A 111,402-nucleotide genomic window follows, 5' to 3' on the forward strand; every position below is an offset into this window, starting at 1 on the left:
CACCGTGTATCCGGTCTCCTCGCGGAGTTCGCGGCGCACGGCGTCTTCGGGCGACTCCCCGGCTTCGAGGCCCCCACCGGGCATCGTCCACGCGACGCGGCGACCCTCGATCCAGCGCGCGAGAAGCAGGCGATCGTCGTCGTCCGTGACGACCGCGTATGCCGCCACACGCAGGTCCATGCCCCCACACTAACCGGCCCTCACCGGGGGATCTCCGCGTATGACGGATGCCGCGGCCGATCGATCACGAATAGAGAAGCCACCGGGACCGCCACGTCTTTACGCTGAGTTCATCAGTAATCCCGAGAGGAGCCGTCATGGGCGAGGACACGAAGAACTTCACCGCTGAAGAGCGCGAGGCCATGCAGGCGGCCGCGAAAGAGGCCAAGGCGAAGCGCTCTCGCGCCAAGAAGACGCCCGAGGAGCAGCGGGCGGCGGGCGAGGCCGACCTCAAGGAGGCGATCGACAAGCTGCCCGACGAGAACGACAAGAAGCTCGCCACCGCCCTGCACGAACTCGTCATGGAGGTCGCCCCCGACCTCATGCCCCGCACGTACTACGGCATGCCCGGGTGGGGGAAGGACGGCAAGGTGCTGTGCTTCTTCCAGCCGGCGAGCAAGTTCAAGGTGCGCTACGGCACGTTCGGCTTCGAACCGATCTCGAACCTCGACGAGGGCACGATGTGGCCGACCGCCTACGCCCTGCTCGAGCTCACCGCGGCGAACAGGAAACTGCTCACCGAACGCATCCGTCTCGCCGTGAGCTGAGGCGCGTGGCGGAGTAGCGTGGGTCGGGTGAGCACTCTGCCTTTCGACTCCTCCGTGTACGCCGCTCGACTGGAACGCGCATCCGCGCTGGCCGCCGAGGCCGGACTCGACGCTGTCGTCGTCGGCCCCGGCCCCGACCTGAAGTATCTGGTGGGCGTCGAGGGCGACACGATCGAGCGCCTGACGGCCCTGGTGCTCGGCCCCGGCCTCGAGGCCACGGTCGTCGTGCCGCGCATGGAGCTCGCGAAGGTGCGCAGCACAGCGGTCGGCTCGCTCGGGCTCGCGGTATCGGACTGGGTCGACGGAGAGAACCCCTACGACCTCGTCGCGGCGGCAGTCGGGAAGACGACCCGGGTCGGGGTGTCGGATGCTCTGCCCGCCCTGCACGTGATCCCCCTCGGCGAGCGGTTGAGCACCGGTCTGGAACTCGCGACTCCGGTGCTGCGCGAGGGGCGCATGATCAAGGATTCCGCCGAGGCCGCCGAACTGCGTCGCGCGGGCGACGCGATCGACGCCGTGCACCGCCGCGTGCCCGAGTGGCTGCGCGCCGGTCGCACCGAGCGCGAGGTCGCCGCCGACATCGCCGAGGCCATCGTCGCCGAGGGGCACGAGACCGTCGAGTTCGTCATCGTGGGGTCGGGGCCGAACGGCGCCGACCCGCATCACGAGGTGTCGGACCGCGTGATCGAAGACGGCGACATCGTGGTCGTCGACATCGGGGGAGCGGTACCCAGCGGTTACAACTCCGACAGCACACGCACCTATGCGGTCGGCACGCCCGATCCGGAGGCGGCCGAGCGCATCGCCGTGCTCGTGCGCGCGCAGCAGGCGGCAGTGGATGCCGCACGGCCCGGCGTCACGGCATCCGAGGTCGACGCCGCCGCCCGGCAGGTGCTCGCGGATGCCGGCCTGGGGGAGGCCTTCCTGCACCGTACCGGTCACGGCATCGGCGTCTCGGTGCACGAGGAGCCCTACATCGCTCCCGGCAACGATCTGGTGCTGCGCGAGGGCATGGCCTTCAGCATCGAGCCGGGCATCTACTTCGCAGGGGAGTGGGGCGCGCGCATCGAGGACATCGTCGTGCTCACCGCCGACGGCTGCGAGCGACTCAACACCTCCGAGCACGCCCTGCGCTCGGTCTGAGGTCGCGCTGCGCGCGCTACCACCCCGCTGAGGGGCTGGGTCCCTGAGCCTGTCGAAGGGCCCCGCCACGGGACCTCAACCGACGAGCGGGTGCCAATGGCGTTCGGTCAGCGTCGAAAGATCGACCCAGGTGCCGTCGACGATCGGGGCAACCGATGACGCCCAGACGCCGAAGTGGGCGAGCGGGGTCGGCCAGGGGTAGTCGTCCACCGGACGCTCGACGACGTTGCGCACGGCACCGAGGAACCGGGTCTCGGCAGGGGCACCGACGACCTCTGCGTCGAGCGCAGCGATCGTTCGCACGCCGTCGAGGTCGCCGGCATCCGTCCGTCGGGTGGGGAGATCGAGCTTTCCCGTCTCCGAGCGGGGGACGCAGAACACCTCGTCTCCGCGGCGCAAGAGCAACCGCACCATCGACATCGGGCTCGGGGGAATCTCTCGTCGCACGACCTCGGCTCGGCCGCCCGGAGGAAGCCACGGGGCCTCCGGCGTCACCACGACGACGGTCTCGTGCACGGCATCCATCCCGCGAGCGTATCTCGGCCGCGGTGAGGGGTCAGGACACGCCGCAATCGGATGCTGCGGAGCGGCGTGTCTTGACCCCTCACGCCAGGAAAGGCGAAGCCGCCCTCCCCCGGGGACGGGGAGGGCGGCTTCTGTGGGGAGCGGAGCGGGGGTTACGACTCCACGCGGCGCCGGCGAAGCACCAGCACGCCACCGGCGGCGAGCAGCAGCAGGAGCACGGCGATCGCGGCGATCGGGACGGTTCCGCCGGTTCCGGCGAGCCCGTCACCACCACCACCGCCACCGACCGGTGCCGCGGTGACCGTGAGGGCCCCTTCCGCCGTGAGGCCGGAGTCGGCACCGACGGCGACCAGCGTGTGCGCGCCGACCTCGGCATCCACCGGGATCGTCACCGCGAGACGGAACGCTCCGGACTCGTCGGCGACGGCATCCGCGAGGTGGATCGGCTCGGAGAACAGCGTCAGCGAGACGGTCTCACCCGACGCGAACCCACGACCGGTCACCTGCACCGTGCCGCCCTGCTGCACGGTCGACGCTCCGATCACGAGCTCGGCCTCGAGCACCGGGGTGTCTCGCACGTCGATCGTGAGCGGCTGCGACTCCGAGGCGCGGAACGCCGTGTCGTCGGACGGCACGAACCGGGCGACGTAGGTGTGCGCACCCGAGGTCGCGATGGTGACGTCGGCCGTGGCCGTGCCACCGGTGACCTCGGCCGATCCGACGATCTCATCGCCCTCGAAGAAGTCGACCTTGCCGGCGGCCCCCGCGGGCTTCACCGTCGCGATCAGCGGGACCGACTCACCCGCGACCGGATCGTCCGAGCCCGCCGTGAGCGACACCGAGGTGTTGCGCGGGGCGGTCGGGTCGACAGCCACCTGCACCACTCCGCGAGCCTCGACCTTCGAGACGTCGCCGAGCGCCACCACCGGGTGGGCGCCGTCGACGGCATCCACCGGAACCGTGATCTCGGCGCTGATCGCACCGTTGACATCGGACTTCACGACCACCGGGGTCTCCGAGTCGATCCGCACCGACACGTTCTCCTCGGCGGCGAACCCCGAACCCGTGACGGTCACCCGGTCGCCCGGTGCCACCGTGCCATCGGGCACCTGGATCTCGGGGGCGTACTCGGGCTGCGGGTCGACGACCCCGATCTCGAGCTGTGCATCCGCCGACCGCACACCGTCGTCGGCCGTGACCGTCACCGTGTAGGTGCCGGCGGTGGCGTAGGTGTGCGTGCCCGTGACCGTGCCGTCGGTGATCGTCGCCTCGGTGACGGGGGATCCGTCGCCCCAGTTGACGAGCGCCGACGTCTCACCCTGACCGCCGGTTAGCGTCGCGAGCGTCGCGTCGAACTCCTCGCCCGTGATCTGACCGTCGACCGCACCGGCCGTGACGCTCAGGGGAGCGGCGGCCGCGCGGTCGCCGTCCGAGGCGAGAGCGAAGATGTGCACGCGTCCGTCGTTGAGCGAACCCGCCTCCTTCGGCATCGTGAGCGACTCGACCACCTTCGGCGCGCCGTCTCCGTCGACCGCCAGCGGGATGCCGGCGGTGGCGTAGATGGCCGTGTTCTTGACGCTCGACTCCGGCGAGGTGCCCGAGAGGCGCCCCTCCGAGATCGTCAGCACCGTGTTGCCCTTGTAGGGGTTGCCGGATGCCCCGACCCAGTCGCCGAGGCTGATCGTCACCTGCTGCGTCGTGCCGTCGGTGAAGTGCAGCGTGGCGACCGAGTCGCGGTTGCTCTCGGTTGCGGTTCCGATGAACGCGATCTGCGTGGCGCCGGTGCCGAGCGACACCTTGACGGTCTGACCCTCGCCCGTGATGTTGTCGGGCTGTCCGGCCGGGATCGCTGGCAGGTCGTAGGTCAGCGTCGTGTTCGGGATCGTCAGGGTCTGACCCTGCACGAAGCCGTCGGCGTTGATCTTGTCGCGGAAGTACCCGTGACCCTGCGAGTCGCAGTTCGCGGCCGTGACGTTGAGATCACCGATGCAGACGTTGTTGAATGCGCCCACCAGCGTCTCGTCGCGGAACGCGGTCACGGTCGCGGTGGTCTGCGCCACCGCTCCGGCCGAGTCCCGCACCGTGACGGCTGCCGAGTAGGTGCCCGGTGCGGTGAAGGTGTGCGGAGCGCTCACCTTCCAGCCGCCCAGATCGTCGCGCGTCAGCGTCGCGTCGGTCACCGCGGTGCCGTCGCCGTAGTCGACCGTGACGGTGTACCCGGAGGCATCCGTCTCGGTCCCGACGATCGTCGCGAGGGTTCCGGAGAACTCGGTGTCGACGGCGACCCGCTGCGGTGCACCCGCCGAGATGGCGAGTCCGTCGGCGGCGGATGCCGAGGCGAACAGCTCGATCTCCGAGAGCGCGAGGGTCGTGGCATCCGTCTTCAGCGTCAGCTTCACGCTCGTGAAGCCGTCCTGGTTCGCGGTCGTGAACGGTCGCGTCTGCGTGTCCCAGGTGAAGGACTGCGCCGTGCGGCTGTCGATCTCGGTCCAGGTGGTGCCGTCGACCGAGCCCTCGAGCGTCCAGCTCGACGGCGCGTTCGCCTTCTTCGCACTCGTGAGCGTGTACTGGCCGATCGAGACCGGACCGGACTGCGAGGTCCAGACCAGTTCGGCGGTGTCACCCGTGAACGCCACGTTGGAGCTCATGTTGTCGTCGACGAGCGACCCGACGGGGGTTCCGTCGGTGGCCTTCAGCACGCCTCGGCCGGCCTTCGTCGCGTCGACCAGGGTCGTGGGCACGTCGAGCTCTTCACCGAGGTCCTTCGCACCCCACGCCGAGGGAGTGTCGCTCATCGTGAAGTCGAGCGTTCCGCCCGCGCGGACGAGGTCTCCGTCGAAGGTGGTCTCGGTGATCGGGGTGCCGTTGATGCTGGCGCCCGCCACGTAGTCCTTCCCTGCGGATGCGCCCGGGGCGTTGATGACGAGCTTCTTGCCGCCGATGTTCAGCGTCGCGCTGTCGAACAGCGGCGTCCCGATCGTGTAATCGCCGGAGCCGACCTCGAGCGGGTAGAAGCCGAGCGCTGAGAAGACGTACCAGGCCGAGAACTCGCCGTTGTCCTCATCGCCCGGGTAGCCCTGACCGATGTCATCGCCGATGAAGAGGCGGTCCTGGATGTCGCGGATCAGCTCCTGCGCGCCCGAGGGGTCGCCGGCCTCTGCGAGCACGTAGGGGATGTGGTGAGCGATCTGGTTCGACATGCCGAGCATGCCCAGTCGCACATCACGCGCCTCGCGCGCCTCGTGGATGCCGGAGTAGTCGGCCTTCTCGCGCTCGGTGAGGAAGTCGTGCATCACGTCGACCAGACCCTGGCGCCCGCCGTACAGCGCGGCCAGGCCGTCGACGTCGTGCGGTGCGTGGAACCCGAAGGTCCAGGCGCTCGCCTCGGTGAAGGCACCGCCCCATGCCTTCTTGTCGAAGTCGGCGCCCGAGGTCCAGGAACCGTCGGCGTTGCGCGACGTGAACGTGCCCGCCTCCGGGTTGAACATCTCGCCGTAGTGCTCGGCGCGCGCCTCGAAGTACGTCGCCTCCTCCTTCAGCTGCGCGGCGCGGGCGGCCGGGGTGTTCGGGTCCTCCGAGAGCGCCTTCGCCATCTCGGCGATGCCGAAGTCGTTGATGTAGCCCTCGAGGCCCCACGATGCACTCTCGTGGGTGGTGGCCTCGGTGTAGCCCAGGAAGATCGACTGTCCGAGTCCCTTACGGCCGACGGCGTTGGATGCCGGCAGCACGGTCGCGTTCTTCACCGCGGCGTCGTATGCCTCGAGTGCCGTGTCGGTCGAGAGGGCGCCCGCGAGGTACGCCTCGGCGAAAGCGACGTCGGAGCTGGTGCCGGTCATCAGATCGGCGTAGCCGGGGGACGACCAGCGCGCGATCCAGCCGCTGTCGCGGTACTGCTGCACGAAGCCGTCGACGAGCTCCTCGGTCACGTCGGGGTAGAGCATCGAGTACAGCGGCCAGGCGGTGCGGTACGTGTCCCAGAAGCCGTTGTTGACGTAGATCTTGCCGTCGACGATCTTGGCGTTGGTCTGGGTGTCGCTCGCCGAGCCGGTCGTACCGGCCACGGGGCTCGCGTACTTGTAGACCGGGTCGGCCTCGGTGCCGGTGTTCTCGAACTGCGAGTTCGGGTAGAGGTTGAGCCGGTACAGGCTCGAGTAGAGCGTGATGAGCTGGGTGTCGGTCGCGCCCTGCACCTCGTCGATGACGGCGAGACGCTCGTTCCAGGCATCCTTCACCGCGGTGTGGGCCTGGTCGAACGAGACGTCCTTCAGTTCGAAGTCGTGGTTCTTCTTCGCCTGGTCCTGCGAGATGAACGACGACGAGATGCGCAGCTCAACCGAGCGGTCACCGGTCGTGTCGAACGAGGCGAAGCGGGCGGTGCCGTTGCGGTCTCCGACGGTCGTCGGACCGGCCGTCGCGGGTGCGCGATCGAAGGTGCCGTAGACGAACATGCGGGTGCGTCCGGGCCAGCCGGAGCCGCCGTCGACCCAGCCGCTGACGGTGTCGCCCGAGATCGAGAGCTTCGAGGAGTTCACGAGTTGATCGATGAGGATCGAGCTGGCGTCGCCGGCGAACTCGAAGCGGTAGATCGCACCGTGGTCGGTGGCGGTCACCTCGGTGCGGATGCCGTTGTCGAAGGTGACGTCGTAGATGTCGGGCCGGGCGATCTCGTTCTCGTGCGTGAACGTGAGCTTGCGGTCGTTCAGGTTCGAGGTCGGGTTCGCGTTCGCGGCGGGGAGCACGGCGAGCTGGTTGCGGTCGCCCATCCAGATGCTCGGCTGGTGCGAGAAGCCGATGCCGTTGAGCCCGGGCTTGTTCTGCGCGTTGTTCGCGCGCTGGTACTGGTAGATCGTTCCGGTGTTGTCGGCGTTCGTCATCGGGGTGATGAAGTTGAAGCCGTTGGGCCACGCGGTCGCGGGCAGGTTGTTGCCGCGCGAGAAACCACCGGTCGAGTTCGTGCCGCGGCGGGTGTCGACGTACGACACGAGCCCGTCGGAGTCATCGAGCGGGGTCGCCGCGTCGATCGCGACGTCGTCGAGCCAGCCGGTGAACGCGGTGGCCGCGGTCGGCGCCTCGATGTTCTTCACATCCGCGCCCGGGTGGGAGTAGGTGAAGCGGATGTCTTCGACGGTGCGACCCTCGAAGGCTCCGAGGTCGACGGTGACCTTGTTCCACTGGTTGGGCCAGAGCCTGTTCGAGCGACCCTGCTCGGCGGCGGTGGCGGGGTAGCCGTACGAGTCGGTCACGCCGGGCGTCGTGGCGAGGGTGGTGCCGTCGTCGAAGGCGAGGTCGACGGCCACGAAGGTCGCCGCGTACGTCTGCTCGCCGTCGAGCACGGGGAAGACGAGGTACGACAGCTGGCTGTCGCCGTCGACGGTCACGTCGACGTTCTCGTAGAGCGTCGTGGTCGACGCTGCGGCTCCGGCGTCGAGATGACGCCCGGAGTACTGCAGCGCCTTCGTGCCGGTGAAACCGACGCCGGTCTTGGCGGTGTCGGATGCCGTCGGACCGTTGCCGACGACGACACGCAGGTCGCTCGCGGTCGGGGCGCCATCGCTCACGGCGATGGGCTCGAAGTCGGCGAGCTGGATGAGGTTCGTGGTGGGCGTGCGGTTCTCGGTGATGTCGAGGCGGTAGTAGAGGAACGGCGCGCTCGGCTCGGCCAGTTCGAACGTGCGGGTCTGACCGCGGGCCGTGAACATCTCGCCGGTCCGCTCGTCGACCGGGGTCCACTCGGTGCCGTCGTTCGAGCCGAGCACGCGGAAGTTCTTGGGGTCGCGCTCCTGCGCGTCGCCGCCGGAGGTGAGCGTGTACTTCTGCAGCGGCTGCGCGGCGGTGAGCTGGTACTGCAGCCACCCCTTGTTGACGAAGGCGAGCCACTTGGTCGAGGCGTTGGCGTCGGCGGCGAACACGGCGGCTTCGTTCGGCGCGTTCTGTGCCGAGGCCGTGACACCGTTCGGAGCGATCGCGGGCAGCATGCTGCCGGGGGCGAAGCGGTCTCCCGTGATGTTGACGGCTTCACCGGTGCCCGCGAGTGCGGGCACGGCATCCGTCGATTCGAAGGACGACGAGAACGTCCCTCCTGCTGCGGCCGCCGCGGGGAGCGGCGTCAGCATGGCCAGGGTCACCGTCACGGCGGCGCCGGCGGCCGCCCAGATGCGACCTGCGGGTCGTTCGTTCCTCTTACGGGGAACAGTCATGGTTGCTCCTCAAACTCCACTGCGGTGTGTCGTTCGCCTGTCGCAGATACCGGGGGGCGGGCTGCGCGACGCTTATGACATCGCTGTCATAGATCGAGACACTAACACAGCGGATGCCGTGGGCGGAAGATGCATCCCCCATCGGATGACCCGTCATAATGAGCAGATCGCTCGAAGCGGTAGAGGAACAGATGACACCACACGAAGACGGGGCCGCGCCCCGCCCCACGCTCGCGCAGGTCGCCGCACGCGCCGGCGTGAGCCTGAAGACGGCATCGCGCGCGCTCGGAGGCGAGTCGTACGTCAGCGAGAAGACGCTCACGAGCGTGCTCGCCGCGGCCGCCGAGCTCGACTATCAGCGCAACGCCGCCGCGAGCCTCCTCGCCAGCGGTCGCCTCGCGGATTCACTCGGACTCATCACCGGAGACTTCACCAACCCGTTCTACTCGGCCCTCGCCCAGGCCGTCGAAGACGAGATCCGCCCGCGCGGGATGCACCTGTCGGTGGCGAACTCGCGCGAGTCCGCCGAGCAGGAGAAGCGGGTCGCGCACGACCTCGCCGACCGGCAGACCAAGGCGGTCATCACGGTCTCCGCGATGACCGACCATGCCGACTACGCGACGCTGCAGGCCCGCGGCATCCCGGTCGTGTTCGTCGACCGCCCGGCCGAGAACCTCGCCGCCGACTCCGTCGTGTTCGACAACCGTGAGGGCGGGCGTCTCGTCGCCCAGCACCTGATCGATCGGGGGCATCGCCGCATCGCGTTCATCGGCGACTACGCCTGGCTGCCCACGTACCGCGCCCGTCTCGCCGGCATGGGTGACGTGCTCGACGGGTCGCCGGTCGCCTGGCGCGAACTGCTGCGCACCGATGCGCACGACGTCGCATCGTCGCGCGAGTGCGTGCGCGAACTGCTCGCCCTCGACGAACCGCCGACGGCCATCGTGGCCGGCAACAACCGAGTTCTGCTCGGCGTCATGGAGGAGATCGCGACGGCAGACGCCCCGCCCGCCGTCATCGGCTTCGACGACCCGGAGTGGGCACGGGTGCTCGGCATCAGCGTCGTGACCGGCGACGTCGAAGAACTCGGGCGATCGGCTGCGCGCCTGGCGCTCGCACGCCTCGGCGACCGCACCCGCCCGACGGAGGACGTGGTAGTCCCGATGCGCTTGATCGAACGGAGCTCGACCGCCTCCTGAGCCGCCGCCCCTGCATCGATCGGTGCGAAATGACGGTTATGGCGGCGCATAAGCGACCTTCTCCACCGATCAGTGCACGAGAGGCTCCACCGATCAGTGCACGAGAGGCGAGGCGTCAGTGCACGAGAGGCGAGGCGTCAGTGCACGAGAGGCGAGCGTCAGTGCACGAGAGGCGAGCGTCAGACCAGCGCCGACGCCTGGCGGACCTCCTGCTCGCGCAGGGCGTTCTCGACCGCCTCCACGTCGCGCACCGCACCGCGGTCGGCCGAGGTCGCCATCGCCGCGTACGCGCGCAGCGCCAGGGAGACGGGGCGCTGACGGTCGACGGGGCGGTACCCACCGGCATCCAGCAGGCGCGCGCGCCGCTCGGCGAGCTCGGCCTCGCTCACCTCGAGGGTCATGCCCCGGGTGGGGATGTCGATCGAGATGATGTCGCCGTCCTCGACCAGCGCGATGACGCCGCCGGATGCCGCTTCGGGCGAGACGTGCCCGATCGACAGACCCGAGGTGCCGCCCGAGAAACGGCCGTCCGTGACCAGGGCGCACACCTTGCCGAGTCCTCGCCCCTTGAGGAACGACGTCGGGTGCAGCATCTCCTGCATGCCCGGGCCGCCCTTGGGGCCCTCGTAGCGGATGACGACCACGTCGCCCGGCTGGATCTTCTTGCCGAGGATCTTGGCGACCGCCTCCTCCTGCGACTCGCACACCACCGCCGGGCCCGAGAAGACCAGGATCGACGGGTCGACGCCGGCGGTCTTCACGACGGCACCGTCGACCGCGAGGTTGCCCCGCAGCACGGCCAGGCCACCGTCGACCGAGTAGGCGTGGTCGACATCGCGGATGCATCCGTTCTCGCCGTCCTCGTCGAGAGCCGCCCAGCGCTCCGACTGCGAGAACGCGCTCGACGAGCGCACGCCACCGGGAGCCGCGAACCACAGGTCCTTCGCGACGTCGGTGGCCTTGCCGCCACGGATGTCCCAGTCGTCGAGCCAGGCCGCGAACGACTCCGAGTGGATGGTGCTCACGTTCTCCTTCAGCAGACCGCCGCGGCGCAGCTCGCCGAGCACGGCCGGGATGCCGCCGGCGCGGTGCACGTCCTCCATGTAGTACATGCGGCCGTAGGCCGGGTTCGGGGCGATCTTGGCGAGGCAGGGCACGCGACGCGAGATCGCATCGATCTCGTCGAGGCCGAAGTCGATCCCGGCCTCGTGGGCCGCGGCGAGCAGGTGCAGGATCGTGTTGGTCGATCCGCCCATCGCGATGTCGAGCGCCATCGCGTTCTCGAACGCGGCGAAGCTCGCGACCTCGCGCGGCAGCACCGAACGGTCGTCCTCGTCGTAGAAGCGACGGGTGATCTGCACGGCGACCTCGCCGGCCTTCTCGTAGAGAGCGCGTCGGGCGGTGTGGGTGGCGAGCACCGAGCCGTTGCCCGGCAGGGCGAGTCCCAACGCCTCGACGAGGCAGTTCATCGAGTTGGCGGTGAACATGCCCGAGCACGATCCGCAGGTCGGGCAGGCGTTCTCCTCGATGCGCTGGATGTCGGCATCCGACACCGTGTCGTTCGCGGCCTCTGAGATCGCGTCGACCAGGTCGAGGGTGCGCACGGAGCCATCGACGAGCGTCGCGCGACCGGCCTCCATCGGACCGCCCGACACGAACACCGTCGGGATGTTCAGGCGCAGCGCGGCCATGAGCATGCCCGGGGTGATCTTGTCGCAGTTCGAGATGCACACGAGCGCGTCGGCCTGGTGCGCGTTGACCATGTACTCGACCGAGTCGGCGATCAGGTCGCGCGAGGGCAGCGAGTAGAGCATGCCGCCGTGCCCCATGGCGATGCCGTCGTCGACGGCGATCGTGTTGAACTCGCGGGGGATGCCGCCTGCCGCCGAGATCGCGTCGGAGACGATGCGTCCGACCGGCTGCAGGTGCGTGTGGCCGGGCACGAACTCGGTGAAGCTGTTCGCCACGGCGATCATCGGCTTGCCGAAGTCGGCGGCGTTGACGCCGGCGGCGCGGAAGAGAGCGCGGGCTCCGGCGGCATTGCGGCCATGCGTGACGGTACGGGAACGAAGAGGGGTGGGCATGGTTCCACTTTCCCGGTGGCGATCGGATGCCGGAAGACGGCGCTGACACTAGTAGTGAGAGCACTAGGTTTGTTCTGTGGCCGTGGACGAGGAGCAGCGCAAAGAACTGGGCGCGTTCCTCCGTGCGCGGCGCGAGCAGCTCGATCGCGGAGCCTACGGCCTGCCGCCCGCCGGACGCGGCCGCACGATCGGTCTGCGCCGCGAGGAGATCTCGTACCTCTCCGGCGTCAGCGTCACCTGGTACACCTGGCTCGAGCAGGGGCGCGACATCAATCCCTCACGCCAGGTGCTCGATGCCGTCGCCACCGCGCTGCACCTGACCGTAGCCGAGCACGACTATGCGCTGCGGCTCGCCGGGTTCGCACCCGCACGGCCCGGCACGGGTGAGGCGGTCGAGACCGCACCGGCCCACGTGCAGCGCTTCCTCGATGCGCTGGAGGAGCACCCGGCCTACGCCCTCGCGCCCGACTGGGGCGTCGCCGGGTGGAACGCCGCCTACGAGGCCCTCTATCCGAACGTCGCCACCACTCCGCCCGAGCAGCGCAACCTGCTCTGGTTGATCTTCACCGACCCCGCCGTGCGCGACCTGCTCGACGACTGGGACGACACCAGCCGCCGATTCCTCGCCGAGTTCCGCGCCGAGGCGGGACCGCGCCTCGGCGACCCGCGCTATCGCGACCTCGTCGGGCGGCTGATGGAGGCGAGCCCCGACTTCCGCGAGCGATGGGAGAGCCACGACGTGCGCGGGTTCGAGTCGCGCGAGCGCGTGTTCCGGCATCCGTCACTCGGCAGGCTTGTGTTCGAGCATCACCAGCTGCGCCCGTCGGACCAGACCGACATCCAGCTCGTCGTCTACACACCGGCGGATGCCGCGGCCCGCGCGAGGTTCTTCCGCCGCCGCGACTGAGGATTTCGCGTGGGGGACGCTTCGACAGGCTCAGCGACCCAGTGCACGCCGCAACTGATCCCTGAGCCAACGGGTCCCTGAGCCAACGGGTCCCCGAGCCAACGGGGTCCCTGAGCCAACGGGGTCCTGAGCCAACTGGGTCCCTGAGCTTGTCGAAGGGCCCCGCCCCGAGATTCCCCTCAGCCGTCGCCCGGCTCGATCCGCTTGCCCAGGAGCCCGTGCGTCGATTCGATCTCGACCTGCTCGTAGAGACCAGCGTAGTTCTCGCGATGATCGGGGTCGTCGGTGAGGTTCTGGCTGAGGCGCATCTCCCACACCACGTTCTCGAAGTCCGTCTCGAGCATCTCCTGCACGCGGCGATGCAGTTCATCGAAGACGGCGGGCGGAGCGAGGAACCCGATCGAGAGTTCGGCCAGGTCGAAGGTGCTCGCGTCGGTGAGGTCGTCGTTCTCGGTCATGGCCGCCACGTTAGCGGGGTTGTCTGGGCGTCCTCTCCTCGGTGAAAGGTCACAACACGCCCCCGCAGCACGGCAGAGGGCGGCGTGTCTCGACCTCTCACGTCCATCGCCTCGTCAACCCCCTTCTCGGACGCCGGGCTCACGCGCAGAGTGTCAGCATGGCCACCTCCACCGCGCACCGCACCGAACCCGAGCGCACGCCCGACGGTCACCACTTCGTGATCGATGGGCGACGGTGGCGAGCGACGGATCCGTCGATCCCCGACTCCTTCCGTCAAGAACTCGTCGACGAGCTCATGGACGCCCGGCGCGCGGTGAAGGCGAACGAGACCGATGCTCGGACCCGGGTGCAGGATGCGAAGGTCGCTCTCGGCGAGCGCGGTCATGCGTGGTGGGAGGAGAGCGCAGGGGCAGGCTTCGACAGCCGCATCGCCTCCACCATCCGTGCGCTCACCCGCAAGCGTGCGGGCTCATCGATCTGCCCGAGCGACGTCGCCCGCACCATCGGCGGCGAATCGTGGCGCGACCGCATGGACGACGTGCGCCGCGTCGCTCATGCCCTCGCGGCTCACGGCGAGATCGTCGTGACGCAGAAGGGCGAGCCTGTGCGCATCGATCGGGCTCGCGGACCCGTGCGCATCGTCGCCGGCCCCGCCCTCTGACTCAGCGCCACGAGCCTACAGCGACACCTCAGGCGCTCAGGCGATGCGCTGCAGCGAGACGGCGTAGAGGGTCGGGGCGCCCTCGAGCTCGAGCCGGATGCTCATGCCCGTCTGCGTCGTCGTCACTTCGAACGCGATCGTCCCGTTCGTGCACGGGACGGGATCGGATGCTGCCTCGGCATCGAGTTCGCCGGCCGAGAGCGTGAGCGTTCCCGCGCCCCGGCAGGCGATCTGTCCCTGAAAGGTACCGGCTTCGAGCGAGGTGAAGTTCGTGAGGTGGTTCGGCGACGTGTGCTGGCTGAGCCACCCGGAGAACGATCCCGCGCCCGACACGTTCTCCGACGGCGGGACTGCCGTGTCTGCCCACGCACGGATCTCATCGACCGGGATCGGCAGCTGCGCCTCATCGGATGAGGCATCCTCGGTGGGCGTCGGTGACGGAGTGCTCGTCGTGGTCGCCGACGGACGGGGCGTCTCGGCATCCGATGATCCCGCCGTACATCCGACGAGCCCAGCCCCGACGATCAGCACCGCCCCGATGATCACTCCGCGTCCGATATCCATTCCCCCACGCTAGGAGCTGCGTGCCCGCACGGGACGGGAATCAGCCCGATGTCCAGGGGATACGGAGGCTGGAGTTGTTAACAGGGTTGTTAACACCTGTGCACAACATCAGGCCAGGAAGGCGGCGACCGTCTCGGCGAACCACTCCGGGCGTTGCAGCGGGATGCCGTGCCCGCAGCCATCGACGACGACCGTGATGCTCGCGGGCAGGGCCTCGTGCAGATCATCCGCTGAGTCGTGCATGACCCGCCGTTCCTCCGATCCGACCATCACCATCGCGGCGCCGGGAAACCGCGACCACCCCTCCGGAATGCGGAACGAGAGGTTCGCCCCGAGCGACGCGACGAGCGTCGATCGCGTGATCCCCGCGCTGGTCGCGAGGTAGTTGCTCATCATCGTCGGCGGAATGAAGAGCTCGCGCGCCTGCAGTCGTGCGAACCAGGGTCGACGCGCGAGGGGGGCCGCGGCGCTGGCGAGCGCCAGCATGGTGCCCGTGAACGGCAGAGGCACGGTCTGTGCGCTCACGACGACCGCGCGATCGACGAGGTTCGGATGCTCGGCGGCGAGCAGAACCGCGAGCTGCGCTCCGAGCGAGAACCCGACGACGACGGCCGGGCGGACGGGGGATTCCTCGGCGAGGACGCGTGCCAGCCCGCCGACGGTCTCGGCGTGCGACGCGTACGGCTCGTCGACGGAGCGCCCGTGGCCGGGAAGATCGACGATCACCACGCGGTACTCCGTGGCGAGGCGATCGCGCACGGGGTCCCACATCCACCCCGCGACGCCGCCGCCGTGCAGCAGGAGAATGACGGGGGCATCGGCGGGACCGAACGAAGCGGAGAACATCCGTCCCAGCATCTCAGAGACGACCGCTGCCGCGCGCCCCGGGAAACGAGAAGGCCCCGCACTAGGCGGGGCCTTCTCGAACTGTCTCAACACAGTGTGGAGCCTAGGAGATTCGAACTCCTGACATCCTGCTTGCAAAGCAGGCGCTCTACCAACTGAGCTAAGGCCCCGAGGGGGATTTCTTGAGTTGATGTGTGGGCCCACCAGGACTTGAACCTGGGACCTCTTCATTATCAGTGAAGCGCTCTAACCACCTGAGCTATGGGCCCGTCAACCTCCGAAACTTTACCGGAGATTCGCCGAAACTCCCAATCGAGCGCGGGGACCCGGGCGAGTCCCCGCGCTCGTTGGCGATCAGCGGCCCGGACGGATGGTCACGCCACCGGCCGAGAGCGACACCTCGATGCTGCGTCGGGCACTCGGCGACTGCTCGACCCGGGCATCGAGCGATCCGGCATCCACCTTCTCGGTGATGTCGTACGCGACGTTCGGCACGGTGAGGTCGACCGACCCGGCGCTGACGCCGACGGTCGTGCGCGTCGGGGCGGTTCCGGTCAACTCGACGTTGAGATCTCCGGCCGCGACGCTCAGCGATGCGTCGTCGACGTCGGCGAGCACGATGTCAGCACGGCCCGCGCTCATGTCGACCGCCAGCGCGGTGGCCGAACCCTCGACGTCGAGCGCCCCCGCGCTCACGTCGATGTCGAGAGCACCGAAGTCCCCGACGACGTCGAGGCTTCCGGCGTCGAGTGTCAGGTCGGCGTCGATCGCATCGGATCGGAGGGTCTCGGGCAGGGTCAGCACGGCGACCTCACCCTCACCGTCCCAGTCACCGAACCACCAGTCCCAGCGATTATCGGGACTTCGCACGACCAGTTCGTCGCCGTCGCGCTCGATGGTCCAGTCCGGGCCACGGCGGTTCGAGATCGCGAGCTCCGCCTGATCGACGTCACCGAACTCCACACGCATGCTGCTGGCATCGGCGTCGACGGTGAGGGAGTCGATCCCGTCGACGTCGATGCCCTGCACGGTGTCTCCGCCCGCGTTGCTCGCGACGCCGATGCTGCTCGTCGCCGCGATCGCCGCCGTTCCCGCCGTACCGACGAGAGCGATTCCGCCGACCACCGCGGTGACGATCGCGATCGCGGTGACCCCGCCCGACCGGGCACCGTTACCGGTCGGCCCGCTCGGGGCAGGAGGGGCAGTCGTGGGCGGAACGGATGCCGTCGGCTGGGGCGGCACGGATGCCGGCGGGGGAGTGAGCGGCGTGTGTCCGCCCTGGTGGTCGTTCTGGTCGGTGCTCATCGCGCCGCTCCGTTCTGCGTGGTCGGCGGGATGGGACCGCCGGTGTTCTCGATGTGGGCGAGGGCGGCGAGCACACGGCGGTTTCCCGACTCGTCCTGCTCGAACCCGAGTTTCTGGAAGATGGAGGTGATGTGCTTCTCGACGCTCGCCTCCGAGACGAAGAGGAGCCCGGCGATCGCCTGGTTCGACTTGCCCTCCGCGATCAGCGCCAGCACGGTGCGTTCGCGCTCGGTGAGCCGCAGCATCCGATCGTCGCGATTGCGGCGCGTGAGCAGCTGCGCCACGACCTCCGGGTCGAGCACGGTCGCACCCTCGGCGATCCGCTGCACCGACTGCAGGAACTCCGCGACGTCGGCGACCCGGTCCTTGAGCAGGTAGCCCAGCGGTCCGCCCTGCGCGGCGATCAGATCGGAGGCGTAACGCTCCTCGACGTACTGCGAGAGCACGAGGAGAGCGAGCGACGGATGCGTCGACCGCAGGCCCAGCGCCGCACGGATGCCCTCGTCGGTGAACGTCGGCGGCAGCCGCACATCGAGGATGCAGAGTTCCGGATCCGTCGTGGCGACCGCCTCGGTGAGCCCCGAGGTGTCGGGGAGCGCCGCGACCACCTCGTGGCCGGCGTCTTCGAGCAGTCGCACGAGACCTTCGCGCAGCAGGACCGAGTCCTCGCAGATCAGGATGCGCATGGCACGTTCACCTCCAGGCTGGTGGGACCGCCCTGCGGGCTCTCGAGGCGGAAGGTCCCTCCCGCAGCGAGCACGCGGTTCGCGATTCCGTCGAGGCCACCGCCGGGCTGCACCTGCGCGCCGCCCATGCCGTTGTCCTCGACGCGGGCCCAGAGGGTGTTGCCCTCGCGGATCCGCACCGTGACGCGGGCTTCACTCGCCCGCGAGTGCTTCGCGGCATTGGTGAGCGACTCGGCGATCGAGAAGTACACGGCCGCCTCGGCCTCACGACTGCAGCGCCCATCCATGCGCACATCGAGTGCCACGGGAATGTGCGAGCGGCCGGCGAGCGCCGACAGCGCCGCGTCGAGTCCCCGGTCGTCGAGCACCGAGGCGTGGATGCCGCGGGCGAGCTGGCGGAGTTCGGTGATGGCGGCCTTCGTGGAGGTGTGCGCCTCGGCGATCAGTTCTTTCGCCGCATCGGGATCGGTCTCGATCTTCTGCTGGGCGAGGCCGAGCGTCATGCCGACCGAGACGAGTCGGGGTTGAACGCCGTCGTGCAGGTCGCGTTCGATGCGGGTGCGTTCGACGTCGGCGGCGCGCACGGCGCCTTCGCGCTGCGCAGTAGTCGTGCGCACCTGCTCGGTGAGCTCGGCCTCACGGCTGCGCACCACGATCGCGAGCGACAGCGTGCGGTGGAGGAGGGCGAGGCCGATCATGCCGGCGACCGAGGCCGCGATCCCGAGGATCCCGACGAGCGGGGCCCAGGAGACGAGCAGTGCGCCACCGCCGAACGGACCGACCACCGCTTCCGCGGAGGTGAGGGGAGCGAACGAGGTCACGACCGACCACGCGAACGCGGCGGCGAGACGCAGCACGATGAACCCGAGGATCACCGCGATGGCGAAGTTCGCCAGCGCCCGCCACATGCGTCCGTCGATCGTCTGGCGGCCGAGAGCACGGAGCCACCCGCCGAAGCCGGGCCGTTCCCGCGGACGCAGACGGAGGGGCGAGATCGGCACCCGGTAGAGAGCACCGACACGGGCGACCTCGAACCAACCGACGCCGAAGAGCGCGTAGACCAGGCCGACGAGGAAGACGAGGCCGATCCCGAACGCGAAGAGCAGGCCGAGGCCGGTTCCGAGGAGGCCGATGAGGGTCGCGTTGATGATGCCGCCGATGACGCCCACTCCCGCGAGATGCAGGATGGTGAGCGGGATCCTCAGCGGCGGCTTCACGGCCGTCGCCTGCGGCGGGGTCGCAGTCTGTGTCGTCATGATTCCAAGGTACGGGCGCGCAGATCGCGCCGACACCGAGGAACCCGGACACCTGGGTTCGGGTTTTCCCTACCCCGGGAACGACGAAGGGCGGATGCCGCAGCATCCGCCCTTCGTGAAGATCAGTCAGTTCGACATGAAGCCGACGAGCAGGCCGCCGGTGACCTTCACCGCGAGGTTGTAGATACCCGCGATCACGGCGCCGAGCACCGTGAAGACGATGAGGTTGAGGATCGCGACGACGGCCGCGAAGGCCATGACCTGCGGAAGACCCACGACCTCGGTGAGGATGAACGCGTTGTCGGTGAGGCTCGCGATGAAGTCCTCGGCGGTGGCCATGACATTCGTCGCCTGCAGCACGAGATAGACCAAGAAGAACGACACCATCGTGACGACCGCGAGGGCCACCGCTCCCAGGAAAGAGAGCTTCACGGCCGACCAGAAGTCGACATAGACCAGGCGCAGGCGAACCTGCTTGCCACCGGTCTTACGGGTGGATTTCTTCGCGAGCTTGTCGGCTACCGTGCTCATGCGTCCGTGCTCTCCTCGGGGGTCTCTGTCGTCTCGGTGACGTCTGCTGCGGCATCCGCCTCATCCGTTTCGTCTTCGTCGGAGAGGCCACGTTCGCCGTTACGGGCGATCGCGAGGATCCGGTCGGCTTCCGTCGTCCGGGCGAACACCACTCCCATGGTGTCTCGGCCCTTGGCGGGCACCTCGGCCACGGCAGAGCGTACCACCTTGCCGCTGGACAGAACCACAAGGACCTCGTCGTCTGCGGAGACGATCAGACCGCCCGCGAGAGTGCCCCGATCGTCGTGCAGTTTGGCGACCTTGATGCCGAATCCACCACGTCCCTGGACGCGGTATTCCTCGACGGCGGTGCGCTTGGCGTACCCGCCGTCGGTGACCACGAAGACGAACTTGCCGGGGGCGGCGAGGGATGCCGAGAGCAGGCTGTCGCCCTCGCGGAACTTCATGCCCTTCACGCCGGCGGTCGCGCGACCCATCGGACGCAGCGCCTCGTCGCTCGCCTGGAAGCGCACCGACATGCCCTTGCGGCTGATGAGGAGGATGTCGTCCTCGGCATCGGAGAGCAGGGCACCGACCAGCGCGTCGTCGTCGTTCAGACGGATGGCGATGACGCCGCCCTGACGGTTGGTGTCATATGCCTCGAGGCGGGTCTTCTTGACGAGGCCGTTGTGCGTGGCGAGAACCAGGTACTCGGCGACCGCGTAGTCGCGGATGTCGAGGATCTGGGCGATGCTCTCGTCGGGCTGCATCGCCAGCAGGTTCGCGACGTGCGTGCCCTTCGCGTCGCGCCCGGCCTCCGGCACCTCGTAGGTCTTGGCGCGGTAGACGCGACCCTTGTCGGTGAAGAACAGCAGCCAGTGGTGCGTCGTCGTGACGAAGAAGTGCTCGACGATGTCATCCGCTCGCAGCTGGGCGCCCTTGATTCCCTTGCCGCCGCGGTGCTGGGAGCGGTAGTTGTCGCTGCGCGTGCGCTTGATGTAGCCGTCGCGCGTGACGGTGACGACCATCTCCTCCTCGGCGATGAGGTCTTCCATCGAGACGTCGCCGTCGTAGCCGTGCAGGATGTGCGTGCGGCGCTCGTCACCGAACTTGTCGACGATGCCGGTGAGCTCTTCGCGGATGATCGTGCGCTGGCGGCCCTCGTCCGCGAGGATCGCCTTGTAGTCCGTGATGAGCGCTTCGAGTTCGTTCGCCTGATCGATGATCTTCTGACGCTCGAGCGCGGCGAGGCGGCGGAGCTGCATCTGCAGGATCGCCTCGGCCTGGATCTCGTCGATGTCGAGGAGCTTCTGGAGTCCCTCGTTCGCCTCCTGCGTCGTCTGCGACCGACGGATGAGCGCGATGACCTCGTCGAGGGCGTCGAGTGCCTTGAGGTATCCGCGCAGGATGTGCATCCGCTTCTCGGCCTCGTTGAGGCGGAACTGCGTGCGGCGCACGATCACTTCGATCTGGTGCGCGATCCAGTGGCTGATGAACCCGTCGATCGCTAGCGTGCGGGGCACGCCGTCGACGATCGCGAGCATGTTCGCGCCGAAGTTCTCCTGCAGCTGCGTGTGCTTGTACAGGTTGTTGAGCACGACCTTGGCGACGGCATCGCGCTTGAGCACGACGACCAGTCGCTGACCCGTACGGTCGGAGGACTCGTCACGGATGTCGGCGATGCCCGTGATCTTGCCGTCGCGGGCGAGGTCGCCGATCTTGACCGCGACGTTGTCGGGGTTCACCTGGTACGGCAGCTCGGTGATGACCAGGCAGGTGCGGCCCTGGATCTCCTCGACGTTGACGACGGCGCGCATCGTGATCGATCCGCGGCCGGTGCGGTACGCCTCGTGGATGCCCTTGGTGCCGAGGATCTGCGCGCCGGTCGGGAAGTCCGGGCCGGGAACGCGCTGGATCAGGCCGTCGAGCAGCTCTTCGCGGGTGATGCCGGGGTTGTCGAGTGCCCAGAGTGCGGCCTCCGACACCTCGCGCAGGTTGTGCGGCGGGATGTTGGTCGCCATACCGACCGCGATACCGACGGAGCCGTTGACGAGCAGGTTCGGGAACCGGGCCGGGAGGACCGTCGGCTCCTGGGTCTGACCGTCGTAGTTGTCGGTGAAGTCGACCGTGTCTTCCTCGATGTCGCGCACCATCTCGAGGGCGAGCGGGGCCATCTTGGTCTCGGTGTATCGCGGGGCGGCGGCGCCCATGTTGCCGGGCGATCCGAAGTTGCCCTGGCCGAGAGCCAGCGGATACCGCAGCGACCACGGCTGCACGAGACGGACGAGGGCGTCGTAGATCGCCGAGTCGCCGTGCGGGTGGTACTGACCCATGACCTCGCCGACCACACGGGCGCACTTCGAGAACGACTTGTCGGGGCGGAACCCACCGTCGTACATGCCGTAGATCACGCGGCGGTGCACGGGCTTGAGTCCGTCGCGCACATCCGGCAGGGCGCGGCCGACGATCACGGCCATCGCGTAGTCGAGGTAGCTGCGCTGCATCTCCGACTGCAGGTCGACCTGGTCGATCCGGCCGTGGTCGTGCTCGGGGACGGGGCGTTCTTCGTCAGTCATGTGGTTTTCGATTCCGGTCGTTCAGTCTTGTCGAAGCATCCGGGACCCTTCGACAAGCTCAGGGACCCAGGGTGGCGCTAGATGTCGAGGAAGCGGACGTCCTTGGCGTTGCGCTGGATGAAGGTACGGCGCGACTCGACGTCCTCGCCCATCAGCACGCTGAAGATCTCGTCGGCGGCCGCGGCATCCTCGATCGTCACCTGACGGAGGGTGCGGGTGGAGTGATCCATCGTGGTCTCCCACAGCTCCTTGGCGTTCATCTCGCCGAGACCCTTGTAGCGCTGGATGCCCGCATCCTTCGGGATGCGCTTGCCGTTGTCGAGGCCGTACTTGAGCAGCGCGTCGCGCTCCTCGTCGCTGAACACGTACTCGTGCGGCGAGTTCGACCACTTCAGGCGGTACAGCGGCGGCATTGCCAGGTAGACGAAGCCCGCCTCGATGAGGCCGCGCATGTAGCGGAACAGCAACGTCAGCAGCAGCGTCGTGATGTGCTGGCCGTCGACGTCGGCATCCGCCATCAGGACGATCTTGTGATAGCGGGCCTTCTCGATGTCGAAATCCTCGCCGATGCCCGTGCCGAAGGCCTGGATCATCGCCTGGACCTCTTTGTTGCCCAGGGCCTTGTCGAGGCGCGCGCGCTCGACGTTGAGGATCTTGCCGCGCAGCGCCAGGATCGCCTGCGTGTGCGGGTCGCGACCCTGCACCGCGGAACCGCCTGCCGAGTCGCCCTCGACGAGGAAGATCTCGCTGATCGACGGGTCCTTGCTCGTGCAGTCCTTGAGCTTGTCGGGCATCGCGGCCGACTCGAAGACGCTCTTGCGACGTGCGGTCTCGCGCGCCTTGCGCGCGGCCATACGGGCGGTCGCTGCATCGATCGCCTTGCGGATGACGTTCTTCGCCTGGCTCGGGTTGCGGTCGAACCAGTCGCCGAGCTGATCGCCGACGACCTTCTGCACGAACGCCTTCGCCTCGGTGTTGCCGAGCTTCGTCTTGGTCTGACCCTCGAACTGCGGCTCGCCGAGCTTGATCGAGATGACCGCGGTGAGACCCTCGCGCACGTCGTCGCCCGAGAGGTTGTCGTCCTTCTCCTTGAGGAGGTTGTTCGCGCGCGCGTACTTGTTGACCAGGGTCGTCAGTGCGGCACGGAAGCCCTCTTCGTGCGTTCCGCCCTCGTGCGTGTTGATGGTGTTCGCGTAGGTGAAGACGTTCTCGGTGTACGAGGTGGTCCACTGCATCGCGACCTCGAGAGAGATCTTGCGCTGGGTGTCTTCCGACTCGAACGCGATGATCTCGTCGGTGACGACCTCGGCGTGACGCACCTTGTTGAGGTACTCGACGTAATCGACGAGTCCGCGCTCGTAGAAGAAGACGTCGCCGGGCTGCTTCTCGATCGTCTGCCCGTTCTCCTCGATCTCGTAGGTCGAGGACGGACGCTCGTCGCTCAGCTCGATGCGGAGGCCCTTGTTGAGGAACGCCATCTGCTGGAAGCGCGTGCGCAGGGTGTCGTAGTCGTACTCGGTCGTCTCGGTGAAGATCGAGCCGTCGGCCCAGAAGGTGATCGCGGTTCCGGTCTCGTCGGTCGCCTCGCCCTTCTCGAGCTGCTGCTGCGGGGCGCCGCCGTCGGCGAAACTGTGCCGCCAGACGAAGCCCTTCTGCTTGACCTCGACCTCGAAGCGCGTCGACAGCGCGTTCACGACCGAGGAGCCGACGCCGTGCAGACCGCCCGAGACGGCGTAGGCGCCACCGCCGAACTTGCCACCCGCATGCAGGATCGTGAGCACGACCTCGACGGTCGACTTGGTCGGGTCGGAGGAGTGCGGATCGACGGGGATGCCGCGGCCGTTGTCGACCACGCGCACGCCGCCGTCGGCGAGGAGGGTCACGAGGATCGTGTCGGCGTAGCCGGCCAGCGCCTCGTCGACCGAGTTGTCGACGATCTCGTAGACCAGGTGGTGCAGACCGCGCGGACCGGTGGATCCGATGTACATACCGGGGCGCTTGCGCACGGCCTCGAGGCCCTCGAGGATCTGGATCGAGTCGGCGCCGTACTCGGGGAGTTCGCTCGCGGGTGCGTTCGATGTTCCTCCGGTCGTACCCGTCGAAGGGTCGGGGGTTCCCCCGGTGGTCGATTCGGACTCGTCGGCGGGGGATTCAGGCGTCATCAGAAGACATTCTCCACATCGATATTGCGAACTCCCAGTCTAGCCGGGTTTTCTCTCGAAATATCGCTCAACGGCCGCGTGTGGCCCTCTGAGAGGTTCTACCCCCTTGCATGGTGCCCTACCCGTAGGTATCGCGCGGGCCCCGCCCTGGAACGACTCTGGGACCCCATTTCCAGGAGGGGACGTCCGGTCCGATGAAGCGGAGGTTCTCGACACCGGCATCCGGATAGCGTCGTCCGATCTCGGTGAGGATGGTCGCCCGCATGTACTGCAGGTTCTTGGCCCACGCGGTGGAGTCGCACTTCACCGTCAGCAGCCCGCGCTCCAGCGAGACCGGTTCCGAGTGCTTCGCTGTGTCGGAACCGGCGAGGTCCGCCCACTGCCGCACCAGGTCTTCACGAGCGAGGGTGATCTGCCACCCGGAGTCGCGGCTGAGCTTGTCGAGCACGGCGCCGAGGGCACCGGGGTCGCGACCGGGAGCGAACGGGGCGTTCTCGTCGTCGATCGAGACGCGCTTCTTCTTGCGCCAGTTCTTGGCACTGGGCTTGAGTCCCCGCAGGCGCAGGTAGGTCGCCACCGTCTCGGGCGCTTCGGGAGCGGGGGCCTCGGATGCCGGAGGGGATGCCGGGTTCACGATGTCGTTCATTCGTCGCCCCCCGACCGCTCGTCGCTGATGGTTCCCGCGGTGATCCGCACGACGTGCGCATGGAGAACCTCAGGGATATCCTCCTCCACGGCCGCGGTCACCACCACCTGCTCGTAGCCCGCGGTGAGTGCGGCGAGCCGCTGACGACGGTCGGAATCGAGCTCGGCGAAGACGTCGTCGAGGATCAGCACCGGGTCGCCGGCGGGGGACTCGCTGCGCAGCAGCTCGGCCGACGCCAGCCGGAGTGCGAGTGCGACGGACCAGGATTCGCCGTGCGAGGCGTAGCCCTTCACCGGGAGGGAGCGCACACGCAGCACCAGATCGTCTCGATGCGGACCCGTCAACGTCAGACCCCGGTCGAGCTCGTTCGAGCGCTTCGACGCGAGTGACGCACGGAACTGCTCGGCGACGGCCGCAGGCGTCACCGCATCCTCGGACGCCGTGTCGGCATCGTCTTCGTCTTCTTCGGGATCTCCACCGCGGATCGACAGCGCCCACTCGAGCTGCGGTCGATGGTCGGCACCCGCGATGGCGGCGTACGCATCGGCGACCGGCTGCTGCAGATCGTTCGCCAGGCGCTGACGCGCGACGATGATCTCGGAGCCGAGCGCGACCAGCTTGTCGTCCCACACATCGAGAGTGCTCAGGCCCTCACCCCGGATGCCGCGCGCCCTGGCCGACTTCAGCAGCGCGTTGCGCTGCTTGAGCACACGGTCGTAGTCCGCGAGCACGGCGGCGAGACGTGGCGTGCGCTGGATGAGCAACTGGTCGACGAAACGTCGTCGCGACGACGGGTCGCCCCGCACGATCTGAAGGTCTTCCGGGGCGAACAGCACGACGTGCGCGTAGCGCGGCAGCTCGTTCGTCTTCGACGGGGACCCGTTGATGCGCGCCTTGTTCGAGCCCTGCCGATTCACCTGGACCTCGGCGAGCACCTTGCGCTCTCCGTGCGAAAGCCGCGCGCGGATGATCGCGAACTCCTGTCCGTCGCGCACCATGGGGGCGTCGGACGAGACCCGGTGCGATCCCAGGGTGGCGAGGAAGACCACGGCCTCGGCGAGATTCGTCTTCCCCTGCCCGTTGCGGCCGACCAGGACGTTCGGTCCGCGATGCAGAGCGAGTTCGGCGGTCGCGTAATTGCGGAAATCCACCAGACTCAGATGCTCCACGATCACGGATTCAGCCTACCTTCGGGGTCCGACATCTTCCCCGGCGGAGCCGGACCGGCGACTGCCCGATCTGATCGAGCAGTCGCCGGTCGTGGATCACGGCAGCGGGCCGTAGAGCGACGGCGCCGTCCGGGCATCCGTCGCCTGTTCGAACGCGTAGGCCAGACCGAGGAGGGTTCCCTCGTCGAAATCGCGTCCGAGGAACTCGAGGTTCACGCCGCTGCCTGGCAGCGTCTCACCCGCGATCGTCTGCCCCATCGGCACGGTGACCGACGGCATCCCGGTGTTCGGGCTCAATCGCATGTTGGTCCCCTGGGTTCCGTACGCGTTCGTGCTCGGATAGATGATCGCGTCGAGATCGAGATCCTCCATCAGCTGCGTCACGAGTGTCTTGCCGGCCGCGAGCTGCACCGTGTGCGTTCCGGTCTCGCCGGCCCAGCCCTGGTAGGTCGCGTCCGTGACCGCGTTGCGCGCCACGTAGATCGACCGGCGCGACGTGACGAAACTGTTCGTCGCGAGGATGTCGGTCAGGGTGCGCGCCTCGACATCGGGGCCGAGATGCGTGGCGATGTACTCATCGAGATCGTGGAGGAACTCGTTCGTCGATCCGGAGCCCTCGTTCAGCACGGCGGAGAAACCGGACGGAGGAGTGACCGGCACCACGGTCGCGCCCTGCGCGGTCAGCGCCGCGGTCGCCTCGGAGAAGAGCCGCACGGTACCGGGGTTGGTCCCGACCATCGACGAGATGTAACCGATCCGCGCACCCTGGAGAGCATCCGCGTCGAGGAACGAGGTGTACGACTCGGGCACGAGGCCCTCCTGTCGCGCGGTGACGGGATCGGCGTCATCGACTCCCACCACCGCATCGAGAGCGACTGCGGCATCGATGACCGACCGGGCCATCGGCCCACCGGTGTCCTGCGAGAGAGCCAGCGGAATGATGCCGTCGCGGCTGGCCAGTCCCACCGTGGGGCGGACGCCCACGAGCTGGTTGTACGACGACGGCACACGGATCGAACCCCCGGTGTCTGTGCCGAAGCCGATGCCGGCGAGATTCGCGGAGATCGCCGCTCCCGTTCCACCGCTGGATCCGCCGGCGGTCCGCGTCGTGTCGTAGGGGCTCGCCACGAGTGACGTCGCTCCCGGCTCCTGGAACGACGAGAATTCGGAGACGAATCCGTAGGCGAACTCGTCGAGGCTGGCCTTCGCCAGGATCACGGCGCCGTCGCTGCGGAGGCCGCTGACCATCGATGCGTCGGTCGCGGTCTGGTTCTCGTTCCAGCAGGCGCATCCACCGGTGGTGACCATATCGACCGTGTCGTAGTTGTCCTTCAGCGCGATGGGCACGCCCAGCAGCATGCTCGTCATGCCATCGGATGCACGGAGCGCGTCGGCCGCAGCCGCGTCGGCGAGCGCCTTCTAGTTCACCGTGATGATCGAGTTGAGCGGACGGCTTCCGCCAGGCACGACCGTGCGGTCGTACGCGGCGATCCGGTCGAGATACTCCTGGGTGATGCTCTGCGAGGTCGCGACTCCCGCATTCATCGCCGCCTGCATGTCGATCACCGACGCTTCGACGAGCTCGAACGGGCCGTCGTCGTAGATGATCCGCTGCGAGAGATCGGCGAGGTCGAGGATCGTGAGTTCGCCGTCGGCGTCGGTGTCGAGCAGGGCCACCCGTGACCAGTCCGGCGATGCGTCCGTGAGACCGAGGGATTCCGCGGCGACCGACAGATCCGCTGCCGTCACCATCTCATCACCGGTCACGTCGAGCTCGCTGTAGTACGGCGGCAGGCTCACGGTGGCCGGTGCCGCTGCCGTCGCTGCTCCGCTCGTCATCCCTGCCGCGACGATCGTGGAACCCACGACCGAGACGGCGGCGACGATGCGCAGGGTGGTCTTCTTCACAGTGGTGTCTCTCCTGGTTCTCGGCTTCTCTGCTCGGGTGTCGTGCGCGGTCATCGGGTCCTCCGTCGAACGGCGATGACGGTGCCCGCCGCGATGGCGGCGATGGCTCCCGCACCGAGGATCAGCCACGGTGCGGCATCCGAGCCCGTGACGGCGAGCGAGCCGTCCGTCGTCGTGCCCGATCCGGAACCGGAGCCCGCACCCGAGCCCGAGTCGGGATCCCCACCGTCGGAGCCGCCGTCTGAGCCACCATCACCGGGCCCCGGCTCGGTGTCCTCGCCCGCGGTGATCTCCACCGTCGTCGACGTGCCCGGCGCCTCGGCATCGACCGTCGACGACGCGGCGTTCGAGTCGACGATGCGTCCGTTCACGATGTCGAGCGCGGCGTCGCCCGCCTCGAGTGCGGTGAAGGTGAGCGTGACCAGGGTCTGCGTGCCGGTCAGACCGGGGGAGGTGCCGAGCCGGGTCGCGGCGACCGCGATCTCGCTGCCCGAGTCGGTCGCCGATCCGAATCCGCCGGCGGGGAGGACTTCGCTGCCGGCCACGAACGCGAGCAGTTCGGGGTCGTAGGCGATGTCGAGCTCGTACGCGTAGGCGTCGACCAGGCCGGTGAACACCGCGCTGACGGTAATCCTGTCTCCGACGGACACCGATGTCGGAGTGGCGGTCAGTGTCGCGGTGTCATACGGGTCGGGCACCACCACGGCCGAGGCGGGTGATGCCGTGCCGAGGATGAGCAATGTCGCGGCGGTGAATGCGACGCCGGATGCGAACGCTCGCAACCGGCGGAATCGGGCAGGGGGGATTTCGGGCATGCGGAGCGTCTTTCGTCTGGAGAGACGAGCTCGGCTGCACGGCTACGCGGAGCAGCCGTGCTCTGGGGGTACGGCTGACTCTCGCAGTCGGGTGTTTCGCATTCTGAGCGCTCCCGTTTCCGGCGCGTAACGGCGGGAAACCAGGCTCAGCGGAGGAGGCTCAGCGCAGCAGGAGGTTCGGCTGCAGCAGGTACTTGAACGAGTCGAGACCCGCCTGGTCGACCGAGGTCTGGCTCGTGATCAGTACCGGGCTGAGCTTGTTGGCGTTGTCGCTCGAGGTGAACGTGACGCGCACGAACTCGCTCTTCACGGCACCGAGCGCCTCGATCAGGTACTGGGGGTTGAGACCGAGCACGACCTCTTCGCCGCCGGACAGGATCGCGTCGACCGACTCGGAAGCGCGGGCGTGCTCGCTGCCCGAGGCATCCATCGTCACACTGTCGCTCGAGAAGGTGAACCGCAGCGGGGCGGCGCGGTCGAGTACGAGGGCGACACGACGCACGGCCTCGATGAGGTCGGCGGTGTTGACGACCGCGTAGTGGTCGGTCTGCTCGGGGAACAGACGGCGCACGGGCGGGAAGTTGCCCTTGATCAGCAGCGAGGTCACGGTCTTGTTGCCCGCGGTGAACGCGATGATCTCGCGATCGCCCGCACCCGAGAACGCGATCTGGATGGTTCCGGCGTGGCCGAAGGTCTTCCCGACCTCGACCAGCGTGCGAGCGGGAACGAGCGCGGTCTGATCCGCGGCGGCTTCGCCGTCCCACGGCACGTCGCGGAGCGAGACGCGGTAACGGTCGGTCGCGACGAGACTGAGGTTCTGACCCGAGACCTCCAGCTGCACACCCGTGAGCACCGGAGTGACGTCGTCGCGTGACGCGGCGAAGCCGACCTGCGCGATCGCGGTGCCGAAGTCGTCGGCCGGGACAACACCGGAGGAGCCGGCGACCTCGGGGATCGACGGATACTCCTCGACGGGCATCGCCGCGAGGGTGAAGCGGGCGGATCCGCAGGTGACGGTGATCCCGCCGTCTTCTTCGACCGCGATCTCGATGGGAGCGTTCGGAAGACGGCTAGCGATGTCGGACAGGAGACGACCGTGAACGAGGATCGTGCCCGGAGTGTCGACCGTCGCCTCGATCGTCGTGCGTGCGGATGCCTCGTAGTCGAAGGCCGAGAGGGTGAGGCCCGAACCGTCCGCCTCGATCAGCACTCCGGCGAGGATCGGCTGCGGGTTGCGCTGGGGCAGCAGCTTGACGACGAACGACACTGCCTCGCTGAAGACATCGCGGTTGACCTGAAACCTCACGGGTGCTCCCTTGTCGTCGATCTAGGACGGTGTCGTCGGTACTGCTGCGAGGTGGGCCCACCGCAGGGCTTCCCATGCTAGCCCCACAGTCCTTCGGATCCCTACGCCGACGGGAATCTGTCGTTCGGGGCGGTTCTCCCCACCGTCTGGTGATCGGATCGCGCCTTAACCGGGTTAACTCCTTAACGGTGTTAACAGCTGTGGATTCTGTGGATAACTCGGTGGATAGTAGTCGCGAGTAGGGAACTACACGCTTGTCAGTTGTGGAATCCCTGAGGAAACCGCGGGTTCGAGGCATCCGACCGTCCGGTCCGCCCCCCGGAGTTATCCACAGGTTCGGTCCGTCGACCCACATTCATCCCAATTCGATTCACATCCATCCACAAGTTATCCACATGTGCATAGAGGCATTTATCGGATGCCCCGGATCGTCGTCACGTCCGAAAAAAGGGGACACGACCCGCGAACGGATGCCGTGTCCCCCTGTCGAGGCTCTGACTGCAGCGCGAGGAGTCAGCGTCGACCGAGCTGCGTGGTGATCTCGGTCACCTGGTTGTAGATGGAGCGGCGCTCCTTCATCAGGTCGCTGATCTTCTTGTACGCGTACATCACGGTGGTGTGGTCGCGGTTGCCGAACAGCTGACCGATCTTCGGCAGGGAGAGGCTCGTGCGCTCCCTGCAGAGGTACATGGCGATCTGACGGGCGGTCGCGATCTGCTGCGAGCGGCTGGATCCGTACAGGTCGTCGACGGTGAGCTTGAAGTACTGAGCGGTCGCCGTGATGATGTCGGTCGGCGAGATGATGTTGTCCTCCGCCGTGTCGACGATGTCTCGCAGCACCGTCTGGGCGAGGGAGATGTCGAGCGCCGAGCGGTTGAGGCTCGCGAAGGCCGAGACGCGGATGAGGGCGCCCTCGAGCTCTCGGATGTTCGACGACACCACCGTGGCGATGTACTCGAGCACCTCGTCGGGGATGTGGAGAGCCTCGCTCTGCGCTTTCTTGCGCAGGATCGCGATGCGGGTCTCGAGGTCGGGCGCCTGCACATCGGTGATCAGACCCCACTCGAAGCGGCTGCGCATGCGGTCCTCGAAGCCGGTGAGGTGTTTCGGAGCGACATCGCTCGTGATCACGACCTGCTTGTTGTGGTCGTGGAGGGTGTTGAAGGTGTGGAAGAACGCTTCCTGGGTCTCGGCGCGACCCTGCAGGAACTGGATGTCGTCGATGAGGAGGATGTCGACCTCGCGGTAGCGCGCCTGGAACGCGGCGCCGCGGTTGTTCGCGATCGAGTTGATGAAGTCGTTGGTGAACTCCTCGCTCGAGACGTAGCGAACTTTGACCCCCGCATAGAGGGACTGCGCGTAGTCGCCGATCGCGTGGAGGAGGTGGGTCTTGCCGAGCCCCGAGTCGCCGTAGATGAAGAGGGGGTTGTACGCCTTCGCCGGCGCCTCCGCCACGGCGACGGCCGCCGCGTGTGCGAAACGGTTGGACTGACCGATGACGAAGTTGTCGAACGTGTACTTGGGATTCAGGCGTGACTCGTGGCGCAGCGGTGTCGGCTGCTCCATCGGCGACTCGACGCGCACGCTCTCCTGTCGACCGAAGTCGGCGACGGCGATGGGGGCGGTCGGCTGTTCGGCGAGCTCGGGGTTCACCACGACGCGGAACGAGGTGACCTCTTCGCCGATGTGGGTGAGGGCCTCCATGATCGGCAGCCGCAGACGCTTGTTGATCTGCGCGGCGGTGAGGTCGTTGGGCACCTCGAGGTAGAGGGTGGCCGACATGACCCCTGCGGGCACGGCGAGACTCAGGAAGCCCTGCAGTTGGGGCGTGACACGATCGTCGTCGACCAGCAACTCCTGCACCGTGGTCCAGATCGGGACGTCGGGCTGGGCAGGTGAGGACATGACGCTCCGGGCGGGGATCGGTGAGGGGCTGCGAGACGCGGGTCGCCCCTGTGGATAACTACGGATGCCAACGGTAGTCATCGCAGCCGGGAACGGCAACCTGCCCCGAAAAATCAACGCGCGTGTTGTGCGGCGCCCCTCGCTCGAGGTTGTGGATAATGGCTGTGCGGTACTCACCGATCCACCGCGGCGAAGCGCGCAGATTTGCTCTGTGCGCCGTCGCGACGTACCCTTAGTCGGTTGACTTATGCCTTTTCGGCAGTTCCCAAAATTGTCTCCGGTCGAAGTGAATCCGGCGGCAGCATTCCCGGAGTGATCTCATGAGCAAGCGCACCTTCCAGCCCAACAACCGTCGCCGCGCCAAGAAGCACGGCTTCCGCGCCCGTATGCGTACCCGCGCGGGTCGTGGCATCCTCGCCGCGCGTCGTGCGAAGGGCCGCACCGAGCTCTCCGCGTAATCCGCTGTGCTCGCCCGCGCCTATCGGCTGACCCGCGGGAGCGACTACCGGTTGGTCGTTCGTCGCGGTTCACGCTGTGGCGGGGCGCGCGTCATCACCTCGATGATGACGACGGATGAGAGCAGGGCCGCGCGTTTCGGCTTCATCATCAGCAAGCAGGTCGGGGGAGCGGTGGTTCGAAACACCGTTCGACGTCGACTGAAAGCTGTGTGCGCCGAAGCGCTGTCTCGCGTACCCCAGGGCACGGATGTCGTCATCCGTGCCCTTCCTTCGTCTGCGACCGCGACCTATGCCGAGCTCCAGGCCGACGTCGAGCGCTGCTTCTCCCGACTCGCACCGGCGGTCGCACGATGACCGCGTTGCCGGCATCCTCCATCGGGACGGGACACCTGCACACGGGTGACCTGGTGCGCAGCATCCCGCTCATCCCGCGGAATCTCGTGCTCGGGTTCCTCGCCGGGTACCGCAAGGTGATCTCGCCGATGTATGGAGATGTCTGTGCGTACTACCCCTCCTGTTCCGCTTACGCTGTAGGTGCGGTGCAACAGCACGGTGCCGTGCGGGGAACACTGCTCTCGGCATGGCGCATCCTCCGTTGCAATCCCTGGACCCGCGGGGGCGTCGATGACGTGAAACCGCACGAACACTTCCGCCACGACCTGACCGCCCATGGTTTCGTCGTTCCCGCTCGAAAGGACTGACCGGTGGGTCTCGACCTTCTGTTCGCCAGCGTCTCACCGTCGCCGGCCCCCTCCTCCGGAGGTTTCGATCTGATCGGAACCATCCTCTGGCCGCTCAAGTGGCTGGTCGAGCTGGTGCTCGTCGCCTGGCACTGGCTGCTGACCGCCGTCGGTCTGCCTGCGGCGTCGGGCATCACCTGGGTCCTGTCGATCGTCGGGCTCGTCATCGTGGTGCGTGCTGCTCTGATCCCGCTCTTCGTGAAGCAGATCAAGAGCCAGCGAAAGATGATGGAAATCGCTCCTGAACTGCGGAAAGTCCAGGAGAAGTACAAGGGCAAGCGTGACCAGCTCAGCCGAGAGGCCATGAGTCGCGAGACCATGGCGCTGTACAAGAAGCACGGCACGACGCCGATGTCGAGCTGTCTTCCGCTCCTGGTGCAGATGCCGGTGTTCTTCTCGCTCTTCAGCGTGCTCAGCGATGTCACCAAGCACCACGCGGCCGGCATCGGTGGTGTGGGCCTGCTCAACGCCGAGCTCACCGAGCAGTTCTACGACGCCAAGCTGTTCGGTGTGGCTTCGCTGCACGAGACGCTCGGCAACGCGGTCGACGCCGGGAACACCACGGCGATCATCATCCTCGTCACGCTCGTCGTGCTCATGATCGGTTCGCAGTTCTTCACCCAGCTGCAGATCATCTCGAAGAACCTGTCGCCCGAGGCCAAGACGGGCCAGGCGTACCAGATGCAGAAGATCATGCTCTACGTTCTGCCGCTGGGCTTCATCTTCTCGGGTATCTTCTTCCCGCTCGGCGTCGTCGTGTACTGGTTCATCTCGAACCTGTGGACGATGGGGCAGCAGTTCCTCGTCATCCGCGAGATGCCGACGCCGGGATCCGAGGCAGCCAAGGCACGAGAGGAGCGCCTCGCTCGTAAGGGCAAGGCGATCGACTCCTCGGGCAAGGTCGTTCCGATGGCCGCCTACGAGGCCGAGCAGAAGCGTCTGTTCGACGAGGCGGAGAAGGCCAAGGCCGAAGCGCCGAAGCGTCAGCAGCCGGTGGGCAAGAAGCGCGCGAAGAAGAAGGGCTCCTGATGAGCGAGAGCGTCACCGAGAACGTCGAGCCGACCGTAGCCGAGCTCGAGAACGAGGGCGACATCGCCGCTGACTACCTCGAGGAGCTGCTCGACATCGCCGACATCGACGGCGATTTGAACCTCGATGTTCGCCAGGGACGTGCGTATGTCTCGGTCGAGGCGGAGGGTGATGGCCTCAGCCTCCTGTCGGCTCCCGACACCGTTCAGGCACTGCAGGAGCTCACGCGTCTCGCCGTGCAGAGCAAGACCGGATCCTTCTCCCGGCTGATCCTCGATATCGGCGGCTCTCGCGACACGCGCCGTCGTCAGCTCGAGACGCTGGTGGATGCCGCTGCGTCGAAGCTCGACGAGGGCGCGTCGCAGGCGTCGCTGCCCTCGATGTCGAGCTACGAGCGCAAGCTCGTGCACGACATCGCTGCGGAACGAGGACTCGTCTCCGAGTCGTACGGGGAGGGTGCGGACCGTCACACGGTTCTGCGCCGTCGCTGACGTCGAACGGTCGACTTCGGATGTACTCGGTATGAGTGGGCTCGAGCCAGAACCGGCCGTTGCGGTCATGCTCTTCGGGGATCGGATCGACACCGCACGCGCCTTCACCGAGGCGCTCGCCCGCGAGGGAGAGCAGCGCGGATTGATCGGCCCGTTGGAACTGCCACGGCTGTGGACGCGTCACATCCTGAACAGTGCGATCGCGGCACCGCTGTTCCACGGCACGGTTGCCGATATCGGCTCCGGCGCTGGACTCCCGGGTCTCGTCCTGGCGATCGCCCGGCCGGACGTGCACTGGACTCTCGTCGAACCGATGGAGAGACGCGTCACGTGGTTGACAGAGCAGGTGACGGAGCTCGGCCTCGACAACGTCGAGATCTTGCGCGCTCGTGCCGAGGATGTGGACCGGCCCGGCGGCTTCGACGTGGTGACGGCGCGCGCCGTCAGCGCTCTGCGTACATTGCTTCCTCTGACGGCGCCGCTCGTGCGCGATGGGGGAGAGGTGACTCTCCTCAAGGGGATGAATGCGGCGAACGAGATCGACGCCGCGCAGAAGCAGATCAAGAAGTACAAGCTCAGCGATGTGCGGGTCGAGGTGCTCGGTGAGGGTGTTCTCCCGGAGATCACCCGCGTCATTCGGGCTTCTGTACGCGCCTGACGCTCGACGTTTCACGTGAAACACCACGCGTGATCGCGATGAATCAGACCGTTCTCGGTCGAGGGGAGCGCCGGAATGGGCTGGACACTGCGGCCGAGTAGGGCGGCTGACGGGGCGTGGATCGCCGAGCTACGCGCCGTCGTTATGCGTCCGGATCTTGAACGTCTCGACAGGTACGACTCGACTTGGGTTCGCGAGCGATTCCTGAGGGCTTTCGTACCGGACAACACCTGGGTGATTGTGGTCGATGGGCAGGACGCGGGGTCCGTAGCCGTTCGCGATGAGTCGGATGCGGTGTGGATCGAGCATTTCTACCTGGACCCTGGTGTGCAGGGGAGGGGTGTGGGCACCGCGGTTCTCACTCGGGTTCTGGAGCAGTATGGCGCTGGGTGCGCGTTCCGCCTGAATGTGTTGCAGGGGAGCGCTGCTCGTCGTCTGTATGAGCGTCATGGGTTCAGGCTCGAGAATGAGGATGCTGTCGACGTCTTCATGATTCGCGAGGGTGCGCAGCTCGACGCCAGCCGTTTCACGTGAAACATGCGTCATGAAGTCGTCGGTCTGGTCTGCGGGGCCGTGTGTTTCACGTGAAACATTCACCGCTCTCGACGCCCCCTCGTTACACTCGCGCTTTACGCCCATGCGCAGAGCGCGTTGGCGAGCGGGTGTGCCCATGGGCGCTGCGCCCTACTGCACCCGTCTGAAAGCCACGCGATCTTCCTGCCCCTGGGTGGGTCAGTACCGAGGTGCCCTCCGAAGCAAGCTAAGAGGCGCTCCTCCACCGCAGTGGCACTAGGCGACGCCGTACTCGCCAAGTCGGCATGTGGCTCGCATGAGGGGGTTTCGCGTGGCACTTTCGCTCTTGAGCCCGGCTCAGTGCCTCGAGGCATGGCTCGCGAGGGTGGAAGTGAGTTCCGTTTGTCCCGCTGCCGCCGACGGGCTGCTGCCATGTGGGTCGCCCCTGCACGCTCCTGAGTCCTCACTTCTGTCCGGTCTGCGTCAGGCCGTGATGCACGCTGCGAGAGCCAGCCTGTTTGGAATCCGACGCCGTGTGTTTCACGTGAAACACACGGTTTCGTCGACCGGGTCACCTGGAAGAGTTGAAGGGAAGCACGCAGACGGTTCGCGCTTGTCCGGACCCCGATCACCCGTTCGATTCGCTCACACGCCACGGATAACGTCGCTCTGGGGGAGTGACCGCATCCTCGATGGGTTGTCGCATCCGAGCGGTGTGACGCGATCTTCAGTGATCCAAGCGCGAGCAGACGTCATGCGGGACCACCGCCGCGTGTCCATGTGGGACGCGCGCTACTCCTCGCCGGGATGACGGCGACCGGAATCCCGTTCGCCGTTAGGACGGGTCGTTACGCTCATCGGCCATCGACCCGCCTTGCTCGGCCTCGCCCCATCTACTCAACTGAGAACGGTCAAGTGCATCACTTCTTTGAACACCCGAACGCGCACGCGCTCGGGTGTTCACGTGACACACGTGTTTTCGCTCGCCAGGGTGGCGACCGAGGTCTCTTGCGTCAAGGGTACGGGTCGTCACGTCCTCCACCTCACCTCGCATCGCCCACTCCGGGACCGTGAGGTGGCGCTTTGTCCTTCCGGATATGTCCGACCCTCGCAACCTGGTGTTTCACGTGAAACGTGCGCCTTTGTGCCGGGATGATGACCGCGGAAGCCCTTCGTCGGGCCGCCCACGTTTATGGCGCCAGCCAGCGAATGTCGCTCGAGAACGGCGAGATACTCTCCCCGACGTCTCGCCAAACTCTCACTCTCTCGTGTTTCACGTGAAACGTGCTTGATCTCAGGACGGTACCAAGGACGCCTTCGTCGGACTGCCTCACCCAGCGCAACAGCTGGTGTACCTCGCTCGAGACGGTGAGTTGCTCTGCCTTCGCGCCTCGCCAAACTCTCACACTTTGGTGTTTCACGTGAAACGTGCGCTTTATGCCGGGACGATGCCCGCGGACGCCTCGCGTCGGGCGACCACGAATGTAGCGATGGCTGGACCCTGTCGCTCGAGAACCGCGAGCTGCTCTCCCTTGGTGCCTCGCCCTACTCTCCTACAGTGGTGTTTCACGTGAAACGTGAGCTGCGCTACGCTGCGCCGGACGGTGACAACGGAACCGCTCGTCACGAGACCGGGTCGTCACATTCACATGGCGGTGTCGCCTGTCTCGCTCAGCGGGCCGTGAGGTGCGCCGCGTTGGGCCCGCCGGATTCCGCGGCTCTTGCGTTTCATGTGAAGCGTGTGTCCAGCCTCCCCACCGAACATGTGTTGAGTGTGACCTTCGCCCCTACACCGCCCGGGCAGTGGTCCTCGCGTGATGATCCAAGACGGTCTGGGGTAGGGCATTGAGGCACATTACGTGCGTACCCATTCCTGACAGGGAGTCTGCTCACGATGAAGGTGCGGCGGTCGGGTGGCTCACCGACGCTTGCGTCACGCCGACGGCAGCTCCGGGTGCGTGACCACGTGGCACCTGAAGCTCTGAGGGGCAGACACCACGCCACCCTCAGCACGTGGAGATGCTGACAGCCCTGTGGCGGTGACGGGCTTTCGGGAGTGCGCCACCTGCACACCCCAGGAGACCCCCGGGAAAGCCGCGACACACCGCGCCGGTGGTCATGGAAACGACCCCTCGGCATTCCGACGTCGGTCCAAGCGATTAGAGTGGAACGCGGCCCCGAAAGGAGTGGATGTTTCACGTGAAACAGTCCCAAAAGGCATCCCCGAGCGAATCGTTCGGGATGGATACACCGCTCGCGCGGGAGCTCGCCGACCTGTCAGCTCGACGTCGCGCTCTGGAGTCTACGAAGGTGGATTTCTCCGGAGAGACGCGGGTGATGACGGTCTCCAACCAGAAGGGTGGGGTCGGTAAGACCACCACCGCGGTGAATGTGGCATCGGCCCTCGCCGGGTTGGGGGCGAAGGTCCTCGTGGTCGACCTCGATCCGCAGGGGAACGCGTCGACGGCACTCGGAGTTCCGCACAACGCGGAGACCGCGAGCATCTACGACGTGCTGATCGAGGGCACCCCACTCGCCGAGATCGTTCAGCAGAGCCCCGAAGACGAGAACCTCTTCTGTGCGCCGAGCACGATCCACCTCGCCGGCGCCGAGATCGAGCTCGTGGCTCAGGTCGCTCGCGAACACCGCCTGCGCACAGCGCTCGACGAGTACCTCAAGAGCACGCCGCTGGATTTCGTGATCATCGACTGCCCGCCGTCCCTCGGGCTTCTCACGATCAACGCGTTCACCGCGGCATCCGAGGTCTTCATCCCCATCCAGTGCGAGTACTACGCGCTGGAAGGCCTGAGCCAGCTTCTCGGCAGCATCCAGATGATCCAGAAGCACCTGAACCCGGGTCTGCACCTCTCGACGATCTTGTTGACGATGTACGACGGACGCACCCGCCTGGCGCAACAGGTGGCCGAGGAGGTGCGCGGTCATTTCCCTGAGCAGGTGCTCACGACGATGATCCCGCGATCGGTGCGCGTGTCGGAAGCCCCGAGTTTCGGTCAGACGGTGATCGCCTACGACGGTCAGTCCGCCGGCGCGATCGCATACCGTGAGGCCGCTGTCGAAATCGCGTCGCGTGCGACGCAGAGCAAGGAGAAATGATGGCGAAGCGCACTGGTCTGGGCCGCGGAATCGGCGCACTCATCCCCACGGCCGATCAGACGGAGCGTCCGGTCGACGTGTTCTTCCCCGGCGCGAGCATCCGCCCGTCGGAGTCGACGACCACAGCCGAGACTCCGGTCGAGGATGCGGATGCGGATGCCGTGGACCTCACCGTCGTGCCGGGTATCCACCTCGTGCAGGTCGACCCGAACACGATCGTCGCCAACCCGCGCCAGCCGCGTACGCACTTCGATGCCGATGATCTCGCCGAGCTGGTGCACAGCGTGCGCGAGTTCGGCGTGCTGCAGCCCGTCGTCGTACGCACCAACTCCGAGGGTGACTACGAGCTCATCATGGGGGAGCGGCGCACCCGTGCCGCTCGGGAGGCCGGTCTCACCGCGATCCCCGCGATCGTGCGCGAGACCGCCGACGAGGATCTGCTGCGTGACGCACTGCTCGAGAACCTCCACCGCTCCGAGCTCAACCCGCTGGAAGAGGCGTCCGCGTACCAGCAGCTGCTCGAAGACTTCGGCATCACACAGGAGGAGCTCGCCACGCGCATCGGTCGCTCCCGTCCTCAGATCAGCAACACCATCCGTCTGCTCAAGCTGCCGGTGCCCGTGCAGCAGCGCGTCGCGGCCGGGGTGCTGACCGCGGGCCACGCCCGCGCGATCCTCAGCCTCGAGACGCCCGAGTCGATGCAGCGCCTCGCCGACAAGGTCGTGAACGAAGACCTCTCGGTGCGCGCGACCGAGGAGGCCGCGAAGACCCAGTGGAGCAGCGGAACCAAGGCGGCGAAGGCCACCCCCGGAGCGCGCCGCGCCTACCTCGATGAGGTCGCCGGTAAGCTCGGAGATCGCCTCAATACGCGGGTCAAGATCTCTCTCGGCTCACGCAAAGGCCAGGTCACGATTGATTTCGCGTCGATCCAGGATCTGAACCGCATCCTCGGTGAACTCGGCGAGGAGAGCTACGGCAACTGAGCCGACCGCATCGCAGAGAAGCGCGTCCGAGCCCCCGAACCGCGGGGAGTCGGGCGCGTTTCTCGTTCACGGCCCGCGATGTCAAGCACCCCCGCGAAGTTCTCCGGAGTTCTAGACTCGCTGAGGACGACCCACGGGAGGGCAACATGTCAGCGACAGCATCCGGATCCGGCATCAAGGGGAAGGTGATCGCGATCAGCATCGCCGCGGCCCTCGGCGGATTCCTCTTCGGATTCGACACTGCGGTCATCAACGGTGCGGTGGACGCTCTCGCGGGCACCCAGTCGGGCTTCGACCTCGGCGCCGGCCTCAAGGGCTTCGCCGTCTCGTCGGCCCTCATCGGTTGCGCGGTCGGAGCGTGGTTCGCCGGCCCACTGGCGAACCGGTACGGACGCATCCCCATCATGGTCGTGGCGGCGGTCCTCTTCCTGGTCTCGTCGATCGGTTCCGGTCTGGCCTTCAGCGTCGTCGACCTGATCATCTGGCGCATCGTCGGCGGACTGGGTGTCGGCGCAGCATCCGTCATCGCACCGGCGTACATCGCCGAGGTCTCTCCCGCCAGCATGCGTGGTCGACTCGGCTCCCTGCAGCAGCTCGCCATCGTGACCGGTATCTTCGTCGCGCTGCTGTCGGATGCCCTGCTCGCCGAGGTCGCCGGCGGGGCTGCCGAGTCGCTGTGGGGCCTGTACGCCTGGCGGTGGATGTTCATCGCGGAGGCGATCCCCGCGATCGTCTACGGCATCATGGCGCTGAAGCTCCCGGAATCTCCGCGCTACCTCGTGCGCAAGGGCGACATCGAGAAGGCGTCCGAGGTACTCACGACCGTCACGGGGACGGTCGACGTGAAGGCCAAGATCTCCGAGATCACCGGCACGATCGACACCGAGAAGAAAGAATCCCTGCGCGACCTGCGCGGCAACCGCCTCGGTCTCAAGCCGATCGTCTGGGTCGGCATCCTGCTGTCGGTCTTCCAGCAGTTCGTCGGCATCAACGTGATCTTCTACTACTCGACGACCCTCTGGCAGTCGGTCGGGTTCGGTGAATCCGAGGCGCTGTTGATCACGGTGATCACCTCCGTGACGAACATCGTGGTCACGATCGTCGCGATCCTGCTCGTCGACAAGGTCGGCCGCCGCATCATGCTGCTCGTCGGATCGGTGGGCATGACGATCTCGCTCGGTCTCATGGCCCTCGCGTTCTCGTTCGGCACCCTCGATTCCGCCGGTGCCGTCACGCTGCCCGAGCCCTGGTCGACCGTGGCGCTGATCTGCGCGAACGCGTTCGTCGTCTTCTTCGGCGCGACCTGGGGTCCGCTCGTGTGGGTGCTGCTGGGTGAGATGTTCCCGAACTCGATCCGCGCGGGAGCCCTCGCAGTCGCGGCGGCGGCGCAGTGGGCCGCGAACTTCTTCATCTCGACGACCTTCCCGGCGTTCGCCAACATCGGACTGCCCTTCGCCTACGGGTTCTACGCCTTCTTCGCACTGCTGTCGTTCTTCTTCGTGTACTTCAAGGTCGCCGAGACCAAGGGCAAGGAGCTCGAGGACATGAGCGAGGATGTGAAGGTCGAGCGCCGACCCCGTCGCGCACGCGCGTAGGCTGGAAGGCATGAGCGAGTCCGTCCCCCGTCGCGCCAGCCTGGAAGTACTGCGTGCCGAGGCATCCGACGAACTCGCCGTGATCGTGCAGGAGCGCCTGCTGGGCGGGGAGGACCCGTGGGAGTTCATGGAGGAGCTCCCCAGCATCGATGAGCTCGTCGTCTACCTGCTGCGTGCCGACAACATCAGTGCGAACGACGGCGTGCGTCCGAACGAAGCCCGGCACTACCGGGTGCTGCGGCAGATCGCGCTCGAGTACCCGGAGCTGACGCCGGCCGTCTGGGGTCTGCTCGACGACAAGCAGCGCTACCGCCGGTGGGATCCGACGGTCGCGGACGCCTCCTGACGATGCCGCGGATGCTCGTCGCCTACGATCCGTCGTGGCCCGAGCAGTTCAGGGCCGCCGCCGGTCAGTTGCGATCTCACGGCGACCCGGACTGGGTCATCGAGCACATCGGCTCGACCGCGATCCCCGGCATGCGCGCGAAGCCCGTCATCGACCTCGCGGTGCGGATCGCGGATGCGGAGGACTTCGAGCGCCATCGGGATGCGCTCGAGGCCGCCGGATGGCAGCGGGGGAGCGCAGTGCGCAGCCACCCCGTGATGGTCCGCGAAACCGAAGGCGTACGCACGCACATCGCGCACTTCTTCGCGGCGGCGGACTGGGATGCCGTCAACCAGAGGATCCTGCGGGACTGGTTGATCGAGAACCCGGCGGATGCCGACCGCTACCGGCATGCGAAGTGCGATGCCGTGGCCGCCGCCGCCCGTGGCACGTCGAACTACAACGCCGCGAAGAGGCCGGTGATCCAGGAGATCGTGGATCGCGCGCGTGGGGCGCGGGGGTTGCCGTCGGTGGACGTGTCGGACAAGTAGGCGCGGGGTGGGCCCTTCGACAGGCTCAGGGACCCAGTCGACGGAGAGAGCGAGGCCTTCGACAGGCTCAGGGGCCAAGTGACGGGGCGGGGGCCCTGCAGACAGTCTCAGGGACCCAGTCGACGAGGGGAAAGAGAAGGGCCGCCACCCTCCGAAGAGAGTGACGGCCCGAAACTTCTCAGACTCAGCCGATGAAGGCCGCGAGGTCCTTCTCGAGGGCCGGCTTCGGCTTGGCGCCGATGATGGTCGTCTTGACCTCACCGCCGTGGAACACCTTCATCGCGGGGATCGAGGTGATCTGGTACTTCATCGCCAGCTCGGGGTTCTCATCGACGTTGAGCTTGAGGATGGTGATCTTGTCGGGGTTGTCGGCCTGGATCTGGTCCAGCACCGGGGCGACCATACGACACGGTCCGCACCACTCGGCCCAGAAGTCCACGAGAACGGGACCTTCGGCCTGCAGTACGTCCTGCTCCCAGGTCGCCTGGCTCGTAGCCTGTGCACTCATCAGAGTTTCTCCTTGTTCGAGGTTCGTCGGATACAACAGCCGACCGGGGAAAAGTGTTCCCGCGGGTCAGGCGGTGATGATCTCAGCAGCTTCGGCGGCCGGGAACTCGACCGAGGCGTCGTCAAAATCCGCGAGGAAGTGCTCGGCGTCGAGGGCGGCGACCGTTCCGGAACCGGCAGCCGTGATGGCCTGGCGGTACGTCGGGTCGATCACGTCGCCCGCGGCGAAGACGCCGGGAACCGAGGTGACCGAGGAGCGGCCGTCGACCCAGATGGTGCCCTCGGCGGTGAGCTTCAGCTTGTCGTGCACGAGGTGCGTGCGCGGGTCGTTGCCGATGGCGACGAAGAGGCCGTCGAGGGGCAGGTCGCGCAGCGTGCCGTCTTCGGTGGAGCGCAGCTGCACGCCCTCGACGGAGTCCTTGCCGAGGATCTCGGCGACTTCGCTGTTCCAGATGAACTCGATCTTCTCGTTCGCGAAGGCGCGCTCCTGCATGATCTTCGAGGCACGGAGGGTGTCCTTGCGGTGGATCACGTAGACCTTGTCGGCGAAGCGGGTGAGGAACGTGGCCTCTTCCATCGCGGAGTCGCCGCCGCCGACGACCGCGATCGTCTTCTCGCGGAAGAAGAACCCGTCGCAGGTCGCGCACCACGAGACGCCGTAGCCGGAGAGGCGCTCTTCGCCCTCGATGCCGAGCTTGCGGTAGGCCGAACCCGTCGCGTAGATGAGGGTCTGGGTCTCGTGCACGGTGCCGCTGCCGAGCGTGACCTTCTTGACCGGTCCGTCGAGCTCGAGGGACGCGACGTCGTCGTAGACGACCTCGGTGCCGAACTTCTCGGCCTGCTCCTGGAACTTGGCCATGAGATCGGGGCCCTGGATGCCCTCGGGGAAGCCGGGGTAGTTCTCGACCTCTGTGGTGTTCATCAGCTCACCGCCGACCTCGACCGAGCTCGCGATGAGCAGCGGCTGGAGGTTCGCGCGCGCCGCGTAGATGGCGGCGGTGAAACCGGCGGGGCCGGAGCCGATGATGACGACCTGACGCATGAAATGCTCCCTGTGAGAACTGCAATGCCATCGAATGATGTCCGACAGCTTCAACCCATGGTAACCGCGCGGCATTCCCGCGACGGGAGACGCTCAGCGACCGGGCAGGAAGCGTCGGGCGAGCGCGCCGGCGGCCTTCAGCTCGGGGGCGCGGAGCAGGGCGAGGATGCCGAGGTAGACGACCACGACGACGAGCCCGACGATCGCGGTGCCGAGGGCGCCCTGGAACTTGTCGGCCATCGTCCACCCGTCGACGCCGCCCAGCAGCACGAAGGCGCCCCACCCGGCGAAACCCGCGGGGATGCCGGCGAGGGAGAAGCGACCGATCGCCGCCATCCAGGAGCGGATCTGCAGGCCGCCGATCTTGCGATGCAGCAGCCAGGTGGCGACGATCGTCTGCACGATGCTCGCGATCGATTGGCCGAGCGCGACGGCGGCCGCGAGCGAGGTGAGCGGGATGACGCCAGCCTCACGCAGGCCGAGCGCGCCGAGCGCGGTGCCGACGATCAGCACGCACTGGAAGATCGTGAACCAGAACGGCGTGCGGGTGTCGTCGTAGGCGTAGAACGTGCGCTGAACGATGAACAGGATCGTGAGCGGGATGAGGCCGAACAGGTAGGCGATCAGCACGAGGGCGGCGGCCTGGGCGTCGTCGGCGTTGTCGGTGAAGACACGGGAAGCGGGGATCGCGGCCGCGGCGACGGCGGCGGTCGCGGCGACGATGAAGAACAGCAGGGTGCGGATGCTCTGCGCGATGTCTGCGCGCACCTCGTCGTCGCGTCCGGCTGCAGCGTGGGCGCTGATCTGCGTGAAGTAGGGGGTGCCGATCGAGAGCACGATCACCGAGTAGGGGAGCATGAAGATGAGCCACGCGTTGGCGGTCACGGTGGCCGAAGCCCCGAGGCCCGATACCTCGCTCACGAGATAGCCCTGATACATGCCGGCCGCGAGGCTCGCGAAGGCCATGAGGAACGTCCACCCGGCGAGACGACCGACGTTGCCGAGGCCGACACCGCGCCACCGGAAGTCGGGCTTGAGTGCGAGGCCAGTGCGTCGCCAGAACACCAGCAGGACGAGGGCCTGCAGGGCGATGCCGAGCGTGGCGGTGCCGCCGAGCACGGTGATCATCTCGGGCGTCCAGTCGGCGGCCCGGGTGGAGACCGGGCCGAAGAGGGCGCCGAGCGCGAGGAAGCCGGTGATCGAGACGAGGTTGTTGACGACGGGTGCCCAGGTGAAGGGCCCGAAGATCTTGCGCGCGTTCAGTGCCTCCCCGAGCATCGCGTAGAGGCCGTAGAGCAGGATCTGCGGGAGGCACCAGTAGGCGAGCGCGGTGGCCAGGGCCAGCGCATCATCGCTCGCCTTGCCGGCCACGAGGTGCACGAGCCAGGGGGCAGCGGCGGTGGCGATCGCCGTGACGACCACGAGCACGACGGTGCCCAGGGTGAACAGCTTCGAGATGAAGGCGTTGCCGCCGTCGGCATCCGCTGTCGCCTTCACGATCTGCGGAACGATCACTGCCGTGAGGATGCCGACCGAGATCAGCGAGAAGACGCTGTTCGGTAACTGGTTCGCGTAGGTGAAGGCATCCGCCGCCTCGGAAGCGACCGATCCCAGCACCCCGACGAGCACGATGCTGCGCAGGAGCCCCGTGATGCGGGAGACGAGGGTGCCGGCGCCGATGATCGCGCTCGCGCGCCCGAGACTGCTCACGTGGTTTCTTTCTCTCCTGCATCGGCATCGGCATCGGTGTCGGTCCCGGCCGCGGCATCCGCGTCGCCGTCGATCGCCGACTCCCGACGTCGACGGAGCACCGTGCGGATCACACCGCCGACGATCAGCAGCACGGCGAGCCCGCCGAAGATGATGAGACCGATCGTCTCCCATTCGGCGCGCACGGCAACCCTCACCGTCTGCGGGCCGTCGATGAGCACTCCGGTGGGGCTGTAGACGTTCAGCCGGAGATCGAGCTCGCCACTGCCGACGCGTGCCGACACGGGCACCTTCACGCGGGCGCTCGAGTTCGCCTGCACGACGACCTCGTTGCTGCGCTGCACGTCGAGGCGCGGGTCGGTGGGCGCGACCGTCAGGCGCAGATTGACCGGCCACGGCAGGTCGTTGCGCACGCTGAACGGGAGGTCGGCATTGGCGCTGAGCAGCTGGATCGTGCTCGACGGGGGGATGCTGACGGCGTGGAGCGTGTCGTTCGTCGCCGCACGGTGCACGGCGACGTTGGTGCTGAACTTGGTCTCGGGCACGCCGACCGCGATCTCGCGCAGCACGCGGATGCGCTCGCGGCTGAGCAGCACCTGCGGGTCGTCGAGGATGGTCGCGAAGGTGGCGAGCGTCCCCTCGTCGCCCAGCATGTTCTGGAGGGCGCTGACGCGGAGGTCATCGACGGTGCCGGAAAGGGCGACGGGGGCAGCGGGTGCCGAGCGCACCGACGACAGATCGAACCCCGGGGAGTCGACCGCGGCGATCGCCTCGCGGAGCGCTGCGGCATCTCGGGTCTCGTCGCGGTCGAGCCCGACCAGGAGCGGGCCCTGCGGCGCCGCTTGCCCGGCGAAGTAGAGCTGCGCGCTCGCCGCAGCGAGCCAGCGCTGCCGGGCACCCGAGGCCGATTCGCCGGCGGCTCCGGAGATCGCCGCGGAGATCGCCTCGTCGACGACGAGCAGGTCATGCCCGTCGGCCGTCGCGTGCGCGGTGTCGACGGCATCCGTCGCGGACGACGAGACGATCGTCGTGACCTCCCCGCCGAAGTAGGAGGTGAAGGTCGCGAGGTCTTCGGAGCGGGCGCCGGAGAGCGGCCAGACGATTCCGTCGATGGCGTCGTCGATGGTCGTGAGCGTCTCATCGTCGGGAAGTACGGGAGCGTCGGTCGCAACGGGCGTCGGAGAGGGCGTGGAGGTGCCGGGATTCGGCGTGGCCGTCGCCGGGGTGCTCGGGAAGTTGAGGGGGCTGATGAAGGGCAGGAGCGTGGTGGGCTGCAGCAGCTCCGGCAGCTGCGCCTGCGCCTGCACCGTGGCATCGGCGTCGCCGAACTGCAGGGCGAAGCGCTCGTTGGGGAGATCGTCGAAGCGCTCGAGCCAATCGGTCGCGTTCGCCGGTGCCGAGGTGCCGAGCACCCGGATCGCCGCGATGATCGCAGGATCGATGGCGATCACGGCCGCCGTGCCCGAGACGCCGTCGAGAGCAGCCGTGAGGTGCCCGTCGGCTGCCGTGAGCTCGGCGAGCTCGTCGGCCGTGAGCAGTACGCCGTCGGCGGGAGTGGCGGTGATGGGCACGATCACGCCCACCTGTACGGCATCTGCGGTCACGACGAGCACGCTGTCGGCCGAGACGTCGCGCGACACGAAGTCATCGCCGCCGGCCGTGCCGGTGCTCGCTCCGCTCAGCCCCGCCCGGATCGGATAGACACCGGGTGCGAGCTCGGCGAGGGACTCCGGCGGGAGGTCGACCGAGACGCGGTCCGAGCCGCCGGCGTCGACGGCATCGGTCGCCTTCGATCCCAGCGTCTCGAACTCTCCGGGCGCCGAGGTCTCGTCGAGCCAGGTAGAGACGGCCGTGCCGTCGGAGAGGGGAGTGCGGTTGATCTCGACCGTGACGGTGCCGGGCGACAGGCGCCCGTCGGTGTCGTTCTGCAGAGAGAGGGATGCCGTGGCCGACGCCCCGGGGGTGATTCGGCCGTGGGAGCCGATCGCGACGGAGAGCTCGACGATCCCGGAGTCCGTCGTCTCGTCGTCGCCGTCGGCGGCGATCGCCGGAGACGCGACCGCCCCGAGACCGGCCGCGAGGGCGAATGCGGCGGCCGCGCTCGTGAGTCGCCGAAGACGCGCACGGAGGCGTCTGTCGGGGGTGCTCGCGGTCATGAAGGTCTTCCTCGTACGCCCGGGAAGAGGGCGGAATCGTGAGTACTGACCTTGTGATTCTAGAAGGCGCGACGGAGGAGAACCCTGAAGACGCGTAGAGTGACGGCCGTGTCCGCCTCTGCAACGCCCGTTCCCGACCCGCTCGGATGCGCCTCGCTCGCCGCCGACCTCGACGCCGCCGACCTGCGCTCCGCACCGCTGCGCCGCCTGTGGGGCGAAGAGGCCGACGACGCCCTCGCCCGCGGCATGCGCGAACCCATCCTGCGCGCCATTGAGGGTGATGACGGAACTCTCGCGACTCTGGGCCGCTTCTTCGTGCTCGGGATGCCGCAGCCGCGACGCTCCGTCGAAGAGGCACTTCCGCGACTCGGTGTCGACGGGCTGACGGCCCTCGGCCTCGCCACGGCATCCGACACCGTCGTCACGCCCACAGCCCTCCTGCGCCCGCAGTCGTTCGTCGACGCGGACGGCGTCGGGGAGTGGTGGATCGCGAGCGACCTCGATGAGGTCGCGCTCGGCACGGCGCTGCCCGCCGACCACGTGCTCGGAGTCGGCGGCGCCTCTCGCACCCTCGCCGAGATCGTCGTGCCGATCGAGGTCGAGCGCGCCCTCGACCTCGGCACCGGATGCGGCATCCAGGCGCTGCTCGTCTCCCGTCGCGCCGGGCGGGTCGTCGCGACCGACATCTCTTCTCGCGCGCTGGCCTACGCCGAGCTCAACGCGCGCCTGAACGGCATCGGCAACATCGAGTTCCGTCTGGGCAGCATGTTCGAGCCCGTCGCGGGCGAGGCGTTCGACCTCATCGTCTCGAATCCCCCCTTCGTCATCACGCCGCGCACCGAGGGGGTGCCCGAGTACGAATACCGCGACGGCGGACTCATCGGAGACGCGCTCGTCGAACAGTTCGTGCGCACCGCCCCCGCCTACCTCACCGCGGGCGGCACGGCGCAGCTGCTCGGCAACTGGGAGTCGCGCGACGGGGTGAAGGGCCTGGCGCGGTTGGATGCCTGGGTGCCGGGCGACCTCGACCTCTGGGTCGTCGAGCGCGAGGAGCTCTCGCCCCTCGCCTACGCCGAACTGTGGATCCGCGACGGAGGCACCACTCCGCGCGACGCGGAGTTCACGCCGCTGCTCACCGCGTGGCTCGACGACTTCGCCGCACGCGGGGTGACGGCGATCGGCTTCGGGTACGTACTCATCCGTCGCGGTGATGCGCCGGCGCTGCGTCGCAGCGAACACATCGGCCAGCCGGTGTCGGGTGTGGGCGAGGCGCTGGGCCGCGGACTCGTGGCGCACGACCTGCTCGGCAGCGGGATTCCCGCGACCCTCGTCACGGCATCCGATGTCACCGAGGCCCGGCACCTGCTGCCCGGCAACGACGACCCCAGCGTGATCGAACTGCGTCAGGGCGGAGGCTTCGGGCGCACCGTGAACGTCGACCCGGCGCTCGCCGCATTCGTGGGCGCCTGCGACGGCGAGCTGACGGTCGGGCAGATCGCCGCGGCACTCGCCGATCTCTTCGACGTGCCGCTCGCAGACCTGTGGGCCGACCTGGAGCCGCGCATCCGGGCGCTGCTGATCGACGGGTTCCTCGCGGCGGAATAGGGCGGGGGCTCTGCGTCGGGGGTGGCGTGGCTGAGACACCACTTCTGCCGTGAGACGCGATGTCTCACGGCGCGTGTGGTGTTTCGACGGGGAGAGCGGATGCCGCGGTGCGTGGTGCGGCGAACTCCAGAGAGATGCGACAGATGTCGGAGCGATTCGGTGGTTTCTCCCTGCACTCGGCGTCTTGATCGTGCAGTTGAACGGGTGGGCGTGGGCACAAGCTATATATGGGCATCCTGAGCAGTGCGCTCTATGTGCGGACGGTCGCCTGGGCGTTGTGATCAGGCCAGTTGCCTTGTTCGACGACGTGGGCCAGAGTTTTCAGCGCCACTATGCGCGAGGCACGTCTTGACTGGGGGAACATGAATGACCGCGAAACGTGCGCGCAAGCGACCCGCAGTCAAGAGGCACCGCCGCTTCGAGAGCGTCACTCCGTTCGAACGGCGGGCCATGATCGGAATGGTCGTCTTCGGGTCTCTCCTCATCCTCGCCGCGCCGATCATTCTGGCCGTCGAGTTACATGAAGGCCACACGATGTCTGCGACGACGGAGGGATGGATCTCCGAAGTGCAGGCGACGGGGCGGAACAGTGCAAATTGCAACCTGGACTACCGTTACGAGGTCGATGGTCGCGAGTTCATCAAACTGGACGAGCACTACCTAGGTTGTCGTGGCGTCACTGACGATAGCGAGACGATCGTCTACTACGACCCTCAGAATCCTGTGCACTCATCCGTGAGCGATCCGGGATCTCGCAACGCGCAGTTCAGCACGGCCTTCGGCGTCATGCTCTTCGGCTGCATATTCAACGGCGTAGCGGTGATTCCGGCGATCAGCGAACTGCGAGCGCGGAAGAGGGCGGATGCCGCGGCGGAATAGTCCGGGGCATCGATCTCGAGACACCGCATTCGCTGCGATCAATGACGGCGACCCCGGCCCGATGATCGAGAGCCTGTCTCCCAAGTTCGTGTACCGCTTCCATGGCGACCACGCGCTTGGAGGAACGCGACGAATCGTCGAAGGCATGAGTCGGTGGTGGGAGCGCGTCATGCGGTTGTTGCCGGGCGCCCGATTCGACATCGAAGAAATCATTGCCAGAGGCTGGCCGTGGGGCACGCGCGTCGCGCTCCGGGCACACGTCGCGGGGGAGCTTCCCGGCGGCGAGAAGTATGAGAACACGATGTTCCAGTTCATGTCGCTTCGTTGGGGAAGAGTCACGTCGATCGAAACCCTTGAGGATCTGCACGTGCTCGAGGGAGCGCTGGCGCGGCTGGCGGCGACGGGGTGCGACGAAGCGGCCGCTGCACCGATTCGTGATCGCAGCATGGATGCCGCCGCGGAATAGTCCGGGGCATCCATGCGTTCGAATACACCATGAAGGCTTTCGGATTCCTCTCTTTCGGCCACTACACCGACGTCCAGGGTTCGGCGACCCGTACGGCCGGCGACATGCTGAAGCAGACCATCGAGATCGCCGAGGGCGCCGATGAGATCGGGGTGAACGGCGCGTACGTGCGCGTGCACCACTGGGCACGGCAGGCCGCCTCGCCCATGCCGTTGCTTTCGGCGATGGCCGCGCGCACGAAGCGCATCGAGGTCGGCACCGGCGTGATCGACATGCGGTACGAGAACCCGTTCCAGTTCGCCGAGGAGGCGGCCGCGCTCGACCTGATCGCCGACGGCCGCATCGCGCTCGGCGTGAGCCGTGGGTCACCCGAGACGGCTCTGCGCGGCTACGAGACGTTCGGCTTCCATGACGAGGAGGATCCCGAGCGCGGCGGCGTGATGGCCCGCGAGAAGTTCGACCTCTTCCTGCGTGCGATCGACGGTGAAGGCATCGCCCCCGGCGACCCGCGGATGGTCGGCGCCGGACGCTACCTGCAGATCGAGCCGCAGTCGCCGATGCTGCGCGACCACATCTGGTGGGGGTCGGGATCGCGCGCCACCGCCGAGGAGACCGGGCGCAAGGGCCTCAACATGATGAGCTCGACGCTGCTCACCGAGGCCACGGGTGTGCCGTTCCACGAACTGCAGAGCGAGCAGATCGCGCTGTTCCGTTCTGCATACAAGGAAGCCGGTCACACGGGTTCGCCGCGTGTGTCGGTGAGCCGCAGCGTCTTCCCGCTGATCACCGACATGGACCGCGCGTACTTCGGTCTGCGCAGCGAGGACAGCGGTGACCAGATCGGCATCATCGACGGCTACCGCTCGACGTTCGGCAAGACCTACGCCGCCGAGCCCGACGTGCTCATCGAGCAGCTGAAGAGCGACTCGGCCGTCATGGCCGCCGACACCCTGCTGCTCACGATCCCGAACCAGCTCGGCCCGGCATACAACCTGCACGTGCTCGAGTCGTTCGCGACGCACGTCGCCCCGGCGCTCGGCTGGAAGCCGAACACCGAAGGGCCGGTGCAGGGCGACCCCGTCGCCTGAGGTCGGCCGGGGCGGAGCATCCGTCTGATCTGCTCGTCGAGACCCACCGTTGTCGTCGAGACCCATCGTTGTCGTCGAGACCCATCGTCCCGCACGTCGGGGACGGTGGGTCTCGACGCGCGTGGGGGGTTTCGACGCGCCGACGGCCGTTGACACGGCGCTCGGGATGGTCGACAGTGGGTTCGCCGTGACGGATGCCGCGGCATCCGCTCCTCTGACATCGGAGACCCATGACCCGCGTTCGCGTCGACCTCAACATCTCTCTCGACGGCTTCGCCACGACCACCGACCAGACCCCGGAGAACCCGTTCGGCGAGGACTGGGGTCGTCTCACGGCTGCGTACGCCGCGACCCGCACGTTCCGCGAACGGGTGTTCCACGACACGAGCAGAGCGGGCACGACGGGTGTCGACGAGATATACGCCGCGCGTTACTTCGAGAACATCGGCGCCGAGATCATGGGTGCCGGAATGTTCGGGCTGCACGCGAACCCCGACGACCCCGACTGGCGCGGTTGGTGGGGCGACGAGCCGCCGTTCCACGCGCCCGTGTTCGTGCTGACGCACACCCCGCGCGAGCGTATCGAGTTCGCGAACGGCACGTCGTTCGACTTCATCGACGCGACGCCCGAAGAGGCGCTGCGGCGGGCGATCGCGGCGGCCGATGGCGCAGACGTCCGCGTCGGCGGAGGGGCGACGACCGTGCGCGAATACCTGCGCGCGGAGCTGGTGGACGAGCTGCACGTCGGCATCACGCCGATCCTCATCGGCAGCGGTATCCGCCTGTGGGACGACCTGCGCGGCCTCGAATCCGGGTACTCCGTCGTCTCGGAGACGGCCGAGTCGGGCGTCGTGCACGTCACGTTCTCGCGGGCGGACTGAGCGTCGGTCGGCGAAGAATTCTCTTCGGCTCGCCGATATACCGATGTAGCCTGGCGCCATGCGCGCGAAGCGGAGCAGCATCCTCGTCGGAGTCCTCGCCCTGGTGGCCGCCGTCGCGGTGGTCGCGAGCCCTGCATCGGCCGCGACCACCACGCAGTGGGCGGTCTGGCAGCCGTTGACGGGGTCGGCCGGCGCCTATGCGACCTCGGTGCGCCTCACCCCTGACGCGACCATGATCGCCGCGGTCACCAGCACCTCGCGCTCCGGTCAGGTCGGCGTGATCCCCGGCGCATCGACGTGGCTGTCCGAGGGCACCCCCGTCGGGGCGAAGTACGGATCCAGTCGCGATCAGCCGTATGTGAACCTGCGGCCGCAGGCCGACACCCCGACCGGGGCCTCGACCACGACCTACGCCTTCCAGAACCCGACGCCGACCGCCGGCTGGACGTTCGTGCTCGGCGACATCGACGCCGATTCCGTGCGCATCCAGGCCATCGGCCCCGACGGGCAGGCGCTGACCGCCGATCAGCTCGGCTTCCGCGGCGGATTCAACTACTGCGCTCCCGGCGTGGTCGGCAAGCCGTCGTGCACGGGGTCGGCCACGGACGTGCCGGCCTGGGATCCCGCGACGCTGACGCTCACCGGAAACGCCGCAGCGGTTGACACCTCGGGCGCGGCCGCCTGGTTCGAACCCTCCGCCCCGATCACGACGCTGAGCTTCGTCTTCACCCGCCGCTCGGGCCTGCCGGTGTATCAGACCTGGTTCGCGTCGCTTGCGCGCGACGTCAGCGGGACCGTCGTCGATGACGGAGGTGTGCCGCAGGCGGGTGTGTCGCTCTCTCTCACCGACGAGTACGGACGGGTGATCGCGGGAGCGACGACGGCAGCGGACGGCACCTATGCCTTCCCCGGCATCCTGGGCAGCGACGGATACACCGTACGGGCGAGCGCACCGGACGGCATGATCGCCGACGGAGGCGCTTCCCGACCCGTCGATCTGAGCGAGACGGATGCCGTCGACATCGACTTCGTCGTGCGCGCCATCATCCCGGTCGCCGTCTCCGGACGGGTGGTCGATGAGAACGGCGACGGTGTCGACGGCGTCAGAGTGACCATCGACGGCACCGATCTCGCAGCGATCACCGAGTCGGACGGACGGTACCTCTTCGACACCGTGCCCGTCGGTGACCACGTCGTGCGGGTGACTCCCACGCCCGGGTTCTCGACCACCGATGACACGCGCTCGATCTCGGTGCCGGACGACTCAGAGGAGCCGATCGTGATCCCGCCGGAAGAGGACTTCGTGCTGCAGACGAATGCCGATCTGAGTGGCGTGGTCACCTCACCGTCCACGAGCACCGGCGTCATGGGGGCTGTCATCACCGTCTCGGATGCCGGTGGAACAGTGGTGGCGACCACCACGACCCGTCCGCTCGGCGTCTACACCATTCCCCGCGTTCCCCCGGGCGAGTACACCGTCACCGTCACGCCTCCGAACGGGTACGGGCCGCTCGGACCGATCTACGCGGCCGTCGACCTCGGCACCGAGTCCTTGACCGACGTGAACTTCGAGCTGGCCGTGCTCGGCAGCTTCTCGGGAACCGTGCGAGACGCATCCGGCACTCCTCTCGCGGGCGTCGGACTCACCCTCGAGGGACCGGGTGGAACGCGGCAACTGGTGTCGGCCGAGGATGGCACCTTCGGCCTCGCCGGACTCGCGCCCGGTGAGTACCTGCTGATCGTCATCCCTCCCGAAGGTACGCAGTCAGTGGACTTCGGTCGGCGCTCGTTCGGTTTCCGGCCGGAGGGCGGCGGGCCCTTCACGATGCAGGACTTCGTGCTCGCCGCGGTGGCTGTCGAACCCACGCCGACCCCGACACCGGATCCCCCGACGCCCGCGCCTGCACCGGGCACGGGTGGTGGAAGCGCGGGCACGGGGTCGCTCCCCGGCACGGGCCTCGGGCCGGAAACCTTCGCGTGGGCGGCGGGCGGAGCGGTCGTGCTGCTGCTCGGGGCGACGCTGCTCATCGTGTCGCGTCGTCGGGCGCGCGGGCGCGACGAGGGGTGAGGCGTCCGTCGGGCTGCACGCAGCCCCGTCACTAACTCAGGACATCCGCCTCGATTCGACCGAAAGGGCCTCGAATCGCGGCGTCTGGTCCCGATTGTCCTGAGTTATGAACGCCCGACCGGGTGCACCAGCCGGAACAGCTCGCACACGACCGGCATATCCGGCGCGAAACCCCGCGGATTCTCGGAGTGCGCGCGCCAGTACCGCTCGTGCGCCGCACGCCAGTACTCGAGCGTGCGGTCGCCCTCACCCTCGGCGTGGGCGTGCGCGGCCTCGACCCGGTCGAACGGGACGACGCGGATGCTCGTCGTCTCGATCACCGCGCGCGGTGCCCCGGTGCCGTCCAGGATGACGCTCAGCTCGCCCTCGACGGGTAGCGGGTCGCCCGCGGCCTCGTAGTCCCAGACCGACGAGGCGGTGCCCGTCTTGATGCGGTCGAGCACCAGGGCCAGCAGGTCATCCGCGTGCGCAGGGGTCGCGCCGAAGGCCCAGGCGAGCGGCACCTCGGGCGGCAGATCCGGATGCTCCGACCGCACTCCGTCCCAGAACGAGGCGAGGGCGGTCGGGTCGGCGGTGATCATGATCTCAGCCTAGGCATCCGCCGGCAGTCGCACGGCTCACGAGGTCGGCGGCCCGAACAGCTCCTCGCCATGCTCGTGCAGCAGGCGATAGGCATCGGCGAAGGTCTCGGGGTCGGGCTCGCCGGGCTTTCCGTAGCGCGACAGCAGCAGTCCGAGCAGCCCGCGCGCGGGCGGCGTGAGGGGCTTCATGCCCGAGGGATCTCCGGGTTTCGGCTCGAGCTCCTCGGGGTTCGGCGGCGTGTAGGCGGGAGTGGTGACGGGCCAGTCCGACGGATGCCGCGGCTGATCCAGGTTGATGGCCTCGAAGAGCGTGTTCGCCGAGGCGTCGCGATCGTTGAGGGGCTTCAACCCGTGGAGTCGCGAGAGCGTGGCGGTGACGGTGCCGTGGTGCATCTCGTCGTGCACGATCGTGCCGCGCTTCGTGTACGCCGACACGGCGATGGCGGGAACGCGGCATCCGAGGCGGTCGAAGGTGAACCCCATCTCGCCCGCACCGGTATCGGCGGTCGGCTTGGTCGCGGCGGGCGGCGGCACGTGGTCGTAGCATCCGCCGTGCTCGTCGAAGGTGATGAGCAGCAGGGTGTTGACCGCGTTCGATCCCTTCGGTGAGGCGCTCGTGCGCACGGCCTCGTAGATGTCGTGGATGAGTCGGTCGCCGGCTCGCACGTCCGAGATCGCGCTGTCGTAGACCGGCTCTCCGTCGACGGTGCTCTCGCGTGCAGAGCCGAACGGCGGGTGGAAGTCGTTGTGGTCGTAGACCATGCGCGGCTCGATGAACGCGTAGGCCGGGAGGGTGCCGTTCTTCGTGTCGGCGTAGAAGTCCTCCATGGTGCCGAAGTGATCGGTGCGCCAGTACTCCTCGAGCACCGCGGCATGCAGCATCCCGGTGAAGGAGACGAGCTGCAGCTTGTCGATGTAGATCTTCCAGCTCACCTTCTTCTCTTCGAGTCGGTTGAAGACGGTCGGTGCGGCGGGCGCGTCGAGCCACTTCTTGTAGCCGCCGCCGGCCTGATTGGTGACGAAGCCGTGTGAGGTCGACGCGTGGAAGAAGGAGCGGTTGCAGAAGGTCTGCGAGGGCACGCCGGCGTACCAGTGGTCGAAGACCGCGAACTCGCTCGCGAGGGTCGAGAGCACCGGCAGCATCTCGGGCGAGAACGAGCCCATGATGTGCGCCGCCTCTTCGGGCTTCGGCTCCGCACCCTTGCGCAGGCGTCGGAAGTTGATGATGTAGTCCTCGAGGAACCCCGACATCGTGGCCTTCTCGCCGTGCGTCGGGGCGTTGAACGGAGCGGTCATCTCGTCGACGAACAGATCGGCGTTGCCCTTCGGGTCGACCGTGCCGAAGATCTGCGTGTTGACGTGCGGGTACTCCTCGCCGGGGTCGGGGTCGGGCAGGCTCATGATGCGGTCGGTGTCGCCGGTGTAGACGTGCGCATCGACGACGGTGCCATCGGATGCCGTGTTGCTGTGCGTACCGAACGCCAGCCCCTCGAACGTTTCGCCGGCGGGCAGCGTCGCCTGCGAATAGAGGTAGCCGAGCAGGTTGTCGAAGGAGCGGTTCTCGCCCATGACGACCACGAGGTGGTCGAACCCCGGCTCGCTGCGGGGGGTGAGGGCGGCGAAGGGGTCGGGCTCGGACGCGAAGCCGTTGCGGGAGTTGCCGGCGGCGACCGTCGCGCCGATCGCCGCGCCTCCCGCCCCGCCGATCACGGCGCCCGCGAAGGCGGCGCCGCCCATCTTGAGGAACCCGCGCCGCGAGGGGGCGCGGTCGTCGCGAACCGGGTCGGATGCCGGATCGGATGCCGGGGGAGGGGTGCTGTCGTCGGCCATGCGCCGATCCTATGGCGGGGAGGGTCTCGGCGGCATGCTGGAACGCACGCCCTCGCATCGGTACCGTGGAGGCATGAGCCACGCGGGAGACTCCTCGGTCCATGCCCGGGTGAAAGCCGTCGAGAAGGACTACCTCGCGCGCCAGACCCGCCTCTTCGTCACCTTCGCGCTCATCGAAGGGCCGGTGCTGCTGCTCGGTGCGGTGCTCATCTACGGGTTCGAACTCATCGACCCCGAGGTCGGTATCTGGTTGCTCGTCGCGGTGGCCGTGATCGGTGGGGGCCTGCTGAGCATGATGCTGCTGCGCCTCATCCGGGGTCGGATGCAGGCGATCGACCGGGCTCGGGGCGAGAACCCGCTGTTCTGAGTCAGGACGGCGCGTCCGTCTGGCCGCCGGCATCCGTCTGGCCGCCGGCATCCGTTCTTCTTCTTTCGGACGGACGCGCGCACTCGACGAGCACGACTTCGGGGATTCCGCCCGACACGCCGGGCAGACGGATGCCGAGGCGGCGTGTCGACTCGGATCTCCGAAGTTGTGCGGGAGTGGTCGCTCGGGGCACGACCAGACCGCCCGACTACGCTGGAACCCATGCTCAACATGGCCGAAGGCCTCGAACGTCTCGGCGCGCTCGCCGCGCACCCGGTGGTGCGTACCCTCGCCACGGCGTTCGCGGATGCCGGGTTCGACCTGGCCGTCGTCGGCGGTCCCGTGCGCGATGCGCTGCTCGGGCGTCCGACCCACGACCTCGACTTCACGACCGATGCGCAGCCCGACGACATCCTGCGCATCGTCACTCCGATCTCGACCGCGCAGTGGGACATCGGCCGCGCGTTCGGAACGATCGGCGCCCGGGTGCAGAAGGAGCAGGTCGAGATCACGACCTACCGCGCCGACAGCTACGACGGGGTGACGCGCAAGCCCACCGTCGAGTTCGGCGACACGATCGACGCCGACCTGGTGCGCCGCGACTTCACGGTCAACGCGATGGCGTTGCAGGTGCCCTCGGTGAAGCTCGTCGACCCGACCGGCGGAGTCGAAGACCTCGTCGCGGGAGTGCTCCGCACGCCGACCGACCCCTCGGTCTCGTTCGGTGACGACCCGCTGCGCATGCTGCGGGCCGCCCGGTTCAGCGCGCAGCTCGGATTCCGCATCGACGATGACACCGCCGACGCGATCACCCGGCTGCGGGCGACGCTCGAGATCGTCAGCCCCGAGCGCATCCAGTCCGAGCTCGTGCGCCTCATGCAGACCGACGACCCGGTGCGGGGCATCCGAGCGCTCGTCGAGACCGGACTGATCGACGAATTCCTGCCCGAGGTGAGCGCTCTCAAGCTCGAGGTCGACGAGCATCACCATCACAAGGACGTCTACGAGCACTCCCTGACCGTGCTGCGCCAGGCGATCGCGCTGGAGCACTCCCGGCATCCGGGCGCCGAGCCCGATGTGGCGCTGCGCATCGCGGCCCTGCTGCACGACATCGGCAAGCCCCGTACCCGCAAGCTCGAAGACGGCGGAGCGGTGACGTTCCACCACCACGACATCGTCGGCGCCCGGATGGCGCGCAAGCGCCTGCAGGCCCTGCGGTTCGACACCGCCACGACGGATGCCGTCGCCACCCTCATCGAGCTGCACCTGAGGTTCTTCGGTTACGCCGAGGGAGCGTGGACGGATGCCGCGGTGCGCCGCTACGTGCGCGACGCCGGCCCCCTGCTCGAACGTCTGCACATCCTCACCCGTGCGGATGTGACCACGCGCAACAAGCGCAAGGCGGGGCGGCTGTCGTCGGCGTACGACGACATCGAGTCGCGCATCGCGGCGCTCGCCGAGCAGGAGCAGCTCGACGCGATGCGTCCGGAACTCGACGGCAATCGCATCCAGGAGGTGCTCGGCATCCGTCCCGGTCGCGAGGTCGGCGAGGCCTACAAGTTCTTGCTCGACCTGCGCCTCGACGAGGGAGTGCTCGGTCCGGAGATCGCCGAGGAGCGTCTGCGCGCCTGGTGGGCGGCGCGGGGCTGATCCGATCGGTGGCCACCCGTCGCCGTCGTCGAGACCCACCGCTCGTGACGTATCGCGGGATGGGTCTCGACGACGGTGATGAGGCGTCCTTCAGTCCTCCGGGTCGTCTGCGGCGTCCGGAACAGACGGATGCTCCAGCGCGGCCCGCACGAGATGGGTGATGTCGATCGAGATGATGCGCTCGGGCATGATCACGGAGCCGGAGTCTCGGTCGGCTGCGGCTCGGTCGGCGCTTCGCTCCCCGGGTTCGGGTTCGGGGTCGGGGTCGGGGTCGGGGTCGGCATCGCGGTGAAGTCGGGCGCTTTCTGGAAGGGGGGCTGGGGTCGCTTGACCGTCGCCGTGCCCGGGATCCCGGTCGTCGGGTCGATGTCGGTCTCGTCGAGCGGGTAGATGTTCCAGACCGGCCGTCCCCGGTAGTCGTCCGACGGGATCGTCGCTCGAGTCCCGTCGTCCTGGATGCCGTACTGCTGCTGTCCGCCGTTCTCGGTTTCGACGATCTCGCCGTTCTCGTCGTACACGTACTGCCCGCCCTCCTGGCCGTAGAGGTTGATCGGCGTGCCCTTGCTGGTGAACAACTGCACGCGATCGATGAGGTTGCCTTCGGCGTCGTAGGCGAAGATGTTGTTGATCTGCACGCCGTCGAGCAACAGGCCGCTCGGCTGAACGTCGTCGTCGGTGTACTGGACACGGGGAGTGCTCGCGGCCGGAATCGCGCCGAGCAGAGCGATCACGGCGAGGACGCTGGCCGCGGTGCGCATGTGCCGGAGTGGGTTCCGAGGGAGCCACTGGCCCCGGCCCCACTGCACGCTCACGATGACGAGAACGCCGAGCGCGCCCCATTCGGCGATCGAGGCGGGCACCATCCAGTGATCGCGGCCGTAGCCGCCGACGATGAGGAAGAGGATCGTCACGTACATGCCGTAGCCTCGGAGCACCCACCACACCGGACGCAGCGCCAGCGCGAGATCGAGGAGCCACGCGCCGAACGGGCTGCGACGGATGCTCTCGGCTGCGCGGGCCCGCCCGTCGCGGATCCGTTCGCTCAGAGGCGGGACCGGCCGGTCGGCGTCGCGCGGAGGGAGACCCGCTGCCGACCGCAGTTCGTCGGCGTACACCGCGGGATCGCTCACCTCGAGGACTCCGCCGTTGTCGGCAGCCTGGTCGGCGAGATCGGCGGCGAGACCGCTCATGATCTCATCGAGCTCTTCTTCGGGCAGGTCGTCGAGGTGCGTGCGGACCGCCGCGGCGAACGCACGGATCCGCTCGTCGATCGAGACGTCGATGTCGTTCATGAGTTGTCTCCGTTCGAAATTACATCCGCGGTACCGTCGGTGTGCTCGGTGAGAAGGCTCGACATCGCCCCGGCGAACTCGAGCCACGTGACGGACTGCGCGTGCAGCGCCGAGCGTCCCTGGGGGTTGATCGCGTAGTACTTGCGGTGCGGGCCCCCGTCCGACGGGACGACGTAGCTCGACAGGCTCCCCGCGGCATACAGCCGCCGTAACGTGCCGTAGACGGAGGCGTCGCCCACGTCGCCGAGCCCGGCGTCGCGGAGCCTGCGGACGATGTCGTAGCCGTACCCGTCCTCCGAGCGCAGGACGGCGAGCACGGCGACGTCCAGCACGCCCTTGAGAAGTTGAGTGGTGTCCATCCGGACCTCCTTTGTTGCACTGCACGCTACCACGCACTGCACAGTAGTGTGCAAGGCGCGCATAGGTGGGTGACGCCCGCCCGATTCGCCGAGACCCGTGGATCGGCGCGACCCGCCCGGCCGTGGGAGGGTTCCCACGGCCGGGCGGGCCTCCTACACTGGGAGCACGCTCCACCCCCGAGGAACGGAGTCCCTGTGCCGTCGCAGTGGCAGTCTTCACCTGAGGCCTCTCGCCTGATCATCGAGCGTGCGCACGAAGAGCTGCTCGCCGGCAACCTCGACGACCAGCGCCTGCAGCAGGTGCGGCCGCTCGTGCGGGCGTCGTGGGAACGGTCGTGGCGCGGACGCGTCGGCCCCGAGAGCCCGCCCGCGCTCGAGCTCGGCCGCGACGAGCTCGAGGAGTATCGGCGCGCCCATCCGCTCGCCGCCGTCATGGACACGATCCGCGGTCTGCTGCTGCCGGGCACCCCGGAGGACGCGGGAGTGGTGATCGCGATCGGCGACCAGGCCGGGCGACTGCTGTGGATCGAGGGCGACCGCCAGCTGCAGAGCCTCACCGACGACATGGGTTTCGTCGCCGGCGCGAACTGGGCGGAGGATGCCGTCGGCACGACCGCCCCGGGCACCGCGCTCGCCCTCGGACAATCGGTGCAGATCCGCGGTGCCGAGCACTACAACCGCCTCGTGCACCCGTGGTCGTGCACCGCGGCACCGGTGCGCGACCCCGAGACGCAGCGCGTGCTCGGCGTGATCGACATCACGGGCGGGCCGGAGGTCGTGACCCCGCAGGCGCGACTGCTCGTCGATGCGACCGCCCGCGCCGTCGAGTCCGAGCTCCTGATCGCGCGCCTGCGCGCCCGCGCCGAGACCTCGCCGCGCGCGCACCACTTCGCGCCGACTCGTACCCGCGCCGCGGCGCGCGCGACCCTGCACGTGCTCGGCCGCGACAGGGCGCGGCTCGAGACGGCATCCGAGCATGAGGAATCGGTCATCGAGCTCAGCGCCCGGCACGCGGCCATCCTGCTGATGCTCGCGACCCACCGGCAGGGTCTGTCGGCCGAGCGCCTCACCGAGCTCGTCTACGGCGCCGACGTCTCGCCCGACACGCTGCGGCCCGAGATGGTGCGGCTGCGCAAGGTGCTCGAACAGCGGATGCCGGAACTGGTGCCCGAGTCGAGACCGTATCGCCTGCCCGTGACCCTCGACACCGACGCGCAGGACGTGATGTCGCTGCTCGACCGCGGAGCGCACCGCGTCGCGCTCACCGCCTATCGGGGGCCGGTGCTGCCCGAGTCGACCTCGCCCGGCGTCGAGGAGTTCCGTGAGACGGTGCGGGCGGCGCTGCGGGAGGCGATGCTCTCGGAGGCGAGCCTCGACGTGCTGCTCTCGTACGCCGAGATCCCCGAGGGGCAGTCGGATGCCGAGGCGCTGCGCCTCGCGCTCGAGATGCTGCCGGCGCGCTCGCCTAAGCGGCCCGGACTGGTCGCCCGGATCGAGCGCCTCGAGCGTTCGCAGGCCTGACCCGCATCCGCAACCGGACGCAACGTTGCGCACTCGGGTGCAACGTCGCGCGACCTACCGTCGGAGGACAGCCGCGCACCGAGGCGCGGCCCAGCCCGAGGAGTCACGATGACCATCGTCGAAGAAGACGTGTCCACTGCCTACGCCGCGCCGGGTCAGCCGGGATCCCTGGCCGACTACCGTCCCCGCTACGGCCACTACATCGGCGGAGAGTTCGTCGAACCCGCGAAGGGCCAGTACTTCGAGAACGTGAGCCCCGTCAACGGCAAGCCGTTCACCGAGGTCGCCCGCGGCACCGGCGAAGACATCGACCGCGCGGTCGATGTCGCGTGGAAGGCGTTCGCCGCCTGGGGCAAGACGAGTCCCGCCGAGCGCTCGGTCATCCTGAACAGGATCGCCGACCGCATCGAGCAGAACCTCGAGCGCATCGCGGTCGCCGAGACGTGGGAGAACGGCAAGCCGGTGCGTGAGACCCTCGCCGCCGACATCCCGCTCGCTGTCGACCACTTCCGCTACTTCGCGGGTGTGCTGCGGGCGCAGGAGGGCGGCATCAGCCAGCTCGACGAGAACACGGTCGCATACCACTTCCACGAGCCGCTGGGCGTGGTCGGGCAGATCATCCCGTGGAACTTCCCGATCCTGATGGCCGTGTGGAAGCTGGCCCCGGCGCTCGCCGCGGGCAACTGCGTCGTCATCAAGCCGGCCGAGCAGACCCCGGCATCCCTCCTGTTCCTGTTCGAGATCATCGGCGACCTGCTGCCGGCCGGAGTCGTGAACATCGTGAACGGATTCGGCATCGAGGCGGGAGCCCCGCTCGCGCAGCACAAGCGCATCCGCAAGGTCGCCTTCACGGGCGAGACGACCACCGGCCGGCTCATCATGCAGTACGCCTCGCAGAACCTCATCCCGGTGACGCTCGAACTCGGAGGCAAGAGCCCGAACGTGTTCTTCGAAGACGTCGCGCGCTCGACCGACGACCCGTTCTACGACAAGGCGCTCGAGGGCTTCACGATGTTCGCACTCAACCAGGGCGAGGTCTGCACGTGCCCGTCGCGCGCGCTCATCCAGCGGTCCATCTACGACGGCTTCCTCGCCGATGGGCTCGAGAGGGTCGCGAAGGTCGTGCAGGGCAACCCGCTCGATCCGGCGACGATGATCGGCGCCCAGGCATCCAACGATCAGTTGGAGAAGATCCTGAGCTACATCGACATCGGCAAGCAGGGCGGTGCGCGTCTGCTCACGGGTGGCGAGCGGGTCGACCTCGGCGGCGACCTCAGCGAGGGCTACTACGTGGCGCCGACCGTGTTCGAAGGCACGAACGACATGCGCATCTTCCAGGAGGAGATCTTCGGCCCGGTGCTCTCGGTCACCTCCTTCGACTCCTACGACGACGCCATCTCGATCGCCAACGACACGCTCTACGGCCTCGGCGCCGGTGTGTGGAGCCGCAGCGGCGACACCGCCTACCGCGCGGGCCGGGCGATCGAGGCCGGCCGCGTGTGGACCAACACGTACCACCAGTACCCGGCGCACGCCGCGTTCGGCGGATACAAGCAGTCGGGCGTCGGGCGCGAGAACCACAAGATGATGCTCGACCACTACCAGCAGACGAAGAACCTCCTCGTCTCGTACGCGGAGGGCCCGATGGGCTTCTTCTGATGGTCGGCATCGACACCTACCAGCGGGTCGCGGTGACGGATGCTGCGGCATCCCTCATCCGCGACCTGACGGCGCAGCACGGCCCGCTGATGTTCCACCAGTCGGGAGGATGCTGCGACGGTTCATCGCCCATGTGCTACCCGGTGGGGATGTTCCTCACCGGGCCCGGTGACGTGCTGCTCGGGAGTCTCGACGTCGGGCTGGACGCGGGCGTCGAGGTCTACATGTCCCAGTCGCAGTTCGAGTACTGGAAGTACACGCACCTCACGATCGACGTCGTGCCGGGCCGCGGTGCCGGGTTCTCGGTCGAGGGGCCGACGGGCATGCGGTTCCTGATCCGGTCGCGGATGCTGGATGAGGCGGAGCTGGAGTACTTCGGGTTGGACTGAACGTTTGCGGGCTGGGGCCCTTCGACAGGCTCAGGGACCCGGCTTCGGCTCAGCGACCTTGTTGCACGGATCGGGCGCTAGGCAGGCGGCTGGCGAGCCAGACCAGGGCGCCGAGCGCGAGCAGGGCGGCGAGGAGTCCGAGCACGTGCGCCGCGAGCACGGCGGGGCCGTGCGACGGCAGGAGGAATCCGTAGGGCACCCAGCCGTCGGTCGCACCGCGGATGAGCACGACGACGATCCACACGAGCGGATACGCCGTGACGACCCAGAGGTGGCGCCAGGCGAGCGCCGGGCGATCACGGATCAGCAGCCAGTCGAGCGAGACGATCAGCGGGAAGACGGCGTGCAGCACCACGCTCACCCACGCCGGTGCCGAACCCGTGCCCGGCACGATCAGGTTGTAGATCACGGCCACGAGCAGCATGCAGGTGACGGCGACGCCCCGCGCATATGCGAGCCAGACCGGATGCGCGCGGCGACGCAGGGCGAGCGTGCCGACGATGACGAGGAGGAGGCTCGTCATCAGGCTCGTGAGGTTCGTGAAGTAGCCGAAGTAGTCGATCAGGCTCGTGCGCCCGGCGTCGACGCCCAGCAGATAGGTGTGGATCAGCACGCTGATCACGGCCACGCCGACCGCGATGCGGGCAATGCCCAGCGTGATCCGTGCCGACGACTTCATCGCGAGACGGCGCGCGGCTTCGCGTAGGCCCGGAGAAACATCCGCGTCCCGTCGATCATCATCGCGCGAACGTGGGCGGCATCCGACCTTCGACGAATCGGCTCGTTCAGTACGCGCAGCGTCGTGAGCGCCGAGAAGTGATCGGCGGCGAGGCGGGCGCTGTCGACGTCGAGGAGACCGCGCTCGGCGAGCGACGCGAAGCGCTCGGCGAGGGCCTCGGCGTGCGCGTCGTCGAGTGGATGATCCTCGAGCTCGGGAAGAAGAGACTCGTTCTCGGCGATCAGTCGTACGGCGGCGATGTAGTTCGACGACTCGAACTGCGATACGCCGAGCTCGACGGCGAAGGTCTGCAGGGCCCGTTCGAATGCGACGGCGTCGTCGATGTCGTCGGGTAGGTGACGGTCGACGAGTTCCCGTACTCGATGCAGCGCCGCCTGGCCGGCGTCTTCGATCACGGCGAGCAGAAGACGCCGCTTGTCGCCGTAGTAGTCGTACACGGTTCGCTTCGAGACTCCCGCGCGTGCGGCGACCGCATCCATGCTGACGCGGTCGACTCCCGACTCGACGAAGAGGTCGCGCGCCGCCGCGAGGATGTCGGCACGCTTGTGCTCCTGGCCCCGTCGCACCGGCTTCGGTGCACTGTCGTTCATCGGTCGCTCCTGTCTCCTCGGTCACACTACACCGACGAGTGCAGATCTACACTGCACGGTGTAGTGTGAAGTTATGCACTCCTCTCCCTCGCACGGGTCTCTCCAGGCTCATTCCCTGGTCAAGCGCTACCGCCATGCGGTCGCGGTCGATGGACTGTCGTTTCAGGTCGCGCCGGGTATGGTCACCGGTTTCCTCGGTCCGAACGGGGCGGGGAAGTCGACCACTCTGCGGATGTTCCTCGGCCTCGACACGCCCACCAGCGGCGCGGCGACCGTCGACGGCCGCCGGCTCGCGGAACTGCGTCATCCGATGCGCGTCGTCGGCGCGATGCTGGACGCGCGTGCCGTTCATCCGCGCCGGACGGCGGCCGATCATCTCCACGCCGTCGCCCGCGCCGGAGGCATGCCGCGGCGACGCGTGGCGGAGATGCTCGGGCTCGTCGGTCTCGACTCCGTCGCCGACCGTGCGGCCGGAGACTTCTCCCTCGGCATGCGGCAGCGTCTCGGAATGGCGACGGCTCTCATCGGCGACCCCGGCATCCTGATCTTCGACGAACCGCTCAACGGGCTCGACCCCGAGGGCATCCGGTGGGCGAGGTCGCTCATGCGGGGCCTCGCCCGCGAAGGTCGCACCGTCTTGTTCTCCAGCCACCTGATGAGCGAGATGGAACTGACGGCAGACCACCTCATCGTCATCCATCGAGGCCGATTGCTGGCGGACCAGAGTGTCGCCGAACTCATCGCCGCCGAGACGAGCGAGCGCGTCCATGTCCGCGCCCCGGATCGAGACGGCCTTCTCGACGTGCTCGTGCGCGCGGGAATGAGGGCGGCCGTCGACGAGCGCGCTCCCGCCGACGCATTGACCGTGTCCGCTGCGACGCCCGACGAGGTGGGCAGGGTCGCTGCCGCCCACGGATTCGAGCTGTCCGAACTCACCCGCGTACGCGATTCCCTGGAGGATGCCTTCCTCGCCATGACCACGGACCCGAAGGGCGCCTGATATGAACATCCTCGTTTCCGAATGGATCAAGATGCGCAGCGTGCGCGGCACGTGGGTCATGGCGGTGTCGACCGTCATCGTCACGATCCTCGTGAGTCTCGTCGGCGTCACCGGTCTCGTCGGTGAGGGAGCAGTCGTTCCGGACGACTTCGATCCGACCGCAGCGGGCTTCAAGGGAATCCTCGTCGGGCAGCTCCTGATCGCTGCGCTCGGCTCGCAGGCGATCACGAACGAGTACGCGAGTGGTCAGATCCTCTCCACCCTCTCGCTCGTGCCACGGCGGCGAACCCTCCTCCTCGCCAAGCTCGCGGTGGTGGTGATGATCGCGGTGCCCACCGGGGCCGCGACCGTCGTCGGTGCTTTCGGTGCGAGTCAGGCGACCTTGGCCGCAGCCGGGTGGCCGGTCGCGACTCTCGCCGATCCCGAGGTGTTACGTGCCGTGGCGTGCGCTGTCGTCTATCTCGTGCTCGGGTCGGTCCTCGGACTCGTGTTCGGCGTCATCACGCGCAGCTCGTCCGGAGCGCTGGCGATCATCGTGACGGTGGCGCTCCTGATTCCGGCCCTCGCCCCGGGGATCCCGGGCGTCGTCGGGCAGGTGGCGGGAACGTACTGGCCGACGACCGCCGGGCAGGCCTCGTACACGGTCGTATCGACCGGGTCGCTCTCTCCGCTGGGCGGACTCGCCGTGCTGACAATCACGACGATATGGACGGCAGCAGCCGCGTCGCTGGTGTTCTCTCGACGCGATGTGTGAGTGGCGTGAAGACTGAATAACTGTGCAACGAAGTGCAACGTCACCGGGCATAGCCTCTTCTTACCGCCGATATACCGCTTGTCCCCAGCAGGCGAAGGCGTTGGACGGCTGAGCCGTCTGCAGAGGGAGAGTCGAACTTCTTCTGATCCCGAGGGGGGATGGGGTGGGTGTCGGTCCCCAGAACGGCATCCACCCCCACACTCGATGCCCGGGTGCCTCTGCCGATGCTCAGCGAATCGACGTGAACACGTACCACGCGCCGATCGCGAGTACGAAGAGCAGCGGGATCCAGGTGACCCGGCGCTTCAGCCGTCGGCCCTGCGGCGCGACGCCCGGCGGGGGCGTGAGCATGCCGGCCGGCGGCGCGAACGGCAGGGATTCCGACGCCGCGGCGCCCGGCGCGACGGCATCCGTCATCGGCCGATGCTGGGCGTGCAGGCGCTCGTCGCGCCAGCGCGCCCACTGATCGAACTTCGTCATCAGCGCACCCACGACCCCGAACAGCCAGGCCCACGTCGCGGGGTCGAGAGTCGACGCCTCGCGCCTCGTGTAGAGGAACATCCAGTCGTCGACGATCTCGACGTCGAGCTGGGCGGCATGGTCGATGAACCGCGCCATGATGTCGGGGGTGAAGAGGTACAGCGCGTCCTGCTCGTAACCCTCGGGGCAGTACAGCGTGAAGTGCCGGTCGAAGTCGCCTTCGAGCGACAGGCGCTGCGCACGCTGGAACGACGCCGGCAGGTTCGACCCGAAGCCGTTGTTGCCGAGCGCATCGAGCACGATGTTCGGCAACGGCACGTCGAGCTTCACGGCGACGTAGCCCCAGCGGTACGTGGTCGAGCTCTTGCCGTGCTTGACCGTGTACTGGTAATTGCCGAACTCGACGAACCGCGGCTGCGTTCCGCGCACCAGGTCGGTCGCCCGTCGACCGGACCCGATGCTGAAAATCATCCCGGGCAGCGGCGGGTTCGCGATCCGCTCGGTGTAGCTCATGCCGTTCGCGCGGGCGAACATGCCGATCCGATAGCGGCGGATGCGGTTGGCGCGCACCGCGAAGATCGTGATGACGACGCCGGCGCCGAGGGCGAGCACGAGGAGCACGGCGAAGATCGAGGCGCCCGTCGACCCTCCCGTGCGCAGGGTGCTGGCGACGACCCCACCGAGTACGAGAACACCCGCGAGAGCAGCGAATCCGAGCGCGATGACGCCGACCACCGTGCCGGCGATCGTGCCGGCGGACGCCGGAGCGCGGCGCGCCTTGAGGTCGGCCGTGAATGCTCCGACCGCCCGTGGGTCGACCGGTCCGGTCAGTGCGCGGGCGTCGAAGGCGGATGCCGGATGCTGCGGCGCACTCATCGATTCACCTCGTCGGCGTTCCACGAGAGGTCGGCGCCGCTCGGTATCTCGAGCGCCTCCAGCCCCGGCTCTGCGCAGATGGCGGCGACCAGAGCCGCCGATCCCGCGACGATGGTCGAGTCGTAGTCGACCTCGCTCACCATCACCCACGCGTGGTCGTCGGGCCAGAGGAGACCCGGGCTCTGCGCCGATGCGGGCGCACCGTGCGCCTCCGCCGGCCGATCGCGCCACGGGGCATCGAGGACCCACTCGGGGTCGGCGAACGCACTCGGGGGCGCGTCGAACAGCACGTATGCGCGGTTCGGGAGTTCGAGTCGCGGGCCCTCCGAGATCTCGCGCGACAGGATCCCCTCCTGCCAGGTCGGTTTGCGGAATACGTTGTTGAACGGATCCCGCAGGCTGCGGGCGAGCATTGCGCGGTGATTCGGATCGTCGTCGCCGACGGTGTAGAACCCGCGGGAGGGCAGATCGCCGAAGAACCCCAGCAGACCGCCCCGCCCCTCCCAGAGCCCCGCGACACCGGAATCGGGAGTCGAGGTGTGGCGCAGGAGGACCGAGACGAGGGCGGCGAGGCTGTCGCCATCGAGCTCGCCGATGGCGGGAGACGAGAACTCGCGTCCGTCGGGGGCGACCCGTTCGATCCAGTCGCGCTCCCCGGGGGCACCCACGATGCCCGCCCACTGCGCGAGCGGGTGCATCGTCGTGCCGAACACCGCGGCCGCGTCGCCCCAGGTCGTCGTGGATTCGACGAGTTCGCGATACAGGAGCTCCACCTCGTCCGCCGGCATCCGCACGCGCTCCTCGGCCGTCGGCATCCGTCGTCCCGGGAGCTCGTGCACGAAGCCCGGATGGAAGATGCGCGCGTAGGCGGGAAAGCCCTGCGGAACGACACCGTGCATGGGCGGGAAATCGGGGTCGAGCCGCTCCCGCAGCCAATCGCCGACGGTCGGGTTCGCGATCCACTCCATGCGACCACGGTACCGGGGAGGGGCCCCGCGCCCGCCATAATCGAAGGGTGACTGCGACTGCAACCCTCCCCTCGCTCGATGGCCGCCGCTTCCGGATGATCTCTTCCACGACCTCGGCGGTCGATCCCGAGGCGCCGAGCATCTTCGAGTACTTCGAGAAGGACGGCGCGATCTGGGGCGGGTACACCGGCGACACCGTGACCTTCGGCAAGTTCGTGGGAACCCGCACCGCCGACACCATCTGGGTGTCGTTCGTGCACGTGCTCGTGGCCGACGGCTCGGTCGTCACCGGCGACGGGGAGAGCGAGCTGGAGCTCACCGCCGACGGGCTCATCCGCCTCGTCGAGCACTACGAGATGCACGGCCTGCCGCAGCTGAGCGTGTGCGAGGAGATCCCCGCCGCCTGACCGGGTGTGCGACCCGCGAGGGGTCACAACACGCCGCGAACGGATGCCGGGGCGCGGCGTGTCTTGACCCCTCAGCGGGGTGGACGGGTCAGCGGGGCGGCAGCGCGTCGCGCCCGGGGGATGCCGGCGTCCAGCGGGTCATGCCGAGGGGGATCTCGGCGTGACGTTCGGGGATGTCGGAGGGCAGCAGGTAGGGCCGACGGATGACCTCGTCGAGCACCACGACGCTCACGACGGTGCGCACCTCGGGCAGCTGGGCGATGACCCCGGTCGAGAACTCGTGCACGCCGCTGACGTCGACGGCGCGGATGAGCAGCATGGCGTCGTGCTCGCCGGTCGTGATCGCGCACCACTCGACGTCGGGCATCTCGCTCACGCGATCGCGGAAGGATGCCCAGGCCTGCGGCAACACGGTGACGAAGACGAGGGCCCCGATGGAGAGACCCGCTTTGGCCTGATCGACGCGGGCGCTGAACCCGGTGATCACGCCATCGCTGACGAGTGATTCGACACGCGAATAAGCGCTGGCGCGGGAGATCCCCACCCTGTCGGCGAGTGCGGCGATCGAGATGCGACCGTTATCACGCAGTACGTCGAGAATCTTGTACGCGATCTCGTCCAACCCGGTGGCACTTCGTCCAGAATGCTTCGATGCATCCGCATCCTTGCTGGACATATTGCTCCCCACGGTTGTTGATCTGGACAGACCGTGCCGGTCATCCCGACACTTGCTGGACACATCGTCGCATATGATGCGAATCTGATCCACGGTCGTCCACACCGGTGGCGGCCGACACCCGAATGTACTCCTCGCCCTTGGAGGCTCACATGTCGTCACGCCGCACTCTGCCTGCGCTCGCGTTCGGAGCGGTCGCGCTCCTCGCGCTCGCCGGTTGCTCGGGAGGAAACTCCGCCAACAACGGCGATGACTCGTCGGGCTCCGGCTCGCTGGTCATCGACACCGCATTCTCGATCGAGACGACCGACCCGGGTCACACCTACGACCCGACCGGCAACATGATCGCCAAGGCGATCTACGAGACCCTCGTCGACTTCGAGGGCTCCGACGTCTCGACCCCGGTTCCCGGACTCGCTTCCTGGGAGCAGAACGACGCCGCGACCGAGTTCACCTTCACGCTCGAGGGCGACCGCGTCTTCTCCGACGGCACCCCGATCGAGGCGAAGGACGTCGTCTTCTCGCTGCAGCGCATCCAGGGCATGGAAGACGCCAAGCCCAACTTCCTGCTCGCGGGCATCACGATCACCGAGGTCGACGACAAGACGATCACCTTCACGTCCGAGACCCCGCTGCTGCAGCTGCCCGCGATCCTCGCGAACCCGGCGCTCGGCATCGTCAACTCCGACGTCGTGATCGAGAACGGCGGCGCGACCGACGGCTCCGACAGCGCGCAGAGCTTCCTCGACGGCGAGTCGGCGGGTTCCGGTCCGTTCGTGCTCGACACCCTCGACCTCTCGTCGCAGGTCGTGCTCACCAAGAACGACGAGTACAACGGCGACGAGGAGTCGGCCTACGACCGCGTCGTCGTGCGCAATGTCTCGGAGAGCGCCACGCAGCTCGCCAACCTCAAGGGCGGCGACTCGATGGTCGCGATGGACCTGAACGGCGACCAGGTCGCGGGCCTCGGCGACGACCTCACGGTCGACTCCGTGCCGTCCGGTCAGACGATCTTCCTGCTGCTCAACCAGGGCGAGGCCGGAGGCGACCTCGCGAACGTCAAGATCGCCGAGGCGATCCGCTACGCGCTCGACTACGACGCGCTGCTCGAGCTCGCCGGTGCCGGCGCGGTGCAGGCGACCGGCGTCATCCCGCCCGGATTCGAGGGCTCGCTCGACGGCGGCGTCTCGCAGGACCTCGACGCCGCGAAGGCCGCTCTCGCCGAGGCCGGCTACACGGGTCAGACCCTGAAGCTGCAGTTCCCGAACGACTACCCGGTCGGCGGCGTGGAGTTCACCCCGCTCGCCGAGCGCATCCAGGCGCAGCTCGAGGATGCCGGCATCGCGGTGGAGCTCGCCCCGGCGCCGTTCGCGACCGAACTCGACGCCTACGTCAACGGCACCGAGGGCTTCGGCCTCTGGTTCTGGGGCCCGGACTACGCCGACTCCGCGAACTTCCTGCCGTTCGGCCCGGGCCTGAAGGTCGGCCTCCGCGCCGGTTGGGCAGCCGAGGCGAACCCGGAGATCGCCGAGATCGCCGCGAACGCGGCAGCAGCGACGGATGCCGACGAGCGCACCGCCCTGTTCACCGAGTTCGCCGAGGCCATGCAGGCCGAAGGCCCGTTCGTGCCGCTCATCGTTCCGGGTCGCAACGTCGCCTCGGCATCCGCCGTCTCGGGCGCCGTGTACAACTCGGTGTGGGAGATGGACATCGCCGAGATCACCCCGGCCGGCTGAACGGATAACGACGCATGACAACGGTGGCGGTGCAGAGACAGGCGCGCAGGCGTCGGTCTCCCCTGATCGGATACCTGCTGCGGCGGGCCGGCACCTCCCTGCTCCTGTTGGTGGGCGTGACGATCGTCACGTTCCTGCTCACCAACCTGGTGCCGGGAGACCCGGTCTCGGCGGCGCTCGGTGAGGGTGCATCGCAGAACCCGGCGACGCGAGAAGCGTTCATCCGGGAGCACGGACTCGATCAGCCGTTGATCGTGCAGTACTTCATCTATATGGGGAACCTGCTCCGCGGGGACCTCGGGACGTCGCTGGTGACCGGCCGTGCGGTCACCAGCGACCTCTCCACCGCCGTGCCGGCGACGATCGAGATCGCCATCGGCGCGATCATCCTGAGCCTCGTCGTCAGCATCGTGCTCGGAACGCTCGCTGCCTACCGTCGCGGACTCGTGACCGACCAGGTCATCCGCGTCGTCACGCTCGTCGGCCTCAGCGTTCCGACGTTCTGGCTGGCGCTGGTCAGCTTCTACGTCTTCTTCCTCGAACTGCGGATCGCCCCCGGGTCGGGCCGCATCTCGCCGTCGATCACCCCGCCGCCGCGCGTGACCGGGCTCTACACGGTCGACTACCTCCTGAACGGCGACGCCGTCGGCTACTTCGACGCCCTCGCCCACCTCGCCCTGCCGGTGATGGTGCTGTCGCTCGTGACGATCGGTCTGCTCACCCGCTTCATCCGCACGTCTGTGCTCGAAGTCCTCGGCAGCGACTACGTGCGCGCCGCCCGTGCCAAGGGGCTCCCCGCGATGCGCGTCATCCTCGACTACGTGCTGCGCGGGGCATCCCTCCCGATCCTGACCGTCGTCGGTGTCGCGTTCGGAACCCTGCTCTCGGGAACCGTGCTCGTCGAGTCGGTCTTCGCGTGGCCGGGCCTGGGCACCTACGCCTACAACTCGGCCGCGAACCTCGACCTGCCCGGCATCATGGGCGTGGGTCTCGTCGTCGGGTTCATCTATCTCCTCATCAACTTCGTCGTCGACATGCTCTACGGCGTCCTCGACCCGAGAGTGAGGATCGCATGAGCGGCATCGACGCAGCATCCGGCCCCTGGCGGTTCCGCTTGCGCTGGCCGCGCGCCTGGCGCACGCCCCTCGGCATCATCGGCACCGTCATCGCCGGAGCCTGGGTGATCATCGCCTTCACCGCGCAGTGGTGGGTGCCGTACGGCCCCAACGCGCAGATCTTCCCGCGCCTGCAGGAGCCCGGCGTCGAGACCCTCCTCGGCACCGACGGCAACGGCCGCGACATCTTCTCGCGCCTCATGACGGGTGCGACCGTGAGCCTGCCGCTCGCGCTCATGCTCGTCGTCGCCGCCATGATCATCGGCACCCTGATCGGTGCGCTCGCCGGGTACTTCGGCGGCTGGGTCGACGAGACGCTCATGCGCATCACCGACCTCTTCATGGCGTTCCCGACCGTGATCCTCGCGATGGTGGTGGCGGCCTCGCTCGGACCGTCGCTCTTCAACGCGGTGATCGCGGCCATCGTGGTGTCGTGGCCGCAGTACTCCCGTGTGACCCGCAGCATCGTGCTCGGCCTCCGGGGGCAGAACTACGTCATCGCGGGCCGCCTCCTCGGCCACTCGCCGCTGCGTACGCTGTTCGTCGACATCCTGCCCAACATCGCCGGCCCCGTGCTGGTGCTCGCGACGCTCGACATCGGTGCCGCCATCCTGCTGCTGTCGGGGCTGTCGTTCCTCGGCCTCGGCGCGCAGCCGCCCACGGCGGAATGGGGTTCGATGATCTCGTCGGCCATGCAGAACTTCGACGCCTGGTGGCTCGGGGTCTTCCCGGGTCTCGCGATCCTCACCGTCGTGCTGGCGTTCAACTTCCTCGGCGACGCGATGCGCGACATCCTCGACCCGACGGCCGAAGTGACGCACGAGAAGCAGGCCGAGAAGACGGATGCCGCGGGGGTGCCCGCATGACCGCGCTGAGCATCCGCGATCTGACGATCGACATCGGCCGCCCGCTCGTGAAGGGCGTCTCGCTCGACCTCGAGGCCGGCCGCATCCACGGCCTCGCCGGCGAATCGGGTTCGGGCAAGACCCTCACCTCGCTCGCCGTGCTGGGACTGCTGCCGCGGCAGGCGAAGACCGGCGGCTCGATCACCCTCGCGGGGGAGGAGCTCGTCGGGCTGAAGCGCCGGGCGATGAACCGCGTGCGCGGCAAGCGCATCGCGATGGTGTTCCAGGACCCCTCGGCTTCGCTGCACCCGCAGCTGCCGGTCGGCCGTCAGCTCACCGACCACATGCGCGTGCACCTCGGTCTTCGCGGTGCGGCGGCGCGCGAGAAGGCCGTCGAGCTCCTGCGCACCGTGCAGGTGCCGAACCCCACCGAAGCCCTGAAGCGCTACCCGCACCAGTTCTCGGGAGGCCAGCGCCAGCGCATCGCGATCGCGTGCGCCCTGGCCTGCGACCCCGACGTGCTGCTCGCCGACGAGCCGACCACGGCCCTCGACGTCACGGTGCAGGCCGGAATCCTGCAGCTGCTGCGCGACCTCGCCATCGAGCGCAGGCTCGCCGTGCTGCTCGTGACCCACGACCTCGGCGTGATGAGCGCGATCGCCGACGAGGTCGCCGTCATGAAGGACGGCCTGATCGTCGAGAAGGCCGATCGCGAGACGCTGTTCCGCGACCCGCAGCACGAGTACACGCGGATGCTGCTCGCCGCACTGCCCGGTTCCCGTATCGAGGAGGACGCTGATGAGTGAGGTCTCCGTCCTCGATGCGCAGGACATGGTCGTGCGCTACCCGGGCAACCCGCCCGTGATCGCCGTCAACGGGGTGTCGATGACCGTCGCCGCGGGCGAGACCGTCGCCCTGGTGGGCGAGTCCGGCAGCGGCAAGTCGAGCTTCGCTCGCGCCGTCGTCGGCATCGAGAAGACCGCGGGGGGAACGGTGCTCTTCAACGGCGCACCGGTCTCGCCCCTCGGCATCCGTCGACGCTCGATCGCCCTCACCGGCATCCAGATGGTCTTCCAGGACCCGTCGACCTCGCTCAACCCGCGCCGACGGGTGGGCGACCAGATCTCCGACGGCATCGCCACCGCCCGAGCGCGCGGTGCCGCCGGATCCACCGTCGAGGAATGGCTCGAGCGCGTCGGACTGCCGACCTCGGTCGCCTCGCGCTTTCCGCACCAGTTCTCGGGCGGGCAGAAGCAGCGCATCGCCATCGCCCGGGCGCTCGCCGCTCGACCCTCGCTGCTCGTCGCCGACGAGCCGATCTCGGCACTCGACGCCTCGACCCAGACCAGCGTCGCGGGCCTCATGCGCGACCTCGTGGCGGAGTCCGGCGCGGGGATGCTCTTCATCTCGCACGACCTCGCCGTGGTGCGACGCATCGCCGACCGCACGTTCGTCATGTACGCCGGGCGCGTGCTCGAGTCGGGGCCGACCGATCGGCTCTGGGCTGCGCCGCAGCATCCGTACACCCAGGCGCTGCTCGCCGCGATCCCCGAGCCCGACGGTACCGGGCGCATCCCCGAGGCCCCGTCGACCGAGGACCGCGAGGTCTGGTCGGAGATCCCGCCCGTCCTGAACTGAGGCTTCGACGGGGTGCTTCGACAGGGTGCTTCGACAGGCTCAGCAACCCAGTGCTGCGTGAGCCGCTGCTGGGTCCCTGAGCCGCTGCTGGGTCCGCGGCCGCTGCTGGGTCCCTGAGCCTGTCGAAGGGCCCTCCGCTGCCTCTATCCCCCGAACAGATCGGCGGGGTACAGGCCGATCGTGAACTGGTTCTGGGCGTCGCCGACGATCGTCGTGAGCACGTCCGGCTCGTCGCACTCGAATTCGATCACGATGACACTGCCGGTCGCGGGGATCGCGCGGACGGTCGTGAAGATATCGCCCGCGTTGTTCGAATCCGGTCCGAAGGCGTAGCCGATGAACTCGATCTGGTGCTCGGAGGCCGTGGCACCCGGCACTCCGGACGTGTCGTAGGGATACGCGGCGCTGATCTCGTGCTCCGGATCCTCGGAGATGCCGACCTCTTCGGCGAGGAACTGCAATGTCGCCTCACGATCGTCATCGGAGTCGGCGGCGTAGGGGCCGCTCGCGTACTCGACCGTGCAGCCGGTCGGGACGTGGCGGTAGGTCTGGGGTCCGGAACTCGCGGGCTCGATCTTCCAGTCCGCGTCGCCGGCGAGACTCGTCCCGACGCTGACGGCCAGACCGTCGGGGAGGTCGGCGCCCGCCGCCAAGGACAGATCGGTGTCGGGGATCTCGATGTTCTCGGCGGCCGTGCCGGAGTCCGACCCGCTGTCGGATGCTGTCGGCGAAGGCGTCGGACTGCTCGCCGGTCGATCGTCCGAGAGCGGGACGCATCCCGCGAGAGCGAGCGCCGAGAGAGCAGCAAACGAGGCGGCGACGAGGCGCCGCTGAATGTGTGAGCCGGACATGGATCTCCCAGGAGGGCCGAGGCGCAGTGGTGGGATACGCGACCGGCGGTGACGTGTCGGTCGATCGTCAGCCTACAGACGCCCTCCGACGAGCGCAGAACGGCCCGGCATCCGAGAGGGATGCCGGGCCGTCGTCGTGTCGCTCAGAGCGGTGCGACGATGTCCTGCTTCACGTCCCAGTCGGTGATCTCGAGGTTCGACTCGATCGCCTGACCCTGCACGTCCGTCGCGGTGGTCGTCGCGAGGATGATGTAGTCCGCGGTGACCTCGAACGTCGCGTCGACCTCGACGCCCTGCGTCTCGGTCGTTCCGCTGACGATGAAGACCTTCTTGCCCAGGCGCTCGCCCGTACCGGTGACGGTGAATTCACCGTTCAGCGCCGACGCGGCCGTGGCCGGGTCGAGGTTCGCCGCGCTCTGCGCACCGGTGCTGAGAGCCGCGATCACGGGATCGCTCGAGTTCGGGTCGGCGACCTGCCACTCGCTGGAGGAGCTCTTGACCCAGGAGTCGTCGCCGATGATGATCATCGAACCCATGTCGGAGATGACCTCGGTGGCCTCGTTGGCCGAGTCGTAGCGCGCGGTCGAGACCATTCCCATGGTGGTCGACGTCGCCGCGTATCCGGCGGACTCCTTCATACGATCGGCCGAGCACGTGGCGAGTGCGGTGATGTCGACGCTCTCCCCCTCTGCGAGCTCGGGGCAGTCGGATGCCGACGACGAGGTCTCCTCCGACGACGACGAGCTGCTCGTGCTGCTGGGCTTGCTCTCGCTGCCGTTCCCGCTCGGTGCCGAGCATCCCGCCAGCAGGATCGCGGCTGCGACGACGGCTCCGGCCTTCCACATGTTGACGCGCATGGCGTCCCCCCTTCATGCGGCCGATGACGGTCACCGGCCACCGCAGACAAGCATGCCAAATCGGGAACCGACCCACGTGGTGGAACCTCCCCGTTCCGTCCGCTAGACTTTCCAGGTTGTCTGCCTTCTGGCGGGCACGTTCACACACCCTCCTGCTTCCGAGAAATCCTCGGAAGCCGTTCTAGTCCGAAGGAGGTGGGTAAGTGACGCACCAGTACGAACTCATGGTCATTCTGACCCCCGAGATCGACGAGCGCCAGGTCGCACCTACGCTCGACAAGTTCCTGAAGGTCATCACCAACGATGGTGGCTCGATCGAGAACGTCGACATCTGGGGTAAGCGCCGTCTGGCCTACGAGATCCAGAAGAAGAACGAAGGCATCTACGCCGTCGTCAACTTCACCGCTACCAGCGAGGCCACGCAGGAGCTCGACCGTCAGCTCAAGCTGAACGAGCAGATCATGCGCACCAAGGTCCTCCGCTCGGAAGAGGCTCAGGCGATGGTCGCTTCGGAAGCCAAGCGCTCCGAAGAGAAGGCTGCTCGCAAGGCCGCCAAGGCTGCGAAGGCCTAAGTCCCATGGCCGGCGAAACCGTCATCACCGTGGTGGGAAACCTCACGGCCGACCCCGAACTGCGTTACACGCAGAACGGGCTGCCGGTGGCGAACTTCACCATCGCGTCGACGCCTCGGAACTTCGACCGTGCCGCGAATGAGTGGAAGGACGGCGAAGCGCTGTTCCTCCGCGCATCCGTCTGGCGCGAGTTCGCCGAGCACGTGGCAGGAACCATGACGAAGGGCATGCGCGTCATCGCGCAGGGCCGTCTGCGTCAGCGCTCCTACCAGGACCGCGAGGGCAACCAGCGCACCGCGATCGAGCTGGAGGTCGACGAGATCGGCCCCTCGCTCCGCTACGCGACCGCGCAGGTCACCCGTGCGGCCTCGAACGGCGGTGGCGGCGGAGGACAGTCTCGCCCCGCGCAGCAGCAGCAGGTGTCGGAGGAGCCGTGGTCTACCCCCGGCTCGTCGACCAGCGCCGACGCCTGGAGCACTCCGGGCAGCTTCGGCGACGACACCCCGTTCTAATTCTCTGGCCCTGAGCCCGTGACCCGCTGGGTCCCTGAGCTCGTCGAGGGGCCGCTCTCAACTAAGGAAAAACCATGGCTGGAAAGTCGAGCGGCGACCGCCGCAAGCCGCGGAAGGGTGGCAAGCCCACCGCTCCCGCGAAGTCGATCCGGGTCGGAGTCATCGATTACAAGGATGTCGCCACCCTTCGCAAGTTCGTCTCGGAGCGCGGCAAGATCCGTGCCCGTCGTATCACCGGTGTCTCGGTGCAGGAGCAGCGTCTGATCGCCACGGCGATCAAGAACGCGCGCGAAATGGCGCTCCTGCCCTACGCTGGCGCCGGCCGGTAAGGGGTATCGAGATGGCAAAGCTGATTCTCACGAACGAGGTCGCCGGGCTGGGTAGTGCCGGTGACGTGGTCGAGGTCAAGAACGGGTACGCCCGTAACTACCTCATCCCCCAGGGCTTCGCTACGGCGTGGACCCGTGGTGGCGAAAAGCAGGTCGCATCGATCCAGGCCGCGCGTCAGGCACGCGCGATCCACGATCGTGACGACGCTGTCGCACTGAAGAACGCCCTCGAGGGCACCAAGGTGCGTCTGGCCGTCAAGGCCGGCGCCGCCGGTCGTCTCTTCGGCTCGGTCAAGACCGAGCACGTCGCAGACGCCGTCGCCGCTGCGGGCCTCGGCTCGATCGACAAGCGCAAGGTGCACATCACCTCGCCGATCAAGGCGACCGGTGACCACGAGGCCACGGTTCGTCTGCACGACGACGTGACCGCGGTCATCACACTGCAGGTCGTCGCCGCGAAGTAATTCGCGTCACTTCCGCGGAACGCCCTCTGTCCTTCGGGACAGGGGGCGTTCGGCGTATTCGGGGGCGCTCGCGTGGGATGGGTGTGCACTAACTCAGGAAGATCGGGGCGTGGAGGGCGGGATAGGGCAGATTCGGGGGGCTCGGAGAGCGTTCTTCCTGAGTTAGCGCCACCGGGGGTTCGGCCGAACTGGCGCTGAAGGGGAGTTCGAGGATTCGTGTGGCGCGTGTGGCTCGCCGAGGGGAATCCGCTCAGCGGAGCCCGAGCTCGGCGGCACGGCGCGGGTTCACGGGAAGCGCGGGGTCGACGTCGACGGCGCGTGACCATCCTCCCTCGGTGAGCGTGATGCCGCGGGCCACGAGGGACTGGACCGCGTCCTGTACCGCGTCGACGACGTCTGCGCCGACCTCCGAGCCGGCGACGAGCGAGACGATCACGCGCGAGATGCCGCGGCCCTGATCGCCCGCCCAGACGACGACGACACCGAGCGCCGAGAGCGGGCCGATCCGACGTGTCACCAGCGAGAGGCCCGTTCCTCCGATGAGAACGTCGCCGACGATCGAGCCGCGTCGGTAGAGGCGCAGAGCGCCGGATGCCGGGTCGACGGCGCGCGCACGGAAATGCGCGTCGGCGAAGGTGCGATCGAGTTCGCCGAGTGTCGTCACCACGGCATCCGTCGGGATGTCGAACGTGCGGGCGCCGCGCAGGTTGCCGCGTTCGATCGCGTTTCGACGCTGCGTGTGCATGGTGTCCTCCGTCGAGGATTCTATGCGGCGGGTGAGCGCCAGGCACGGTGCAGAACTCCGGAAGGATCATGGATCGGCGGCCCATTTCAGCGCAACGATGCGGATCCAGCGCCGATCGCCGGAGTCATGAACGCGGGCGCGACGGATGCCCCGTGCTGGGGGCACGGGGCATCCGCCCTTGCAGCCGCGTCGGGGTCGACGCCGGGCTGGGGACCCGGGGGCAACTCGTCGCTACCGCGGCGACGCGGCGCACCGGTGGTACGGCGCCTCCTCCCTCCAGGGCGCCGGACCACCGGGGTCCGCGTTACGCCGTGCGGCGGCGCAGCAGGCCGAATCCGGTGAGGACCAGCAGAGCGGCGACGGCGAGCAGTGCGTACGACGCCGAACCACCGGTGGTGGCCAGCGCGTCAGCTCCTCCCGACGACGTCGCCATGCCCGCGGCCATCGTTCCGCCCGAGCTCGAGCCCGTTCCAGGGCTCATGCCGGGGACGGTGCCCGGTTCCGTTCCCGGATCGATTCCGGGGCCGGTTCCGGGGTCGGTCCCGGGATCCGTTCCGGGGTCGGTTCCGGGGTCGGTTCCGGGGTCGGTGCCGGTCGGCGTGGTCACCGTGCTGTCTCCGATCACGGAGATGGCGTTGTCACCGATCGTGATCGGCAGTGTGATCGGCAGGCCGATCTGGGTGCCGCCGAGGATGCCGTCGTCTCCGGTGGTGGTGCTGCCGGTGGACGGGGCTGCCGGGGTGGTGCCGGTGCCTGTGCCGGTGGTGCCGACGACGGCGCTGTCTCCGGTGAGGGAGATGGCGTTGCCGGTGACGTCGACGGGGGCGGTCACCGGTGCGGTGACCTGGGTGCCGCCGAGGATGCCATCGTCTCCGGTGGTGGTGCTGCCGGTGGACGGGGCTGCCGGGGTGGCTCCCGTGGTGGCGCCGGTGGTGCCGACGACGGCGCTGTCCCCGGTGAGGGAGATGGCGTTGCCGGTGACGTCGACGGGGGCGGTGATGGGTGCGGTGACCTGGGTGCCGCCGAGGATGCCATCGTCTCCGGTGGTGGTGGTGCTGCCGGTGGACGGGGCTGCCGGGGTGGTGCCGGTGCCGGTGGTGCCGACGACGGCGCTGTCTCCGGTGAGGGAGATGGCGTTGCCGGTGACGTCGACGGGGGCGGTCACCGGTGCGGTCACCTGGGTGCCGCCGAGGATGCCGTCGTCACCGGTGGTGGTGCTGCCGGTGATGGGGGCGCCCGCCGAACCGCTGGCCGGAGCCGACGTGCCGGTGGAGACGCTGTCTCCGAGGAGGGACACGGCGTTGCCCGTGACGTTCACGGGAGCCGCGACCGGAGCGGTCACCTGACTTCCGCTGAGCACACCGTCGTCGCCGCTCGTGGTCGTCCACGGAGCGGGGAGCGCCTCGAAGTCGCCGAGGTCGGTGCCCGGCGCGGCCGGAGCCGGAGCCGCAGGAGCGACGGCGCTGTCTCCCAGGAGGGAGACGGCGTTGCCCGAGACATCGACCGGGATCGAGATCGGGGCGACCACCTGCGTACCGCCCGCCACGGAGTCGTCACCCGAGGTCGTCGGGGCGACGGCATCCGTCGTCGGAGCGGTCGAGGATGCCGGTGCCGCGGCATCCTGACCTGCGGTTTCGCTGTCTCCGAGAAGGGAGATCGCGTTGCCCGAGACCGTCACGGGCACATCGACGTGCACAAGCGCCTGCGAGCCCGACAGCAGACCATCGACGCCCGTCGTGGTGACCGACGGGGCCGGCGCGGCGGGAGCCGGAGCCGGGGCCTCGGCGGGTGCCGCAGCCTGCTCGCTCGACGAGTCGCCGAGCAGGCTGATGGAGTTGTCGGTGATGTTCACCGGGACGGTGACGTTCACGACGGCCTGCGTTCCGGATGCCGTGCCGGAGTCGCCGTTCGTCGTGGCCGCCGGCGCCGGCGCCGGGGCGGGAGCTGGTGCCGGGGCGGGTGCCGGCGAAGGGGCCGGTGCCGGGGCAGGAGCCGGTTGCGCGGAGGAGTCTCCGAGCAGGGAGATCGCGTTGTCGACGATCGTGACCGGGACCGAGACAGGAGCCTCGACCTGGCTGCCCGAGAGAACTCCGTCGTCTCCCGAGGTGTCTGCCGCGTTGGCGGCCGTTGCGCCGAGCAGGGTGATCCCGCCGGCGAGAAGCGTTCCCCACAGGGCCCGCTTGAGGTAAGTACGCATGATGACTTTCTCCTTGACTGGACTGGGGTGTCTGATGTGGGTGCGCGCGAAGATGTGCGCGCGCAGCACGGCATCTGTCGTCCTCGAGGGGACGACGCGACAACCCGTCAGTCGGGGGAGACGTCGGTGTCGGCGATCAGCGACGTCGGCAGGACGTCGTCGGATGCGCCGGAGGTGCGCTCCACGGCACGGAGCGCGAGAACTCCCGCGTCGGTCAGACCGGCGGGAGAGACAGCGGATGCTCCGCCGGAGGTGGCGGAGGAAGACGGTGCGAGCGGCCCACCGGCGGGTGCCGTGGCGGGTCCTGACGCATGACCGGAAGCGGACGCAGTCGTCGCCAGGACAGGGGTGTCGGCAGGCGTGGAGAGCGCAGACCCGTCGAGCGGATGCCGGGGCGCGGACGCGGGTGTCGACCCGGGAGCCCCCGCGGTGATGGCGCCCGCAGCATCGGCCGGCACGGCCGCTGGGACGCCCGCGAACCCGGGATCGGGCGCCACGACCGGCGGAAGCGCGACGGGCGGGAGCGACTCGGTCGGGTCGATTCCGACCAGCACCGGGGGCACCGTGTCCTCGACGATCGCGCCGATGATCTCCGTGGTGTCGTCCACGACACCGGTCACGTCGTCGAGAAGGTTGGTCACGCCGAGATCGCTGAGCAGCCCGCCGACCACCGGCAGTGCGGCGACGGCATCCTGCACCGGATCGACGATCTGCGACACCGGGGCGTCCTGCAGCAGGTCAGACACCGGGGTGACGACGGCCTGTGCGGTGTCGGTGACGGTCTCGACGACGGGGGTCGCGACCTCTCCCACGACGGGCACCTCGGCGACCGTGTCGGTCACCGTCTCGACGACGGCGGGGACGGTCTCGGGGACCGGCGCGACCACCTCGTGCACCACGGGAGCGATGACGTCGTGCACGACGGGAGCGACGACCTGGGTGACGATCGGCTCGGTCACGGCGGTGACCGTATCGCCGACCGTGGAGACGGTTCCGGTGACGAGCGAAGACACTTCACCGAGGAGGGAGGGATCGTTCTGCTCATCGGCCTGAGCGGATCCGCCGCCGGTGAGGACGGTGATCGTCGCCCATGCGAGCGCGCCCATTCCGCCCCACAGGGCGATCGCGGGTACGCCGCGGCGGGTTGCTCGAGCGTTCACGTCGGCTTCCCTCCCCGAAAGACGATCGTTCCGACGCGCGTTGCGTCGATACCGGGTGACGATACTCCCGGTATATCGCGTTGTCCATACCATCTCGCGCCGATCCGATGACAGCTTCCGCATGATTCCGCGCATGTCGCGGTGTGACGCGCCCGGCGAAATTCCGGCTTGACTTTCCCCAAGTTCTTCACATGTGTCTGCGAGATGAACAAACCTTAAATGTGCAGTTGAAGCCCGTTCTCATCCACAGGGTGGGGAAACAGGAAACCCCCGGTCCAGGCGAAAAAGAAACTTTGAACTCGGGGTAGTCCACCGGGTTATCCACATGTGTTGTGCACAGACTCTCCGGACTTGTTCGCACGCTCTCCACAGAGTTATCCACAGGCCGTGTTGCATGTGGATAACGCCGCTCGTAGCGTGGGCGAGCGACCCAATGTCGGAAGTCCGTGATGTGCTGCATGGATGGCCGTTCTCGGCCTCACGACAGCATGACGCCCAGGTCCAGGAGCGTCGCGGCACCGGGGAACATCGCAGCGAAGGGAGCAGCGTGTCGATCGCCGACATCTCAGAAGAGCGCATGGGCGGAAGCCCGCGCGGGCCGGAGCGCACCCCGCCCCACGACCTGCTCGCCGAGCAGAGCGCACTGGGCGGCATGCTCCTGTCGAAGGATGCCGTCGCCGACGTGATCGAGACGCTCAAGGGCGCCGACTTCTATGTGCCGAAGCACGAGCTCATCTTCGAGGCGATCCTCTCGCTCTACTCGCACGGCGAGCCGACCGACGTCGTCGCCGTCACCGATGAGCTCATCAAGACGGGCGAGCTCGGCCGGGCCGGCGGTGCCGATTACCTGCACTCGCTCACCTCGATCGTCCCCACCGCGGCCAACGCCGGCTACTACGCCGGCATCGTCTCGGAGCGGGCGATCCTGCGCCGTCTCGTCGACGCCGGAACCCGTATCGTGCAGCTCGGCTATGCGGGTGAGGGCGACGCGACCGACATCGTCAACAACGCGCAGGCCGAGATCTACTCCGTCACCGGAACCGAGACCGCCGAGGACTACGTCCCGCTGACGAACGCCGTCGACGCCGCGATCGAGGAGATCGAGGCCGCGAACGGCCGCGACGGTTCGATGACCGGCATCCCGACCGGATTCCGCGAACTCGACGAGCTCACCAACGGCCTGCATGGCGGGCAGATGATCGTCGTCGCCGCCCGACCCGCCATGGGCAAGTCGACGCTCGCGCTCGACTTCGCGCGCGCGGCATCGATCGGCCATGACTTCCCGTCGATCTTCTTCTCGCTCGAAATGGGCAAGAGCGAGATCGCGATGCGTCTGCTCAGCGCCGAGGGTGCGATCCCGCTGCAGAACATGCGCAAGGGAACCCTCGACCCCCGCGACTGGACCACCGTCGCGGCGACCCGTGGCCGCATCAACGACGCCCCGCTCTACATCGACGACAGCCCGAACATGACGCTCGTCGAGATCCGCGCCAAGTGCCGCCGCCTCAAGCAGCGCGCCGGTCTGCGGATGGTCATCATCGACTACCTGCAGCTCATGACCTCGGGCAAGCGCGTCGAGTCGCGTCAGCAGGAGGTCTCGGAGTTCTCGCGAAGCCTCAAGCTCATCGCCAAGGAGCTGCAGGTTCCCGTCATCGCCCTGTCGCAACTGAACCGTGGTCCTGAGCAGCGTCAAGACAAGAAGCCCGCGATCAGCGACCTGCGCGAGTCCGGCTCGATCGAGCAGGATGCCGACATGGTGATCCTGCTGCACCGCGACTCGGTCTACGACAAGGACGTGCGCCCGGGCGAGGCCGACCTCATCGTCGCCAAGCACCGTAACGGTCCGACCGCCACGATCACGGTGGCCTTCCAGGGTCACTACTCGCGCTTCATGGACATGGCCCCGGGAGGCGACTTCAACTGATAGGTCACGAGAGGGGCGTTGATAAATTTATCAACGCCTCTCTCCCTCTCACGGGAACATCTGCCGGAGCAGTTCCCAGTCCTCGATCTCGAGCGCCCGAGTGGCGATCGTCCGAGCCTCCGGATGCACGCGCGGACCGAGTCCCGTCCATACCCGCTGAGCCTCCGCGAGGTCCTGAGCCACTACCGCGTTGCGCATGAAGTCGATCCCGTCGTAGTACGGGCCGGTCTGCTCGCCGGGCTGTACGTCGAACGGGCTGTATGGATCGACCCACGGAAGCGTCGGGTCCGGGCGCAGGTAGAGGACGTCCCCGGGGTTGATGTTCACCCGAACATGGTTGTGCGATAGCACCGTCGTGTAGTCGATGCAGAACCTCTCACCGATCGCGATGGGGCTGTCACCCGGGGCTACTACGTACGCGTAGATCTCACCGTCGGCGTCGGTCAGCGCCTCGCCGCTGGCCCACTCCGACGGCCCCATCTCGACGAGGTCGCCGAGGAGCTTCGAGTGGAAGGGTTCGTTGTCTTCGGCACGGATGCTGATCCGCGCACTCGTCGTGCAGTCGCCCGGGCCGCCGGCGGGAACCGAGAAGCCGTCGCCGAGGTCGACGAGATCATCGTCGGAACCGGCGGGCTCGGGCGACGAGCTCGCCGCGGGAGAAGCTGACCCCGCACCGAACACCTCGGTGGCCCAGGTCGTCGCCCCGAGAACGGCCGGCAGCGCCAGCACGAGCAGCCCCGTGACCGTCGCAGCGGACACGACCATCGTGATCTTCGCTCTCCGGTCCATCCGATCAGCATCCCATCGCCGACGCCGTAAGCGCCAGCATCCGAACTACCGCTTCCCCACCCGCACGTACCGATGCTCGGGCCGACCGGTGGTGCCGTAGCGCAAGCGCACCTCGACCTGGCCGCGAGTGGCGAGAGCCGCGAGATGCCGCTGGGCCGTGGCGCGTGAGATGCCCACGCGCTCGGCGACCTCGGCGGCGGATGCCTCGTCGTCGTCGCCGAGTCCATCGAGGATGAGCTGCTCGGTCGCCGACCGCGACACGGTCGCGGTTTCGGCGCCGCCGGCCATGATCGACATCGCGCGGTCGATGCGCTCCTGGGTGAGCGCTCCGTCGCCGCCGAGCAGATTGCGCATGCGGGCGTAGCGGCGCAGTCGGTCGGCGAGCGCGGCGGCGTCGAAGGGCTTGGCGAGATAGGCGAGGGCGCCGGCATTGATCGCTCGCCGCACGGTCACGGCATCCGTCGCCGCCGACAGCACGAACGCGTCGCGCTCGGTGTCGGCGACGAAGCGGATGCCGTCGCCGTCCGGCAGATAAGCATCGACCAGCAGCAGGTCGGGCTGATGCGCGCGCAGCGCCTGGCGGGCAGCGTCGAGCGTGTGCACCGCCTCGAGCGGGACGAACCCGGGCACGCTGGCCACCGCGTCGCGGTGCAGGCCCGCGACGCGGAAGTCGTCGTCGATCACGAGCACGCGGATGTCGTCGGTCACTGTTCCTCCAGATGCCGGTCGTCTTCGGGCGGTCGGACCGCCGAGGGGATGCGGGCGCCGAAGACGGCACCGCCGCCGTCACCACCCGGCGAGATCAGCCACACGTCGCCACCGCGCCGGCGGGCGAGGTCGCGGGAGAGCGGCAGCCCGTACCCGTGGCCGTGCACGGGGCCGGCATCCGATGCGTCGGAGCCGGGGCGCACGGCGATCGTCTCGGTGGTCGGCGCGAAGGGGTCGCGATCGGGCGGGGTGATGCCCGAGCCGGAGTCGGCGACCGTCAGCACGAGCCCCTCCCGGTCGGTGAGGAGGGTGACCTCGACCTGTCGCGGTTCGGCGCCTGCGACGGCGGCGCGGATCGCGTTGTCGATCAGGTTGCCCAGCACGGCCGCGACGTCTTCGGCGGCGGTCACCTCGCCCAGCAGGAAGGTGTCGTCGCTGATGACCAGCGCGACTCCGCGCTCGCGGGCCGTGACCGCGGTCGCTCCCAGGAACGACTGCAGGAACGGGTCGGGTACCCGCTCGATCCCGGCGAGCTCGACGCCCACCGAGCCGCGATGCGTGAGTTCGTCGAGGAAGGCGCGGGCCTCGCGCCCCCGATCGGCGTCGAGCAGACCCGATACCACGTGCAGCCGATTGGCGAACTCGTGCCGCTGCACCCGCAGCGCCTCGGTCGTCGCGCGCACGGTCTCGAGGCGACCGGCGAGGGCCTCGATGTCGGTGCGATCCCGCACGACGACGACCACCCCGAGCGGTCGCGCCTCGCGTACGACCGGGCGGGCGTCGAGATACAGCACCCGGTCGCCGACCACGGTCTCGGCGCTCGCACCTCGGCCGTCGAGCAGGCGTCGCACGGTGTCGTCGAGGCCGAGCGACGAGGCTCGGCGACCGACGGGGGAGTCGAGCTGCAGCATCCGCTCCGCCGCGCTGTTGCAGACGCGCACGACGCCGTCGGGGTCGACCGCGAAGACGCCGTCGCCGACCCCCTCGAGCACGGCGGCCTGATTCTGCACGAGCGCGACGAGGTCTTCGGGCTGCACCCCCAGCGTCAGCCGCTCGAAGCGGCGGCGTAGCAGAAGCGTGGCCAGGGCGGCCAGCCCGATCGCCGCGCCGCCGGCGACCGCGATCGTCGCGATCAGGGTGGGCAGTTCGTCGAACACGCTCGCCCGCTCGAACCCCACGCTCACCTCGCCGACCGGCGGCTGTCCGGCCGCCGCGTAGATCGGCACCTTGGCCCGCGCCGATTCGCCGAGCGTGCCGACCTCCCAGTCGACCACCTCGGTTCCGCGCAGCACCTCTTCGAACGGCGTCGAGACGACCTGGCCGAGAAGATCCTGATTGGGGTGGGCGAGACGGATGCCGTGATCGTCGGTGATCACGACGAACAGGGCATCGGTGCGATCGGCGACCGCGACCGAGATCTGCTGCAGCGTGCCGTCGCGCAGCGCCACCGCCTCGGGCGTGCCGGGATCGGCCGAGAACTCGGCGACGAGCTGACGCACGTCGGGATCCTCGGCGAGGGTGCGTGCGATGTTGAGCGCGGTCGCCTCGGACTCGGCCCGCAGCTGCTGAACGGCGAGCCACCCGAAGACGAGGGTGCAGACGGTGACGACCGCCGCGACGGTCGCGAGTTGCACGAGCAGCAGACGGGTGGCGAATCGCACGGTGGCACCTCCTCGACTCCGTTGTGAGCACAATGCGCAGAACACACGCTACGCGCACAACGTGCGGCAATGCGACTTAGCGCGCCCGGCGGGCCCGACCGACCTAGTCTCTCGGGATGCGCCGCACGCGGTGCTCCGCTCTGATGCACGACGCGACGAAGGAGTCGATGTGAACGTGGAACCTGCAATCCTGCTCTCCGCCGAGGAGGGCTACGCGACGGCGTTCCTGCCGCCGGAGGGTGTGCTCGTGGCCCTCGGGTTCACGATGGTGCTCGTCTTCATGGCGCTCATCATGACCCGCCGCCTCACCCCGATGGTCGCCCTCATCCTGGTGCCCACGGTCTTCGGCCTCTTCGCCGGCGCAGGTCTCGGCCTGGGCGAGATGATCATCGACGCGATCTCCGACATGGCGCCGACCGCTGCGCTGCTGATGTTCGCGATCATGTACTTCGGCATCATGATCGACGTCGGTCTCTTCGATCCGCTCATCCGCTTCATCACACGACTGCTCGGCGACGACCCGGCCAAGATCGTGCTCGGCACGGCCATCCTCGCCGGTGCGGTGTCGCTCGACGGTGACGGCTCGACGACCTTCATCATCACCACGTCGGCGATGCTGCCCATCTACCTGAAGCTGGGCATGAACCCGGTCGTGCTCACCTGCGTCGCCGGACTCATGAACGGCACGATGAACATCGTTCCGTGGGGCGGCCCGACCGTGCGCGCCGCGACCGCGCTCGGCCTGCAGCCAACCGACGTCTTCGTGCCGATGCTCCCGTCGCTCGGCGCCGGACTCATCGTGGCCCTGCTCTTCGCCTGGTTCCTCGGGCTCGGAGAGCGCAAGCGCCTCGGCAGCATCGACCCCGCCCGCTTCGGCGGCTCGGCGGGCACGGGCTCGAAGGTGTTCCGCGGCGGCAATGCGACCCCGGGCGCCCGGGCCACCCTGCGCACCGGCAACATCGTCACCCTCGCCGGAGGCCGCGGAGGCCTGCCGGCGGCGACCGCGCTGCTCGACCGGGAGGACACGGCGATGGCCGACACGATGCTCGACCCGAACCGCGCCACGCTGCGGCCGAAACTCATCTGGGTCAATCTCGCCCTCACCGCGGCGGTCATGGTGCTGCTCGTCGCCGACATCTTCCCCCTCGCCTATGTCTTCATGGTCGGCGCGGCGATCGCTCTGGTCATCAACTTCCCGAAGCTCAAGAGCCAGGCCGATGAGATCGTCGCCCACGCCCCGAGCATCGTGGGGGTGGTCTCGATGGTGCTCGCCGCTGGAGTGCTCGTGGGCGTGCTGAACGGCACCGGCATGGTCGACGCGATGGCGGGTTGGATCACCACCGCGATCCCCACGGCCATGGGTCCGTTCCTCGCCGTGATCACCGGTATCCTGTCGATCCCGCTGACGTTCTTCATGTCGAACGATGCCTTCTACTACGGCATCCTGCCGGTGCTGGCGCAGAGTGCCGAGCACTTCGGCATCGAGCCCGTCGAGATGGCGCGCGCGTCGATCACCGGGCAGCCGGTGCATCTGCAGAGTCCGCTGGTGCCGGCGATCCTGCTGCTCGTCTCGCTCGCGAGCGTGAACCTCGGCGACCACCACAAGAAGGTGCTGTGGCGGGCGTGCGCGGTGTCGCTCGTGATGCTCGCGGTCGGCGTGCTGGTGGGCGCGGTTCCGTTCGCGGCGTGAGGGCGGCGCGAACGGAAACGACCCGAGCGTCCGGAGTCAAGCCCACTGACCCCGCCTCGCGTGATCCGTAGTCTCGGAGCATCGATCGACGTTTCGCGATGAGGAGCACCCACGATGACGCTGGAAGTCGTGTCGCCCACGGAGGCTCTGCTCGACGGCCGGTACCTGTTGAAGGACCGCGTCGGGCAGGGCGGCATGGCGACGGTGTACCGCGCCGAGGACACCCACCTCGGGCGCACCGTCGCGATCAAGATGATCCATCCGGGCGACGAGGCGACGGTCGCGATCGAGCGGGCGCACACCGAGAAGGCGCTCCTCGCCTCGCTGAGTCATCCGTCGCTCGTCACCCTCTTCGATGCCCAGCTCGACCCGGGGCGGCCGCAGTACCTGGTGATGGAGTTCATCGACGGCCCGACGCTCGCGCAGCGGATGGCGGAGGGGCCGATACCGTCGCGCGAACTCGCAGCGCTCACCCGTGATCTGGCGCAGGGCCTCGCCGCCGCGCATGCGGCCGGCATCGTGCATCGCGACGTCAAGCCGTCGAACGTGCTTCTGCGCAGGCGCGCCACGCGCAGCGGCGGCGCCTGGTCGGCGAAGCTGGCCGACTTCGGAATCGCCTGCTTGGTCGACGGATCGCGCCTCACCACTCCCGGCATCGTGCTCGGCACCCTCACCTACATGGCTCCCGAGCAGTTGCGTGACAAGGACCCGGGCACACCCGCCGACATCTTCGCTCTGGGGCTCGTGGCGCTCGAGGCGTTGACCGGCGATCCCGGCTACACGCCGATCGGTTCCGGTCGCGCCGCGGCGATCGCGCGGCTGGCCGGATCGCCGCAGGTGCCGGGCGACGTCGATCCCGCCTGGCGCGATCTGCTGGAGCGGATGACCGCGATGGAACCCGATCGGCGACCGACGGCCGCCGAGGTGGCCAGGGCGGCGGGCGCGCTCCTGAGCGGAGGTCAGCGGGCGACACAGGCGGCGGCGAGCCGTCCGGCCTCAGAGGGCCCTGCTCTGCCCGTGGTGACCGGAGCGGCGACCGTCGATGACGGCGCCGGAGCTGCGGATGCCGAGACGGCCCGCACGGCCGTGCTCCCCGCGGAGCGCCCCGCGCGCGGCAGTCGAACCCGTAAGCGGGTGATCGCGGGAGCGGCGGCGCTCGCCGTCGCCGGCATCACCGTCGGCGGGGCGATGACGCTCGCCCCGGAAGCAGGGGCCTCGGGAAGCGCGCTCTCGGAGGCCGTGTCCCGCGCGGTCGCTTCCCTCGAGGTCGTGCCCGCCGAGGCCGAGCCCGAGGCGGAGGCGCCGGTGAGCGACGAGGTCGTCAGCGAGCCCGTCGCGCCGTCCGAGCCCGTCGTCGAGTCGGTCGACGATGGAGGGAAGGGCGACTCGGGTCAGGGAGAGAAGGGCACCCCCGGCAGCGGGGCGAAGGACAACCCATCCGATCAGAACGGCAACAAGCCCGACCACGCGGGGAAGCCGGGCAAGGGTTCGGGAGACTGACCTCCGCAGGGGTCTTCAGCCGGCCGGTCGATCCGAGGTGAGAAGCGCGCGCGCCCATCCGCGCGCGACGACGAAGGGCTCGCCGAACGTCTCCATGCCGACCGTGACGATCGCCCCCTCGTAGAGGAGCATGAGCGCCTGCGCGATGGCGCGGTGATCGCTGATGCCGGCCTCGGCGCAGAGTTCCTCGAAGAGGTCGAGCAGCCATGCTTTCTGGCGAGACACCTCGGGGAAGACGGGGTGGTCGTCGTTGCCCTCGCCGATCTCGGCGCGGGCGTTGATGGCGCTGCATCCCTTGGGGCTGTTCTCGTCGGACCAGGTGATCGCGGCGTCGAAGATCGCGAGCACGCGATCGATGCCCGGCTCGGGAACCCGGGCGAGGTGCGCGGCGACGTAGTCGCGCCAGCGTGCATCGCGGTGCTGCAGGTAGGCGACGACGAGCGCCTCCTTGGAGCCGAACCGGTCGTAGAGGGTCTTCTTGGTGACGCCGGCGGTCTCGGCGATCGTGTCGACGCCGACCGCATGGATGCCGCGCTCGTAGAAGAGCCGGGAGGCGGCATCGAGCACGCGGCGCGCTCCGGGGGTCAGGGGCGCGAGCTCGGGAACGGTCGAGGTCATGCAAAAACTATACCAACCTGTATAGTCGCAGACATGAGTAAACAGATCGGTATACTTGGTGGTCTGGTGACGGTCGGTGCGGCCGCCGCCTTCATCGTCACCTGGAGCTCGGGCTTCGTCATCCCCGCCTTCGCGGTGATCGACGTCTCCCCGCTCACGCTGCTCGTGTGGAGGTTCGTACCTCTGGCGATCGTGCTGCTGCTCGTCGTCCGCATCTCGGGAGCCGCGAAGGGGATCACCCGCCGCGACGTGGGCACCCAGGCCCTGATCGGACTCTTCGCGCAGTTCGGGTACTGCGTCGCCGTTTACGGAGCCGTAGCGACCGGCATCGCCACGGGCACGGTCGCGCTGATCGATGCGGTGCAACCCCTCATCGTCGCGGTGCTCGTGGGGCCGATCCTCGGACTGCGCGTGCGGGGATCGCAGTGGGCGGGTCTCGCGCTCGGAGCCGTCGGGGTTCTGCTCGTCGTGCAGTCGCAGTTCGGGTCGTCGGCCGCGCCCCCGATCGCGTACCTCCTGCCGGCCACCGCGATGGTGTGCCTGATCGTCGGCACGTTCCTGCAGCGCCGGTCGCAGGTGCAGACGGGCGTGGTCGTCACGCTCGCCATCCACGTCACGGTCACCGCCGCCCTGCTGCTGATCGTCTCGGCGGTGACCGGATCGCTCGTGCCCCCGGCATCCGCGACATTCTGGCTCGCGGTCGTGCTCACGGCGCTCTTCCCGACCCTCGCCGCCTACGGCCTGTACTGGTGGCTGCTGCGTCGCGTGGGAATCACCACCCTGCAGGCACTGCTGTTCCTCATCGCGCCGGCCACTGCGATCGCCGGCGGCATCCTGCTCGGCGAACCCCTCACCATCGTGACGTTCGTCGGTTTCGCACTCTGCGGCCTCGGCGTCGCCGCCGTGCTCCGGGGCGAGGCCAAGACGCGGCGCGAGCAATCGGCGCTCGCGGCCTGAGGAGCGAGGGCCGCGCGGTGATGCTCAGGCGCGCTCGACCGGCACGAGCTCCACGTCGCGCAGTTCCGCACCGTCGACGACCGCGGTCATGAGCGTGCAGACGGGTTGACGGCGACGATCGGTGGGTGACCCCGGGTTGAGCAGACGGATGCCGCGGGGCGTCCGCGAGTCCCACGGGATGTGGCTGTGACCGAACACCAGGACGTCGAGTGCGGCGTCCGGGTAGGCGAGGTCCATGCGCCGCTCGCGGCCCGTGGCGGACCCGGTCTCGTGCACGACGCCCACGGTGAGCCCTTCGATCGCCTCGACGGCGAACTCCGGCATGCGCTCCCGCAGGTCGGGGCCGTCGTTGTTGCCCCACACCCCGATCAGCCGATCCGCGCGCGCGTCGAGAGCCTCGAACGTCGCAAGATCGACCCAGTCGCCGGCGTGAACGACGACATCGGCGCGGTCGACCTCGCGCCACACGGTGTCGGACAGTCGCTTGGCCCGCGCGGGCACGTGCGTGTCGGCGAGCAGCAGCAGCCGTGTGCTCACGGCCTCAGATGTCGTTGGGCGAGAGGTCGCCCTCGCCGTCCTCGCCGATCTCGGCGATCACCGGGTCGCCCTCCTGCGTCTCGGGCTGGAGTCCGCTGGTGGGCAGATCCTGGGCGGGGATCTCGTCGTCGACCGACGGCAGTTCGTCGGGGTCCGCGCCGGTCGCGGTGGTCTCGTCGACGTCCTCGCCCGCATCACGCGCCTCGGTGCGCTCCCATTCGGCCTGCGCCGGGTCGTCGGACGGGTCGGCGAACGACGTCGCCTCGTCGTCACGGAGGGGCTGGACGCTCTCAGGGGTCGAGTCGATGCGGCTGTCGTTGGCGTCGGTCATGGTGTCCTCCAAGGGTCGTCGGTCTGAGCGGTTCCAGCCTGTCGGGGCGGATGCTGCGGCGCGACGGGCTTGACCGGCGTGGAGGTGCGAGGTACGGGCACGCGCTCGTTGCTCAGCCGCGCTATCCGCCCGTCGCCCGGGTCCGGCGCACGACGGGCCCGTCACGCTCTTGCGTGACGGGCCCGAATGCGACGCCGGCTCAGGGAGTCGGCATACCGCCGTTGACGTTGAGCGTCTCACCGATGACGTAGCTCGACTCGGCCGACGCGAGGTACACGTAGGCGGGGGCGAGCTCGGCCGGCTGGCCCATGCGTCCGAGCGGGGTCTCTTCGCCGAACTGCTCGATCTTCTCCTGCGGCTGGCCGTCGCTCGGCTGCAGCGGGGTCCAGATCGGTCCCGGCGCGACGGCGTTCACGCGGATGCCCTTCGGTGCGAGCTGCTGCGCGAGGCCCTTCGTGAACGCGTTGATGGTCGCCTTGGTCGAGGCGTAGTCGACGAGGATGCCGGCCGGCGAGTACGCCTGGATCGACGTGGTGTTGATGATCGCGGATCCCGCCGGAAGGTGGGGGAGCGCGGCCTTGGTGATCCAGAACATCGCGTACACGTTGGTCTTGAACGTGTCGTCGAACTGCTCGTCGGTGATGTCGGTCAGCGACTCCTGGTAGATCTGCTTGCCGCCGTTGTTCACCAGGATGTCGAGGCCGCCGAGGGCTCCGACCGTCTCGGCGACGAGCGTGCGGCAGTATTCGGGATCGCGCAGGTCACCGGGAAAGGTCGCGACCTTCACGCCCGCGTCGCGCACGATGCCGGCGATGCGCTCGGCATCCTCCTGCTCCTCGGGCAGATAGGAGAGCGCGACGTCGGCGCCCTCGCGAGCGAAGGCGATCGCCGTGGCGGCTCCGATGCCGGAGTCGCCACCGGTGATGAGGGCCTTGCGGCCGGTCAGGCGGCCGGAGCCGCGGTAGCTCTCCTCGCCGAGGTCGGCCTTCGGAGCGAGGTCGGCGTCGAGGCCCGGCTCGGGCATGTGCTGCTTCTGCGGCTCGATGTCGGCGTACAGCTCAGCGGGGTTGGTGAAGGTGTACTGGTCACGGGACATGGGGTGTTTCCCTTCTTTGTTTCCTGTCGGTCTTTCAGGTGCGGTCGCGCAACAGCTCGTCGGGGACGACGTCGCGGATGGTCATGGCGGCGGTGAGGAACGCGAGATGGCTGAGTGCCTGCGGGGTGTTGCCCCAGGCCGAGCCGTCGTCGGCGTCGATCATCTCGGCGTAGATGCCGACGTCGTTCGCGTGGGTGATCAGCTGCTCCATGAGGTCGAGGGCCTCGTCGTGCCGGCCGACGCATGCCAGCGCCTCGGCACGCCAGAACGCGCACGCCACGAACGTCTTCTCCTCGGCATCCACCCGGCTGTAGCGATACAGGAGAGGCCCCGCACCCAGTTCGGCGGTGAGGGCATCGATCGTCGACGACATGCGCTCGCCGCGATCGAACCCCGAGGGGGCGTGCAGCAGCACCGAGGCGTCGAGCTCGTCGGAGCCGGCGTAGAACACGTACGCACCGCGCTCGGCGGACCAGCCGTTCTCGTCGATCCAGGAGCGGATGCGTTCGCGCTCGGCCCGCCAGCGGTCGGCGCTCCCCGGGATCGCTCCGGCATCGGCCAGCGCGACGGCGTCGTCGAGGGCCTTCCAGCAGCCCATCTTCGACGAGACGTAGTGCCGTTCCTCGGGAAGCTCCCACATGCCCGAGTCCGGGTTCCGCCAGACGTCGCACGTGCGGTCGGCGATTCCGGCGAGGATGCGCGCCGTACCGATGTCGAGGACGTTCCCGGCATCGGCGTAGGTGCGGCAGATCGCGAGCAGGTCACCGTAGACGCCGAGCTGCAGCTGGTCGCCCGCCGGATTGCCGGTCACGACCGGCCCGATCCCGCGCCAGCCCTCGACGTCGTACTCGTGCGGCTCGGGCACCAGGTCGCCGTTGAGCGTGTACATGACGTGGAGCTCGGGGCCGTGGTCGCGGATCGTCCCGAGCATCCACGACAGGGCGGCCTGGGTCTCTTCGCGCAGCCCGAAGCGCACCAGGGCGTGGGCCGTGTAGGCGAGGTCGCGCACCCAGGCGTGGCGGTAGTCCCAGTTCTTACCGCCGGCCGCGCTTTCGGGAAGGGAACTCGTCGCGGCGGCGGCGATGGCTCCGGACGGGCTGTAGATCAGCAGTTTCAGGGCGAGGGCACTCCGCTGCACGTGCTCGCTCCAGGGGCCGTCGTACGAGAACACGCGCGACCAGTGCTCCCAGTTCTCGATCGTGCGATCGATGCCGTCGTCGACGTTGTGCGGGTCGGGGATGTGCAGCGGTTCGTCGTGCGTCGCCGCGAGGGAGATCAGGTGGCGGGAGCCCGGCGCCGTCGTGAAGCCGCCGTCGAGCAGCGGGCCGTCGGACCCGTCGGGATCGGGATGCCGCGGCCCATGATCGAAGCCCACGATGGCGAACGCCGTGGCGCCGCTGCGAACCACGGCGCCGTGCTCGGTGTTCTCGATCCAGGGCGCCGCCGTGCGCAGCGAGGTACCGGGTCGCACGCACCAGTGCATCTCCACGGACCCCTCGATGCCTTCGACCCGCCGGGCGAGCTCGGCCCAGGGCAGCCGCCCGGCCACGCCCGACACCAGGGCGTCGGTGACACGTACGCGCCCGGCATCCGTCACGAAGGTCGTCTCGAGCACGTTGGTCTCGGGGATGTACCGGCGCTCGGTGCGGAAGTCGGCGACCGGACGCAGGTCGAAGCATCCGCCCGAGTCCTCATCGAGAAGGCGCGCGAACACCGGAAGGTCGGTGAGATCGGGGAGAGGGAGCCAGTCGACCCCGCCGTCCGTGCCGATCAGAGCGACGGTGCGACCATCACCGATCGGCGCGTAGGTCTCCAGGGGGCGACCGGTGGGGGTGGGGAGCATGGGTGACGTCAGCCGCGATCGGTGCGCGTTCCGGCGTCGAGGTCGAGGTCGAGGTTCCAGCCTTCGAACGGCGTCTCCTCCTCTTCCTCGGCGTGGGACGTCAGCGGGTAGGACGGGTGCTCACGCAGCTTCTGCGCGTGTTCCGAGAAGTCCGGTTCGTCTCCCGCAGAGGCCTGGGGCGCGACGAGAACGTCGTTGCCGAGACCCACGACGAGCTCGGCAGAGTCGAGGGTCCCGTCGATCACGATCGGGATCCGCACCGCCTGCGACCCGCCCTCGTTCGCGATCGCCGCTGCGAGAACCACGAGGGCATCGGCGACGTCATCGGTGGTGACGAGCTGCTGGGCGGCATACGAGACGATCTTCATGATCGAATCCTGTCAGCCCGCGCGCAGGAGCGAACCGGGGTTGCGCGGCTGCCGGTCGAGCGTCTAGGGGGCCGAGATCGGCACCCCCCTGTCGTGACCATCCCGGGCGGGGTACGGTCGCCCCATGGGACGCCTCATCTACTCCATGATCACGTCGCTCGACGGGTACGCGAGCGGCCCCGACGGCGGGTTCGACTGGGCGCTCGACCCGGGGGTGCATACCTTCATCACCGAGCAGTTCGACGACGTGGGCACCTATCTCTACGGCCGGCGCATGTACGAGACGATGTCGTACTGGGAGACCGCGCACCTCGAACCGGACCAGCCTCAGGAGGGCATCGATTACGCGCTGAGCTGGCAGAAGGCCGACAAGATCGTCTTCTCACGCACGCTGACCGAGGTGTCGAGCGCCCGCACCCGCATCGAGCGCTCGTTCGACCCGGAGGCGGTCGCGCGGTGGAAGGACGAGCTGCCGCACGACCTCACGATCGACGGGCCCACGATCGCGGCCGAGGCGATCCGCGCGGGGCTGGTCGACGAGTTCCAGATGTTCATCGGGCCGGGCATCGTGGGCGGCGGGCTGCGGTTCTTCCCCGACGGGGTGCACCTCGACCTCGACCTGATCGACGAGCACCGCTTCGACGGCGGGCTGATGTATCTGAGGTATCAGGTCGCCCGCCCGTGACGGGAGATCGCGATCAGGGGCGCACGCGCACCGTGCGGGCCTCGAACGACACCAGGTCGCCGTCGTGCAACTGGCGCCCGCGTCGGCGGTCGACCTCTCCGTTGACCTTCACGAAGCCGTCGATGATCGCCTCTTTCGCGTCGCCGCCCGAGTCGATGAGTCCCGAGAACTTCAGGAACTGACCGAGGCGGATCATCTCTCCACCGATGGAGACGTCGTCGATCGGGCCGGAGTTCGTCATACCTGAATGGTAGTCCGGCCCGATCGGGCGCGACGGATCAGTCGTCGAGATCGGTGCCGACGACCGCGAAGGCGCTGTCGAGGTCGATGTCGATCGAACGGTTGTCGCTCGTGAGCACCGACACGTCGTACGGGCTGACGCTGTCGTCGTCTACATCGAGATCGGTGATGAGGCCCTCGGCCTCGTCGAGCGCCGCGGCGACGAGCGAGCGGATGGTCGCCTCGTCGAGGGTCAGCGACGGGCCGGTGTCGTCGCCGTCGGCGGCATCCGTCGACACGATGCTCGTCGCGAGGTCGGCGGTCACGCGCACCTCGGACTCGTCGCCGGATGCCGTCTCGAGCGTGACCTCCCAGGTACCGTCGCGCTTCGCGTCGATGGAGGTGACGTCGCCGTCGGCGGCTCCGCGGGCGGCATCCGCGATGTCGACGATCTCGTCGGCGGAGTCCGATCCGATGCCGGTCACGGGGCCGCCCTGCTGCGGGGCGCCGTCGTCGGTGCGGTCGTCTCCGCGGTCGTCCTGCCCGCGTTCGTCTCCGCGGTCGTCGTCGTGGCGCGGGCCGTCGGACATCGAGGGACGGTCGTCGTCGTCGCCGAACTCATCGCCGATCGCTGCGCCGATCGCCACGCCACCGCCGGCGAGCACCACGGCTGCGGCGATGCCTCCGCCGATGAGGAGGGCGCGCTTGCGGCCGGGCTTCGGGGCCGGAGCGACAGGAGCCGCGGATGCGTCGGCCGCGGGTGCGGTCGGTGCGGGCGCCGCGGCATCCGTCGTCGGCGTGACGGGAACCGTCGGAGCGTCGGGCGTGGACTCGGGCGTGTGGTCGGGGTTCGGGGTCTTGTCGTTCATGGCTTCATGCTCCCGCGACACCGCTGAAGCCACCCTGAAGCGTCCTGAAGCGGTCTTCAGGAAGGGCCCCGTGCGGGGTGGGGCCCTTCGACAGGCTCAGGGAGCCAATGGTCGAGGCCCGCACGCCCAACTGGGTCGCTGAGCCTGTCGAAGCGTCCCGGCCCGAGAAACCCCTCAGCGCGCGAGAGGCAGCGTCACGACGAACCGGGCGCCGCCCCAGCGGGAGTCGTCCACGACGACCGTTCCGCCCGAGGCCGTGGCGATGCCCCGCGCGATCGCGAGACCGAGTCCGCTGCCGCCGGCGTCGCGGCTGCGGGCCTCGTCGAGGCGCACGAAGCGTTCGAACACCCGCTCCCGCTCCTCGACCGGCACACCCGCGCCGTCGTCCTCGACGGTGACGAACACGTGGCGGTCGGCGGGTGCGACCCCGACCGCCACACGTCCCCGAGCGTGCCGGGCGGCATTGTCGGCGAGGTTGCGCAGCAGCTGGCCGAGCAGGCGCGGATCGCCGTCGACGCGGGCGGCGCGGATGCCGGAGCCGTCGACCTCCACGCCCGACGAGCGCAGTCGTCGCACCTCGCCGAGTGCGATGTCGTCGAGGTCGACCGGCTCGTGCACGCCCCCGGCACCCTCGTCGAGGCGTGCGAGCAGCAGCAGCGACTCCACGATTCCCTGCAGTCGCAGTCCTTCGTCCGACACGACCTCGGCCAGTTCGCCGATGCTCGTGGTCGACGGGTGGGCCTGGGCGAGTTCGGCGTGCTGGCGGATCACGGCGAGAGGAGAGCGCAGTTCGTGCGACGCATCCGACACGAATCGTCGCTGGGCGGTCGCTGACGCGTCGAGGCGATCGAGCATCCCGTTCATGGTCGATGCGAGCGCCGCGATCTCGTCGGCGGAGTCGGGCACCGCCACCCGGTGGTGCAGGCGTTCGGCGGTGATGCCGTCGACCTCCTCGCGGATGCGGCTGACCGGCCGCAGGGCGCGCCCGGTCACGAGCCAGGTGGTCACGGCGACGAGAAGCAGCAGCAACGGAACGGCGACCGTGAGCAGCACCGCCACGGTCGACAGGGTCTCGGCGTCGTTCTCGACCGACACGGCGAGTACGAGTGTCCGGTCGTCGTCGAGGTCGTCCGAGAGCACGAGCATCGGTTCGTCGTCGACGGTCATCGTGACGGCGTCGTCGGTGACGGGAAGGGCGGTCGAGCCGAGGGCATCCCGCGCCTCCTCGCTGGCGGCGCGCACCGACCCGTCATCGGCGACGATCTGCACGATCTCGTCGTCGAGCGATCCGAGGCCGTCGGCGCCCTCGGGTCCGCGTCCGCCCGGCTGATCGAGCCGTTCGGCGAGTTCGTCGAGGCGCTGTCCGGCCGAGCGCTCGGTGGCCGAATGGATGCTCTCGCTCAGGATGCCGTAGAACGACACTGCTCCGATCGCCAGAGCCGCCGCCACGACGATCGTCGCGCCGAGCGTGGTGCGCCCGCGCACCGACCGCCAGCCGCGCCTAGCCACCGTCGGCCGCCAGTCGGTAGCCGGCGCCACGGATCGTCTCGATCGCCTCGCGGCCGAAGGGTTTGTCGACCTTGCGACGCAGGTGGCCGACGTAGACCTCGACGATGTTCGGGTCGCCGTCGAAGTCGTCGTCCCAGACTCCGTCGATGAGGGCGCGCTTCGAGATCACCTGGCCGCGGTGGCGCAGGAGGTACTCGAGCACCGAGAACTCACGGGCGGTGAGGGTGATCGGCGTCTCGCCGCGCCGGACGTCGTGGGCCGCGGGGTCGAGGCGCAGGTCTCCGGCTTCGAGCACGGCCGGGCGCGCGACGGCGCCGCGACGCACGAGGGCGCGGATGCGGGCGACGAGGATCGCGAACGAGAACGGCTTGGTGACGTAGTCGTCGGCACCGGTCTCGAGGGCTTCGACCTGATCCCATTCGCCGTCCTTGGCGGTGAGCATGAGCACCGGCGTCCAGTTCTCCTCGGCACGCAGCGCCTCGCACACCTTCCACCCGCTCATGCCCGGCATCATCAGGTCGAGCACGATGGCGTCGTAGCGGGTCTCGCGCGCCCGCCAGAGCCCGTCGACCCCGTTGTGAGCGACGTCGACCGCGAACCCTTCGGCTTCGAGCCCGCGGCGCACGGCGTCGGCGAGACGCACCTCGTCGTCGACCACCAGAATGCGCATGCCTCCAGTGTGCTGCCTTTCTGCTGAAGCACGGCTGAAGCCGTGTTGCGGGCCGCCGCGCCTGCACGACTTCGGAGTTGTGGGACGCCTCGCCTGCACAACTTCGGAGTTCGGGGCCGACATGCCGGGTGGCGCGCCCCGGCATCCGGCGTGTCGTGCCGGATCTCCGAAATTGTGCGGGGGGCGGGGCGGGGTGGTGAGAGGGGGGGCAGGGCGCGGACATTCGTCTCGCTGTGCTCGCTCAGGAACCGGGAGGGAGCCGGGAGCCTCAGCCCAGGAGCGAGAAGAACTCCCGACGCACCGCGCTGAGATCGGTGCCCTCGCGCGTCGGGTGCACGCGGTTCGTGAGCAGCACCCCGAAGTCGCTCGTGCGAGGCGAGACCGCGAACGCGGTACCCGTGAAGCCGGTGTGGCCGACGGCATCCGCCTCGCCCATCCAGGTCGCGTCGCGCACGCGCAGACCGAGCGCCTGCCCGTATCCGGCATCGGCCGTCGCGGCGGGCGTCGTCATCAGACGGATGCCGTCGGCCGACAGCACGCGTCCGCCGGCACCGATTCCGTCGTCGCGGATCATCCGCGCGAGGGCCGCGACATCATCCGCCGTGCCGAACAGGCCGGCGTGACCGGCGGGCCGACCGAGCGCGTGAGCCAACTCGTCGTGCACCTCGCCGCGCACGAGCCCACGATGCGGTTGCACCTCGGTCGCGACCGCGAGCGACGGCTCGGGCCGCCACGTCAGCGAAGACGCGCCGAGCCGCGCGGCGACCTCGGCGATCACCGCGTCCAGCGGCCGCTGTGTCACGTGCTCGACCAGCGCGCCGACCCCGATGAACCCGACGTCCGAGTAGAGGTGCGCGGTGCCGGGCGCGGCGAGCAGGTCGCTGCCGACGACCCGGGCGCCCAGGTCGTCGCCCCCGAGGCCGCTCCGCCACGCGCCTCCCTCGGCCGGCAGCCCCGAGGTGTGGGTGAGCAGGTGCCGCAGCGTGATCCGCTCGGCGCCGTCACCCGCGCCCACCGTGAGCAGCGGGCGCACCGGCTCGTCCAGATCCACGAGCCCGGCATCGACGAGCCGCAGCGCCGCCACGGTCGTGAACGTCTTCGTCAGCGACGCGAGGTCGAACAGGTGCTCGGGGGTCAACGGCATCCGTTCGTCGCCGGATGCGGACCCGAGCACGAGACGCTCCTGGATCCCGGCGACCGACCGCAGCGATGCCCACGCCGACCCCGGAGCGCCGTTCACCACGCGCGACTCACTTGCTCATGCCCGAGGTGAGGCCGTTGATGATCTGCTTCGTGGCCAGCAGGAACAGTACGACCAGCGGGATCGTGGCGATCGTGAGTCCCGCGAACAGCTGCGGCCAGTCGGTGGAGTACTCGCCGAAGAAGCGGGTGAGTCCGACGGGCAGCGTGTACGAGTCGCGGTCGCGCAGCAGGATCAGCGGGTAGAAGAAGTCGTTCCACACGGGCACGAAGCGGAAGACGATCACGGTCGCGAGCGCCGGACGCACGAGCGGCAGCAGGATCTGAACGAACGTGCGGAACGGACCCGCGCCGTCGATGCGTGCCGCCTCTTCGAGCTCGATCGGCAGGGCCCGGAAGAAGACCGTCAGCACGAAGGTCGTGAACGGGATGCCGAGGGCGCCGTAGACGAGGATCAGGCTGAACACGTTGCTGGTCATCTTGAGCGAGTCGAGCAGGTAGAACAGCGGCAGGATCGCGAGGTGCACCGGCAGCATGAGCCCCGACAGGAACACCGCTTCGATGCCCCGGAAGAACTTCGCCCGCGCCCGCGCGAACGCGTAGGCGGCGAGCACCGACACGACGGTCGTGACGATGACGGATCCGACGGTGACGGTGATCGAGTTGACGAAGTAGGTGTCGAAGGATGCCGTGATCCACGCGCTCTGGAAGCTCGTGAACGTCGGCGGCACGGGCAGCCCGAGCGGCTCGGTCGCGATCTGCTGCTGGGTGCGAAGCGAGTTGTTGACCATGAGCAGCAGCGGCCCGATCGCGACGATCGCGTATCCCCAGAGGAACACGTTCGCGAACAGGCGGCCGATGAACGGGGTGTCGTTCGTGCGGCTCGACCGGCGTCGCGGGGCTGTGGGGCGACGGCCCGAGACGATGGCTTCGGTGGTCGGCTCCGGACGGGTGTCGGTGGCGGTGCTCATCAGAACAGCTTTCGTTCGGCGCGACGCATCGTCGAGGTGATCACGACCGAGATCACCATGATGAAGATGAACAGGACCGTCGCGAGCGCGGAGGAGACGCCGATCGAGTTCGGGTTACCCGACTCGAAGGCGGTGCGGTAGAAGAGCAGCATCATCACGTCGGTCGACCCGGCGGGGGCGCCGTTGGATCCGGCGAGGGCGAACGGGATCGCCATCGCCTCCATGCTGCCGATGAACGTGAGCACGGTGATGATGCCGATCGTGGGCGTGAGCATCGGCAGGGTGATGTAGCGGAAGCGCTTGGCGGCGGTCGCGCCGTCGAGCGAGGCTGCCTCCTCGATCTCCTCGGGGATGCCGCCGAGCGCTGCCCCGTAGAGCAGGATCGGGAAGCCGAGCCACTGCCAGGCGCTCACGAGGACGATCACCCAGATCGCGAGCTGCGGGTCGCCGAGCCAGGGCAGGGCGAGGCTCTCGAGGCCCACGCCGCGCAGGATCGCGTTGACCGGTCCGAAGAGCGGAGACAGCATGAGCGACCACAGGTAGCCGATGACCATCGGGCTCACGAGGTAGGGGAGCGCGAAGATCGTCTGGAAGAAGCGCTTGGTGCGCTTGCGGCGGTGCAGCAGTGTCGCGATGCCGAGACCGAGCGAGTTCTGGAAGACGAGCGCCCCGGCGAACAGCAGCAGGTTGTGCCCGAACGCGTTCCACAGCTCGGAGGCGTAGGGCTCCTTGGTGAGGAGAGTGACGTAGTTCGCGACGCCGGCGAAGCCGCCCTGTTTGGTGCCCTGCCAGTCGAAGAGCGAATAGCTGAGCGCGGCGAGCATCGGGTAGAGGATCAGCACCGCGAACAGGACGGCGGCGGGCAGCACGAACAGCGCCGCCGTGGGGGTGCTCAGCGCGATGCCCGCGCGGGTGCGGCGCTTGGTGGCGCCGGGGCCGGCGGGGTCGCGCCGGAGGGGGAGTGTCAGGGCCATGGTGTGTCTTTCGCTCCGCGAGGGGGCGCCGGATCGACGCCCCCTCGTGTTCGGATCAGGAACCCGGGGTGAACCAGGTGGAGACCCCGGACTGCAGGTCGGCGCCGAGCTGCTCGGGCGTCTTGTCGCCGAGGAACATCGCCTGGATGTCGGGGCCGAGCACCGCGGTGCCGGTCGGGTCGCCGTAGCGGAAGTCGACGAGCAGCAGGTACGGCGCCGGGTTGGCGGTGTACGCCTCGTTCATCTCCTGCATGAGCGGGTCGGAGTACTCGACGCCGGGAAGCGCCGAGAACTGGTCGACCTCGTCGGCGACGAGCTGGCCGAACTCCTTCGTGGTCATCCAGTTGAGCAGCTCGGTCGCGGCCTCCTGGTTGTCGCTCGCGGCGTTGATGCCGAAGCTCCCGTCGGCGTAGCCCGGGGTGACCGCGTGGTCGAGGGCGCTGCCGGGTGCCGGGGGCACCTCGTACACGCCCCACTCGGTGTCGGGCGCGGAGTTCTGGAACGTCGGCAGGTCGAACGAGCCGCCGGGCCACTGCGCGGCCTGGCCCGAGGTGAACTGCAGAACGGCGTCGGCGACGGCGATCGCGTTGACGTTCTTGTCGAGGTACTTCTGCATGTCCTGCACGATCTGCAGCGACGACACGTAGGCGGGGTCGGTGAAGTCGGCCTCGCCGGCGAGCACCTTCTCCTCGAAGTCGGCGCCGCCGTAGTTGGCCGAGCCCACGATGTCGTGGAACATCGGCAGCACCCAGTCCTCGCGAGCGCCGAGCGCCATCGGGGTCACGCCCTCGTCGAGCAGCGTGTCCTGCAGCTCGATGAACTCGTCCCAGTCGGTGGGCTCCTCGAGGCCCATCTCGTCGAACATCGTCTTGTTGTAGAACATCTGCATGGTCTGGTACGCGAAGGGCACGCCGTAGGTGGCCCCGTCGTCCTTGCCCTGAGCGGCGCGCAGCACGGTGGGGTCGAACTGGTCGAGACCGTCGACGATGTCGTCGATCGGTACGATCTGCTCCGACTGGATCGCCGGCTGGATGCCGCCGTAGGCGCGGAGCATCGCGATGTCGGGTCCGTCGCTGCCCTCGAGGCCGGTGGCGAGGATCTGGTTGTACTCCGTGGGCTGGTAGCCCTCGAACTCGATGGTCACGCCGGGGTGCGATTCTTCGTAGGTGTCGAAGACGGCTTCCCACTTGGGCGAGGAGGATGCCTGCCACGACCAGATCTTGAGCGTGACCTCTTCGGCGTCGCCCTCGCCGCTGGACGCGGCCGGAGCGCAGCCCGCGACGGCGAGCCCGGTGACGAGAAGACCCGCGGTGAACGCGAGTCGGGTGGTGCGGTGTCGCATGGGAATCCTCTCGGTTGGTGAGAGCCGTCGGAGGGACCGGGGCGCTCTGCTGTGAATGCCTCTGCCTACTTTGGATAAAAAATTACGGAGCCGCAAGTAGTTTCTGGAAATGACTTCCATCCGTAACACGATTCTGCGAGTCTGTTCGCGTGACCACCAGTGCGATGACCGCCATCCATCAGAGGCTGTCCGTGCTCACGCCCACCGAGCGCAAGATCGCCTCGCACGTCCTCGCCGATCCGCAGAGCGCGGTCGACAACTCCATCACGCAGCTCGCCCTCGCCGTGGGCACCTCGGTCGCCAGCATCGCCCGCTTCACGCAGAGCCTGGGGTTCTCGGGCTACCCGGATCTGCGCCTCGCCCTCGCCACCGAGATCGACCGCACCGCTTCCGATCGCGAGCGCTTCCAGGTGTCGGAGAGCGATGTCAGCCGCCACGACGACGCCCTCACGACCGTGCGCAAGATCGCCTTCGCCGAGGCATCCGCCATCGAACGCACCGCGCGCCAGATCGACATCGACGTGCTCGAGGCATGCGTCGATGTCGTGCGCGGCGCTCGCCGCATCGACATCTACGGGACGGCGTCGAGCGGTCTCGCGGCACAGGACCTCGAGCAGAAGCTGCACCGCGCGGGGCTGGTCGCCCAGGCCCGAACCGATCTGCACCTCGCGCTCACCGGCGCCGCTCTGCTCGACGAGCGCGACGTCGCGATCGCGATCTCGCACTCCGGGCGCACACTCGAGATCGTGCAGTCGGCCGAGGTGGCCGCCCGTGCGGGGGCCACCACGATCGCGATCACCAACAACCCGCGCTCACCGCTCGCGCGGGTCTGCGATCTCGTGCTGTTCACCGCCGTGTCCGAGTCGACGTTCCGATCGGGAGCGATGGCCAGCCGCATCGCGCAACTCGCGGTGCTCGACTTCCTCTTCACGCGCATCGCGCAGGCCGACTACGACACGATCTCCGACAACCTCCAGCGCACCTTCAACGCCGTCACCGACCACAGAATCGACTGATCACATGCCCGCCGTGCACCTCGGTATCGACCGACTGATCCGCCGCGACATCCGCCCCGATCTGCTCGCCCGCCTGACCGGCGGCAGGATCGGGATGCTGACGAACGACCTCGCGCTCACCTCCGGGCTGCGGCGTGGGCGGGAGGAGCTCGCCGCGACGGGCTTCTCGTTCACCCGCCTGTTCGGGCCCGAGCACGGGTTGAGTGGGCGGGCGCGGGAGGGCGAACTCGTCGGAGACCTGCGCGACCCCGTCACCGGCGTCGAGGTGCGCAGCCTCTACGGCGATGCGGTGCGGCCGGCGGCATCCGATCTGGACGATCTCGACGTCGTTCTCGTCGACCTGCCCGACGTGGGCGCCCGCTTCTACACGTACATCTGGACGATGAGCCACCTGCTCGAAGCCTGCGCCGAGGCGGGCGTCGCGGTCGTCGTGCTCGATCGGCCGAACCCGCTGGGCGGGCGACTCGATCGCGCCGAGGGGCCGATGCTCGACGAGGGGGCGCAATCTCTCGTCGGCCGCTGGACGATGCCGATCCGTCACGGGCTCACGATCGGCGAGCTCGCCCGGCACTGGGTGCGCACGCGCGGAATCGACGTCGAGCTCGACGTGATCGAGGTCGGCGGGCTCACGCGCGACGCCGCGATCGGTGGTGGCGAGGCGACCTGGATGCCGCCGTCGCCGAACCTGCCGACTCCGACCACGACGCTGCTCTACCCGGGCACCTGCCTGGCCGAGGGCGTGAACGTCTCGGAAGGACGCAGCACCGCGGTGCCGTTCCGCGTCATCGCCGCGCCGTTCATCGACGGCGAGCGCTATGCATCCGCCGTCAACGCCGCCGACCTGCCGGGCCTCGTCGCGGTGCCGTACGGGTTCACGCCGCTGGTGCGCGACCACGCCGGCGAGGCGTGCGAGGGCATCATCCTGCACGTGACGGATGCCGAGGCACTGCGCCCCGTCTCGGCCGGCGCGCGGATGCTGTCACTGATCGAGGAGCTGCACCCGGGCGCACTCGTCGAGCGATCGCTCGTACCGATGCCGGGGGAGTCGGACTGGAGCCCCCTCGAGAAGCTCTTCGGCGTGCGCGGTGCTTTCGCGCAGATCGTCGCGGGGGAGTGGGACGACCCGGCCCGTTTCGCCGTGCCCGACTGGGCGGAGGCCACGGCCCCCGACCTCCTGTACCCCTGAGGTGCCCCGGGGTCGCTGAGCCTGTCGAAGCGCCCTGCCCCCGTCGCTGACCTGGGTCGCTGAGCCTGTCGAAGCGCCCCGCCCCCGCACAACTTCGGAGATCTGACGAGGCACGCCGCGTCGCGGCATCCGTCCCCCGGCGTGTCGCTCGAGAACTCCGAAGTCGTGCGGGGGCGCAACCGGATCAGCCCAGGGCGATGAGCCGGTCGAGCACCTCCGAGGACAGAGGCCGATCGGCGTAGACCCGACGCTGGACGCCCGAGGTGAGGGCGTAGTCGGCGGGTGCGTCTCCTTCCCAGATCTGCGCGAGACCCACCCGCTCGAGCGTGCGCCACGACGCGCGGTTGTGGGCGAGCACGCGGGCGGTGACCGGCAGATCGGGGCGCGCCGTGTTCGCCGCGGCCAGGCCCGCACGGCCGGCCTCGGTCGCGAGCCCGTGGCCCCACGCGGCCGGAGCGAGCCGATAGCCGAGGTTCCAGGCGGCGGCCTGGTGGGGTCGGATCGCCGCCCCGCCGATCCCGATGACGGTCCCCGCGTCGAGATCGCCGAGGGGTGCGCGCAGCCGCAGCAGCCACCAGCCGAGGCCGAACTCCGTCCACGAGTGAGCGTGGTCCGTCGCCCGCGTACGACTCTGCGAGATGTCGGTCTCGACGGCGGCCGGCAGATGCATCCAGGTCGCCGGGTCGGACTGCAGGGCGAAGATCGCCTCGACGATGGCGGCATCCGTCGAGTCGATGGGAGTGAGGATCAGCCGGTCGGTCTCGGTCTCTTCGGGCACCTGATCACGGTAACGGGTTCGCCTCGCCGCACTCTATGCGTACGCGCGGGTCAGCTGCCGCACGAGCCGCGCCGCGAAGAACGCCGCCACGAAGAGCAACAGCGAGCTCAGGAGGCTCGCGATCATCGCGACGAGATACTCCTCGAGCGATTGCGCGCGGAAGGACATCTGTCCGGAGATGCCGCCGGTCACCGAGCTCGCGATCCAGAGCCCCCACCACGCGACCTGCCAGCCGGGCCGAGTGCGCCCGACGGCACGCCAGAGGTCGGAGACGTTCTGGTACGGGAACCACCAAGCGACGACGGGGATGAACCACGATCCCACATGCCATCCGGGGCTGCGACGGGTGCGGCCGAGCGCCTGCGTCGCGAGGCGGTGCTGCCAGATCACCCACAGGATGCCGGTGCCGACGAGGACCACGAGCGAGAGGAGCGCCACCACGGCGGAGAGGGTGTCGTAGGTGGCGATCGTCGAGGTCGCGCCGTCATTGCCGCCGAGGTAGTCGTCGACACTCGCGATGCCGAACGCCTCGACGGCGACGGTCGCGAGGGCCAGGGCCGCGCTGGTGAACAGGAGCACCTGGACCACGACGGCGAGGCGGAGGGTGCCGGGACCGGCGGGCGGCACCGGCGGCGCTTCGAGCTGGGGCGGCACCCACTGCGCTCCGTCCCACCACCATGACTGGCCGGATCCGTCGGGCGCCGGGTACCACCCGGCGTTCATGGAAGGAATGGTCATCTCGTCGCCCCGCCTTTCGGGGCTCGCGTGTCGAACCCTCCGAGTGAGAGACGAGGAAGCACCCGGTTTATGACGGCGGCAGGCGCTTCCGGTCGCCGATCCCCCCTCCTGCGGCTCGCAGAGTCCGCCGCCTCGTGGGTCGCTGAGCCTGTCGAAGCGCCCCGCCCTGTCCCGTCCCGCCGCCCCGTCCCGCACAACTTCGGAGATCCGACGAGACGCGCCGCGCCACGGCATCCGCCCCCGGCGTGTCGCTCGAGAACTCCGAAGTCGTGCAGGGGAGCGTCCTCCCCTCCTCTCCCTCTCGCTCGCAGGCCCGGAATCCGCCGTGTATGCGCTCTCAGCGGCGCTTCTTCCTGAGTGAGGGGCGGGGCTTCGCCGAGACCACCTCGGCGATCAACGGATTCCGGTCGAGCGGATCGGTGATCACGGCGGTCACGGCCGCGAGGTCGAGCACGGGGAAACGCGACACCGCCCCGATCTTCTCCTCGCTCGCGAGCACGACGGTCTCGGCGCAGCGCTCGGCGATGGCGCGCTTCGTGACGGCGTCGTCGAGACTGCCCGTGGTGAGCCCGTGCTCGGGGTGGATGCCGGTGGCCCCGAGGTAGAACGTGTCGGCGGCGAGGTGGCGGATCGCCTCCATCGCGAGGGCGCCGCCGGCGACCATCGAGTGCCGCGACAGCTCGCCGCCGATCATCACGACCCGCGCGTCGGAGTGCGCGGCGACGGCGAGGGCGATCGCGGGACTCGGGGTGATCACCGTGAGATCCGCGCCACTCGGCAGCAGGCGGGCGAGCGCGAGCGTGGTGGTACCGGCATCGAGCACGATGGTCGAGCCGCTGCGGATGCCGTCGGCCGCACGCCGCGCGACCCGCTCCTTGCTCGCCGTCGCGAGGTCCGACCGCTCATCGACGGGGCGGTCGGCGGCGGGCACCGGAAGGGCGCCGCCGTAGACGCGGATCACCTTGCCCTCGTCGGCGAGTTCACGCAGATCGCGGCGGATGGAGTCCTCCGAGAGCGCGAGTTCGGCGGCGACGTCCTTCGCGACCACCCGCCCGTCTCGGGCGAGGATCTCGAGCAGATGGGTCTTGCGCTGCGCACCGAGCATTTGCGTTCCTTCATGAAGTTGCACGTTCTTGCACGGTTAACGCTACAGTCTTCGACATGAGAACTCCACTGCTGATCCTGATCGCCGGCCCCTACCGCTCCGGAACCGACGGCGACCCCGCCCGTATCGCCGCCAACCTCGCACGGCTCGAAGAGGCATCCGCCCCGATCTTCCGCCTCGGACACGTGCCGATGATCGGCGAGTGGGTCGCTCTGCCGATCCTGCGCACCCTCGGCCCCGACCAGAGCGCCGATGAGAGCACCAACGGCGACGTCATGTACGAGACCGCGCATCGTCTGCTGCAGCACTGCGATGCGGTGCTGCGTCTGCCCGGGGCATCCGCCGGCGCCGATAAGGACGTCGAGATCGCTCGCGAGCGCGGCCTGCCGGTGTACTTCGCGATCGACGAGATCCCGGCCGCCTGAGCGGGGCTCCCGCCCCGGGAACCTAGGCTGGAGGCATGACCAAGAACCTCTGGACCATCCTCGGCGTCATCGTGGCGAT

Annotated in this window: 107 protein-coding genes, 2 tRNA genes and 1 pseudogene (2 of these 110 cut by a window edge); 49 read left to right on the plus strand and 61 right to left on the minus strand. The window is 68.5% G+C overall.

Going from position 1 to position 111,402, the window contains the following annotated elements; genetic code table 11:
- Positions 1-180, minus strand: partial view of an NUDIX hydrolase gene (locus tag ACIPVN_RS10060; RefSeq protein WP_400442549.1) — the start only. 243 nt of this gene lie to the left of the window's left edge; only the first 180 of its 423 coding nucleotides appear in the window; its start codon is at positions 178-180; its stop codon lies off the left edge, out of view.
- A 137-nt stretch (positions 181-317) separates the two neighbouring features.
- On the opposite strand from ACIPVN_RS10060, the gene ACIPVN_RS10065 reads away from it, so the two are divergent.
- Positions 318-767 (plus strand): hypothetical protein, encoded by a 450-nt coding sequence (locus tag ACIPVN_RS10065; RefSeq protein ID WP_400442551.1) that lies wholly within the window; start codon positions 318-320, stop codon positions 765-767.
- Positions 768-794: 27 nt separating this feature from the next.
- Positions 795-1,910, plus strand: coding sequence for a M24 family metallopeptidase (locus tag ACIPVN_RS10070; protein ID WP_400442553.1), 1,116 nt, complete (start codon positions 795-797; stop codon positions 1,908-1,910).
- 75 nt (positions 1,911-1,985) lie between these two features.
- Here ACIPVN_RS10070 and ACIPVN_RS10075 read toward each other — a convergent pair whose 3' ends face one another.
- Entirely contained in the window at positions 1,986-2,435 is a 450-nt protein-coding gene (locus ACIPVN_RS10075; RefSeq protein WP_400442555.1) for an NUDIX hydrolase, read from the minus strand.
- Between the two features lie 152 nt (positions 2,436-2,587).
- The gene (locus tag ACIPVN_RS10080; protein WP_400442557.1) at positions 2,588-8,632 is read right to left on the minus strand and encodes a GH92 family glycosyl hydrolase; all 6,045 of its coding nucleotides are present in this window, start codon (positions 8,630-8,632) and stop codon (positions 2,588-2,590) included.
- 191 nt (positions 8,633-8,823) lie between these two features.
- On the opposite strand from ACIPVN_RS10080, the gene ACIPVN_RS10085 reads away from it, so the two are divergent.
- Positions 8,824-9,831: a LacI family DNA-binding transcriptional regulator gene (locus tag ACIPVN_RS10085; RefSeq protein ID WP_400442558.1), complete on the plus strand. Its 1,008-nt coding sequence runs from the start codon at positions 8,824-8,826 to the stop codon at positions 9,829-9,831.
- 179 nt (positions 9,832-10,010) lie between these two features.
- Here ACIPVN_RS10085 and ilvD read toward each other — a convergent pair whose 3' ends face one another.
- Complete coding sequence (ilvD, locus tag ACIPVN_RS10090) at positions 10,011-11,915, minus strand: dihydroxy-acid dehydratase (RefSeq protein WP_400442560.1); 1,905 nt, start codon at positions 11,913-11,915, stop codon at positions 10,011-10,013.
- 82 nt (positions 11,916-11,997) lie between these two features.
- Between ilvD and ACIPVN_RS10095 the strand changes: the two genes are divergently transcribed.
- Entirely contained in the window at positions 11,998-12,822 is an 825-nt protein-coding gene (locus ACIPVN_RS10095) for a helix-turn-helix transcriptional regulator (protein WP_400443352.1), read from the plus strand.
- 179 nt (positions 12,823-13,001) lie between these two features.
- Here the strand turns inward: ACIPVN_RS10095 and ACIPVN_RS10100 are convergent, their stop codons facing one another.
- Entirely contained in the window at positions 13,002-13,280 is a 279-nt protein-coding gene (locus ACIPVN_RS10100; protein ID WP_400442562.1) for a hypothetical protein, read from the minus strand.
- Between the two features lie 158 nt (positions 13,281-13,438).
- On the opposite strand from ACIPVN_RS10100, the gene ACIPVN_RS10105 reads away from it, so the two are divergent.
- Positions 13,439-13,942, plus strand: a complete 504-nt coding sequence (locus ACIPVN_RS10105; RefSeq protein WP_400442564.1) for a DUF3253 domain-containing protein — start codon at positions 13,439-13,441, stop codon at positions 13,940-13,942.
- A 36-nt stretch (positions 13,943-13,978) separates the two neighbouring features.
- On the opposite strand, the gene ACIPVN_RS10110 is transcribed toward ACIPVN_RS10105, so the two are convergent.
- The 17 genes and pseudogenes from ACIPVN_RS10110 to dnaA all read right to left on the minus strand — a co-directional run bounded on the left by ACIPVN_RS10110 (position 13,979) and on the right by dnaA (position 31,677).
- Positions 13,979-14,506 (minus strand): hypothetical protein, encoded by a 528-nt coding sequence (locus ACIPVN_RS10110; protein ID WP_400442566.1) that lies wholly within the window; start codon positions 14,504-14,506, stop codon positions 13,979-13,981.
- A gap of 108 nt (positions 14,507-14,614) precedes the next feature.
- The gene (locus tag ACIPVN_RS10115) at positions 14,615-15,352 is read right to left on the minus strand and encodes an alpha/beta fold hydrolase (RefSeq protein WP_400442568.1); all 738 of its coding nucleotides are present in this window, start codon (positions 15,350-15,352) and stop codon (positions 14,615-14,617) included.
- Positions 15,353-15,449: 97 nt separating this feature from the next.
- Positions 15,450-15,522: transfer RNA gene (locus tag ACIPVN_RS10120), tRNA-Ala, on the minus strand.
- 25 nt (positions 15,523-15,547) lie between these two features.
- Positions 15,548-15,621 (minus strand) — tRNA-Ile (locus ACIPVN_RS10125).
- Between the two features lie 85 nt (positions 15,622-15,706).
- Positions 15,707-16,657, minus strand: a complete 951-nt coding sequence (locus ACIPVN_RS10130) for a hypothetical protein (RefSeq protein ID WP_400442570.1) — start codon at positions 16,655-16,657, stop codon at positions 15,707-15,709.
- Positions 16,654-17,343: a LuxR C-terminal-related transcriptional regulator gene (locus ACIPVN_RS10135; protein WP_400442572.1), complete on the minus strand. Its 690-nt coding sequence runs from the start codon at positions 17,341-17,343 to the stop codon at positions 16,654-16,656. The genes ACIPVN_RS10130 and ACIPVN_RS10135 overlap by 4 nt, the downstream gene beginning before the upstream one ends.
- Positions 17,331-18,599: a histidine kinase gene (locus tag ACIPVN_RS10140; protein ID WP_400442574.1), complete on the minus strand. Its 1,269-nt coding sequence runs from the start codon at positions 18,597-18,599 to the stop codon at positions 17,331-17,333. The genes ACIPVN_RS10135 and ACIPVN_RS10140 overlap by 13 nt, the downstream gene beginning before the upstream one ends.
- Positions 18,600-18,725: 126 nt before the next feature.
- Complete coding sequence (locus tag ACIPVN_RS10145) at positions 18,726-19,130, minus strand: DUF3566 domain-containing protein (protein ID WP_400442575.1); 405 nt, start codon at positions 19,128-19,130, stop codon at positions 18,726-18,728.
- On the minus strand, positions 19,127-21,685 hold the full coding sequence (gene gyrA / locus ACIPVN_RS10150) for a DNA gyrase subunit A (RefSeq protein ID WP_400442577.1): 2,559 nt from the start codon (positions 21,683-21,685) through the stop codon (positions 19,127-19,129). Before gyrA ends, ACIPVN_RS10145 begins: the two co-directional genes overlap by 4 nt.
- A gap of 77 nt (positions 21,686-21,762) precedes the next feature.
- Positions 21,763-23,847 (minus strand): DNA topoisomerase (ATP-hydrolyzing) subunit B, encoded by a 2,085-nt coding sequence (gene gyrB, locus ACIPVN_RS10155; protein WP_400442579.1) that lies wholly within the window; start codon positions 23,845-23,847, stop codon positions 21,763-21,765.
- A 118-nt stretch (positions 23,848-23,965) separates the two neighbouring features.
- Positions 23,966-24,493 carry a DUF721 domain-containing protein gene (locus ACIPVN_RS10160; protein WP_400442581.1) on the minus strand — a complete coding sequence of 176 codons (528 nt, stop codon included), beginning with the start codon at positions 24,491-24,493 and terminating at the stop codon, positions 23,966-23,968.
- Positions 24,490-25,668, minus strand: a complete 1,179-nt coding sequence (gene recF, locus ACIPVN_RS10165; protein ID WP_400442583.1) for a DNA replication/repair protein RecF — start codon at positions 25,666-25,668, stop codon at positions 24,490-24,492. Before recF ends, ACIPVN_RS10160 begins: the two co-directional genes overlap by 4 nt.
- Before the next feature lie 90 nt (positions 25,669-25,758).
- Positions 25,759-27,069 (minus strand): annotated as a pseudogene (locus ACIPVN_RS10170) (amidase family protein); the annotation flags it as partial.
- A gap of 12 nt (positions 27,070-27,081) precedes the next feature.
- Entirely contained in the window at positions 27,082-27,570 is a 489-nt protein-coding gene (locus tag ACIPVN_RS10175) for a hypothetical protein (protein ID WP_400442585.1), read from the minus strand.
- A gap of 50 nt (positions 27,571-27,620) precedes the next feature.
- The gene (locus ACIPVN_RS10180) at positions 27,621-28,385 is read right to left on the minus strand and encodes a cohesin domain-containing protein (protein WP_400442587.1); all 765 of its coding nucleotides are present in this window, start codon (positions 28,383-28,385) and stop codon (positions 27,621-27,623) included.
- A gap of 160 nt (positions 28,386-28,545) precedes the next feature.
- Positions 28,546-29,691: a DNA polymerase III subunit beta gene (dnaN, locus tag ACIPVN_RS10185; RefSeq protein ID WP_400442588.1), complete on the minus strand. Its 1,146-nt coding sequence runs from the start codon at positions 29,689-29,691 to the stop codon at positions 28,546-28,548.
- A 513-nt stretch (positions 29,692-30,204) separates the two neighbouring features.
- Positions 30,205-31,677 (minus strand): chromosomal replication initiator protein DnaA, encoded by a 1,473-nt coding sequence (dnaA, locus tag ACIPVN_RS10190; RefSeq protein ID WP_400442590.1) that lies wholly within the window; start codon positions 31,675-31,677, stop codon positions 30,205-30,207.
- A 239-nt stretch (positions 31,678-31,916) separates the two neighbouring features.
- Between dnaA and rpmH the strand changes: the two genes are divergently transcribed.
- The 12 genes from rpmH to ACIPVN_RS10250 all read left to right on the plus strand — a co-directional run bounded on the left by rpmH (position 31,917) and on the right by ACIPVN_RS10250 (position 42,053).
- The gene (rpmH, locus tag ACIPVN_RS10195) at positions 31,917-32,054 is read left to right on the plus strand and encodes a 50S ribosomal protein L34 (protein WP_013584598.1); all 138 of its coding nucleotides are present in this window, start codon (positions 31,917-31,919) and stop codon (positions 32,052-32,054) included.
- A 6-nt stretch (positions 32,055-32,060) separates the two neighbouring features.
- Positions 32,061-32,408 carry a ribonuclease P protein component gene (gene rnpA / locus ACIPVN_RS10200; protein ID WP_400442592.1) on the plus strand — a complete coding sequence of 116 codons (348 nt, stop codon included), beginning with the start codon at positions 32,061-32,063 and terminating at the stop codon, positions 32,406-32,408.
- Positions 32,405-32,755, plus strand: a complete 351-nt coding sequence (gene yidD, locus ACIPVN_RS10205; protein ID WP_400442594.1) for a membrane protein insertion efficiency factor YidD — start codon at positions 32,405-32,407, stop codon at positions 32,753-32,755. Before rnpA ends, yidD begins: the two co-directional genes overlap by 4 nt.
- A 3-nt stretch (positions 32,756-32,758) precedes the next feature.
- Positions 32,759-33,823: a membrane protein insertase YidC gene (yidC, locus tag ACIPVN_RS10210; RefSeq protein WP_336641408.1), complete on the plus strand. Its 1,065-nt coding sequence runs from the start codon at positions 32,759-32,761 to the stop codon at positions 33,821-33,823.
- Positions 33,823-34,314, plus strand: coding sequence for a protein jag (locus tag ACIPVN_RS10215; protein WP_400442596.1), 492 nt, complete (start codon positions 33,823-33,825; stop codon positions 34,312-34,314). The genes yidC and ACIPVN_RS10215 overlap by 1 nt, the downstream gene beginning before the upstream one ends.
- Before the next feature lie 31 nt (positions 34,315-34,345).
- The gene (gene rsmG / locus ACIPVN_RS10220) at positions 34,346-34,972 is read left to right on the plus strand and encodes a 16S rRNA (guanine(527)-N(7))-methyltransferase RsmG (protein ID WP_400442598.1); all 627 of its coding nucleotides are present in this window, start codon (positions 34,346-34,348) and stop codon (positions 34,970-34,972) included.
- A 144-nt stretch (positions 34,973-35,116) separates the two neighbouring features.
- A complete protein-coding gene (locus tag ACIPVN_RS10225) occupies positions 35,117-35,506 on the plus strand; it encodes a GNAT family N-acetyltransferase (RefSeq protein ID WP_400443354.1) in 390 nt (129 codons plus the stop codon).
- A 2,169-nt stretch (positions 35,507-37,675) separates the two neighbouring features.
- Complete coding sequence (locus tag ACIPVN_RS10230; protein ID WP_400442600.1) at positions 37,676-38,599, plus strand: ParA family protein; 924 nt, start codon at positions 37,676-37,678, stop codon at positions 38,597-38,599.
- Positions 38,599-39,582 carry a ParB/RepB/Spo0J family partition protein gene (locus ACIPVN_RS10235; RefSeq protein WP_400442602.1) on the plus strand — a complete coding sequence of 328 codons (984 nt, stop codon included), beginning with the start codon at positions 38,599-38,601 and terminating at the stop codon, positions 39,580-39,582. The genes ACIPVN_RS10230 and ACIPVN_RS10235 overlap by 1 nt, the downstream gene beginning before the upstream one ends.
- A gap of 146 nt (positions 39,583-39,728) precedes the next feature.
- Positions 39,729-41,177 (plus strand): sugar porter family MFS transporter, encoded by a 1,449-nt coding sequence (locus ACIPVN_RS10240; RefSeq protein WP_400442603.1) that lies wholly within the window; start codon positions 39,729-39,731, stop codon positions 41,175-41,177.
- Positions 41,178-41,187: 10 nt separating this feature from the next.
- Positions 41,188-41,523, plus strand: a complete 336-nt coding sequence (locus ACIPVN_RS10245) for a tryptophan synthase subunit alpha (RefSeq protein WP_247633423.1) — start codon at positions 41,188-41,190, stop codon at positions 41,521-41,523.
- 11 nt (positions 41,524-41,534) lie between these two features.
- Positions 41,535-42,053 (plus strand): GrpB family protein, encoded by a 519-nt coding sequence (locus ACIPVN_RS10250; protein ID WP_400442605.1) that lies wholly within the window; start codon positions 41,535-41,537, stop codon positions 42,051-42,053.
- 184 nt (positions 42,054-42,237) lie between these two features.
- On the opposite strand, the gene trxA is transcribed toward ACIPVN_RS10250, so the two are convergent.
- The 4 genes from trxA to ACIPVN_RS10270 form a co-directional block, all read right to left on the minus strand.
- Entirely contained in the window at positions 42,238-42,561 is a 324-nt protein-coding gene (gene trxA, locus ACIPVN_RS10255; protein ID WP_400442606.1) for a thioredoxin, read from the minus strand.
- A gap of 66 nt (positions 42,562-42,627) precedes the next feature.
- Positions 42,628-43,602, minus strand: coding sequence for a thioredoxin-disulfide reductase (gene trxB / locus ACIPVN_RS10260; RefSeq protein WP_400442607.1), 975 nt, complete (start codon positions 43,600-43,602; stop codon positions 42,628-42,630).
- 93 nt (positions 43,603-43,695) lie between these two features.
- Entirely contained in the window at positions 43,696-45,312 is a 1,617-nt protein-coding gene (gene murJ / locus ACIPVN_RS10265; protein WP_400442608.1) for a murein biosynthesis integral membrane protein MurJ, read from the minus strand.
- Positions 45,309-47,468, minus strand: a complete 2,160-nt coding sequence (locus tag ACIPVN_RS10270; RefSeq protein ID WP_400442609.1) for a DUF6049 family protein — start codon at positions 47,466-47,468, stop codon at positions 45,309-45,311. The genes murJ and ACIPVN_RS10270 overlap by 4 nt, the downstream gene beginning before the upstream one ends.
- Positions 47,469-47,567: 99 nt before the next feature.
- Here ACIPVN_RS10270 and ACIPVN_RS10275 point away from each other — a divergent pair, with 99 nt between their 5' ends.
- The 6 genes from ACIPVN_RS10275 (at position 47,568) to ACIPVN_RS10300 (ending at position 54,455) form a co-directional block, all read left to right on the plus strand.
- The gene (locus ACIPVN_RS10275; RefSeq protein WP_400442610.1) at positions 47,568-49,073 is read left to right on the plus strand and encodes a methyltransferase; all 1,506 of its coding nucleotides are present in this window, start codon (positions 47,568-47,570) and stop codon (positions 49,071-49,073) included.
- A 366-nt stretch (positions 49,074-49,439) separates the two neighbouring features.
- Positions 49,440-49,952, plus strand: coding sequence for a DUF3592 domain-containing protein (locus tag ACIPVN_RS10280; protein ID WP_400442611.1), 513 nt, complete (start codon positions 49,440-49,442; stop codon positions 49,950-49,952).
- A complete protein-coding gene (locus tag ACIPVN_RS10285; protein WP_400442612.1) occupies positions 49,936-50,418 on the plus strand; it encodes a nuclear transport factor 2 family protein in 483 nt (160 codons plus the stop codon). The genes ACIPVN_RS10280 and ACIPVN_RS10285 overlap by 17 nt, the downstream gene beginning before the upstream one ends.
- Positions 50,419-50,447: 29 nt before the next feature.
- Entirely contained in the window at positions 50,448-51,506 is a 1,059-nt protein-coding gene (locus tag ACIPVN_RS10290; RefSeq protein ID WP_400442613.1) for an LLM class flavin-dependent oxidoreductase, read from the plus strand.
- Between the two features lie 230 nt (positions 51,507-51,736).
- The gene (locus tag ACIPVN_RS10295) at positions 51,737-52,387 is read left to right on the plus strand and encodes a dihydrofolate reductase family protein (RefSeq protein ID WP_400442614.1); all 651 of its coding nucleotides are present in this window, start codon (positions 51,737-51,739) and stop codon (positions 52,385-52,387) included.
- A gap of 58 nt (positions 52,388-52,445) precedes the next feature.
- Positions 52,446-54,455, plus strand: a complete 2,010-nt coding sequence (locus ACIPVN_RS10300; protein WP_400442615.1) for a collagen binding domain-containing protein — start codon at positions 52,446-52,448, stop codon at positions 54,453-54,455.
- Positions 54,456-54,559: 104 nt separating this feature from the next.
- Here the strand turns inward: ACIPVN_RS10300 and ACIPVN_RS10305 are convergent, their stop codons facing one another.
- Positions 54,560-55,036, minus strand: a complete 477-nt coding sequence (locus ACIPVN_RS10305; protein WP_400442616.1) for an ASCH domain-containing protein — start codon at positions 55,034-55,036, stop codon at positions 54,560-54,562.
- Positions 55,037-55,072: 36 nt separating this feature from the next.
- The gene (locus tag ACIPVN_RS10310; RefSeq protein ID WP_400442617.1) at positions 55,073-56,866 is read right to left on the minus strand and encodes an alkaline phosphatase family protein; all 1,794 of its coding nucleotides are present in this window, start codon (positions 56,864-56,866) and stop codon (positions 55,073-55,075) included.
- A 73-nt stretch (positions 56,867-56,939) separates the two neighbouring features.
- Here ACIPVN_RS10310 and ACIPVN_RS10315 point away from each other — a divergent pair, with 73 nt between their 5' ends.
- Positions 56,940-57,233, plus strand: a complete 294-nt coding sequence (locus ACIPVN_RS10315) for a hypothetical protein (RefSeq protein WP_400442618.1) — start codon at positions 56,940-56,942, stop codon at positions 57,231-57,233.
- Between the two features lies 1 nt (position 57,234).
- Here ACIPVN_RS10315 and ACIPVN_RS10320 read toward each other — a convergent pair whose 3' ends face one another.
- Positions 57,235-57,426 (minus strand): hypothetical protein, encoded by a 192-nt coding sequence (locus ACIPVN_RS10320; protein WP_400442619.1) that lies wholly within the window; start codon positions 57,424-57,426, stop codon positions 57,235-57,237.
- Positions 57,427-57,455: 29 nt separating this feature from the next.
- On the opposite strand from ACIPVN_RS10320, the gene ACIPVN_RS10325 reads away from it, so the two are divergent.
- Positions 57,456-58,883 (plus strand): CCA tRNA nucleotidyltransferase, encoded by a 1,428-nt coding sequence (locus ACIPVN_RS10325; protein WP_400442620.1) that lies wholly within the window; start codon positions 57,456-57,458, stop codon positions 58,881-58,883.
- 191 nt (positions 58,884-59,074) lie between these two features.
- On the opposite strand, the gene ACIPVN_RS10330 is transcribed toward ACIPVN_RS10325, so the two are convergent.
- Positions 59,075-60,175 carry a hypothetical protein gene (locus ACIPVN_RS10330; RefSeq protein WP_400442621.1) on the minus strand — a complete coding sequence of 367 codons (1,101 nt, stop codon included), beginning with the start codon at positions 60,173-60,175 and terminating at the stop codon, positions 59,075-59,077.
- Positions 60,172-60,534, minus strand: a complete 363-nt coding sequence (locus ACIPVN_RS10335; RefSeq protein WP_400442622.1) for a PadR family transcriptional regulator — start codon at positions 60,532-60,534, stop codon at positions 60,172-60,174. The genes ACIPVN_RS10330 and ACIPVN_RS10335 overlap by 4 nt, the downstream gene beginning before the upstream one ends.
- 195 nt (positions 60,535-60,729) lie before the next feature.
- On the opposite strand from ACIPVN_RS10335, the gene ACIPVN_RS10340 reads away from it, so the two are divergent.
- From ACIPVN_RS10340 to ACIPVN_RS10350, 3 genes are all read left to right on the plus strand, one after another.
- Positions 60,730-62,055, plus strand: a complete 1,326-nt coding sequence (locus tag ACIPVN_RS10340) for a GAF domain-containing protein (protein WP_400442623.1) — start codon at positions 60,730-60,732, stop codon at positions 62,053-62,055.
- Positions 62,056-62,163: 108 nt separating this feature from the next.
- Positions 62,164-63,714, plus strand: coding sequence for an aldehyde dehydrogenase family protein (locus ACIPVN_RS10345; RefSeq protein WP_400442624.1), 1,551 nt, complete (start codon positions 62,164-62,166; stop codon positions 63,712-63,714).
- Positions 63,714-64,103: a DUF779 domain-containing protein gene (locus ACIPVN_RS10350; protein ID WP_400442625.1), complete on the plus strand. Its 390-nt coding sequence runs from the start codon at positions 63,714-63,716 to the stop codon at positions 64,101-64,103. Before ACIPVN_RS10345 ends, ACIPVN_RS10350 begins: the two co-directional genes overlap by 1 nt.
- Before the next feature lie 49 nt (positions 64,104-64,152).
- Here the strand turns inward: ACIPVN_RS10350 and ACIPVN_RS10355 are convergent, their stop codons facing one another.
- Entirely contained in the window at positions 64,153-64,782 is a 630-nt protein-coding gene (locus ACIPVN_RS10355; RefSeq protein WP_400442626.1) for a Pr6Pr family membrane protein, read from the minus strand.
- Positions 64,779-65,432, minus strand: a complete 654-nt coding sequence (locus ACIPVN_RS10360; RefSeq protein ID WP_400442627.1) for a TetR/AcrR family transcriptional regulator — start codon at positions 65,430-65,432, stop codon at positions 64,779-64,781. Before ACIPVN_RS10360 ends, ACIPVN_RS10355 begins: the two co-directional genes overlap by 4 nt.
- A 73-nt stretch (positions 65,433-65,505) precedes the next feature.
- On the opposite strand from ACIPVN_RS10360, the gene ACIPVN_RS10365 reads away from it, so the two are divergent.
- Both ACIPVN_RS10365 and ACIPVN_RS10370 read left to right on the plus strand, forming a co-directional pair.
- Positions 65,506-66,432: an ABC transporter ATP-binding protein gene (locus ACIPVN_RS10365; protein ID WP_400442628.1), complete on the plus strand. Its 927-nt coding sequence runs from the start codon at positions 65,506-65,508 to the stop codon at positions 66,430-66,432.
- Between the two features lies 1 nt (position 66,433).
- Positions 66,434-67,186: an ABC transporter permease gene (locus ACIPVN_RS10370; protein ID WP_400442629.1), complete on the plus strand. Its 753-nt coding sequence runs from the start codon at positions 66,434-66,436 to the stop codon at positions 67,184-67,186.
- Positions 67,187-67,414: 228 nt separating this feature from the next.
- Here the strand turns inward: ACIPVN_RS10370 and ACIPVN_RS10375 are convergent, their stop codons facing one another.
- Together ACIPVN_RS10375 and ACIPVN_RS10380 are read right to left on the minus strand one after the other, a co-directional pair.
- On the minus strand, positions 67,415-68,542 hold the full coding sequence (locus ACIPVN_RS10375) for a hypothetical protein (protein WP_400442630.1): 1,128 nt from the start codon (positions 68,540-68,542) through the stop codon (positions 67,415-67,417).
- Positions 68,539-69,510 (minus strand): hypothetical protein, encoded by a 972-nt coding sequence (locus ACIPVN_RS10380; protein WP_400442631.1) that lies wholly within the window; start codon positions 69,508-69,510, stop codon positions 68,539-68,541. Before ACIPVN_RS10380 ends, ACIPVN_RS10375 begins: the two co-directional genes overlap by 4 nt.
- A 47-nt stretch (positions 69,511-69,557) precedes the next feature.
- Between ACIPVN_RS10380 and ACIPVN_RS10385 the strand changes: the two genes are divergently transcribed.
- Entirely contained in the window at positions 69,558-69,917 is a 360-nt protein-coding gene (locus ACIPVN_RS10385; protein WP_400442632.1) for a hypothetical protein, read from the plus strand.
- Positions 69,918-70,005: 88 nt separating this feature from the next.
- Here the strand turns inward: ACIPVN_RS10385 and ACIPVN_RS10390 are convergent, their stop codons facing one another.
- Positions 70,006-70,539, minus strand: a complete 534-nt coding sequence (locus ACIPVN_RS10390) for an Lrp/AsnC family transcriptional regulator (protein WP_400442633.1) — start codon at positions 70,537-70,539, stop codon at positions 70,006-70,008.
- A gap of 206 nt (positions 70,540-70,745) precedes the next feature.
- Here ACIPVN_RS10390 and ACIPVN_RS10395 point away from each other — a divergent pair, with 206 nt between their 5' ends.
- The 5 genes from ACIPVN_RS10395 to ACIPVN_RS10415 are packed head-to-tail and all read left to right on the plus strand — an operon-like array spanning position 70,746 to position 75,927.
- Entirely contained in the window at positions 70,746-72,329 is a 1,584-nt protein-coding gene (locus tag ACIPVN_RS10395; RefSeq protein ID WP_400442634.1) for an ABC transporter substrate-binding protein, read from the plus strand.
- Between the two features lie 14 nt (positions 72,330-72,343).
- Positions 72,344-73,405, plus strand: a complete 1,062-nt coding sequence (locus tag ACIPVN_RS10400; RefSeq protein ID WP_247624082.1) for an ABC transporter permease — start codon at positions 72,344-72,346, stop codon at positions 73,403-73,405.
- The gene (locus tag ACIPVN_RS10405) at positions 73,402-74,310 is read left to right on the plus strand and encodes an ABC transporter permease (protein WP_400442635.1); all 909 of its coding nucleotides are present in this window, start codon (positions 73,402-73,404) and stop codon (positions 74,308-74,310) included. Before ACIPVN_RS10400 ends, ACIPVN_RS10405 begins: the two co-directional genes overlap by 4 nt.
- Positions 74,307-75,095 carry an ABC transporter ATP-binding protein gene (locus ACIPVN_RS10410; protein WP_400442636.1) on the plus strand — a complete coding sequence of 263 codons (789 nt, stop codon included), beginning with the start codon at positions 74,307-74,309 and terminating at the stop codon, positions 75,093-75,095. Before ACIPVN_RS10405 ends, ACIPVN_RS10410 begins: the two co-directional genes overlap by 4 nt.
- Positions 75,088-75,927, plus strand: a complete 840-nt coding sequence (locus ACIPVN_RS10415; RefSeq protein ID WP_400442637.1) for an ABC transporter ATP-binding protein — start codon at positions 75,088-75,090, stop codon at positions 75,925-75,927. The genes ACIPVN_RS10410 and ACIPVN_RS10415 overlap by 8 nt, the downstream gene beginning before the upstream one ends.
- 143 nt (positions 75,928-76,070) lie before the next feature.
- On the opposite strand, the gene ACIPVN_RS10420 is transcribed toward ACIPVN_RS10415, so the two are convergent.
- On the minus strand, positions 76,071-76,778 hold the full coding sequence (locus ACIPVN_RS10420) for a hypothetical protein (RefSeq protein WP_400442638.1): 708 nt from the start codon (positions 76,776-76,778) through the stop codon (positions 76,071-76,073).
- A gap of 143 nt (positions 76,779-76,921) precedes the next feature.
- The gene (locus ACIPVN_RS10425; RefSeq protein ID WP_400442639.1) at positions 76,922-77,635 is read right to left on the minus strand and encodes a hypothetical protein; all 714 of its coding nucleotides are present in this window, start codon (positions 77,633-77,635) and stop codon (positions 76,922-76,924) included.
- 203 nt (positions 77,636-77,838) lie between these two features.
- On the opposite strand from ACIPVN_RS10425, the gene rpsF reads away from it, so the two are divergent.
- The 4 genes from rpsF to rplI all read left to right on the plus strand — a co-directional run bounded on the left by rpsF (position 77,839) and on the right by rplI (position 79,512).
- A complete protein-coding gene (gene rpsF / locus ACIPVN_RS10430; RefSeq protein WP_400442640.1) occupies positions 77,839-78,207 on the plus strand; it encodes a 30S ribosomal protein S6 in 369 nt (122 codons plus the stop codon).
- A 5-nt stretch (positions 78,208-78,212) separates the two neighbouring features.
- The gene (locus ACIPVN_RS10435; protein ID WP_400442641.1) at positions 78,213-78,719 is read left to right on the plus strand and encodes a single-stranded DNA-binding protein; all 507 of its coding nucleotides are present in this window, start codon (positions 78,213-78,215) and stop codon (positions 78,717-78,719) included.
- Positions 78,720-78,793: 74 nt separating this feature from the next.
- Positions 78,794-79,048, plus strand: a complete 255-nt coding sequence (gene rpsR / locus ACIPVN_RS10440; RefSeq protein WP_017829850.1) for a 30S ribosomal protein S18 — start codon at positions 78,794-78,796, stop codon at positions 79,046-79,048.
- A gap of 11 nt (positions 79,049-79,059) precedes the next feature.
- Positions 79,060-79,512: a 50S ribosomal protein L9 gene (rplI, locus tag ACIPVN_RS10445; protein WP_400442642.1), complete on the plus strand. Its 453-nt coding sequence runs from the start codon at positions 79,060-79,062 to the stop codon at positions 79,510-79,512.
- 250 nt (positions 79,513-79,762) lie between these two features.
- Here rplI and ACIPVN_RS10450 read toward each other — a convergent pair whose 3' ends face one another.
- The 3 genes from ACIPVN_RS10450 to ACIPVN_RS10460 form a co-directional block, all read right to left on the minus strand.
- Positions 79,763-80,257: a hypothetical protein gene (locus ACIPVN_RS10450; protein ID WP_400442643.1), complete on the minus strand. Its 495-nt coding sequence runs from the start codon at positions 80,255-80,257 to the stop codon at positions 79,763-79,765.
- A 304-nt stretch (positions 80,258-80,561) separates the two neighbouring features.
- Entirely contained in the window at positions 80,562-82,454 is a 1,893-nt protein-coding gene (locus tag ACIPVN_RS10455; protein ID WP_400442644.1) for a chaplin family protein, read from the minus strand.
- Positions 82,455-82,561: 107 nt separating this feature from the next.
- Entirely contained in the window at positions 82,562-83,614 is a 1,053-nt protein-coding gene (locus ACIPVN_RS10460) for a hypothetical protein (RefSeq protein ID WP_400442645.1), read from the minus strand.
- 577 nt (positions 83,615-84,191) lie between these two features.
- On the opposite strand from ACIPVN_RS10460, the gene dnaB reads away from it, so the two are divergent.
- Positions 84,192-85,538 carry a replicative DNA helicase gene (dnaB, locus tag ACIPVN_RS10465; protein WP_247624751.1) on the plus strand — a complete coding sequence of 449 codons (1,347 nt, stop codon included), beginning with the start codon at positions 84,192-84,194 and terminating at the stop codon, positions 85,536-85,538.
- 48 nt (positions 85,539-85,586) lie between these two features.
- Here dnaB and ACIPVN_RS10470 read toward each other — a convergent pair whose 3' ends face one another.
- From ACIPVN_RS10470 to ACIPVN_RS10480, 3 genes are read right to left on the minus strand one after another with little or no spacing between them, the layout of a single operon-like run.
- The gene (locus tag ACIPVN_RS10470) at positions 85,587-86,327 is read right to left on the minus strand and encodes a LysM peptidoglycan-binding domain-containing protein (RefSeq protein ID WP_400442646.1); all 741 of its coding nucleotides are present in this window, start codon (positions 86,325-86,327) and stop codon (positions 85,587-85,589) included.
- A 45-nt stretch (positions 86,328-86,372) separates the two neighbouring features.
- Positions 86,373-87,035, minus strand: coding sequence for a response regulator (locus ACIPVN_RS10475; RefSeq protein WP_400442647.1), 663 nt, complete (start codon positions 87,033-87,035; stop codon positions 86,373-86,375).
- Positions 87,032-88,696, minus strand: a complete 1,665-nt coding sequence (locus ACIPVN_RS10480; RefSeq protein ID WP_400442648.1) for an ATP-binding protein — start codon at positions 88,694-88,696, stop codon at positions 87,032-87,034. Before ACIPVN_RS10480 ends, ACIPVN_RS10475 begins: the two co-directional genes overlap by 4 nt.
- 265 nt (positions 88,697-88,961) lie before the next feature.
- Between ACIPVN_RS10480 and ACIPVN_RS10485 the strand changes: the two genes are divergently transcribed.
- Positions 88,962-90,386: a CitMHS family transporter gene (locus ACIPVN_RS10485; protein ID WP_400443355.1), complete on the plus strand. Its 1,425-nt coding sequence runs from the start codon at positions 88,962-88,964 to the stop codon at positions 90,384-90,386.
- A 114-nt stretch (positions 90,387-90,500) separates the two neighbouring features.
- Positions 90,501-91,886 (plus strand): protein kinase, encoded by a 1,386-nt coding sequence (locus ACIPVN_RS10490; protein WP_400442649.1) that lies wholly within the window; start codon positions 90,501-90,503, stop codon positions 91,884-91,886.
- A gap of 15 nt (positions 91,887-91,901) precedes the next feature.
- Here the strand turns inward: ACIPVN_RS10490 and ACIPVN_RS10495 are convergent, their stop codons facing one another.
- A complete protein-coding gene (locus ACIPVN_RS10495) occupies positions 91,902-92,504 on the minus strand; it encodes a TetR/AcrR family transcriptional regulator (protein ID WP_400442650.1) in 603 nt (200 codons plus the stop codon).
- Positions 92,505-92,537: 33 nt separating this feature from the next.
- On the opposite strand from ACIPVN_RS10495, the gene ACIPVN_RS10500 reads away from it, so the two are divergent.
- Positions 92,538-93,461 (plus strand): DMT family transporter, encoded by a 924-nt coding sequence (locus ACIPVN_RS10500; RefSeq protein WP_400442651.1) that lies wholly within the window; start codon positions 92,538-92,540, stop codon positions 93,459-93,461.
- A 24-nt stretch (positions 93,462-93,485) separates the two neighbouring features.
- Here the strand turns inward: ACIPVN_RS10500 and ACIPVN_RS10505 are convergent, their stop codons facing one another.
- From ACIPVN_RS10505 to ACIPVN_RS10525, 5 genes are all read right to left on the minus strand, one after another.
- Positions 93,486-93,998: a metallophosphoesterase family protein gene (locus ACIPVN_RS10505; RefSeq protein WP_400442652.1), complete on the minus strand. Its 513-nt coding sequence runs from the start codon at positions 93,996-93,998 to the stop codon at positions 93,486-93,488.
- Between the two features lie 4 nt (positions 93,999-94,002).
- Entirely contained in the window at positions 94,003-94,329 is a 327-nt protein-coding gene (locus tag ACIPVN_RS10510) for a sugar ABC transporter ATPase (protein ID WP_400442653.1), read from the minus strand.
- Between the two features lie 199 nt (positions 94,330-94,528).
- A complete protein-coding gene (locus ACIPVN_RS10515; RefSeq protein WP_400442654.1) occupies positions 94,529-95,425 on the minus strand; it encodes an SDR family oxidoreductase in 897 nt (298 codons plus the stop codon).
- Between the two features lie 34 nt (positions 95,426-95,459).
- Positions 95,460-97,268, minus strand: coding sequence for a glycoside hydrolase family 15 protein (locus ACIPVN_RS10520; protein ID WP_400442655.1), 1,809 nt, complete (start codon positions 97,266-97,268; stop codon positions 95,460-95,462).
- Between the two features lie 8 nt (positions 97,269-97,276).
- A complete protein-coding gene (locus tag ACIPVN_RS10525; RefSeq protein WP_400442656.1) occupies positions 97,277-97,636 on the minus strand; it encodes a hypothetical protein in 360 nt (119 codons plus the stop codon).
- Between the two features lie 124 nt (positions 97,637-97,760).
- Here ACIPVN_RS10525 and ACIPVN_RS10530 point away from each other — a divergent pair, with 124 nt between their 5' ends.
- Positions 97,761-98,321, plus strand: a complete 561-nt coding sequence (locus ACIPVN_RS10530; protein ID WP_400442657.1) for a dihydrofolate reductase family protein — start codon at positions 97,761-97,763, stop codon at positions 98,319-98,321.
- 13 nt (positions 98,322-98,334) lie between these two features.
- On the opposite strand, the gene ACIPVN_RS10535 is transcribed toward ACIPVN_RS10530, so the two are convergent.
- From ACIPVN_RS10535 to ACIPVN_RS10570, 8 genes are all read right to left on the minus strand, one after another.
- The gene (locus ACIPVN_RS10535; RefSeq protein ID WP_400442658.1) at positions 98,335-98,562 is read right to left on the minus strand and encodes an RNA-binding S4 domain-containing protein; all 228 of its coding nucleotides are present in this window, start codon (positions 98,560-98,562) and stop codon (positions 98,335-98,337) included.
- Positions 98,563-98,599: 37 nt separating this feature from the next.
- Entirely contained in the window at positions 98,600-99,409 is an 810-nt protein-coding gene (locus tag ACIPVN_RS10540) for a hypothetical protein (protein ID WP_400442659.1), read from the minus strand.
- A 174-nt stretch (positions 99,410-99,583) separates the two neighbouring features.
- On the minus strand, positions 99,584-100,894 hold the full coding sequence (locus ACIPVN_RS10545; RefSeq protein ID WP_400442660.1) for an ATP-binding protein: 1,311 nt from the start codon (positions 100,892-100,894) through the stop codon (positions 99,584-99,586).
- Positions 100,895-100,910: 16 nt separating this feature from the next.
- Positions 100,911-101,588, minus strand: a complete 678-nt coding sequence (locus ACIPVN_RS10550) for a response regulator transcription factor (protein WP_400442661.1) — start codon at positions 101,586-101,588, stop codon at positions 100,911-100,913.
- Positions 101,589-101,856: 268 nt separating this feature from the next.
- Positions 101,857-102,828, minus strand: coding sequence for a serine hydrolase domain-containing protein (locus ACIPVN_RS10555; protein ID WP_400442662.1), 972 nt, complete (start codon positions 102,826-102,828; stop codon positions 101,857-101,859).
- A gap of 10 nt (positions 102,829-102,838) precedes the next feature.
- A complete protein-coding gene (locus ACIPVN_RS10560) occupies positions 102,839-103,759 on the minus strand; it encodes a carbohydrate ABC transporter permease (protein ID WP_400442663.1) in 921 nt (306 codons plus the stop codon).
- Complete coding sequence (locus tag ACIPVN_RS10565; protein ID WP_400442664.1) at positions 103,759-104,733, minus strand: carbohydrate ABC transporter permease; 975 nt, start codon at positions 104,731-104,733, stop codon at positions 103,759-103,761. The genes ACIPVN_RS10560 and ACIPVN_RS10565 overlap by 1 nt, the downstream gene beginning before the upstream one ends.
- A gap of 55 nt (positions 104,734-104,788) precedes the next feature.
- Positions 104,789-106,075, minus strand: coding sequence for an ABC transporter substrate-binding protein (locus ACIPVN_RS10570; RefSeq protein WP_400442665.1), 1,287 nt, complete (start codon positions 106,073-106,075; stop codon positions 104,789-104,791).
- A gap of 149 nt (positions 106,076-106,224) precedes the next feature.
- Here ACIPVN_RS10570 and ACIPVN_RS10575 point away from each other — a divergent pair, with 149 nt between their 5' ends.
- Positions 106,225-107,091 (plus strand): MurR/RpiR family transcriptional regulator, encoded by an 867-nt coding sequence (locus ACIPVN_RS10575; RefSeq protein ID WP_400442666.1) that lies wholly within the window; start codon positions 106,225-106,227, stop codon positions 107,089-107,091.
- 4 nt (positions 107,092-107,095) lie between these two features.
- Positions 107,096-108,277, plus strand: coding sequence for an exo-beta-N-acetylmuramidase NamZ domain-containing protein (locus tag ACIPVN_RS10580; RefSeq protein WP_400442667.1), 1,182 nt, complete (start codon positions 107,096-107,098; stop codon positions 108,275-108,277).
- A 184-nt stretch (positions 108,278-108,461) separates the two neighbouring features.
- On the opposite strand, the gene ACIPVN_RS10585 is transcribed toward ACIPVN_RS10580, so the two are convergent.
- The 3 genes from ACIPVN_RS10585 to ACIPVN_RS10595 form a co-directional block, all read right to left on the minus strand.
- The gene (locus tag ACIPVN_RS10585) at positions 108,462-109,055 is read right to left on the minus strand and encodes a GNAT family N-acetyltransferase (protein ID WP_400442668.1); all 594 of its coding nucleotides are present in this window, start codon (positions 109,053-109,055) and stop codon (positions 108,462-108,464) included.
- A 33-nt stretch (positions 109,056-109,088) separates the two neighbouring features.
- Positions 109,089-109,793, minus strand: coding sequence for a DUF4328 domain-containing protein (locus ACIPVN_RS10590; RefSeq protein WP_400442669.1), 705 nt, complete (start codon positions 109,791-109,793; stop codon positions 109,089-109,091).
- 337 nt (positions 109,794-110,130) lie between these two features.
- Positions 110,131-110,898: a DeoR/GlpR family DNA-binding transcription regulator gene (locus ACIPVN_RS10595; protein ID WP_400442670.1), complete on the minus strand. Its 768-nt coding sequence runs from the start codon at positions 110,896-110,898 to the stop codon at positions 110,131-110,133.
- Positions 110,899-110,954: 56 nt separating this feature from the next.
- On the opposite strand from ACIPVN_RS10595, the gene ACIPVN_RS10600 reads away from it, so the two are divergent.
- A complete protein-coding gene (locus ACIPVN_RS10600; RefSeq protein WP_400442671.1) occupies positions 110,955-111,323 on the plus strand; it encodes a DUF4406 domain-containing protein in 369 nt (122 codons plus the stop codon).
- Positions 111,324-111,358: 35 nt separating this feature from the next.
- A protein-coding gene (locus ACIPVN_RS10605; RefSeq protein WP_247633496.1) for a hypothetical protein crosses the window boundary here: on the plus strand, positions 111,359-111,402 show its start. The gene runs 136 nt beyond the window's last position; the window shows 44 of its 180 coding nt (coding positions 1-44); its start codon is at positions 111,359-111,361; the stop codon falls past the right edge of the window.

This window comes from Microbacterium sp. NPDC090003 (genome assembly GCF_044748385.1).
Classification (GTDB): domain Bacteria; phylum Actinomycetota; class Actinomycetes; order Actinomycetales; family Microbacteriaceae; genus Microbacterium.

Bases quoted from the DNA above. Each gene is read 5' to 3' on its own strand.
- ACIPVN_RS10065 (WP_400442551.1), top strand. From the start codon at position 318: ATGGGCGAGGACACGAAGAACTTCACCGCTGAAGAGCGCGAGGCCATG.
- ACIPVN_RS10075 (WP_400442555.1), bottom strand. From the start codon at position 2,435: ATGGATGCCGTGCACGAGACCGTCGTCGTGGTGACGCCGGAGGCCCCG.
- ACIPVN_RS10080 (WP_400442557.1), bottom strand. From the start codon at position 8,632: ATGACTGTTCCCCGTAAGAGGAACGAACGACCCGCAGGTCGCATCTGG.
- ACIPVN_RS10085 (WP_400442558.1), top strand. From the start codon at position 8,824: ATGACACCACACGAAGACGGGGCCGCGCCCCGCCCCACGCTCGCGCAG.
- ilvD (WP_400442560.1), bottom strand. From the start codon at position 11,915: ATGCCCACCCCTCTTCGTTCCCGTACCGTCACGCATGGCCGCAATGCC.
- ACIPVN_RS10100 (WP_400442562.1), bottom strand. From the start codon at position 13,280: ATGACCGAGAACGACGACCTCACCGACGCGAGCACCTTCGACCTGGCC.
- ACIPVN_RS10105 (WP_400442564.1), top strand. From the start codon at position 13,439: ATGGCCACCTCCACCGCGCACCGCACCGAACCCGAGCGCACGCCCGAC.
- ACIPVN_RS10110 (WP_400442566.1), bottom strand. From the start codon at position 14,506: ATGGATATCGGACGCGGAGTGATCATCGGGGCGGTGCTGATCGTCGGG.
- ACIPVN_RS10115 (WP_400442568.1), bottom strand. From the start codon at position 15,352: ATGTTCTCCGCTTCGTTCGGTCCCGCCGATGCCCCCGTCATTCTCCTG.
- ACIPVN_RS10130 (WP_400442570.1), bottom strand. From the start codon at position 16,657: ATGAGCACCGACCAGAACGACCACCAGGGCGGACACACGCCGCTCACT.
- ACIPVN_RS10135 (WP_400442572.1), bottom strand. From the start codon at position 17,343: ATGCGCATCCTGATCTGCGAGGACTCGGTCCTGCTGCGCGAAGGTCTC.
- ACIPVN_RS10140 (WP_400442574.1), bottom strand. From the start codon at position 18,599: ATGACGACACAGACTGCGACCCCGCCGCAGGCGACGGCCGTGAAGCCG.
- ACIPVN_RS10145 (WP_400442575.1), bottom strand. From the start codon at position 19,130: ATGAGCACGGTAGCCGACAAGCTCGCGAAGAAATCCACCCGTAAGACC.
- gyrA (WP_400442577.1), bottom strand. From the start codon at position 21,685: ATGACTGACGAAGAACGCCCCGTCCCCGAGCACGACCACGGCCGGATC.
- gyrB (WP_400442579.1), bottom strand. From the start codon at position 23,847: ATGACGCCTGAATCCCCCGCCGACGAGTCCGAATCGACCACCGGGGGA.
- ACIPVN_RS10160 (WP_400442581.1), bottom strand. From the start codon at position 24,493: ATGAACGACATCGTGAACCCGGCATCCCCTCCGGCATCCGAGGCCCCC.
- ACIPVN_RS10180 (WP_400442587.1), bottom strand. From the start codon at position 28,385: ATGCCCGAAATCCCCCCTGCCCGATTCCGCCGGTTGCGAGCGTTCGCA.
- dnaA (WP_400442590.1), bottom strand. From the start codon at position 31,677: ATGACTACCGTTGGCATCCGTAGTTATCCACAGGGGCGACCCGCGTCT.
- rpmH (WP_013584598.1), top strand. From the start codon at position 31,917: ATGAGCAAGCGCACCTTCCAGCCCAACAACCGTCGCCGCGCCAAGAAG.
- yidD (WP_400442594.1), top strand. From the start codon at position 32,405: ATGACCGCGTTGCCGGCATCCTCCATCGGGACGGGACACCTGCACACG.
- ACIPVN_RS10215 (WP_400442596.1), top strand. From the start codon at position 33,823: ATGAGCGAGAGCGTCACCGAGAACGTCGAGCCGACCGTAGCCGAGCTC.
- rsmG (WP_400442598.1), top strand. From the start codon at position 34,346: ATGAGTGGGCTCGAGCCAGAACCGGCCGTTGCGGTCATGCTCTTCGGG.
- ACIPVN_RS10225 (WP_400443354.1), top strand. From the start codon at position 35,117: ATGCGTCCGGATCTTGAACGTCTCGACAGGTACGACTCGACTTGGGTT.
- ACIPVN_RS10230 (WP_400442600.1), top strand. From the start codon at position 37,676: ATGTTTCACGTGAAACAGTCCCAAAAGGCATCCCCGAGCGAATCGTTC.
- ACIPVN_RS10235 (WP_400442602.1), top strand. From the start codon at position 38,599: ATGGCGAAGCGCACTGGTCTGGGCCGCGGAATCGGCGCACTCATCCCC.
- ACIPVN_RS10240 (WP_400442603.1), top strand. From the start codon at position 39,729: ATGTCAGCGACAGCATCCGGATCCGGCATCAAGGGGAAGGTGATCGCG.
- ACIPVN_RS10245 (WP_247633423.1), top strand. From the start codon at position 41,188: ATGAGCGAGTCCGTCCCCCGTCGCGCCAGCCTGGAAGTACTGCGTGCC.
- ACIPVN_RS10250 (WP_400442605.1), top strand. From the start codon at position 41,535: ATGCTCGTCGCCTACGATCCGTCGTGGCCCGAGCAGTTCAGGGCCGCC.
- trxA (WP_400442606.1), bottom strand. From the start codon at position 42,561: ATGAGTGCACAGGCTACGAGCCAGGCGACCTGGGAGCAGGACGTACTG.
- trxB (WP_400442607.1), bottom strand. From the start codon at position 43,602: ATGCGTCAGGTCGTCATCATCGGCTCCGGCCCCGCCGGTTTCACCGCC.
- ACIPVN_RS10270 (WP_400442609.1), bottom strand. From the start codon at position 47,468: ATGACCGCGAGCACCCCCGACAGACGCCTCCGTGCGCGTCTTCGGCGA.
- ACIPVN_RS10280 (WP_400442611.1), top strand. From the start codon at position 49,440: ATGACCGCGAAACGTGCGCGCAAGCGACCCGCAGTCAAGAGGCACCGC.
- ACIPVN_RS10285 (WP_400442612.1), top strand. From the start codon at position 49,936: ATGCCGCGGCGGAATAGTCCGGGGCATCGATCTCGAGACACCGCATTC.
- ACIPVN_RS10290 (WP_400442613.1), top strand. From the start codon at position 50,448: ATGAAGGCTTTCGGATTCCTCTCTTTCGGCCACTACACCGACGTCCAG.
- ACIPVN_RS10295 (WP_400442614.1), top strand. From the start codon at position 51,737: ATGACCCGCGTTCGCGTCGACCTCAACATCTCTCTCGACGGCTTCGCC.
- ACIPVN_RS10300 (WP_400442615.1), top strand. From the start codon at position 52,446: ATGCGCGCGAAGCGGAGCAGCATCCTCGTCGGAGTCCTCGCCCTGGTG.
- ACIPVN_RS10305 (WP_400442616.1), bottom strand. From the start codon at position 55,036: ATGATCACCGCCGACCCGACCGCCCTCGCCTCGTTCTGGGACGGAGTG.
- ACIPVN_RS10310 (WP_400442617.1), bottom strand. From the start codon at position 56,866: ATGGCCGACGACAGCACCCCTCCCCCGGCATCCGATCCGGCATCCGAC.
- ACIPVN_RS10315 (WP_400442618.1), top strand. From the start codon at position 56,940: ATGAGCCACGCGGGAGACTCCTCGGTCCATGCCCGGGTGAAAGCCGTC.
- ACIPVN_RS10325 (WP_400442620.1), top strand. From the start codon at position 57,456: ATGCTCAACATGGCCGAAGGCCTCGAACGTCTCGGCGCGCTCGCCGCG.
- ACIPVN_RS10330 (WP_400442621.1), bottom strand. From the start codon at position 60,175: ATGAACGACATCGACGTCTCGATCGACGAGCGGATCCGTGCGTTCGCC.
- ACIPVN_RS10335 (WP_400442622.1), bottom strand. From the start codon at position 60,534: ATGGACACCACTCAACTTCTCAAGGGCGTGCTGGACGTCGCCGTGCTC.
- ACIPVN_RS10345 (WP_400442624.1), top strand. From the start codon at position 62,164: ATGACCATCGTCGAAGAAGACGTGTCCACTGCCTACGCCGCGCCGGGT.
- ACIPVN_RS10350 (WP_400442625.1), top strand. From the start codon at position 63,714: ATGGTCGGCATCGACACCTACCAGCGGGTCGCGGTGACGGATGCTGCG.
- ACIPVN_RS10355 (WP_400442626.1), bottom strand. From the start codon at position 64,782: ATGAAGTCGTCGGCACGGATCACGCTGGGCATTGCCCGCATCGCGGTC.
- ACIPVN_RS10360 (WP_400442627.1), bottom strand. From the start codon at position 65,432: ATGAACGACAGTGCACCGAAGCCGGTGCGACGGGGCCAGGAGCACAAG.
- ACIPVN_RS10365 (WP_400442628.1), top strand. From the start codon at position 65,506: ATGCACTCCTCTCCCTCGCACGGGTCTCTCCAGGCTCATTCCCTGGTC.
- ACIPVN_RS10370 (WP_400442629.1), top strand. From the start codon at position 66,434: ATGAACATCCTCGTTTCCGAATGGATCAAGATGCGCAGCGTGCGCGGC.
- ACIPVN_RS10375 (WP_400442630.1), bottom strand. From the start codon at position 68,542: ATGAGTGCGCCGCAGCATCCGGCATCCGCCTTCGACGCCCGCGCACTG.
- ACIPVN_RS10380 (WP_400442631.1), bottom strand. From the start codon at position 69,510: ATGGAGTGGATCGCGAACCCGACCGTCGGCGATTGGCTGCGGGAGCGG.
- ACIPVN_RS10395 (WP_400442634.1), top strand. From the start codon at position 70,746: ATGTCGTCACGCCGCACTCTGCCTGCGCTCGCGTTCGGAGCGGTCGCG.
- ACIPVN_RS10400 (WP_247624082.1), top strand. From the start codon at position 72,344: ATGACAACGGTGGCGGTGCAGAGACAGGCGCGCAGGCGTCGGTCTCCC.
- ACIPVN_RS10405 (WP_400442635.1), top strand. From the start codon at position 73,402: ATGAGCGGCATCGACGCAGCATCCGGCCCCTGGCGGTTCCGCTTGCGC.
- ACIPVN_RS10410 (WP_400442636.1), top strand. From the start codon at position 74,307: ATGACCGCGCTGAGCATCCGCGATCTGACGATCGACATCGGCCGCCCG.
- ACIPVN_RS10415 (WP_400442637.1), top strand. From the start codon at position 75,088: ATGAGTGAGGTCTCCGTCCTCGATGCGCAGGACATGGTCGTGCGCTAC.
- ACIPVN_RS10420 (WP_400442638.1), bottom strand. From the start codon at position 76,778: ATGTCCGGCTCACACATTCAGCGGCGCCTCGTCGCCGCCTCGTTTGCT.
- ACIPVN_RS10425 (WP_400442639.1), bottom strand. From the start codon at position 77,635: ATGCGCGTCAACATGTGGAAGGCCGGAGCCGTCGTCGCAGCCGCGATC.
- ACIPVN_RS10435 (WP_400442641.1), top strand. From the start codon at position 78,213: ATGGCCGGCGAAACCGTCATCACCGTGGTGGGAAACCTCACGGCCGAC.
- rpsR (WP_017829850.1), top strand. From the start codon at position 78,794: ATGGCTGGAAAGTCGAGCGGCGACCGCCGCAAGCCGCGGAAGGGTGGC.
- rplI (WP_400442642.1), top strand. From the start codon at position 79,060: ATGGCAAAGCTGATTCTCACGAACGAGGTCGCCGGGCTGGGTAGTGCC.
- ACIPVN_RS10450 (WP_400442643.1), bottom strand. From the start codon at position 80,257: ATGCACACGCAGCGTCGAAACGCGATCGAACGCGGCAACCTGCGCGGC.
- ACIPVN_RS10455 (WP_400442644.1), bottom strand. From the start codon at position 82,454: ATGCGTACTTACCTCAAGCGGGCCCTGTGGGGAACGCTTCTCGCCGGC.
- dnaB (WP_247624751.1), top strand. From the start codon at position 84,192: ATGGGCGGAAGCCCGCGCGGGCCGGAGCGCACCCCGCCCCACGACCTG.
- ACIPVN_RS10470 (WP_400442646.1), bottom strand. From the start codon at position 86,327: ATGGACCGGAGAGCGAAGATCACGATGGTCGTGTCCGCTGCGACGGTC.
- ACIPVN_RS10485 (WP_400443355.1), top strand. From the start codon at position 88,962: ATGGTGCTCGTCTTCATGGCGCTCATCATGACCCGCCGCCTCACCCCG.
- ACIPVN_RS10490 (WP_400442649.1), top strand. From the start codon at position 90,501: ATGACGCTGGAAGTCGTGTCGCCCACGGAGGCTCTGCTCGACGGCCGG.
- ACIPVN_RS10495 (WP_400442650.1), bottom strand. From the start codon at position 92,504: ATGACCTCGACCGTTCCCGAGCTCGCGCCCCTGACCCCCGGAGCGCGC.
- ACIPVN_RS10500 (WP_400442651.1), top strand. From the start codon at position 92,538: ATGAGTAAACAGATCGGTATACTTGGTGGTCTGGTGACGGTCGGTGCG.
- ACIPVN_RS10510 (WP_400442653.1), bottom strand. From the start codon at position 94,329: ATGACCGACGCCAACGACAGCCGCATCGACTCGACCCCTGAGAGCGTC.
- ACIPVN_RS10515 (WP_400442654.1), bottom strand. From the start codon at position 95,425: ATGTCCCGTGACCAGTACACCTTCACCAACCCCGCTGAGCTGTACGCC.
- ACIPVN_RS10520 (WP_400442655.1), bottom strand. From the start codon at position 97,268: ATGCTCCCCACCCCCACCGGTCGCCCCCTGGAGACCTACGCGCCGATC.
- ACIPVN_RS10525 (WP_400442656.1), bottom strand. From the start codon at position 97,636: ATGAAGATCGTCTCGTATGCCGCCCAGCAGCTCGTCACCACCGATGAC.
- ACIPVN_RS10530 (WP_400442657.1), top strand. From the start codon at position 97,761: ATGGGACGCCTCATCTACTCCATGATCACGTCGCTCGACGGGTACGCG.
- ACIPVN_RS10535 (WP_400442658.1), bottom strand. From the start codon at position 98,562: ATGACGAACTCCGGCCCGATCGACGACGTCTCCATCGGTGGAGAGATG.
- ACIPVN_RS10540 (WP_400442659.1), bottom strand. From the start codon at position 99,409: ATGAACGACAAGACCCCGAACCCCGACCACACGCCCGAGTCCACGCCC.
- ACIPVN_RS10550 (WP_400442661.1), bottom strand. From the start codon at position 101,588: ATGCGCATTCTGGTGGTCGACGACGAGGTGCGTCTCGCCGACGCCGTG.
- ACIPVN_RS10560 (WP_400442663.1), bottom strand. From the start codon at position 103,759: ATGAGCACCGCCACCGACACCCGTCCGGAGCCGACCACCGAAGCCATC.
- ACIPVN_RS10565 (WP_400442664.1), bottom strand. From the start codon at position 104,733: ATGGCCCTGACACTCCCCCTCCGGCGCGACCCCGCCGGCCCCGGCGCC.
- ACIPVN_RS10570 (WP_400442665.1), bottom strand. From the start codon at position 106,075: ATGCGACACCGCACCACCCGACTCGCGTTCACCGCGGGTCTTCTCGTC.
- ACIPVN_RS10580 (WP_400442667.1), top strand. From the start codon at position 107,096: ATGCCCGCCGTGCACCTCGGTATCGACCGACTGATCCGCCGCGACATC.
- ACIPVN_RS10590 (WP_400442669.1), bottom strand. From the start codon at position 109,793: ATGACCATTCCTTCCATGAACGCCGGGTGGTACCCGGCGCCCGACGGA.
- ACIPVN_RS10595 (WP_400442670.1), bottom strand. From the start codon at position 110,898: ATGCTCGGTGCGCAGCGCAAGACCCATCTGCTCGAGATCCTCGCCCGA.
- ACIPVN_RS10600 (WP_400442671.1), top strand. From the start codon at position 110,955: ATGAGAACTCCACTGCTGATCCTGATCGCCGGCCCCTACCGCTCCGGA.